The sequence below is a fragment of the Microbacterium sp. CCNWLW41 genome (genome assembly GCF_037083505.1).
The window spans coordinates 288,358-399,403 of the sequence record NZ_JBAOJP010000005.1; the positions used below are offsets into that span (position 1 = coordinate 288,358).

113 protein-coding genes, 1 tRNA gene and 1 pseudogene (2 of these 115 running past the window's edge) are annotated in these 111,046 nt (G+C 71.2%); 54 read left to right on the forward strand and 61 right to left on the reverse strand.

From position 1 onward, the window contains the following. From V6R91_RS19705 to V6R91_RS19720, 4 genes are all read right to left on the reverse strand, one after another. On the reverse strand, positions 1-521 hold the 5' portion of the coding sequence (locus V6R91_RS19705) for an ABC transporter ATP-binding protein (protein ID WP_336396613.1). It extends 610 nt beyond the left edge of the window; the window shows 521 of its 1,131 coding nt (coding positions 1-521); it begins with the start codon at positions 519-521; its stop codon lies beyond the left edge, outside the window. Then, positions 518-2,008 (reverse strand): ABC transporter permease, encoded by a 1,491-nt coding sequence (locus V6R91_RS19710; protein WP_336396614.1) that lies wholly within the window; start codon positions 2,006-2,008, stop codon positions 518-520. Before V6R91_RS19710 ends, V6R91_RS19705 begins: the two co-directional genes overlap by 4 nt. Before the next feature lie 62 nt (positions 2,009-2,070). Next, complete coding sequence (locus V6R91_RS19715; RefSeq protein ID WP_336396615.1) at positions 2,071-3,123, reverse strand: iron ABC transporter substrate-binding protein; 1,053 nt, start codon at positions 3,121-3,123, stop codon at positions 2,071-2,073. A gap of 100 nt (positions 3,124-3,223) precedes the next feature. Next, positions 3,224-3,421, reverse strand: coding sequence for a hypothetical protein (locus tag V6R91_RS19720; RefSeq protein WP_336396616.1), 198 nt, complete (start codon positions 3,419-3,421; stop codon positions 3,224-3,226). Between the two features lie 66 nt (positions 3,422-3,487). Between V6R91_RS19720 and V6R91_RS19725 the strand changes: the two genes are divergently transcribed. From V6R91_RS19725 to V6R91_RS19735, 3 genes are read left to right on the forward strand one after another with little or no spacing between them, the layout of a single operon-like run. Beyond that, positions 3,488-3,823, forward strand: a complete 336-nt coding sequence (locus V6R91_RS19725) for a DUF2188 domain-containing protein (protein ID WP_336396617.1) — start codon at positions 3,488-3,490, stop codon at positions 3,821-3,823. A 12-nt stretch (positions 3,824-3,835) separates the two neighbouring features. After that, positions 3,836-4,537, forward strand: a complete 702-nt coding sequence (locus V6R91_RS19730; protein WP_336396618.1) for an ANTAR domain-containing protein — start codon at positions 3,836-3,838, stop codon at positions 4,535-4,537. Further along, positions 4,534-5,268 (forward strand): GAF and ANTAR domain-containing protein, encoded by a 735-nt coding sequence (locus V6R91_RS19735; RefSeq protein WP_336396619.1) that lies wholly within the window; start codon positions 4,534-4,536, stop codon positions 5,266-5,268. Before V6R91_RS19730 ends, V6R91_RS19735 begins: the two co-directional genes overlap by 4 nt. A gap of 139 nt (positions 5,269-5,407) precedes the next feature. Here V6R91_RS19735 and V6R91_RS19740 read toward each other — a convergent pair. Next, a pseudogene (locus V6R91_RS19740) lies at positions 5,408-5,701 on the reverse strand (DUF7882 family protein); the annotation flags it as partial. Positions 5,702-5,811: 110 nt separating this feature from the next. Between V6R91_RS19740 and V6R91_RS19745 the strand changes: the two are divergent. Then, positions 5,812-6,609 (forward strand): hypothetical protein, encoded by a 798-nt coding sequence (locus V6R91_RS19745; protein ID WP_336396620.1) that lies wholly within the window; start codon positions 5,812-5,814, stop codon positions 6,607-6,609. Positions 6,610-6,705: 96 nt separating this feature from the next. Here the strand turns inward: V6R91_RS19745 and adhP are convergent, their stop codons facing one another. After that, complete coding sequence (adhP, locus tag V6R91_RS19750) at positions 6,706-7,740, reverse strand: alcohol dehydrogenase AdhP (protein ID WP_336396621.1); 1,035 nt, start codon at positions 7,738-7,740, stop codon at positions 6,706-6,708. Between the two features lie 217 nt (positions 7,741-7,957). On the opposite strand from adhP, the gene V6R91_RS19755 reads away from it, so the two are divergent. Further along, on the forward strand, positions 7,958-9,214 hold the full coding sequence (locus V6R91_RS19755) for a WS/DGAT domain-containing protein (protein WP_336396622.1): 1,257 nt from the start codon (positions 7,958-7,960) through the stop codon (positions 9,212-9,214). Between the two features lie 65 nt (positions 9,215-9,279). Beyond that, positions 9,280-10,185 carry a hypothetical protein gene (locus V6R91_RS19760; RefSeq protein ID WP_336396623.1) on the forward strand — a complete coding sequence of 302 codons (906 nt, stop codon included), beginning with the start codon at positions 9,280-9,282 and terminating at the stop codon, positions 10,183-10,185. Between the two features lie 48 nt (positions 10,186-10,233). On the opposite strand, the gene V6R91_RS19765 is transcribed toward V6R91_RS19760, so the two are convergent. Beyond that, positions 10,234-10,740, reverse strand: coding sequence for a flavodoxin family protein (locus tag V6R91_RS19765; RefSeq protein ID WP_336396624.1), 507 nt, complete (start codon positions 10,738-10,740; stop codon positions 10,234-10,236). A gap of 125 nt (positions 10,741-10,865) precedes the next feature. Between V6R91_RS19765 and V6R91_RS19770 the strand changes: the two genes are divergently transcribed. Further along, the gene (locus tag V6R91_RS19770; RefSeq protein WP_336396625.1) at positions 10,866-12,839 is read left to right on the forward strand and encodes an ABC1 kinase family protein; all 1,974 of its coding nucleotides are present in this window, start codon (positions 10,866-10,868) and stop codon (positions 12,837-12,839) included. Positions 12,840-12,852: 13 nt separating this feature from the next. Here V6R91_RS19770 and V6R91_RS19775 read toward each other — a convergent pair whose 3' ends face one another. Then, entirely contained in the window at positions 12,853-15,408 is a 2,556-nt protein-coding gene (locus V6R91_RS19775; RefSeq protein ID WP_336396626.1) for a cation-translocating P-type ATPase, read from the reverse strand. 158 nt (positions 15,409-15,566) lie between these two features. Between V6R91_RS19775 and V6R91_RS19780 the strand changes: the two genes are divergently transcribed. Continuing rightward, entirely contained in the window at positions 15,567-17,291 is a 1,725-nt protein-coding gene (locus V6R91_RS19780) for a sensor histidine kinase (RefSeq protein ID WP_336396627.1), read from the forward strand. Further along, positions 17,288-17,923: a response regulator transcription factor gene (locus V6R91_RS19785; RefSeq protein ID WP_336396628.1), complete on the forward strand. Its 636-nt coding sequence runs from the start codon at positions 17,288-17,290 to the stop codon at positions 17,921-17,923. The genes V6R91_RS19780 and V6R91_RS19785 overlap by 4 nt, the downstream gene beginning before the upstream one ends. Before the next feature lie 12 nt (positions 17,924-17,935). Here the strand turns inward: V6R91_RS19785 and V6R91_RS19790 are convergent, their stop codons facing one another. Next, positions 17,936-18,409: a hypothetical protein gene (locus V6R91_RS19790; RefSeq protein ID WP_336396629.1), complete on the reverse strand. Its 474-nt coding sequence runs from the start codon at positions 18,407-18,409 to the stop codon at positions 17,936-17,938. Between the two features lie 36 nt (positions 18,410-18,445). Then, entirely contained in the window at positions 18,446-19,285 is an 840-nt protein-coding gene (locus V6R91_RS19795; protein WP_336396630.1) for a universal stress protein, read from the reverse strand. 186 nt (positions 19,286-19,471) lie between these two features. Between V6R91_RS19795 and V6R91_RS19800 the strand changes: the two genes are divergently transcribed. The 4 genes from V6R91_RS19800 to V6R91_RS19815 all read left to right on the forward strand — a co-directional run bounded on the left by V6R91_RS19800 (position 19,472) and on the right by V6R91_RS19815 (position 21,613). Next, the gene (locus V6R91_RS19800; protein WP_336396631.1) at positions 19,472-20,224 is read left to right on the forward strand and encodes an SDR family NAD(P)-dependent oxidoreductase; all 753 of its coding nucleotides are present in this window, start codon (positions 19,472-19,474) and stop codon (positions 20,222-20,224) included. 1 nt (position 20,225) lies between these two features. Further along, entirely contained in the window at positions 20,226-20,687 is a 462-nt protein-coding gene (locus tag V6R91_RS19805) for a pyridoxamine 5'-phosphate oxidase family protein (RefSeq protein WP_336396632.1), read from the forward strand. A 155-nt stretch (positions 20,688-20,842) separates the two neighbouring features. Beyond that, positions 20,843-21,325, forward strand: coding sequence for a hypothetical protein (locus V6R91_RS19810; RefSeq protein WP_336396633.1), 483 nt, complete (start codon positions 20,843-20,845; stop codon positions 21,323-21,325). A 66-nt stretch (positions 21,326-21,391) separates the two neighbouring features. Then, entirely contained in the window at positions 21,392-21,613 is a 222-nt protein-coding gene (locus tag V6R91_RS19815; protein ID WP_336396634.1) for an MBL fold metallo-hydrolase RNA specificity domain-containing protein, read from the forward strand. A gap of 73 nt (positions 21,614-21,686) precedes the next feature. Here the strand turns inward: V6R91_RS19815 and V6R91_RS19820 are convergent, their stop codons facing one another. Continuing rightward, positions 21,687-22,178, reverse strand: coding sequence for a universal stress protein (locus tag V6R91_RS19820; RefSeq protein ID WP_336396635.1), 492 nt, complete (start codon positions 22,176-22,178; stop codon positions 21,687-21,689). A 138-nt stretch (positions 22,179-22,316) separates the two neighbouring features. Here V6R91_RS19820 and V6R91_RS19825 point away from each other — a divergent pair, with 138 nt between their 5' ends. Continuing rightward, positions 22,317-22,520 carry a hypothetical protein gene (locus V6R91_RS19825; RefSeq protein ID WP_336396636.1) on the forward strand — a complete coding sequence of 68 codons (204 nt, stop codon included), beginning with the start codon at positions 22,317-22,319 and terminating at the stop codon, positions 22,518-22,520. Between the two features lie 30 nt (positions 22,521-22,550). Here V6R91_RS19825 and ppsA read toward each other — a convergent pair whose 3' ends face one another. Continuing rightward, entirely contained in the window at positions 22,551-24,971 is a 2,421-nt protein-coding gene (gene ppsA / locus V6R91_RS19830; RefSeq protein ID WP_336396637.1) for a phosphoenolpyruvate synthase, read from the reverse strand. Between the two features lie 199 nt (positions 24,972-25,170). Here ppsA and V6R91_RS19835 point away from each other — a divergent pair, with 199 nt between their 5' ends. From V6R91_RS19835 to V6R91_RS19845, 3 genes are all read left to right on the forward strand, one after another. Continuing rightward, positions 25,171-25,659 carry a GyrI-like domain-containing protein gene (locus V6R91_RS19835; RefSeq protein WP_336396638.1) on the forward strand — a complete coding sequence of 163 codons (489 nt, stop codon included), beginning with the start codon at positions 25,171-25,173 and terminating at the stop codon, positions 25,657-25,659. A gap of 75 nt (positions 25,660-25,734) precedes the next feature. After that, positions 25,735-26,133 (forward strand): DUF5655 domain-containing protein, encoded by a 399-nt coding sequence (locus tag V6R91_RS19840; protein ID WP_336396639.1) that lies wholly within the window; start codon positions 25,735-25,737, stop codon positions 26,131-26,133. Positions 26,134-26,284: 151 nt separating this feature from the next. Then, a complete protein-coding gene (locus tag V6R91_RS19845; RefSeq protein ID WP_336396640.1) occupies positions 26,285-26,653 on the forward strand; it encodes a hypothetical protein in 369 nt (122 codons plus the stop codon). Positions 26,654-26,685: 32 nt separating this feature from the next. Here the strand turns inward: V6R91_RS19845 and V6R91_RS19850 are convergent, their stop codons facing one another. After that, a complete protein-coding gene (locus tag V6R91_RS19850; protein ID WP_336396641.1) occupies positions 26,686-26,967 on the reverse strand; it encodes a hypothetical protein in 282 nt (93 codons plus the stop codon). Between the two features lie 201 nt (positions 26,968-27,168). On the opposite strand from V6R91_RS19850, the gene V6R91_RS19855 reads away from it, so the two are divergent. Further along, a complete protein-coding gene (locus V6R91_RS19855; protein ID WP_336396642.1) occupies positions 27,169-27,498 on the forward strand; it encodes a hypothetical protein in 330 nt (109 codons plus the stop codon). A gap of 18 nt (positions 27,499-27,516) precedes the next feature. Here the strand turns inward: V6R91_RS19855 and V6R91_RS19860 are convergent, their stop codons facing one another. Genes V6R91_RS19860 through V6R91_RS19870 form a run of 3 tightly spaced genes read right to left on the reverse strand, consistent with a single transcriptional unit; the run spans position 27,517 to position 33,529 of the window. Beyond that, positions 27,517-30,942 carry an error-prone DNA polymerase gene (locus tag V6R91_RS19860; protein ID WP_336396643.1) on the reverse strand — a complete coding sequence of 1,142 codons (3,426 nt, stop codon included), beginning with the start codon at positions 30,940-30,942 and terminating at the stop codon, positions 27,517-27,519. A 51-nt stretch (positions 30,943-30,993) separates the two neighbouring features. Then, a complete protein-coding gene (locus V6R91_RS19865; RefSeq protein ID WP_336396644.1) occupies positions 30,994-32,724 on the reverse strand; it encodes a DNA polymerase Y family protein in 1,731 nt (576 codons plus the stop codon). A 1-nt stretch (position 32,725) separates the two neighbouring features. Continuing rightward, positions 32,726-33,529 (reverse strand): hypothetical protein, encoded by an 804-nt coding sequence (locus V6R91_RS19870; protein ID WP_336396645.1) that lies wholly within the window; start codon positions 33,527-33,529, stop codon positions 32,726-32,728. 108 nt (positions 33,530-33,637) lie between these two features. On the opposite strand from V6R91_RS19870, the gene ppk2 reads away from it, so the two are divergent. Next, positions 33,638-34,450, forward strand: coding sequence for a polyphosphate kinase 2 (gene ppk2 / locus V6R91_RS19875; protein WP_336396646.1), 813 nt, complete (start codon positions 33,638-33,640; stop codon positions 34,448-34,450). Here ppk2 and V6R91_RS19880 read toward each other — a convergent pair. Next, on the reverse strand, positions 34,402-35,322 hold the full coding sequence (locus V6R91_RS19880; RefSeq protein WP_336396647.1) for an EamA family transporter: 921 nt from the start codon (positions 35,320-35,322) through the stop codon (positions 34,402-34,404). The two genes, ppk2 and V6R91_RS19880, sit on opposite strands and share 49 nt — an antisense overlap. A gap of 39 nt (positions 35,323-35,361) precedes the next feature. Here V6R91_RS19880 and V6R91_RS19885 point away from each other — a divergent pair, with 39 nt between their 5' ends. Continuing rightward, positions 35,362-35,880: a MarR family winged helix-turn-helix transcriptional regulator gene (locus V6R91_RS19885; protein ID WP_336396648.1), complete on the forward strand. Its 519-nt coding sequence runs from the start codon at positions 35,362-35,364 to the stop codon at positions 35,878-35,880. Positions 35,881-35,898: 18 nt separating this feature from the next. Here V6R91_RS19885 and V6R91_RS19890 read toward each other — a convergent pair whose 3' ends face one another. The 4 genes from V6R91_RS19890 to V6R91_RS19905 all read right to left on the reverse strand — a co-directional run bounded on the left by V6R91_RS19890 (position 35,899) and on the right by V6R91_RS19905 (position 39,897). Beyond that, positions 35,899-36,396 (reverse strand): HNH endonuclease, encoded by a 498-nt coding sequence (locus tag V6R91_RS19890; protein ID WP_336396649.1) that lies wholly within the window; start codon positions 36,394-36,396, stop codon positions 35,899-35,901. 384 nt (positions 36,397-36,780) lie between these two features. Then, positions 36,781-37,527: a M23 family metallopeptidase gene (locus V6R91_RS19895; protein WP_336396650.1), complete on the reverse strand. Its 747-nt coding sequence runs from the start codon at positions 37,525-37,527 to the stop codon at positions 36,781-36,783. Positions 37,528-38,015: 488 nt separating this feature from the next. Further along, positions 38,016-38,717: a metal-dependent transcriptional regulator gene (locus V6R91_RS19900; RefSeq protein WP_336396651.1), complete on the reverse strand. Its 702-nt coding sequence runs from the start codon at positions 38,715-38,717 to the stop codon at positions 38,016-38,018. A 346-nt stretch (positions 38,718-39,063) separates the two neighbouring features. Further along, positions 39,064-39,897: an endonuclease domain-containing protein gene (locus V6R91_RS19905; RefSeq protein ID WP_336396652.1), complete on the reverse strand. Its 834-nt coding sequence runs from the start codon at positions 39,895-39,897 to the stop codon at positions 39,064-39,066. 493 nt (positions 39,898-40,390) lie between these two features. Here V6R91_RS19905 and serC point away from each other — a divergent pair, with 493 nt between their 5' ends. After that, positions 40,391-41,506, forward strand: coding sequence for a phosphoserine transaminase (serC, locus tag V6R91_RS19910; RefSeq protein WP_336396653.1), 1,116 nt, complete (start codon positions 40,391-40,393; stop codon positions 41,504-41,506). Here the strand turns inward: serC and V6R91_RS19915 are convergent. Next, a complete protein-coding gene (locus V6R91_RS19915; protein WP_336396654.1) occupies positions 41,482-42,162 on the reverse strand; it encodes a TetR/AcrR family transcriptional regulator in 681 nt (226 codons plus the stop codon). The genes serC and V6R91_RS19915 overlap by 25 nt on opposite strands. A 200-nt stretch (positions 42,163-42,362) precedes the next feature. On the opposite strand from V6R91_RS19915, the gene V6R91_RS19920 reads away from it, so the two are divergent. The 6 genes from V6R91_RS19920 (at position 42,363) to V6R91_RS19945 (ending at position 50,240) form a co-directional block, all read left to right on the forward strand. Further along, on the forward strand, positions 42,363-44,015 hold the full coding sequence (locus V6R91_RS19920) for an ABC transporter substrate-binding protein (RefSeq protein WP_336396655.1): 1,653 nt from the start codon (positions 42,363-42,365) through the stop codon (positions 44,013-44,015). Between the two features lie 109 nt (positions 44,016-44,124). Next, positions 44,125-44,949, forward strand: coding sequence for an ABC transporter ATP-binding protein (locus V6R91_RS19925; protein ID WP_336396656.1), 825 nt, complete (start codon positions 44,125-44,127; stop codon positions 44,947-44,949). After that, a complete protein-coding gene (locus V6R91_RS19930; RefSeq protein WP_336396657.1) occupies positions 44,946-45,755 on the forward strand; it encodes an ABC transporter ATP-binding protein in 810 nt (269 codons plus the stop codon). The genes V6R91_RS19925 and V6R91_RS19930 overlap by 4 nt, the downstream gene beginning before the upstream one ends. Next, the gene (locus V6R91_RS19935; RefSeq protein WP_336396658.1) at positions 45,752-46,831 is read left to right on the forward strand and encodes an ABC transporter permease; all 1,080 of its coding nucleotides are present in this window, start codon (positions 45,752-45,754) and stop codon (positions 46,829-46,831) included. Before V6R91_RS19930 ends, V6R91_RS19935 begins: the two co-directional genes overlap by 4 nt. Positions 46,832-46,833: 2 nt before the next feature. Then, on the forward strand, positions 46,834-47,886 hold the full coding sequence (locus tag V6R91_RS19940) for an ABC transporter permease (protein ID WP_336396659.1): 1,053 nt from the start codon (positions 46,834-46,836) through the stop codon (positions 47,884-47,886). After that, the gene (locus V6R91_RS19945; RefSeq protein WP_336396660.1) at positions 47,883-50,240 is read left to right on the forward strand and encodes a glycoside hydrolase family 3 N-terminal domain-containing protein; all 2,358 of its coding nucleotides are present in this window, start codon (positions 47,883-47,885) and stop codon (positions 50,238-50,240) included. Before V6R91_RS19940 ends, V6R91_RS19945 begins: the two co-directional genes overlap by 4 nt. A 73-nt stretch (positions 50,241-50,313) precedes the next feature. Here V6R91_RS19945 and V6R91_RS19950 read toward each other — a convergent pair whose 3' ends face one another. Both V6R91_RS19950 and V6R91_RS19955 read right to left on the reverse strand, forming a co-directional pair. Continuing rightward, positions 50,314-51,153 (reverse strand): DUF3027 domain-containing protein, encoded by an 840-nt coding sequence (locus V6R91_RS19950; protein WP_336396661.1) that lies wholly within the window; start codon positions 51,151-51,153, stop codon positions 50,314-50,316. Beyond that, the gene (locus tag V6R91_RS19955; protein ID WP_336396662.1) at positions 51,137-51,520 is read right to left on the reverse strand and encodes a cold-shock protein; all 384 of its coding nucleotides are present in this window, start codon (positions 51,518-51,520) and stop codon (positions 51,137-51,139) included. Before V6R91_RS19955 ends, V6R91_RS19950 begins: the two co-directional genes overlap by 17 nt. A gap of 161 nt (positions 51,521-51,681) precedes the next feature. Here V6R91_RS19955 and V6R91_RS19960 point away from each other — a divergent pair, with 161 nt between their 5' ends. From V6R91_RS19960 to V6R91_RS19970, 3 genes are all read left to right on the forward strand, one after another. Then, entirely contained in the window at positions 51,682-51,945 is a 264-nt protein-coding gene (locus V6R91_RS19960) for a multidrug ABC transporter ATPase (RefSeq protein WP_336396663.1), read from the forward strand. A 5-nt stretch (positions 51,946-51,950) separates the two neighbouring features. Beyond that, positions 51,951-53,669, forward strand: coding sequence for a helicase-associated domain-containing protein (locus V6R91_RS19965; RefSeq protein ID WP_336396664.1), 1,719 nt, complete (start codon positions 51,951-51,953; stop codon positions 53,667-53,669). Positions 53,670-53,740: 71 nt separating this feature from the next. Continuing rightward, entirely contained in the window at positions 53,741-55,399 is a 1,659-nt protein-coding gene (locus V6R91_RS19970) for a DNA repair helicase XPB (protein ID WP_336396665.1), read from the forward strand. Between the two features lie 36 nt (positions 55,400-55,435). Here V6R91_RS19970 and V6R91_RS19975 read toward each other — a convergent pair whose 3' ends face one another. Beyond that, positions 55,436-56,308, reverse strand: a complete 873-nt coding sequence (locus tag V6R91_RS19975; RefSeq protein WP_336396666.1) for an alpha/beta fold hydrolase — start codon at positions 56,306-56,308, stop codon at positions 55,436-55,438. 75 nt (positions 56,309-56,383) lie between these two features. Here V6R91_RS19975 and V6R91_RS19980 point away from each other — a divergent pair, with 75 nt between their 5' ends. Beyond that, positions 56,384-56,932, forward strand: coding sequence for a TetR/AcrR family transcriptional regulator (locus tag V6R91_RS19980; RefSeq protein WP_336396667.1), 549 nt, complete (start codon positions 56,384-56,386; stop codon positions 56,930-56,932). 6 nt (positions 56,933-56,938) lie between these two features. Here V6R91_RS19980 and V6R91_RS19985 read toward each other — a convergent pair whose 3' ends face one another. Then, positions 56,939-58,159: an NAD(P)/FAD-dependent oxidoreductase gene (locus V6R91_RS19985; protein ID WP_336396668.1), complete on the reverse strand. Its 1,221-nt coding sequence runs from the start codon at positions 58,157-58,159 to the stop codon at positions 56,939-56,941. Between the two features lie 206 nt (positions 58,160-58,365). Between V6R91_RS19985 and V6R91_RS19990 the strand changes: the two genes are divergently transcribed. From V6R91_RS19990 to V6R91_RS20000, 3 genes are all read left to right on the forward strand, one after another. Next, entirely contained in the window at positions 58,366-59,058 is a 693-nt protein-coding gene (locus tag V6R91_RS19990) for a response regulator transcription factor (protein ID WP_336396669.1), read from the forward strand. 282 nt (positions 59,059-59,340) lie between these two features. After that, positions 59,341-60,837, forward strand: coding sequence for a sensor histidine kinase (locus V6R91_RS19995; RefSeq protein ID WP_336396670.1), 1,497 nt, complete (start codon positions 59,341-59,343; stop codon positions 60,835-60,837). Between the two features lie 141 nt (positions 60,838-60,978). Continuing rightward, positions 60,979-61,266, forward strand: coding sequence for a WXG100 family type VII secretion target (locus V6R91_RS20000; protein WP_336396671.1), 288 nt, complete (start codon positions 60,979-60,981; stop codon positions 61,264-61,266). A gap of 75 nt (positions 61,267-61,341) precedes the next feature. Here the strand turns inward: V6R91_RS20000 and groL are convergent, their stop codons facing one another. From groL to V6R91_RS20025, 5 genes are all read right to left on the reverse strand, one after another. Then, the gene (groL, locus tag V6R91_RS20005; protein WP_336396672.1) at positions 61,342-62,961 is read right to left on the reverse strand and encodes a chaperonin GroEL; all 1,620 of its coding nucleotides are present in this window, start codon (positions 62,959-62,961) and stop codon (positions 61,342-61,344) included. A gap of 188 nt (positions 62,962-63,149) precedes the next feature. Further along, a complete protein-coding gene (locus V6R91_RS20010) occupies positions 63,150-63,350 on the reverse strand; it encodes a cold-shock protein (RefSeq protein WP_336396673.1) in 201 nt (66 codons plus the stop codon). Positions 63,351-63,500: 150 nt separating this feature from the next. After that, positions 63,501-64,070, reverse strand: coding sequence for a LytR C-terminal domain-containing protein (locus V6R91_RS20015; protein ID WP_336396674.1), 570 nt, complete (start codon positions 64,068-64,070; stop codon positions 63,501-63,503). 65 nt (positions 64,071-64,135) lie between these two features. Further along, positions 64,136-64,384 carry a DUF3263 domain-containing protein gene (locus V6R91_RS20020; RefSeq protein ID WP_336396675.1) on the reverse strand — a complete coding sequence of 83 codons (249 nt, stop codon included), beginning with the start codon at positions 64,382-64,384 and terminating at the stop codon, positions 64,136-64,138. A 9-nt stretch (positions 64,385-64,393) separates the two neighbouring features. Then, positions 64,394-65,428, reverse strand: a complete 1,035-nt coding sequence (locus tag V6R91_RS20025) for a DUF2332 domain-containing protein (RefSeq protein ID WP_336396676.1) — start codon at positions 65,426-65,428, stop codon at positions 64,394-64,396. A 126-nt stretch (positions 65,429-65,554) separates the two neighbouring features. Between V6R91_RS20025 and msrB the strand changes: the two genes are divergently transcribed. Together msrB and V6R91_RS20035 are read left to right on the forward strand one after the other, a co-directional pair. Continuing rightward, entirely contained in the window at positions 65,555-65,971 is a 417-nt protein-coding gene (gene msrB / locus V6R91_RS20030) for a peptide-methionine (R)-S-oxide reductase MsrB (protein WP_336396677.1), read from the forward strand. Next, positions 65,971-66,507: a nitroreductase family protein gene (locus V6R91_RS20035; protein WP_336396678.1), complete on the forward strand. Its 537-nt coding sequence runs from the start codon at positions 65,971-65,973 to the stop codon at positions 66,505-66,507. Before msrB ends, V6R91_RS20035 begins: the two co-directional genes overlap by 1 nt. 52 nt (positions 66,508-66,559) lie before the next feature. On the opposite strand, the gene pucL is transcribed toward V6R91_RS20035, so the two are convergent. The 9 genes from pucL to V6R91_RS20080 all read right to left on the reverse strand — a co-directional run bounded on the left by pucL (position 66,560) and on the right by V6R91_RS20080 (position 74,366). Next, a complete protein-coding gene (gene pucL / locus V6R91_RS20040) occupies positions 66,560-67,459 on the reverse strand; it encodes a factor-independent urate hydroxylase (protein ID WP_336396679.1) in 900 nt (299 codons plus the stop codon). Position 67,460: 1 nt separating this feature from the next. Continuing rightward, positions 67,461-67,787 (reverse strand): hydroxyisourate hydrolase, encoded by a 327-nt coding sequence (gene uraH, locus V6R91_RS20045; protein ID WP_336396680.1) that lies wholly within the window; start codon positions 67,785-67,787, stop codon positions 67,461-67,463. Next, positions 67,784-68,281 (reverse strand): 2-oxo-4-hydroxy-4-carboxy-5-ureidoimidazoline decarboxylase, encoded by a 498-nt coding sequence (uraD, locus tag V6R91_RS20050; RefSeq protein WP_336396681.1) that lies wholly within the window; start codon positions 68,279-68,281, stop codon positions 67,784-67,786. Before uraD ends, uraH begins: the two co-directional genes overlap by 4 nt. Before the next feature lie 109 nt (positions 68,282-68,390). Then, positions 68,391-68,864 (reverse strand): thioredoxin-dependent thiol peroxidase, encoded by a 474-nt coding sequence (gene bcp, locus V6R91_RS20055; RefSeq protein WP_336396682.1) that lies wholly within the window; start codon positions 68,862-68,864, stop codon positions 68,391-68,393. 36 nt (positions 68,865-68,900) lie between these two features. Next, on the reverse strand, positions 68,901-69,815 hold the full coding sequence (locus V6R91_RS20060) for an HpcH/HpaI aldolase/citrate lyase family protein (protein WP_336396683.1): 915 nt from the start codon (positions 69,813-69,815) through the stop codon (positions 68,901-68,903). A gap of 55 nt (positions 69,816-69,870) precedes the next feature. After that, positions 69,871-71,223, reverse strand: coding sequence for an allantoinase AllB (allB, locus tag V6R91_RS20065; RefSeq protein ID WP_336396684.1), 1,353 nt, complete (start codon positions 71,221-71,223; stop codon positions 69,871-69,873). A gap of 3 nt (positions 71,224-71,226) precedes the next feature. Further along, positions 71,227-72,039 (reverse strand): bifunctional allantoicase/(S)-ureidoglycine aminohydrolase, encoded by an 813-nt coding sequence (locus V6R91_RS20070; protein WP_336396685.1) that lies wholly within the window; start codon positions 72,037-72,039, stop codon positions 71,227-71,229. After that, complete coding sequence (locus V6R91_RS20075; RefSeq protein WP_336396686.1) at positions 72,036-73,310, reverse strand: DUF6986 family protein; 1,275 nt, start codon at positions 73,308-73,310, stop codon at positions 72,036-72,038. The genes V6R91_RS20070 and V6R91_RS20075 overlap by 4 nt, the downstream gene beginning before the upstream one ends. Positions 73,311-73,409: 99 nt before the next feature. Next, positions 73,410-74,366: a DMT family transporter gene (locus tag V6R91_RS20080; protein WP_336396687.1), complete on the reverse strand. Its 957-nt coding sequence runs from the start codon at positions 74,364-74,366 to the stop codon at positions 73,410-73,412. Positions 74,367-74,404: 38 nt separating this feature from the next. Between V6R91_RS20080 and V6R91_RS20085 the strand changes: the two genes are divergently transcribed. Further along, complete coding sequence (locus tag V6R91_RS20085; protein ID WP_336396688.1) at positions 74,405-75,064, forward strand: hypothetical protein; 660 nt, start codon at positions 74,405-74,407, stop codon at positions 75,062-75,064. 39 nt (positions 75,065-75,103) lie between these two features. Here the strand turns inward: V6R91_RS20085 and V6R91_RS20090 are convergent. Continuing rightward, positions 75,104-75,176, reverse strand: a tRNA-Thr gene (locus tag V6R91_RS20090). A 37-nt stretch (positions 75,177-75,213) separates the two neighbouring features. Then, positions 75,214-76,176, reverse strand: a complete 963-nt coding sequence (locus V6R91_RS20095) for a DsbA family protein (protein ID WP_336396689.1) — start codon at positions 76,174-76,176, stop codon at positions 75,214-75,216. 224 nt (positions 76,177-76,400) lie between these two features. Between V6R91_RS20095 and V6R91_RS20100 the strand changes: the two genes are divergently transcribed. After that, the gene (locus tag V6R91_RS20100) at positions 76,401-77,507 is read left to right on the forward strand and encodes an ABC transporter ATP-binding protein (protein WP_336396690.1); all 1,107 of its coding nucleotides are present in this window, start codon (positions 76,401-76,403) and stop codon (positions 77,505-77,507) included. Between the two features lie 69 nt (positions 77,508-77,576). After that, the gene (locus tag V6R91_RS20105) at positions 77,577-78,884 is read left to right on the forward strand and encodes a DUF4032 domain-containing protein (protein ID WP_336396691.1); all 1,308 of its coding nucleotides are present in this window, start codon (positions 77,577-77,579) and stop codon (positions 78,882-78,884) included. Between the two features lie 59 nt (positions 78,885-78,943). On the opposite strand, the gene V6R91_RS20110 is transcribed toward V6R91_RS20105, so the two are convergent. The 3 genes from V6R91_RS20110 to cysS all read right to left on the reverse strand — a co-directional run bounded on the left by V6R91_RS20110 (position 78,944) and on the right by cysS (position 82,107). Beyond that, positions 78,944-79,585, reverse strand: coding sequence for an NAD(P)-dependent oxidoreductase (locus tag V6R91_RS20110; RefSeq protein WP_336396692.1), 642 nt, complete (start codon positions 79,583-79,585; stop codon positions 78,944-78,946). Between the two features lie 103 nt (positions 79,586-79,688). Further along, positions 79,689-80,693 (reverse strand): 23S rRNA (guanosine(2251)-2'-O)-methyltransferase RlmB, encoded by a 1,005-nt coding sequence (gene rlmB / locus V6R91_RS20115; RefSeq protein ID WP_336396693.1) that lies wholly within the window; start codon positions 80,691-80,693, stop codon positions 79,689-79,691. Next, positions 80,686-82,107, reverse strand: coding sequence for a cysteine--tRNA ligase (gene cysS, locus V6R91_RS20120; RefSeq protein WP_336396694.1), 1,422 nt, complete (start codon positions 82,105-82,107; stop codon positions 80,686-80,688). Before cysS ends, rlmB begins: the two co-directional genes overlap by 8 nt. A 79-nt stretch (positions 82,108-82,186) precedes the next feature. Between cysS and V6R91_RS20125 the strand changes: the two genes are divergently transcribed. Next, positions 82,187-83,119, forward strand: a complete 933-nt coding sequence (locus V6R91_RS20125; RefSeq protein WP_336396695.1) for a DMT family transporter — start codon at positions 82,187-82,189, stop codon at positions 83,117-83,119. A gap of 54 nt (positions 83,120-83,173) precedes the next feature. After that, a complete protein-coding gene (locus tag V6R91_RS20130; protein ID WP_336396696.1) occupies positions 83,174-83,641 on the forward strand; it encodes a GNAT family N-acetyltransferase in 468 nt (155 codons plus the stop codon). 5 nt (positions 83,642-83,646) lie between these two features. Here the strand turns inward: V6R91_RS20130 and ispD are convergent, their stop codons facing one another. Both ispD and V6R91_RS20140 read right to left on the reverse strand, forming a co-directional pair. Then, on the reverse strand, positions 83,647-84,849 hold the full coding sequence (ispD, locus tag V6R91_RS20135; protein ID WP_336396697.1) for a 2-C-methyl-D-erythritol 4-phosphate cytidylyltransferase: 1,203 nt from the start codon (positions 84,847-84,849) through the stop codon (positions 83,647-83,649). Positions 84,850-84,936: 87 nt separating this feature from the next. Further along, positions 84,937-85,419 (reverse strand): CarD family transcriptional regulator, encoded by a 483-nt coding sequence (locus V6R91_RS20140; RefSeq protein WP_106816803.1) that lies wholly within the window; start codon positions 85,417-85,419, stop codon positions 84,937-84,939. Positions 85,420-85,677: 258 nt separating this feature from the next. Here V6R91_RS20140 and V6R91_RS20145 point away from each other — a divergent pair, with 258 nt between their 5' ends. After that, on the forward strand, positions 85,678-86,124 hold the full coding sequence (locus V6R91_RS20145; protein WP_336396698.1) for a DNA modification methylase: 447 nt from the start codon (positions 85,678-85,680) through the stop codon (positions 86,122-86,124). 69 nt (positions 86,125-86,193) lie between these two features. Here V6R91_RS20145 and V6R91_RS20150 read toward each other — a convergent pair whose 3' ends face one another. Both V6R91_RS20150 and V6R91_RS20155 read right to left on the reverse strand, forming a co-directional pair. Further along, the gene (locus tag V6R91_RS20150; RefSeq protein ID WP_336396699.1) at positions 86,194-86,877 is read right to left on the reverse strand and encodes a response regulator transcription factor; all 684 of its coding nucleotides are present in this window, start codon (positions 86,875-86,877) and stop codon (positions 86,194-86,196) included. Next, a complete protein-coding gene (locus V6R91_RS20155) occupies positions 86,874-88,286 on the reverse strand; it encodes a sensor histidine kinase (RefSeq protein ID WP_336396700.1) in 1,413 nt (470 codons plus the stop codon). Before V6R91_RS20155 ends, V6R91_RS20150 begins: the two co-directional genes overlap by 4 nt. A gap of 167 nt (positions 88,287-88,453) precedes the next feature. Here V6R91_RS20155 and phoU point away from each other — a divergent pair, with 167 nt between their 5' ends. Beyond that, positions 88,454-89,128 (forward strand): phosphate signaling complex protein PhoU, encoded by a 675-nt coding sequence (gene phoU / locus V6R91_RS20160; RefSeq protein ID WP_336396701.1) that lies wholly within the window; start codon positions 88,454-88,456, stop codon positions 89,126-89,128. 66 nt (positions 89,129-89,194) lie between these two features. Here the strand turns inward: phoU and V6R91_RS20165 are convergent, their stop codons facing one another. Next, positions 89,195-89,944, reverse strand: coding sequence for a phosphoglyceromutase (locus V6R91_RS20165; protein ID WP_336396702.1), 750 nt, complete (start codon positions 89,942-89,944; stop codon positions 89,195-89,197). An 81-nt stretch (positions 89,945-90,025) separates the two neighbouring features. Between V6R91_RS20165 and V6R91_RS20170 the strand changes: the two genes are divergently transcribed. Then, the gene (locus V6R91_RS20170) at positions 90,026-90,844 is read left to right on the forward strand and encodes a class I SAM-dependent methyltransferase (RefSeq protein WP_336396703.1); all 819 of its coding nucleotides are present in this window, start codon (positions 90,026-90,028) and stop codon (positions 90,842-90,844) included. A 7-nt stretch (positions 90,845-90,851) separates the two neighbouring features. Here V6R91_RS20170 and V6R91_RS20175 read toward each other — a convergent pair whose 3' ends face one another. The 4 genes from V6R91_RS20175 to V6R91_RS20190 all read right to left on the reverse strand — a co-directional run bounded on the left by V6R91_RS20175 (position 90,852) and on the right by V6R91_RS20190 (position 94,123). After that, a complete protein-coding gene (locus V6R91_RS20175) occupies positions 90,852-91,964 on the reverse strand; it encodes an FUSC family protein (protein ID WP_336396704.1) in 1,113 nt (370 codons plus the stop codon). 14 nt (positions 91,965-91,978) lie between these two features. Beyond that, the gene (ygfZ, locus tag V6R91_RS20180) at positions 91,979-93,082 is read right to left on the reverse strand and encodes a CAF17-like 4Fe-4S cluster assembly/insertion protein YgfZ (protein WP_336396705.1); all 1,104 of its coding nucleotides are present in this window, start codon (positions 93,080-93,082) and stop codon (positions 91,979-91,981) included. A 13-nt stretch (positions 93,083-93,095) separates the two neighbouring features. Beyond that, a complete protein-coding gene (locus V6R91_RS20185) occupies positions 93,096-93,698 on the reverse strand; it encodes an FABP family protein (RefSeq protein WP_336396706.1) in 603 nt (200 codons plus the stop codon). 134 nt (positions 93,699-93,832) lie between these two features. After that, positions 93,833-94,123, reverse strand: a complete 291-nt coding sequence (locus V6R91_RS20190) for a hypothetical protein (RefSeq protein ID WP_336396707.1) — start codon at positions 94,121-94,123, stop codon at positions 93,833-93,835. A gap of 135 nt (positions 94,124-94,258) precedes the next feature. Between V6R91_RS20190 and V6R91_RS20195 the strand changes: the two genes are divergently transcribed. From V6R91_RS20195 to pstB, 7 genes are all read left to right on the forward strand, one after another. Next, positions 94,259-94,963 (forward strand): response regulator transcription factor, encoded by a 705-nt coding sequence (locus V6R91_RS20195; RefSeq protein WP_336396708.1) that lies wholly within the window; start codon positions 94,259-94,261, stop codon positions 94,961-94,963. Between the two features lie 108 nt (positions 94,964-95,071). After that, on the forward strand, positions 95,072-97,237 hold the full coding sequence (locus tag V6R91_RS20200) for an RNA degradosome polyphosphate kinase (protein ID WP_336396709.1): 2,166 nt from the start codon (positions 95,072-95,074) through the stop codon (positions 97,235-97,237). After that, a complete protein-coding gene (locus V6R91_RS20205; protein WP_336396710.1) occupies positions 97,234-98,172 on the forward strand; it encodes an NUDIX hydrolase in 939 nt (312 codons plus the stop codon). The genes V6R91_RS20200 and V6R91_RS20205 overlap by 4 nt, the downstream gene beginning before the upstream one ends. Positions 98,173-98,335: 163 nt before the next feature. Further along, positions 98,336-99,445 (forward strand): phosphate ABC transporter substrate-binding protein PstS, encoded by a 1,110-nt coding sequence (locus V6R91_RS20210; protein ID WP_336396711.1) that lies wholly within the window; start codon positions 98,336-98,338, stop codon positions 99,443-99,445. A gap of 77 nt (positions 99,446-99,522) precedes the next feature. Then, on the forward strand, positions 99,523-100,464 hold the full coding sequence (pstC, locus tag V6R91_RS20215) for a phosphate ABC transporter permease subunit PstC (protein WP_336396712.1): 942 nt from the start codon (positions 99,523-99,525) through the stop codon (positions 100,462-100,464). 1 nt (position 100,465) lies between these two features. Further along, positions 100,466-101,572 (forward strand): phosphate ABC transporter permease PstA, encoded by a 1,107-nt coding sequence (gene pstA, locus V6R91_RS20220; RefSeq protein ID WP_336396713.1) that lies wholly within the window; start codon positions 100,466-100,468, stop codon positions 101,570-101,572. Between the two features lie 32 nt (positions 101,573-101,604). Continuing rightward, positions 101,605-102,384, forward strand: a complete 780-nt coding sequence (gene pstB, locus V6R91_RS20225) for a phosphate ABC transporter ATP-binding protein PstB (RefSeq protein WP_194396018.1) — start codon at positions 101,605-101,607, stop codon at positions 102,382-102,384. A gap of 7 nt (positions 102,385-102,391) precedes the next feature. Here the strand turns inward: pstB and V6R91_RS20230 are convergent, their stop codons facing one another. From V6R91_RS20230 to sigK, 6 genes are all read right to left on the reverse strand, one after another. Further along, the gene (locus V6R91_RS20230) at positions 102,392-103,279 is read right to left on the reverse strand and encodes an aminodeoxychorismate lyase (RefSeq protein ID WP_336396714.1); all 888 of its coding nucleotides are present in this window, start codon (positions 103,277-103,279) and stop codon (positions 102,392-102,394) included. A 169-nt stretch (positions 103,280-103,448) separates the two neighbouring features. Further along, the gene (locus V6R91_RS20235) at positions 103,449-104,087 is read right to left on the reverse strand and encodes a DNA-directed RNA polymerase subunit beta (protein ID WP_336396715.1); all 639 of its coding nucleotides are present in this window, start codon (positions 104,085-104,087) and stop codon (positions 103,449-103,451) included. A gap of 98 nt (positions 104,088-104,185) precedes the next feature. Continuing rightward, entirely contained in the window at positions 104,186-104,593 is a 408-nt protein-coding gene (locus V6R91_RS20240) for a VOC family protein (protein ID WP_336396716.1), read from the reverse strand. A gap of 78 nt (positions 104,594-104,671) precedes the next feature. Beyond that, complete coding sequence (locus V6R91_RS20245) at positions 104,672-105,019, reverse strand: helix-turn-helix transcriptional regulator (RefSeq protein ID WP_336396772.1); 348 nt, start codon at positions 105,017-105,019, stop codon at positions 104,672-104,674. A gap of 93 nt (positions 105,020-105,112) precedes the next feature. Continuing rightward, positions 105,113-106,015, reverse strand: a complete 903-nt coding sequence (locus tag V6R91_RS20250; protein ID WP_336396773.1) for an anti-sigma factor — start codon at positions 106,013-106,015, stop codon at positions 105,113-105,115. Continuing rightward, positions 106,015-106,617, reverse strand: coding sequence for an ECF RNA polymerase sigma factor SigK (gene sigK / locus V6R91_RS20255; protein ID WP_336396717.1), 603 nt, complete (start codon positions 106,615-106,617; stop codon positions 106,015-106,017). The genes V6R91_RS20250 and sigK overlap by 1 nt, the downstream gene beginning before the upstream one ends. A 209-nt stretch (positions 106,618-106,826) precedes the next feature. Between sigK and V6R91_RS20260 the strand changes: the two genes are divergently transcribed. Then, positions 106,827-107,492 (forward strand): fasciclin domain-containing protein, encoded by a 666-nt coding sequence (locus tag V6R91_RS20260; protein ID WP_336396718.1) that lies wholly within the window; start codon positions 106,827-106,829, stop codon positions 107,490-107,492. A gap of 190 nt (positions 107,493-107,682) precedes the next feature. Then, positions 107,683-109,197: a serine/threonine-protein kinase gene (locus V6R91_RS20265; RefSeq protein WP_336396719.1), complete on the forward strand. Its 1,515-nt coding sequence runs from the start codon at positions 107,683-107,685 to the stop codon at positions 109,195-109,197. A 6-nt stretch (positions 109,198-109,203) separates the two neighbouring features. Here V6R91_RS20265 and V6R91_RS20270 read toward each other — a convergent pair whose 3' ends face one another. Then, positions 109,204-109,704, reverse strand: coding sequence for a hypothetical protein (locus V6R91_RS20270; RefSeq protein ID WP_336396720.1), 501 nt, complete (start codon positions 109,702-109,704; stop codon positions 109,204-109,206). Positions 109,705-110,198: 494 nt separating this feature from the next. On the opposite strand from V6R91_RS20270, the gene V6R91_RS20275 reads away from it, so the two are divergent. Then, positions 110,199-111,046, forward strand: the beginning of a protein-coding gene (locus V6R91_RS20275; RefSeq protein ID WP_336396721.1) for a nitrate reductase subunit alpha. Its footprint extends 2,851 nt past the window's final position; the window shows 848 of its 3,699 coding nt (coding positions 1-848); the start codon lies at positions 110,199-110,201; its stop codon lies off the right edge, out of view.

The window sequence follows — 111,046 nt, forward strand, 5'->3', positions numbered from 1 at the left end:
TCCCGGGTGGACGAGCGCAGTCCGGTGTCGAGGGCGCTGAACGGCTCGTCGAGGAGGATCATTCGGGGCTCCTGGGCGAGCGCCCGGACCAGGGCGACTCGCTGCTGCTGCCCGCCGGACAGCTCGTGCGGCATGCGATCGGCGTAGGCCGGGGGCAGCGCGGCGAGCTCGAGCAGCTCCCGCACTCTCTGGACGCGACCGGGGCCGCGGGGCAGGCCGAAGGCGATGTTGCGCCCCACCGACAGATGCGGGAACAGCGCGCCGTCCTGCGCCACGTAGCCGATGCCGCGGCGGTGGGTGGGGACGCTTCGGCCGGGTCGCGACAGCTCGTCGCCGCCCAGGCTGATGACGCCGGCGTCGGGATCCACGAAACCGGCGACGAGACGCAGCAGCGTCGTCTTCCCGCTGCCCGAGGCGCCGACCAGTGCAAGGCGCGTGCCGCGCGGCACCTCGAGCGAGACGTCGCGCAGCACCTCGGTGTCGCCGAAGGCCTTCGACACGCCGTCCAGTCGCAGGGTCATCGAACGGTCCTCCCCGTCGCGTGGGTGAACATCAGCGCGACCGCCGGCACCGACAGCAGCACGAGCAGCACCGCGTGCGGCGCCGCGGCGGGATAGTCGAGAGCGGATGCCGCAGACCAGAAGCTCGTCGCCACGGTGCTGGTGCCCGTGGGGGCGAGCAGGAGGGTGGCGGTGAGCTCGTTCGCCGCGCCCAGCGCCACGAGGGCGGCTCCCGCTCCGATCGCCGGGAGCAGGAGAGGCACGGTGACGCGCATGCGGGCGGCCGCCGGGCTCACCGCCAACGCGCGCGCGGCCTCCTCGAGCGACTCCGGGACCTGCGAGAGGCCGGCTCGAAGCGGCACCAGTGCGCGCGGGAGGAAGATGACGACGTACGCCGCCACGACGGTGAACGGCGTCTGGTACAGCGCCGGTGCGAACGCGAGCGTGGCGGCGACGAGCGCCAGCGCGACGATGATGGCCGGCAGGCTGCTGGCGAGATACGCCGCCCCCTCGAGCACGCGCGAGACCCGTCCCGGATAGCGCACGGCGAGCCACGCGAACGGCAGCGCGACGGCGATCGTGCACACCGCCCCGGCCAGTGCGAGAGCCAGCGTCTGCAGCGCGGCGACCCCGACCTCTGCGAACGCAGCCGGATCGGCCCGCATCAGCCACCGCCCGACGCTGCTGAGCGGCACCACGAGCGCACCCGCCAGCACCACCGCGACGGCGATCAGCGATGGTGCGGTGAAGCGGCCCAGCCGCAGCGTGGCGGCGGGGTGGGGCGAGCCGCTCCCCAGGCGGGCATACCGGGCGCGGCCACGCGCAGCCGACTCCGCGACGAGCAGCAGCAGGCACAGCAGCGCCAGCACCAGGCCGAGCGCGGCGGCGTTCGGACCGGCGAACGTGCTCTGGTAGGCGACCACGATCGCCGTGGTGAACGTGTCGAAGCGCAGGAACGCGAACGCTCCGTACTCGGCGAGGAGGTGCAGCGCGACCACCAGTGCCCCGCCGAGCACCGCCAGACGCAGCTGAGGCGCGACGACGCGGAAGAACACCGCCCACGACCCCATGCCGAGCGTGCGGGCCGACTCCTCCAGCGCCGGATCCAGGCCGCGGATGGCGGCGAGCGCCGGCAGGTACACCAGCGGGAAGTACGCGAGCGTCGCCACCAGCACGGCGGCCCACAGCCCGTTGAGGGAGGGGATCGCGCTCGCCCAGCCGTAGCTGGCGACGAACGCCGGGATGGCCAGCGGAGCGGCGAGCGCGACCTTGATGACGGCGCGGCCGGGAAGCGTCGTACGCTCCACCAGCCACGCCCCGCCCACCCCGAGGAAGATCGTGGCCGGCACGCCGATGAGCACCAGCAGCACGGTGTTCACCAGCAGCTCGCCAACCTTGGGCCGCAGCACGAGCGCCGACAGCTGGTCCCAACCCATCGCCACGGCGGCCTGGACGACGTACACGATGGGCACCAGCGCGCCGAGCGCGAGCACCGCGACGACAGCCACGAGCGCGGCGGGCGGGCGCCTCTCGGCCGCTCCGCCCGCCGTCGCGCGCGTGTGCAGCTGGGTCAGAGGAGTCCGGCTTCCGTCATGAGCTCGATGACGGCGGGACCGTTGAGCGTGGAGGGGTCGATCACGGGAGCGTCGAGCTCGGCGAGCGCGGGCAGCTCGGTCTTGGCGGGGATGTCCGACGCTACGGGGTACTCGAAGCTGTAGCCCTCGCCGAGGATGGCCTGGCCCTGCGCCCCGGCGATGAATGCCAGGAACTGCTGGGCCTCGTCGGCGTGCGGCGCGTTCTCGAGCACGCCGCCGCCCGACACGCTGACGAACGCACCAGGGTCCTGGTTGCCGAAATAGTGCAGCGCCGTGTTCGAGCTGTCTTCGGCGGCGGCATCCTGATCCCGGTACCAGTAGTAGTGGTAGATGATCCCGACCGGCACCTCGCCGGCGTTGACGGCCTTCATCGTGACGATGTTGTTGCGGTACTCCACGGCGTTCTCGGCCATGCCCTCGAGCCACTCCCGCGCGCCGTCCTCGCCCTGCGTGGCGAGCACCGCGGACACGATCGCCTGGAAGTCTGCCTTGGCGGGCGCGGCACCCCAGCGTCCCTTCCATTCCGGCTCGGCGAGATCGAGAAGCGACGCCGGAAGCTCATCCTCGGAGATGAGGTCGGGGTTGTAGACCAGCACCGTGGAGCGAGCGGCGATGCCGGTCCACAGGCCGGACGCGGGCCGGTACTGCTCCGGCACCAGGGCGAGCGTGCCGTCGTCGACCGGTGCGAAAAGGCCTGCCTCCTCGACCAGCGACATCGCGGGCGAGTTCTCGGTCAGGAACACATCGGCCTTCGACGCCGTGCCCTCCTGCACGAGCTGGTTCGCCAGCTCGCTGTCATCGCCGTTGCGCAGCACCACGTCGATGCCGGTCTCAGCGGTGAACGCCTCGGCCCATTCCTCGGTCAGCTGCTCGTGCTGGGCGTTGTAGACGACGAGGGCGTCGGCGTCGGCTGCGGCGTCCGCACCGCCCGCGCCGCCGGCGCAGCCGGCGAGTACGAGGACGACGAGAACCGCCGAACCGGCGAGGAGGCGGCCGGGGCGCGCGGACAAGCGCGGGCGTGAAGGCATGGGAGATCTCCTGGGGACGAGACAGGTAAGGCTAGCCTAATGCACGCCGCTTCCCGGTTACGACGACGTCACCGCTCCGGACATCACGATGCCAGGCCTGTCAGAGCCGCCTCACGTAGACGGCGACGCCGTCCTGGTCTTCGACGTCCAGGCGGAACTCCTCGCCGTGGAACCAGGCCTCGGTCGGGATCGAGCCGTCGGACTCTCGATCCCGAAGCTCGACGCCCACGGTGAGCCGGACCTGCCCGCCGACGCTCACTTCATCGAACTGAGCGGTGTACGGCTCGCCGGATTCCATTCTGTGAGGCTACGCCCGCGGGCGCTTGTCTGTGAGCCGCACATGTTCACGGCGTACGGTCAGGTCATGACGACAGCGGGCGGTCACGGCGAACTCGAAGAGCAGGACGATGCCGGCCTGCCGGGCGGGTCAGGTCCCGCGAGCTTTCCGCCCCGGTCACGGAGGACCGAGCCAGGCGGTCGCCGCCGCGGCGAGATCTGGGTGGTGGCGCGGAACGAGTCACGAGGCGGATGGGATGTCTGCAAGGGCAACGCACGGCGGCCGTCGGCGCACTACGACACCGAGGCGGAGGCCGTCGAGGCGGCGGCCGCGATCGTCCTCCGCCGCGAACGCGGTGAGGTCCTGATCCAAGGCCCGGACGGCACGCTCGTGCCGCACCCATCCGGTGCGGGGGGCGACTAACCTCTCAGTTGTATGAGCGACAGCGTGGGCGACGTCATGCAGGCTCTCGATCGTGGATCGTTCCGGCCTGCCGACTACAGCGCGCCCTTCGTCCGCCTCTTCCCCGTGAGCGGCGCGTCGGTGTCCACACTGGGCGACGTGCTGGGCAGCGAGACACTGTCGGCGTCGGACGATCGCGCCGCCCGACTGGACGAATGGCAGATGGACCTCGGCGAGGGGCCGTGCTGGGACGCGCTGCGCTCGATGGCACCCGTCGAGGAGCCGAGCTTCACGACCGCGGGCCGCACCCGCTGGCCCGCCTTCTCGGCTGCCAGCAGCGCGGAGTCCGTGGCGTCGATCTTCGCGTTCCCGCTCGCCGTCGGGCCGCTGCGTCTGGGCGCCGTCGACCTCTATTCGCTGATGCCGGTCGCGCTGACCACGCGGCACACCGGGGAGGCATCCGCCATCGCGGACGCCATCGGACGCGACATCCTCACCCGTGCGATCGGTGAACAGGGCGACCTCAGCTCCACGAGCCCCGCCTCTCGCCGAGTGGTCCACCAGGCGACCGGGATGGTGCTCGCACAGTTGCAGGTCGGTCCGGATGCCGCGCTTCTGGCCATCCAGGGTCACGCCTTCGCCTCCGGCCGCGCGGTCGCCGACATCGCCGAGGACATCGTTCAGAGGCGCCTGCGGTTCGTGAACCACGATGGCCGTATCGAGGTGGAGCAATGAGCGCCATCGTGCGAGAGGCCGAGCTGGTGCGAACGTTCGCGAAGCTCGCCGACACGCTCGTCGCCGAATACGACGTCGTCGACCTCCTCCAGGTGCTGGTCGACGCCTGCCGCGACATCCTCGGCGCGTCCGCGGCGGGAATCCTCCTCGCCGGCGACGACGATCGCCTCGAGCTCGTCGCTTCGACCAGCGAAGCGAGCCGGCTCGTCGAACTCATCCAGCTCGCCGCGCAGGCCGGTCCCTGCATCGAGGCGTTCGGCACGGGCGAAGTGGTGACGGTGCCCCGGATCTCGGAGTCGCCTCCGCAGTGGTCCGCCTTCCGCGAGAGCGCCGTCGAGCTGGGGTTCGGGGGGGTGACGGCGATCCCGATGAAGCTTCGCGAACACATCATCGGCACGCTCAATCTCCTCGTCACCGGAGACGGCACCCTGGAGGAATCCGACCTGACCGCGGCCCGGGCCTTCGCCGACGTGGCGACGATCGGCATCCTCCAGGAGCGTTCCATCCGGCGGGGCGAGCAGCTGACGGCACAGCTGCAGCACGCGCTGCGGAGCAGGGTGATCATCGAACAGGCCAAGGGAGTGGTCGCCCACACTCACGGCGTCGCCATCGACGAGGCGTTCGAGATCATCCGTGCGTATGCACGCAGCCACCAGCAGAGTCTCAGCGGCGTGGCGGCAAGGCTCGTGAGCCGCGAACTGGTGATCGACCCGAGACAGCTGTCGAGCTGAGCTACCCTCGGACGCTGTCCCCCGACACCTCCGCGCCCCCGACGGTCAGTCTGCTCACCTCGAGGCTCTCGACTTCGACGCTGCCGAGCGAGACGTCGCCGGGGACACCCTGCTCCTCAGGCACCGGACCGGCAGCCACGTTCTCATCCACCAGGGTGACGCCACCCGAGCTGTTCGCGGACTGCGCGAGGTCCTCGATCCACCGGCGGCTCAGCTCGGGAGGCTCCGCGTGATCGAACACGAACCGCAGCGGAATGGACGGGTGCAGCCAGATGGTGCTGCGTCCGCCCGGCTGATCGTCCTGGTGACGCCACGTCAGCGTGAAGCTCTCGTTGCGACGCAGCTTCGTGGCGATGACGACTTTCAGGTGAGCCAGCGCGCGATCCTCGATGTGGATCGGCGTGGCGTCACCGCCGTAGAAGATCGTTCCCATGGCTCGAAGCATAAGCCGTCACGGTGGCCCCCGACGACGCGGAGCGGGCGGGTGATTGACGGCGCTCTGAGATGGGTGCATGCTCAGCCCAACTGGGGAATGGGGCGCTCATGTCTCTTCATGCTGCACTCGCCGTGGCGGCGGAACCGTCGCCGGGTCCGACGCCGGCCGGTCCGGCCGCGGTCGACGTCGCACTGTCGAACTACTACCTGGCCGTCGGGCTGCTCGTCAGCGCCATCGTGGTCATCATCCTGGCCCTGGCCTTCGCCTGGCTCTACCATCGCGACGCGCTCCGGGTCATCGAGAAGCTCGCCACCACGGAGGGCGGCCCCCCGGTGGGGATCGACTCCGGCGCAGCGGTGGAGCGGGGCGTTCGCGTCGGGCCGGCGATCGTCGGCGGCAGCACCGGGCAGAAGGACACGGCTCTGATGTTCACCGTCGAGAACCTCCCCGACGACGCCACCGTCGCGTGGGACGTGGAGGGGGCGACGATCGAACGGATCGACGGCGGCCGCACGATCCTGGCGACGTTCGCGGCCGACGGCAGCCACAAGGTCGCCGCCACCGTGACGCAGGCCGATGGGAACCGGATCGAGCTCGAGGCGAAGGAGGTGGAGATCGGGCCGAAGCCGGCGGCCGCGGCATCCGCTCCCCCCATCGTGATCCCGTTCGTGGTCAAGAACTGGGGGCGGCTGGTCATCGTCCTGTTCGGAGTCGGGGTGATCTCGGCGCTCATGGCGTCGCAGATCCTCGACGCCGCAGCGGGGATCGGCATCCTGGGAGCCCTGCTGGGCGCCGGCGCCGTCTCGGCGACGACCGGCGGGTCGTCCGAAGCGCCCGCCGCCCCGCGGTCCGGCTCGGCGCCAGGCGGCTCTGACGGCACCGCCGGCGGCGGAGGCCAGGCCTGATCGCACCACGCTCGGCGCCCGCTCCGCGGCGTCGGCGCGCGGTCCTGCGCGCGGCGGAGGGCGGATGCCGCGTGGCATCCGCCCTCCGCCCGGCCGTCAGCGCTGCATCACGTCCGCGGTGTGGTAGGTGAAGACGAGCCGCGCCGGAACCGTCCCCTCCAGCACCTCGTCGACCGCTCTGTTGACCTGGTCCAGGTCGCGCGTCTCGGTGATGACCCGGGTGCGACCGGCGGCGTGAAGGGTGAAGACCTCGGTGAGGTCCTGGCGGGTCCCCACGATCGAGCCGATCACGCTGATGCCCTTGAGCACCGTCTCGAAGATGGGGAGCGTGATCGTGCCGTCGGCAGGCAGTGACACCAGGAGGAGCCGGCCGCCGCGGTTGAGCGCGTCGAACGACTGACGGAAGACCGCCGGAGCGACGGCGAGCACGACGGCGACGTCCGCTCCGCCGAGGTCGCGGATCGCCTCCACCGGATCGGTGGTCCGGGCGTTGACGGTGTGGTCCGCGCCGAGCTCGGTCGCGAGGGCGAGCTTCTCCTCGGTGACGTCGACCGCGATCACCTTCGCGCCCACCAGTCGCGCGTACTGAACCGCGAGGTGGCCGAGGCCGCCGACGCCGAACACGGCGACCGTCTCGCCGGGGATCACGTGCGCGTTCTTGATCGCGGCATACGTCGTGACGCCGGCGCAGGTGAGCGGCGCAGCATCCAGCGGCGTGACGCCGTCGGGGACCACCACCGCATAGCGCGCGTCAGCGAGCATGTACTCCGCGTACGCCCCGTCGACCGCGTAGCCGTTGTTGTACTGGCTCTCGCAGAGGTTCTCGCGGCCGTCCACGCAGTAACGGCATTCGCCGCACGCGTGCCCGAGCCACGGCATCGCGACGCGCTGTCCGACCTGACGCGTGGTCACGCCCTCGCCGAGCGCCTCGACGATCCCGACGCCCTCGTGCCCGGGCACCAGGGGCAGGTTCGGCTTCACAGGCCAGTCTCCCTGCATCGCGTGGATGTCGGTGTGGCACAGTCCGCAGGCCTCGAGCCGGATCAGGATCTGTCCGGGCCCCGGCTGCGGGACGGGACGCTCCTCGACCTGGGCCGGCGTTCCGAGCTGTCGGACGACTGCACTTCGCATTTGTCTCTCCTCTGTGGGATCTGTACGGAACCAGCCTTGCGGCATGGCTGCCGCGCCGCTGGGACGTAAGTCCTCCGGCGACGCGCTGCGTCCGGTGGGACCATCGGCCCGCGGGACCGGTGGGCACCGCCGCACACTGGAGCACGCGCCCTCGGTGCCGCGATGCCGTCGGTGAGCGGAACGGATGCCGCACCACGGCGCGGGAGGGAGGCCTGACGTGCGACGGGAGCGAGCACTCAGACCGGCCGACGAGGCCAATCTCGTCCTCGACCACCCCGGCCAGGTCAACGTCTTCCTGGTCGCCGGCCTGCTCGCACCGGGAGGGTTCGTCTCAGACGCCGGCGAGCTCGACGCGGACGCCGTCCGGGCGGCGGTGGGGCGCCGGGTCGCCGGCATCCCGGAGCTGCGACAGGTGCCCGTCCGCGCCGGCCGCCACCACGAGTGGGCGGACTGCGAACCGGATCTCGCTGCGCAGGTCCGCGTCGTCCCGGCCATCGATGGACTCGAGGAGCTCGAGCGAAGGTGCGGTGCCCTCATGGTCGAGCCCCTGCCGCTCACGAGACCGCCGTGGGAGCTGCTCCTCGCGCCGGCACGGGGCGGCGCCGCGATGATCCTCCGGATCCACCACGTCCTCGCGGACGGCATGGCCGCGGCCGACCTCATCCGGAGGCTGCTGGCGGATGCGACGGCGACCGCCGACGAGCCGATCGCTCCGCCGCGCCGCTCGTCCCCCGCCCTGCCGGCGGGCAGCCGCGTCGGCCGCGCACTGTTCGGGCTGCGGCGGACCATGACGACGCTGACCGCGCGAGGCCTTCCCGAGACGGTGCTGCTGGGTGCGCGCAGCAGTCGTCACGGCGTGATCTTCGCCGACGCCGATCTCGGGCGGATCGCCGCGGCCGCCCACGGCGTGGACGCGACGGTGAACGACGCCGCGCTCGCCGTCGCCGCGGCCGGGTACCGGGCCGCACTCGCGCAGAGCGGTCATCCGGTGCCGTCGGAGCTGCCGGTGTCGGTCCCCGTCGCCCTGACGCGGCGCGGAGATACCCGCAACCAGGTGGGGGTCATGCTCGTCCGCCTGCCGTTGCGCGGTGAGGAGGTGAGGGACAACGTCGCCCGGATCGCCGTGCAGACGAGGACGGAGAAGGTGCAAGCGCGCCGCCAGGGCACGCTGGAGCTCATGCGCGGCCCGGTGGGCGCTCGGATCATGGACCGCATCGCGCACCGGCAGCACCTGGTCGGCGGGTTCGTGACGAATGTGCCCGGTCCGGCTCACGAGCTGCACCTCGCCGGCGCTGCGCTCACCCAGCTCTGGCCGGTCTCCGTGCTGGCCGCGAACGTGCGACTGGGCGTCGCGGTGGTCTCGTATGCCGGGCGGCTCTGCGTCGGCGTGCACTTCGACGCCGGCTACATCGACGGCGCCGCTGTGGCATCCGCGGTGCGCAGCGAGCTGGCCGCGCTCGAGTCGATCCGGTGAGCACCGGCCTCCCGCGCGGGACCTTCGGCCCGGGAGGGCGTGCGCCTGCGGCCCAGGCTGGGGTCATGCTCTCATCCCGGCCTGTCGCCGGCTTCCTCGTGCGGGTCACGGTCGCGCACGTCGTGACCTACTTCGCGATCGGTCTCGTCGCGGCGGCGCTGCTCGACTACGAGGAGCTGTTCACCCAACCGGTCATCAGCGACTTCATGCGCCCGTTCGGCTCGGTGGCGGTGATCGTGGGTCCCCTGCTGCAGGTGGTCCGCGGACTGCTCATCGCGGCGGTGCTGCTGCCGTTCCGATCCGTCCTTGCCGGACGGCTCGGGTGGCTCTGGCTGTGGCTGCTGTTCATCGGCATCGGCATCCTCTCGACCCCGGCGGCGGCGCCCGGGTCGTTGGAAGGCGCGGTGTACAGCCAGCTGCCGTGGTGGTACCACCTCATCGGGATGCCGGAGATGCTGGTGCAGACGCTGCTGTTCAGCGTGCTCACGGCGTTCATCGCGCGCCACCCCGAGGGAGTGCTCACCGCCCTTCCTCCGGTGTTCGACCGCATCGTCCGCGCGCTCGTGGTGGCGTGCCTGTCGTTCGTCGGCTACGCCGTCGTCTCCGTGGTCTTCGCTCTTGCGGCAGGGGCCGCTGTCGGGGCGTCGGAGAACCTCTCCCCCGCCGTGCAGGGCGTGTTCGTCGCGCCGTTCCTCGCCAACGGGATCATCGCGTTCTTCGCGGCCTCCGAGGGCGCGTCGCGTCGTGCCGCCGCTGCCCTCCTCTCGTGGGCCGTCGGCGCGGCCGCCATCATCGCCTATCAGACCGTCGTCTTCGGAAGCGCCGGCGTCCTCTACGCGCTCGTCGCACCCGTTCTTCCGGCGATCATCCTGTGGCTCGCGACCGCCCGCAGGCACCACGACGACGACGACGCCGCCCGGGGTGCTGGCCAGGCCGAAGACGCGGCGAGCCGCACCGGCGCATCGCACTGAGAAACCCGGCGGGCCGGGGGCGAGGCGGGAGCGGTTCGGGACCCGCGCTCACCCCGCGAGCTGCTCGGTCAGGCCATGCCCCCACTCGCGGGCGCGCTGGAGCTCCCCGTCCACGAGGGGTCCCTCGTAGCCCTTCACCAGGAAGCTCGCCGGATCCAGCACGTCGAACCCGAGCTTCCTCGCGAGGCGCGTGGCCGTGTGCGAGGCCGCCCCGGGCAGGAGCGCCATGTCGTCCACGCGCGTGTCGAACGCGGCGAAGGCGTAAGGCCGTTCCGGCGCCGGCAGTGCCTCCAGCCACTCGCGGATGCCTTCGGGCACATCCGTGAACGCGCCGCCGTGACGAGCCGCCTCCCGGCGTGTGACATCCCGGGACAGCGAGAAGACATGGGTGGGCGCCCCGACGACGACCATGTCGACGTCGGCGGGCACCGCGGTGGGCGCATCGACGACGTCCGCGACGGCGACATCCGCTCCGTCCGCCATGCCGTCGGCGATCGCCTGCGCGATGCGACGCGTGTTGCCGAACATCGATTCGTAGACCACCAGCGCGCGCATGGCGACTCCTTCCGTCGGCGGCTCCTGTCGCCGCTCCCCCTCCAGCGTCGTCGTCGGAGCCGCGAGGGATGGGGTCTTTGGTCCTTCCCCGCCGCCGCGGCAGTCGCGTCTGCAAGAATTCGGACATGCCGCAATGGCTCCTGTTCGGTCTGTTCTCGGTCGGTTTCGCCGCGCTCGCAGCCTGGGCCGCGCGGCGTCTCCTGGACGGGACGGTGGGCTGGGTCCGCTCCGTCGTGACGGCGCTCGTCGTGTTCCTGGCCGCGCTTCCGCTGGCCACCTGGTCGCTGCGGGTCGCCGGTGTGGTGGAGGGCGACCGGATCGTGGCAGACACCCCCGTCGCCCTCTCGTTCCTCGCCCTCACGCTGGGCTGGCTGTTCGCCGCCGTCGTGGCCTGCGTCGTCACCCTCGAGTTCGCCTGGCCGTCGCACGGGCTGCGGAATCCGATCACCTCCATCCGCGAGGCGTTCCGCCGCCGCGACCGCGCGCGGCGGTACACGCAGATCCTCTCGATCGCCTCCCGTCACGGCATCGGGCTGTTCGGCACGCCCCGCACCCCGCCCGCGCCGCCGGAGCTGGCCGTCGCCCTCGTCGCCGCGATGAACGAAGCGGGAGTCACCTTCGTCAAGCTGGGGCAGGTGCTCTCCGCCCGCGACGACGTGCTCCCTCGCGAGCTGGTGACGGCGTTCGCGACACTGCAGATGGAGTCGACTCCGATCCCCTGGTCCGAAGCCGAGGCGGCCATCCGCGCCGAGGTGAACGGGACGATCGGCGACGTCTTCGCGCACATCGATCCGGAGCCGCTCGCCGCCGCCTCGGTCGCCCAGGTGCACGCGGCGCAGCTGCGCAACGGCGACGACGTCGTCATCAAGATCCAGCGCCCGCTCGCCCGGCGGCAGGTCACCACCGACCTCGACATCCTCCACCGACTGGCCACCGACCTCGAGCGGCGCACGGACTGGGCGAAGGAGTACGGCGCGGTCGCGCTCGTCGACGAGTTCGCCCGCGCGCTCCACGACGAGCTCGACTACCGCATCGAGCTCGACAACACCGAGATGCTGCGGGCCGCCACTGCGGCCTCCGCCTCGTCGCTGCGCATCCCCCGGACGTATCGCGAGCTCTCGACGGAGCGGATGCTGCTGCTGGAGCGCGTGGTGGGGACCCCGTTCACGCACGTCTCATCGGCGATCCTGCCTCCGGAGGAGTCGTCGGCGATCGCGGACGAGATCGTGAGGTCGGTGTTCGACCAGGTGCTGGTGCGCGGCGTCTTCCACGCCGACCTCCACGCCGGCAATCTCATCCTGGGCGACGCCCGAGAGGACGGAGCCGCGCGCGAGGTCACCCTCATCGACTTCGGGTCGGTCGGGATCGTCGAGAAGAGCCTGCGCCGCCTCCTCATCCCGCTGCTGATCGCGATCTCCAACGAGGACGACGCCGTGACGACGGACCTCGTGCTGCTGATCTGCGGACACGGCGAATCGCTGAACAAGGCGGCGCTCCAGCGCGACATCGGCGTCGTGATCACCCGCGTGCACAACAGCCCCACACACGAGAACATCTTCCGGCTGCTCCTGGATGCGCTGCGCCGGCACCGCCTGGCCATCCCGCCGTCGCTGCTCCTCGTGCTGCGCACCCTCGGCTCGCTCGAGGGCACGCTGCGGCTGCTCCAGCCGGATTACGACCTCACGCGGCGGGGCCTGGAACTCGCTCCGGCCACGGCGCTGCGGCGGATCTCGATGCACGACATGTTCCTGACGGCGCAGTCGCAGGGCGCCGTGCTCATCGAGGGGGCGCGCCGCCTCAGCCGCCGCATCGAGAGCATCTCGCGCGACCTGGACAGCGGCACGTTCTCGGTGCGCGTTCGGATGTTCGAGGACGGACGGGAGCGCTCATGGGTCGACGGGATCGTCTCCCGCATGACGATCACGATCGTGGGCGTGACCCTCGTGATCGCCGGCGTCATGCTCAGCGTCAGCGACACCGGCCCCATGATCACCGACCAGGTGCCGGCGTTCTCGTTCCTGGGCAGCGTGCTCACCCTGGGCGGGCTCCTCCTGCTGCTGCGGAGCCTCAGCCGATCTTTCACGAGCCGCGGGTCGTAGCATCCGGCGCGGCTCATGCCGCAGGCCTGGCCTCCCGCTCGCGGATCCGGCGACGCCGAAGCTTCGAGAGCCCGTCGACGATCACGATCGCGGGCACCGCGAGCGCTGCCAGCCCCCATCCGAGAAGCGGCGGCCAGGCACCACCGAGGAGGTCCACGAGGAACGGGATGCCGAGGAAGGCGACGAGCAGGACCGCCTGAGCGGCGACCGCGACGAGCAGCAGCCGGTTGGTCCGCGGGTGCATCCGCCACACCGGCCGGACCGTGCTGCGGCACGCGAACGCCGTCGCCATCTGGCCCAGCACGATCGCGGCGAACGCCGTCCCCGAGGCGCCGGCCATCACCGCCGGGTCCACGTCGTCACCCCACTGCCACCCCGCGACGAGCAGGACGCCCAGGAAGGCGCCGAGCGCGACGACGGCCTCGGTGAGCCCGAGCAGGAAGAACGCGCGTGAGAGCAGGGCCCGGTCCACGATCGACCGTCGCGCGGGCCCCTGCATCACGTCATCCCGCGCCGGTTCGGCACCGAGCGCCAGGGCGGGCAGCATGTCGCTCCCGATGTCGAGCGCGATCACCTGCATCACCCCGATCGCGAGCGGGACGGAGCCGCCCGAGAGCGCCCACACCACGAACGGGGCGAGCTCGGCGACGTTGTCGGTGAGGTGGTAGGTGAGGAAGCGCCGGATGTTCTTGAAGGTCGCCCTGCCGAGCTCGACGGCGGCCACGATCGTCGCGAGATGGTCGTCCAGCAGCACCACGTCGGCCGCCTCGCGCGCGACGTCGCTTCCGCTGGCCCCCATGGCGACCCCGACGTCGGCCTCGCGCAGCGCGGGCGCGTCGTTGACACCGTCCCCCGTCATGGCCACCACGTGCCCGTGGCCACGAAGGGCCCGGGCGATCCGCAGCTTGTCGGCGGGCGTCGCCCGCGCCACCACCACCCCGTCGTCGTGGTCGACAGCGTCGGCCAGCTCCTCGTCCGTGGTCGGCAGGCTCGGCCCGTCCAGGACGACCCCCCGGGGGCCGAGCAGACCGACCTCGCGGGCGATCGCGGCACCGGTGCGCGGGTGGTCGCCGGTGATCATCGCGATCCGGATGCCGGCAGCCCGGCATTTCTCCAGCGCCTCGCGCACCCCCGCGCGGGGCGGATCCTCCAGGGCCAGCACCCCGGCGAAGTCGAGGTCGTGCTCCATCTCGGGCGACGGCGCGGCGGTCCAGGTGCGGGTGGCGACGGCGAGCACGCGCCTGCCCGCGCCCGTCAGCTCGTGCACGGCGTCCGCGATATGAGGGGGAACCGCGCGGCAGCGGGCCAGGACCGCCTCCGTCGCACCGAGCACCGACACCTGATCGCCGTCCAGCGACGAGCTCAGCAGGCGGTCAGCCGTATAGGGCACGCGATGACCTGTGGCCTCGGCATCCGTCCCCACCCGCAGCGCGAGGCTGTGGAACGCCGCCTCCATCGGGTCGCCCGCCGCCTCCCACCGGCCCTCGCGCTCGACCACCCTGCCGGCCACGCACCGCAGCGCGGCGCGCGCGGCGCGGGGAACGAGGGCGACCGCCTCCGGTGGCCCGGCCAGGTCGGCGGTGGGAGCGTACCCCTCGCCGCGGATCCGGACGATCCCCGCAGCCGTCACGACCTCGAGCACGTTCATGCGGTTCTCGGTGAGGGTGCCGGTCTTGTCGGTGCAGATGAAGGTCGTGGCGCCGAGCGTCTCGACGGCGTCCAGCCGGCGCACCAGAGCGTGCTTCTCGGCCATGAGCTCGGCACCGCGCGCCAGGGAGAGCGTCACCGTCGGCAGCATGCCCTCTGGCACCAGCGCCACCGACACGCCGATGGCGAAGACGAAGGCCTGGGTGAGCCCCAGCCCCAGCAGGAGGGAGGTCGCCCCGAGGCCCACCCCGACGATCGCGGCGATGACGGCGATGACGCGCACGACGCGCTTGAGCTCGAGGGTCATCGGGCTCGGCGGGCGCTGCGCACCGGCGGTCAGACGGCCGATGTCGGCCAGCACCGTCCGGGAGCCGGTGGCCACGACCACGGCGCGCGCCTCGCCCTGGACGACGAACGTCCCCCCGCGCAGGATGTCTCCGGGGGCGTGTCGCACGACGGCGCTCTCCCCCGTCAGGAGCGACTCGTCCAGCGCGAGATCCGCGGCGCTGACGACATCCAGGTCCGCCGCCACGCGATCGCCCGCCGCCAGCAGCACGACGTCCCCCGGCACGAGGTCGGCCGCCGGGACGGTGACCGCCTCGCCGTCACGCATCACGCGGGCTGCCATCGGAAGCAGCCGGCTCAGCCGCTGGGCCGACCTGTCGGCCCGGTACTCCTGCGCGAACGCGAACGCAGCGTTCAGGACCACGATCACGACGATGGCGATCGCCAGCGCCGGGATGCCGGCCAGCACCGCGAGCGCGGCGGCGATCCACAGCAGCACCGCCAGGAGGTGCGTGAGCTCACGGAGGATCATCCGCCAGGGCGACACGCGTCTGCCGCGGGGCACGACATTCGGCCCGACTTCCGCGAGACGGGCTGCTGCTTCTCTCGACGTGAGGCCGGTGTCGTTCAAGACCACCTCCGTATGGTCTCGCCGAGCCGCCCCGGATGTCGGGACCTTCGTCCCCGCTCCGCCGCGGTTCGGACGCGCGCTCCGCGGCTGCGCGTCGCCCCAGCCCTGGCGGCACCGGTAGCGGTGTCATACTGTGGGCCTCGGCGCCGAGGGGAGCGGACAGGATGGCGGAGGATGAGCTGGCGTTCCCCGATGGTCCGCGCCTGGACCTCGACGAGGCGCTGGCGACGCTCCTCGTGCAGGCCGAGAGGGTGCGAACCAGCCAGGGACGACTGCGCGCACTGCTGGGCGCCACCCAGGCCGTCGTCGAAGAGAGCGATCTGAGCTCGGTGCTGCGGCGGATCGCGGAAGCTGCGACCTCGCTGGTGAACGCGCAGTACGGTGCGCTCGGGGTGATCGCCCCCGAAGGGGACGCCCTGGAGGAGTTCATCTACGTCGGCCTCTCCCCGGAGCGGGCTTCCCAGATCGGCCATCTGCCGACCGGGCACGGCCTGCTGGGGGCTCTCATCGCCGACCCTCGACCCATCCGCCTTCCGCAGATGTCCGACGACCCGCGGGCGGCGGGGTTCCCGGCGCACCACCCGCGGATGGACTCGTTCCTCGGGGTGCCCGTGCGCGTGCGCGGCGAGGCGTTCGGCAACCTCTACCTCACGAACCACCGCGACGGCGCCTTCTCGGACGAGGACGAGAGGCTCGTCGAGGCCCTGGCCACCACCGCGGGGTTCGCGGTGGAGAACGCGCGGCTGCTCGACGAGGCGCGCACCCGCGAGCGGTGGATGACCGCGGCCGCCGAGCTCTCGGCGGCACTGCTGTCGTCGGCCACCGACACCGCGTTCGACCTCATCGCCGGCCGGCTGTTCGACGTGCCCGGCAACGACAAGGTGACCGTCCTGCTCGCCGACGAGTCCACCTCGGCGCTCAAGATCGTCGCCGCGCGGGGTCTCGATGAGGCGGAGCTGCGCGGAAGGGTCGTGGAGACGGATGCCACGTGCGCGGGCGAGGTGGTCACCTCGGGCCACGCCCGCGCGGTCGGGCGGGAGCCGGCGTCCGCGGACGACCCGGTGCGCATGTGGGAGGACGGCCTGGCGGGACCGATCGCCGCGGCGCCCCTGCGCACGCGCAGCCGGCTGTGGGGGGTGGTGTGCGCAGCGCGTCACCCGGACCGGCGACGCTTCACCGCCACGGAGCTGACGAGCATCGCCGACTTCGCCTCGCGCGCGACCATCGCCCTGGAGCTCGCGTACGCGCGGGAGGAGAGCCAGCGGTCGCTGCTGGCCGAGGACCGCCGGCGCATCGCGCGAGACCTCCACGACCACGTCATCCAGCAGCTGTTCGGCACCGGGCTGACCCTCCAGGCGATCGCCGGCAGCACCGCACCGGGACCCGATGCCGACCGCCTGAACGAGTCCATCGACCAGCTGGACGATGCGATCTCGCAGATCCGGACCGTCGTCTTCGCCCTGTCGCATCGGGACGAGAGCTCGCTGCGCCACCGGGTGATCGACGTCGTGGCCGATCTGTCGGCCACGCTGCGGCATCCGCCCGCCATCAGGTTCACCGGACCGGTGGACCATGCGATCACCGGCCCGTTCCTCGAAGACGTCGTGGGGGTCGCCCGCGAGCTGCTGAGCAACGCGGTGCGGCACTCCGGCGCCGATCGGATCTCGGTGGAGGTGGCCGTCGTAGAGGACGACGTCGTGGTGCTGGTCGAGGACGACGGAGTGGGAGTCGGCGAGGGCGGACGGCGCAGCGGCCTGGCCAACCTGACCGAGAAGGCGGCGCAGCGCGGCGGAGTCTTCGCAATCGAGTCCCGCGCCGGCGCGACCGCGGCCCGGTGGAGCGCTCCCCTGCATCCGAGCCGGTCCCAGGGCGAGGGAGGCAACCGGTGATCAGCGTCTTCCTGGTCGACGATCACGAGATCGTCCGTCGCGGGCTCTCCGACCTCGTCCGGTCGCAGGCGGACCTCGAGGTCGTCGGCGAGGCGGGGACCGTACGCCAGGCGATAGGGCGGATCGAGGCCACCGTGCCGGATGTCGCGGTGCTGGACGTGCGCCTGCCCGATGGCAGCGGCATCGACCTGTGCCGCGACATCCGCTCCCGCATCCCCACCGTGGCCTGCCTCATCCTCACCGCCTACGACGACGACGCCGCGGTGAGCGCGTCCGTGCTCGCCGGCGCGGCGGGGTATGTGCTCAAGGACGTCGGCGGGCCCAGGCTCGTCGACGCGATCCGCGCCGTCGCGGCCGGTCGTTCGCTGATGAACGACGCCGTCGTGCAGCGTGCGACGGCAAGAATCCGCGAGCGCGCCGACGACCCCGACCCGCGCCTCGGATCACTGGGGCTGCGGGAACGCCAGATCCTGCGCCTGATCGCCGACGGACTGACCAACCGGCAGATCGGTGAGCAGCTGGGCATCGCCGAGAAGACGGTGAAGAACTACGTCTCCTCGCTGCTGAGCAAGCTCGGGCTGGAACGCCGCACCCAGGCGGCGGTGTTCGAGCTGGAGCACCGCGGCGACTGATCCGCGCGGAGCTCAGCCGTGCGCGTGCGGCGCGCGGCGGGACCGGAGGGGGACGAACGTCGACCGGTGCATCGCCCTCACCTCGTCCAGGAGCCCCAGCAGCACCATGGTCAGCGCGAGCTCGACCAGGCCGATGACGAAGTACAACGCCTGCAGGAAGCTGAACGGGATGTAGGCCATCTGGACGAAGATCCAGATGACGCAGCTGAACCCGCCCACCGCCGCGAGCAACGTCCCCCACCGGGAGTCGGTCAGCACGGCGACGAACGCCATGGCGTGGACGCCGGCCACAAGCACGATGAGCGCCAGGCCCGGAACGAGGTACGACCGGAAGGGCGAGCCCTCGAGATACTCGGCCGGCGGCATCAGCACCGTTGCGAGCGTCGGATCGATGCTTCCCACGACGAGCGCGAGACCTCCCGCGAGCGCCGTGACGGCCACGAAGGCCTGCACGATCAGCAGGGTCATGCGAGAGACGCGGACCATGGTCACTCCTCATCGAGTCCGGGACGCAGCGGCGTCTCATCCAGTCCGGGACGCGGCGGCGTCCTGTGGAACGACGGCGACCGGGCATTCGGCGCGCCAGAGCACCTCCTGCACGACCGAGCCGAGCAGGCTCCCCGCCAGCACACCGCGGTGGTGCGTGCCCATGACGAGCATCGAGCTGCGGGGTCCGTAGCGCAGCAGGGCGGCCGACTGGCTGTCGCGCACGAGCTCGGTCTTGAGCTCGAGGGTCGGATACCGCTCCATCACCCAGCTCACCGCGTCGTCGAGCGTCGCGCGGTGCTCGGCCATCGCGCTCTCGGGGGTGAGCACGAGCGCGGTGGCGCCGGAGAAGGACGGAGCGGGCATGAGCCAGGCGTGCACGAGCCGGATCGCGGTGCGGGTGGCGGCCGCCTCTGCAGCCGCGAAGGCGAGCGCGGCGCCGGACGAGTCGTCGTCCGAGATCCCGATGGTGACGGGTTCTCCGAGATCCACCCAGCCGGCCGGCACCATCACGACCGGCACCTGCGCCATGGTGCTGAGCCGCAGCGGGATCGCACCGGCCATCGCCGTGCGGATCGGGTGCCCGGGATTGATGCCGACGACGAGGAGATCGGTGTCGACCGCGATGTCGGCCAGCGACTCCGGCACCCCGCCCTCGAGCCGGTGCAGCTCGACGCCGATGCCCGGGACGTGCTCGCGGAGGAACTCCTCGGCGTGCGCCAGCTGATCCAGCGCCGACGCGCGGTCCGTCGCCGAACGCCCCACGACGTTCACGAGACCGACGTTCGCGATCTCGCGGCTCGCGCGCCCGGCCACCCAGGACAACGCGGAGACGGATGCCGGACTCCCGTCGTAGCCGAGAACGATGCGTTCCATGAGCCGCTCCCCTGTGTCGCGCGGCAGGTCTGCCGCTGCTGAGAGTCAAACCCCGGCGTCGTCGTCCGCTCGGGCCGAAGGTCCCACGGCCGTCGCCGTGCTGTCTCGGGCCGCGCCGACGGGACCTTCGACCCGAGCCAGGAGACGACGATCGGCTCGGATGAGGGTGACAGGAAAGGGACAGCCATGACTCTCCAATCTCAGCGGTTCACCGGGCGCACCGTCGTCGTCACCGGAGCGGGTGCCGGCATCGGTCGTGCGACCGTGGAGCGCCTCGCCGCGGAGGGGTGCCGCGTCATCGCGGTCGATGTCTCCGCCGAACGACTGACCTCCCTCGCCGACGAGATCGGCGGCGACCTCGTCACCGTCACCGCCGACATCTCGGACGCGGCGGGCGTCGACGACATCGTCGCCGCGGCGGGGCCACGCATCGACGGCCTCGCGAATGTGGCGGGCATCATGGACGGCTTCGAGCCGACGGCGGAGATCGCGGATGCCACATGGGAACGGGTCCTCGCGGTGAACCTGACCGGCATGATGATGCTGACCCGCGCCGTGCTGCCGGGGATGATCGCCCGCGGGGCCGGGAGCATCGTCAATGTCGGCTCCGAGGCGGGTCAGCGCGGCTCGGCCGCCGGCACCCCCTACACGACGTCGAAGCACGCGGTGAACGGCTTCACCGTCAGCACGGCCTTCTTCTACACGCCGAAGGGAGTGCGGTGCAACGCCGTGGCTCCGGGTCCGGTGGCCACGAGCATCGAAGCCCCCTTCCGCTCGGAGTGGGCGCAGACCCGCCTCGGGCCGTTCTTCCAGACCAACCTTCCGCCGGTCGCGCAGCCCCCGCAGCTGGCCGCCGCGATCACCTGGCTGCTCAGCGACGATGCGTCGAACGTGTCGGGGGCGGTCATCCCGGTGGACGGCGGATGGGCGGCGATCTGAGATGCCGCGCCGAGACGCCGACCCGCCCCGCATCCTCCCCGCCCCGGTGCACGCCGCGCTGATCGCCACCGCGGTCGACGAGCTGGACGAGGCAGAGTGCTGGATGCTGCTCGCCGGCGCCCACGTCGGCCGCCTGGCCGTGATCGGCTCCGACGAGCGGCCCGACATCTTCCCGATGGACTATCTGGTCTCGGCTGGACGGGTCTTCGTCCGCTCCGGGCCCGGACAGAAGCTGAAGGACCTCGCCCGCAACCCGCACGTCGCCTTCCAGGCCGACGGGGACGCGGACGGCTTCCGCTGGAGCGTCGTGCTGCGCGGCACCGCTCGCCGCCTCGATCGGGACGACGAGATCGAGGCGTCCGGCGTGCTCGACCTCCAGTCCACCAGCCCGACCGGCAAGTACGACTACGTCGAGATCGCACCGGTCACGGTCACCGGCCGACGATTCCGTCCGCAGCGCTGACGCACCCGCGGCGTCGTCGGAGATGAGAAAGGGGATCTGATGAGCCCGGCGATGAGCGCGCAACTGCGGTTCCTGGGCGCGGCCGACACCGTGACCGGGTCACGCTATCTCGTCACGGTCGGGCGGACGACCCCCTCATGCGGCCTCCTGCTCCGATGGCGGCCGCCGACGTCCTCGTCACGGAGTCCACGTACGGCGATCGGCATCACGTCGCCGAGAACCCGGAGCGTCTCCTCGGCGACGTCGTCCGCCGCGTCACCGGTCGCGGCGGCGTGGTGCTGATCCCCGCGTTCGCAGTCGGCCGCACCGAGACGGTCCTGCTGCACCTGTCGAGACTGCTCGACCGGGGCGAGATCCCCGCCGTGCCGATCTACGTCAACAGCCCGATGGCCGTCGACGTGGTCGACGTCTATCGGCGGCATCCCTCGGAGCACCGGATCGCGGTCGACGAGCTGGAACGGATGTACCGCCTGCCCACGCTCGTCACCAGCGTCGACGACTCGAAGCTGCTGAATCTTCGCGGAGGGCCGATGGTGATCATCTCGGCGAGCGGGATGCTCACCGGTGGCCGCGTGCTGCATCACCTCGCCGCCTACGGCCCTGAGCGATCGAACGCGATCGTGCTGACCGGGTTCTAGGCCGGGGGAACGCGCGGCGCGGCACTGGCCCGCGGCATCCGGTCGCTGCGGGTCTTCGGCAGGGACGTGCCCATCCGCACGGAGGTCCACAACCTCGACACCATGTCGGCGCACGCCGACGCCGATGAGCTGATCGAATGGATGACGTCCGCGCCGCGCGCCCCCGGCGCGGTCTACGTGACGCACGGCGAGCCATCCGCCGCCGACACGCTGCGAGCGCGGATCACCCACGAGCTGGGCTGGCCCGCTCGCGTGCCCGAGCACCTGGAGTCCGTGGCTATCGCGTGACCCGCCGTGCCGGCCGGGACAGGCACGCGAAAACGCGGCCCGGGGCCCCACACCCCGGGCCGCTCCCCCAGCTCTAGTGGTCGCGGACGATGAGGACCGGGCAGTGCGCGTGCGTGGCGCAGGCGGAGCTCACCGAGCCGAGCAAAAGGCCGGTCAGCCCCCCGTGCCCGCGGGTGCCGATGACGAGCATCGCCGCATCCTTCGACGCGGCGACGAGATCGCGGGCCGCACTCCCGTTCCACGCGCTGCTGGTGAACCAGCTCGGCGTGCCGTCCGGGAAGACGCGGGCCGCGGCATCCGCCCCCAGCTCTTCCGCGTTGCGCTGCAGGTCGTCGTAGGTGCCCGGGTAGTACCATCCCAGCCCGTCGCTCCACTGCAGCGTCGGATAGTCCCAGACGACCAGTCCGTGCACGGGAAGGCCGAGCTTGGGCGCGATGTCGGCGGCGTAGGCGAGGGCGTCCAGCGCCTCGGCGGAGCCGTCGACGCCGACGAGGATCCCGGGCTCAGACCAGGGCAGCGGCGGACGTGCCGCGTGACGGTCGGGAGCGGTCTGCGACTCGGACATGCGGCCATCCTCGCGCCCGCCGCGCCGCCCCCCATAGGCCGAAGGTCCCGCGCGCCGACGGCCCCGGTCCGCGGGACGTTCGACCCGACCGCGAGGGCCCCCGCGGTCGAGTCTGGTGGCGAGCGAAAGGGGTCGGCCATGACCGAGAGCCGCCGCAGCGTCCAGGTGGTCGAGAGCAACGGCACGTGGGGGGTGTTCTTCCTGCTGGCGTACATCGGGGCGGCGATCTACTTCGTCTCGGCGTCCGACGGGTCCTTCTGGGGCGTGATCCTGGGACTCCTGCAGGCGATGGTCTGGCCGGTGTACGTGATCTACCACGTGCTCGTCCTGCTCGGCGCCTGATGTGCGACGGATGCCGCGCCCCGCGCGCCCTCAGGCGCCGACGCGGTCCGGCGCGGCGTCACGGCCCGGTTCGCGCGACGACGGGCGGCCGGCGAGCCGCAGCCAGGTGTCGACGACGGAGTCGGGATTGAGCGAGATCGAATGGATGCCCGCGTCGACGAGCCAGTCGGCGAAGTCGGGGTGATCGGACGGGCCCTGGCCGCAGATCCCCACGTACTTCCCACGACGGTTGCACGCGTCGATCGCCAGGCGCAGGATCTCGAGCACGGCGGGGTCGCGCTCGTCGAACCCCGCCGCGACCAGGTCGGAGTCGCGGTCGATCCCGAGCACGAGCTGCGTCATGTCGTTGGAGCCGATGGAGAAGCCGTCGAAGTGGTCGAGGAAGCGATCGGCCGTCAGCGCGTTGGACGGGATCTCGCACATCATCATGACCTCGAGGCCGTTGCGCCCTCGCTGCAGCCCGTTGGCCTCCAGTGCCGCCGTCACCGCCGCGGCCTCCGCGACGGTCCGCACGAACGGCACCATGATCTTGAGGTTGGTCAGGCCCATCTCGTCGCGGACGAAGCGCAGCGCCTCGCACTCCATGGCGAAGCACTCCTCGAAACTCGGCGTGATGTAGCGCGACGCGCCCCGCCACCCGAGCATCGGGTTCTCCTCGCGCGGCTCGTACCGCTCGCCGCCGAGCAGGTGGGCGTATTCGTTGGATTTGAAGTCGCTCGTGCGCACGATTACCGGCTCGGGCGCGAAGGCCGCGGCGATCGTCGCCACGCCCTCCGCGACGCGCCGGACGAAGAAGTCGCGCGGCGACGGATAGGCGGCGACGCGTCGCACCACCTCCGACCGCAGCGGTTCGTCGAGCGCGTCGGCGTCCAGGAGCGCGCGCGGATGGATGCCGATCTGGTGGCCGACGATGAACTCGAGCCGGGCCAGGCCCACACCCTGGTGCGGCAGCGCCGCGAGCGCGAAGGCCTGCTCGGGCGTGCCGACGTTCATCATCACGCGGACCGGGGGCTGCCCCATCCGCTCGACCGGGATGGTCTGCTCCACGAAGTCGAGCCGGCCGGCGTACACGAAGCCGTCGTCGCCCTCCGCGCACGAGACGGTGACCTCGGTGCCGTCGACGAGGTCGCTCGTCGCGGTGCCCGTTCCCACGACGGCGGGGATGCCGAGCTCGCGCGCGATGATCGCGGCGTGGCACGTGCGACCGCCCCGGTCGGTCACGATCGCGGCGGCCCGCTGCATGACCGGCTCCCAGTCGGGGTCGGTCATCTCGGCCACGAGGATGTCGCCGGGTTCGACCTTCGACATCTGCGCCGGGGAGGTCACCACGCGCACCCGACCCGCGCCCACGCGCTGTCCGATCGCGCGCCCCTCGAGGAGCACCGGCCCGCGCTCGCGCAGGACGAACCGCGTCAGGACGGGCCCGTGTGCGCGTGAGACCACCGTCTCGGGTCGGGCCTGCAGAATGTACAGACGTCCGTCGACCCCGTCTCGAGCCCACTCGATGTCCATGGCTCGGCCGTAATGGTCTTCGATGGTCAGCGCGTACCGGGCGAGCTCGTGCACCTCGTCATCCGAGATGCTGAAACGACGCCGGTCCTCCGCGGCGACACTGGTCATGGCGGTGCTCGTCCCCACATCGTGCCCCTCCGCGAACCGCAGCGCGACCGCCTTCTCACCCAGCTGCCGCTGCAGGATCGCCGGCCGCCCGTCTCGGAGCGAAGGCTTGTAGACCATGAACTCATCCGGGTTCACCTCGCCCTGCACCACGGCCTCACCCAGTCCGTAGGCGCTCGTGATGAGCACCGCGCGGTCGAAGCCCGACTCGGTGTCCACGGTGAACATCACTCCGGACGCGCCGATGTCCGACCGCACCATCCGCTGCACCGCGGCGGACAGCGCGACGTCGCCGTGGGCGAATCCCTGATGCACGCGGTAGGCGATGGCGCGATCGTTGTAGAGCGAGGCGAAGACGCTGCGCACCGCGTGCAGCAGATGGTCGATGCCGGCGATGTTCAGGTACGTCTCCTGCTGTCCCGCGAACGATGCGTCGGGCAGATCCTCGGCCGTCGCCGACGAGCGCACAGCCCAGGTCGCACCCTCGGCCGCGGCATCCGTCCCCGTCGACTCGGCGAAGGCGACGCGGATGTCGCGCTCGAGGTCGGCAGGAAGGGGCTGCGCCTCGATCCAGCCGCGGATCACGGCGCCGACACGGCTGAGCTCCACCACGTCCGACACGTCCAGCCGGGCCAGCTCCGCCTCGATGCGGTCGGCCAGGCCGTCGACCGCGAGGAACGAGCGGTACGCATCGGCCGTGGTGGCGAAACCGCCGGGAACCCGGACGCCGGCCGTGCTCAGCGTCGTGATCATCTCGCCCAGTGAGGCGTTCTTCCCGCCGACCTGCGGCAGGTCGGTCATCGTGATCCCGCTCAGCGGAAGGATGTTGGTCATGGGACGACCCTGTCGGCCGGTGGCGGCCGGCGGCGGGTCCAAGGTCCTTTCGATTCCTCCGCAGGCCGGCGGTGTGCGGCGGGACCAACGGCCCGGATGGGTGTGGGTTCGCGCCGCAGCCTGGAGTCACGCAGAGAGCCGCCCGCCCGCGAGCGACGCTGAGGCGTTCGCGCGCCGGGCCGATCCGTGAGGAGCCGAGATGACCACCGAGGTGCAGGTGACCGAGCGTGCCGGGGCGTACACCGCCGGAGTGCGCGGGACGGTACCCATGAACGAACTGACCGACTTCTTCTCGCGCGCCTTCTCCGAGACCATGCGTGTGCTCGGGGCGCAGGGGCTTCAGCCATCCGGACCGCCGTTCGGCAAGTACTACGGCATGCCCGGCGAGACCGTGGATGTGGAGGCGGGATTCCCCGTCGACCGGCCGGTGACCGGCTCCGGAGATGTGGTGCCGGGATCGCTGCCAGGGGGCAGGGTCGTCGAAGCCGTGCACGTCGGCCCGTACGACACCATGCAGCAGACGTACGCCGTCATCGAGCGGTTCTTCGCCGCCGAAGGCTGGACGCCGGGTGACGTCATGTGGGAGAGCTATCTGAGCGATCCCGGGACCGAGCCGGATCCGGCGACCTGGCGCACTCTCATCTCGTGGCCGGTCGCCGGCGGTGACCGCGCCGCCGCGACGGCTTAGCCGCTCAGCGTCGCCCCCTCCACCATCAGTCGACGATCAGCCGGCGATATCGGATGGCGATCCGGAGGAGGAAGGATGGATCCCACCACGCCGGAGGAGTACTTCCAGCACAGCCCGCTCGGACTCGCCGTTCATCGCGAGGTGCACCATCTGCTGGTGACGAACTGGCCGGACGTCGCCGTCCGGACGACGAAGAGTCAGGTGGCCTTCCGCCGGGAGCGCGCGTTCGCATTCCCGTGGCGCCCGCGGCAGTATCTGCGCAGCGCTTCCGCGGACGTCGTGCTGTCCCTCGCCCTGTCGCGACGCCTTGAGTCGGTGAGGTTCAAGCAAGTCGTGCAGCCGTCCCGAGGCACCTGGATGCACCACCTCGAGATCGGCGCGGTGGAGGACGTGGACCAGCAGGTCGAGGAGTGGCTCGACGCGGCGGCCGCCGCTGCTGGGCCACGGCTCGGTCCACCGACACCGGACGCGTGAGGGTCGTGCGACTGAGCGGCAGCGGCGGGTTCGCGCGGTGTTCGAGGGACGTTCGTCCCGGCGCGCGAGCATGCGCCGCGCGACGCTGGATGTGCGATCCCGCCGCCGCGGCACGTCGGTCCGGGCGGGAGGCGGAGAGGCAGACGCCGCGATGATCACCGAGACCCGCACCACCGCCGGCCACCGCGCACAGCGCCAGCTGCCCAAGGCGTGGTGGTCGCTCGCCCTCTTCCCCGTGTCGTTCGCGCTCGCCTTCGTCGTCGGCGAAGGCGTCCCGGTGCTGCTGACCGGGACCGACGCGTCGGTGACCACACCACCATGGTGGGTGATCGCCATCGCACTCGTGAGCGCTGCCGCGATCTTCGCCTCCCCGCTGCTCCTCACACTGCACTACAGCAACAGGGCAGCGGCCCAGCATGAGCCCAATGCCCGCATCCCCCTCATCCTGGGTGCGGTGCTGGCGGGAGGGTTCATCCTCAGCAATCTCGCCGGCGGCCTTCTCGTGCTTCTCGTGGGATGACCGCAGCGGAGATCACCGCCGGCGACGTCCGCTCAATAGATCATGTCGTCGTAGACGCCGTCACCGGGCTCGATGCTCGGCGGATGGAACTCCCATTCCTCCACCTGCTCGGGGCTTCGCTCGATCGTCTCGAAGCGGACGCCGATGTACGGCGTGATCATGACCGAGATGCCGGAGCGACCTACGGTCTGGAAGTCGACGAATCCCGCGCCCTGCTGGACGGCCTCGATGATGAGCCGCTGCAGTTCCGCGACGTCCTGCTCGGGGTCGAGGATGAACATCTGTCCGTCGACGCGAGCCCTGACAACCTCCATGGCGCTCCCCTCGGTTCGCCTCCACAGTACGCCGATTCGCTAGCCAAGCTAGTGAATCTCCGAAGCCTCAGGAATCACTCAGACGGCGGGTGCCCTTCTCCGTGGGAACCCATGGCTGAGCGCCCCTCGCCCTGTACCCCTTCCCTCCCCCGGCTGCAACCCCCCAGAGGTACCGCCGCACCCAAGAGTAGAAAGGGGCACGTGAAGAGGGTGATCTACGCGGGAAGCGAATTCATGACCGGGGATGACATCACCTCAGCGCTGCTGAAGTGCAGCCAGGCTCTCGCCGAGGCAGGTGAAGCCGAAACGGTGTCGGTGCCCATCGTCGAGCCTGACGGGAGCGTCACGACGATGACGGTGCTCATCGGCCCTGCCAGTCAGATCGTCGCCAAGGAGGCGAAGGTGGAGGTGGATGAGCTCGTGGATGTCACCGCTGTGGAGCGACTGAACGCCATCCAGCGCCGGCTCCACCCGGTGGCGGTCGTCGACGCCGAGCCGCCCAGCGAACGGGACTGGGACGCGCTGGATTAGGAAATCCTCCGTGCGGCATCAGCGGAAGTCCCGCGCCTTGTGCTGCACACCCACGCGGAGGTCTTCGAAGCCGTCGGCGACGAGGTTGGTGACCCCCTCCGGGGAGCGCTCGAGAATGCCCCGCGCGATGAGCGCCGGAGAGTCGCGGACGATCCGCCGGTACCTGTTCCACACCCCGACCGAGCACACGATGTTCACGAGGCCGTGCTCGTCCTCGAGATTGATGAACGTGACACCGGATGCCGTCGCCGGCCGCTGCCGATGGGTCACGAGTCCTGCGACCTCCACCCGCCTACCGGTCTCGTGGCCGCGCAGTTCGCGCGAGGTGAGGACGCCGCGGGCATCCAGTCCGGAGCGGTAGTGCGTCATCGGGTGGTCGTCGGTCGAGATCCCGGTGGCCCACAGATCTGCTGCGAGACGCTCGTAGCTGGTGGGGTCCGCGAACAGCGGCGGCTGCACCGCGATCAGCGAGTTCGGCAGGTACTCGGGGCGGTCCTGCGCCGCCGATCCGGCGAGCCAGATCGCCTCGCGCCTGCTGAGTCCCAGGCACTCCAGCGCCCCCGCGGTGGCGAGGGCCTCGACCTGCGCGGCCGTGATGCTGGTGCGACGCACGAGATCACGCAGGTCCCGGAACAGCCCTCCGGAGGCACGGGCGTCGACGATGCGCTGGGCGACCTTGGCGCCGATGCCCTTCACTCCTGCGAGGCCGAGCCGCACCGCGAACCCCGTGTCACGGCGATGCGCCGCCGACTCGTCGTGCGCATCGATGTCGAAGGTCCCGACGGGCGGCTGATGGCGTCGGAGGCACGAATCCAGGCCGGTGGGCCCCGCGACGGGCTCGGCGACCGGCGCGCCGCCCACCGCCTCGAGCACCGCCTCGACGTCTGACAGGTGCAGGTCAGGCCGCCGCACGTCCACACCGTGGCGGCGCGCGTCGGCGACGAGCGTCGCCGGCGAGTAGAAGCCCATCGGCTGTGCGCGCAGCAGCCCCGCGAGGAACGCCCCCGGGTAGTGCAGCTTGATCCACGAGCTGGCGTACACGAGCAGCGCGAACGACAGCGAGTGCGACTCGGCGAACCCGAAGTTCGCGAACGCCTGGATCTTGGCGTAGATGGCGTCGGCGGCATCCCCCACCAGCCCGTTCTCGGCCATGCCGGAGTAGAGCTTGTCGCGCAGCGACTCGATGCGCTCGATGCCGCGCTTGGACCCCATGGCCCGGCGCAGCAGATCGGCGTCCTCGCCGCTGAGTCCGCCGATGACCATGCCCATCTGCATGAGCTGTTCCTGGAAGACGGGGATGCCCTTGGTGCGCTCCAGGACCGGCTTGAGCTTCTCGTGCGGATAGGTGACCGGCTCCTGGCCGAGCTTGCGGCGCACGAACGGGTGCACGGCGCCGCCCTGGATGGGTCCGGGGCGGATGAGGGCGATCTCGATGGCCAGGTCGTAGAACTCGCGAGGCTGCAGCCGCGGAAGCAGCCCCATCTGCGCCCGCGACTCGACCTGGAACACCCCGACCGCGTCCGCGCGGCACAGCATGTCGTAGACCGCCTTCTCCTCTTTGGGGATCGTCGAGAGCTCCCAGTCCTCCCCCGTGGAGGCGCGGATCATGTCGAAGCAGTACTGGATGGCCGCGAGCATCCCCAGGCCGAGCAGGTCGAACTTCACCAGCCCCATCCACGCCGCGTCGTCCTTGTCCCACTGGATCACCGTGCGGTTCTCCATGCGCGCGTGCTCGATCGGCACCACCTCGCCGACGGGCCGGTCGGTGAGCACCATGCCGCCGGAGTGGATGCCGAGGTGCCGCGGCGCCTTGAGCAGCTCGCCGGCGAACTCGATCACCTGATCGGGGATGTCGTGCCCGGCTGCCGTGTCGAGGTGGGCGCCCCACCCCTCGACCTGCTTCGACCACGCGTCCTGCTGTCCCGGCGAGTGGCCGAGCGCCTTGGCCATGTCGCGGACGGCGTTCTTCGGCCGGTACTGGATGACGTTCGCGACCTGCGCCGCACGATCCCGGCCGTACTCCTGGTAGACCCACTGGATGATCTCCTCGCGGCGATCGGAGTCGAAGTCGACGTCGATGTCGGGCTCCTCGTCGCGCAGCGACGACAGGAAGCGCTCGAACGGCAGCCGGTAGTAGATGGCGTCGATCGCGGTGATGTCGAGCAGGTAGCAGACGGCGCTGTTGGCGGCAGATCCTCGCCCCTGGCACAGGATGCCTCGCCGCCGCGCCTCCTGGACGATGCCGTGGACGATGAGGAAGTAACCGGGGAAATCCTTCATCTCGATCACGCCGAGCTCGCGTTCGATGCGCTCCCGGTCCTCCGGACGGAGATTGGGATACTTCCGCGGCACCGCGTCCCATACGAGCGAGCGCAGCCACGACATCGGCGTGTGCCCCTCGGGCACCTCCTGCTTCGGCAGCGCGGGCTTCGCGCGCCGCAGCGGGAAGGCGAGCTCGTCGGCGAGCGTGACGGTGCGGGCGACGGCGTCCGGGAACCGGACGAACCGCTCCGCCATCTCGGCGCCGGACCGCAGGTGCGCGCCGGCATGGGCGGGCAGCCAGCCGTCGAGTTCATCGAGCCCGCGATTGGCGCGCACCGCCGCGACGGCGGCCGCCAGCAGCTGCCGCTGCGGCACCGCGTAGTGCACGTTGTTCGTGGCGAGGAGCGGGAGTCCGCGCTCCCGGGCGAGACCTGCCAGCACGTCGTTGTGGCGGGTGTCGAGCGGATTGCCGTGGTCGATGAGCTCGACGTGGACGGCGTCGCGCCCGAACAGGGCGATCAGCCGGTCGAGCTCGTGGGCGGCCGCGTCGGCCCCCGCCCTTCCGGGAGACGACACCAGGGACTGGCGGACGGCGCCCTTGCGGCATCCGGTGAGGACGGCCCACTCCCCCGCCGCCTGCGCCGCCAGCTCGTCGAGGTCGTACACCGGGCGCCCCTTCTCGGCGCCCTGCAGCTGCGCGTGCGTGATGGCGCCGGCGAGCCGGTGGTAGCCCTCCTCGCCGCGGGCGAGCACCAGCAGGTGGCCGCCCACCGGGTCGGCTTCGCCGTTCTGGGGCTTGGGCAGCTCGAGTGACAGCTCGGCACCGAAGACCGTCTTCAGGTCGAGCGCTTCGGCGGCCTCGGCGAAGTGGACGATGCCGTAGAAGCCGTCGTGGTCGGTGATCGCGAGCGCGTGGAGCCCGAGCCGCTCCGCCTCTTCGGCGAGCTCTTCGGGTGAGGACGCCCCGTCGAGGAACGAGAACGAGGAATGGGCGTGCAGCTCGGCGTAGGGGATGACCTCGGCCGGTCGCTCGATCCTGGGCGGCACATAGGGCCCGCGCTTGTGCGACCAGGCGGGGCTGTCGCCGCCGTCCGCGCCGGCCGGCCGCGCGTCCGGCCGACGCCGGTCGCTGAGCACGCGCTCGATCTCCGACCACGACACACCGGGGTTGTTGAAGCCCATCAGCCGCTCCTCGATCGGCTGCTGAGCCCGTGGGAGCACAGGTACCGGGGGTCAGTCATAGGTCGCCTCCGCGGTCCAGGCGTCGCCATCGCACACCAGCAGCCATGCGCCTCCGTCGGCGTCGACGACCTGGAACCGGTACGCACGGCGCGAGCGCGCGGCATCCCATCCCCGCTCCACCACCGGCCACGGACCCGCCCACGCCTCGATCGGACGCCGGCGCCCGCTCTCGATGAAGAACGCGGGCACGGCGGCGACATTGCCCCGGTCGTCGACGTCGACGAGCTCGCCGCCCAGCGCCCGCACGTCGACCGGCACCGGATCGGCGAACACCGTCGACGGCAGCGGCTCGGGAAGGCTCCCCGGCCACGGCCGCGCGCGCTGCGCCGCGAGTCCGCCTCCGCCCTTCGCCAGCCGATCGCGCTCGTCGCGGTCGCCCCACGGGACGAGCACCTGTCGTTCCGCGAGCCACCTCCCGCCGCCGATCGCTGGGGTCACGACGCCGCGGTGCCCGAGCATCGCCTGCACCCGCGACAGCGCGTGGTGCACCCTCTCTTCGGGGCCGCCGCCGAACAGCGCGGGGGCATGGTGGGATGCCGCGTCGACTGCCTCCGGTGAGATCCGCACGAGCGTGACCCCGCTGCGGAGCCCGCCTGCCGGATCACCGGCGCCGACGTCCTCCGCGAGCTGCCAGCGCACACGGTCGACGACCGCCGCCGCGTCGAACGAGCCGGGATGAAGCCACACCCGTTCGCTGCGCTCCCCGCGATCCCCGACGAGCTCGACGCGCAGCTCGGTGCACACGAGGTCGACCGCGCCGAGCCCCGCGACGAAGTCGTCGGCGGTGACGCGCATCGCGAACGCGACCTGATCGGCGATCTCGAGGGGCGGCTCGAACGCGATCTCGCGTTCCAGCTCGGGCGGCGGCGTGCGGGGCTGCACGGGCCGGGAGTCGCGCCCGGCGGCGAGCGCATGGAACCGGACGCCCCGCTCACCGAACCGCTCGCGCACCCTGTCGGCCTCCATCGCGGCGAACCCGCCGAGGGTCTGCACGCCCAGCCGCGCGAGCAGACCCACCAGATCGGTCGCCGCCGTGACCTCCTCCGCCCGGCCCCCGAGCATCGCCGACGCGTCGAGCACCGAGATCGGCAGCGGTGCGAGGAAACCGGCCGCACCGCCGGCGGGCACGACGAAGACCGGGTCGTCGGCGCTCGTGCCGCCCCTGGCCGCCTGCTCCGCCGTGAACGGCCCGTCGGCGACGCCGGCCCGCACGTCGTCGAGCCCGGCTTCGCGCAGCACGCCGATCAGCACGCGGGCCGCCTCGATCTCACCGCCGTAGTAGCGCGCCGGGCCACGGATGCGCAGCGCGCACAGTCCCGGCCTCACCAGCTGCACACCCGGCGCGCTCTCCTCGATCAGCGACACGATCGACGCGAAGGCGCGGTGATCGCGCGCGGCATCCGCGTTCACCAGGACCAGTCCGGGACAGCGCGCCTGCGCATCGCGCCGCCGCATCCCCCGGCGCACCCCCTCCCCGCGCGCATCGACTGAGCACGCGACGATGAGATTGCGCTCCACCACGGCGATCGGATGCCGCCTCCCCTCGCCCCGGTGCGGACGGTCGTCACCCGGGCGTTCGCCCGCCGCAGCCATCACCGCTTCGGGGGCACCGCCCGAGGAGCCCGGGCGCCCTGCGCCTGCGCCCGCCTCCCGTTCGAGCGCGGTCACAGGCCAATCGGGGAACCACAGCACGAGGCTCCGGACCGGTGTTCCGGGCGTCATGTCACCCCACCGCCCTCGCCTCGAGCGGATAGGACTCCGGTGCTGCGACCGCGTGCAGTCTCTCGACCGGACGCATGCGCTCGGGCGCGACGGAGACGTGCCCGGCGGCATCCGGAAGCAGGACACGCGTCCGGCGCGACCGCGGCCATCGTCGGCTCGACGAGGTCAGCGTGACCTCCCGGCCGGAGAGGTACCCGTGCCCCCGGCCCACGCCCTCCCATGCCGGCTCACCCACCTCGATCACGGCTTCGGCCTGCGGCCACGGCCCCTGCACGAGCAGCACGGCGCCGCGATCGCGCAGTCGGGCCGCGAGGCGCGCCACCTCGCCGTCGGCGGCACGCCCGGACGGCCGCACCGCGACCACCGGCAGCACTTCGGCGACGGTCGCGGTGACGGCGAGCCATCGCGCACCGGGATCGGGGATGAGGACGAGCCGCGACAGATCCACCCCCAGCCCCTCCGCCGCCTCGGCGCCGAGACGCGGCATGCCGATCACGCCGCACCACGACCCGGACTGCGACGGCTGGGCGAGCAGCGCCAGCAGCACCGACGTCGAGCGCGGCAGGCAGTAGGCGGATCCGGGCCGCAGTCCCCCGCCGGGCAGCAGCGAGGCGAGCGCGGGATGCACCGGCAGCACAGGGGCGTCGAGGCGCCGGCCCTGCACTCGCTCGAGCTGGGCGCGCAGGCGTGCCACGGTGCCCGTCGATCCGCCGGGCGATGCGAGACCGGCGGGATCTGGCGCCGTCGGCGCGTGCTCGACGGGCTCGTGCACATGCTGTGCGGTGAGCTGCACGATCGCCCCCATTTCCACAGGCTAGAACAGATGTTCTAACTTCTCAACCGGTAGGGAACGAGAGTACCTCCTGCTTCCGACACTTTTGTTCGACCCCGCGCCGCCGTGTAGCCTCTGGCCATGAGCGAGCGACGGATCCCCAAGCCGGCCTACGAGCGGGAGCTGCGCCGACTTCAGGCCCAGCTCGTCGACATGCAGGCCTGGGTCCAGGCGACCGGCGCCCGCATCGTGGTGATCTTCGAAGGGCGCGATGCGGCGGGCAAGGGGTCGACGATCAAGCGCGTGTCGGAGTACCTGAACCCCCGCGTCACGCGCATCGTGGCCCTGCCCACCCCGACCGAGCGCGAGCGCACCCAGTGGTACTTCCAGCGATACGTCCCGCACCTTCCCGCCGCGGGCGAGATCGTGCTGATGGACCGATCCTGGTACAACCGGGCGGGCGTCGAGTACGTCATGGGCTACTGCACCAACGCCGAATACCACCGGTTCCTCCACCAGGCGCCGATCTTCGAGCGGATGCTCGTCGAAGACGGCATCCTGCTGCTGAAGTACTGGTTCAGCGTCTCACCGGACGAGCAGGAGGCGCGCTTCCGGTCGCGGGCCGACGACCCGATGCGCCGCTGGAAGCTGAGCTCCAACGACGTGCTGTCGATCACGAAGTGGGAGGACTACTCCCGCGCGAAGGACAGCATGTTCGTGCACACCGACATCCCCGAGGCCCCCTGGCACGAGGTGCCCTCGGTCGACAAGCGTCGCAGCCGCATCAACATGATCTCCCACCTGCTCTCGCGGATCCCCTACGACGTCGTCGACCGCGAAGAGGTCGTGATCCCGCCGCGTCCGCCGTCGCGCGGCTACGAACGCCCGCCGAGGAACCTCGAGAACTACGTGCCCGACGTCGCGTCCAGGCTTCTCGGCACGCGCGACAGCTGACGGACGCCGCCCTCGGCGCGACGAGCCGGACGCGCTGCGCCCACCACGATCCCGGCGAGGACGAGCGCGATGCCGACCGCCTGAGGCACACCGAACGCCTCCCCGGCGACGATGACGCCGAGCACCACGCCGGTGACCGGATTGAGCAGCCCGATCACGCCGACGACCCCCGGTGACAGGCGCCGCAGTCCCGCGAACCACGCCGCGTACGCGAGCGCGGTGGCGACGAGCGCCAGGTAGGCGAACCCCGGGGCGGACGACACGGTCAGCACCGGCGGAGCGCCCTCGACCAGCACCGCGACCGGCATCAGCACGATGGCGCCTCCGACCAGCTGCCATGCCGCCATCGGCAGCGCAGGCACATCCGCGCCCCAGCGCGAGGTCAGCACGAACCCGAGCGAGGACGCCACCATCGCCCCCACGGAGGCGACGACGCCCCACGGATCCGCCCCCGCCGCATCGAAGCCCAGCATCACGCCCACGCCGACGAGCCCGACCCCGGCCCCCGCCACGGCCGCGAGCCGCGGCCTGCGTCGCAGCAGCACCCACGCGAACAGCAGCATGCACGCCGCGGATGCCGACATCAGCGTCGCGGCGAGACCCGACGTCAGACGCTGGCCGGCGATGTAGACGAGCACGAAGAAGCCTCCGACATTGAGGGTTCCCAGCAGGAGCGAGCGCCACCACCAGGATCCGCGAGGAAGCCGGCGGGCGATCAGCAGCACGATGATGCCGGCCGGAAGCGCCCGCAGCACCCCTCCCCACAGCGGCGCCTCGGCCGGGAGCAGGGCATGCGTGACCACGTACCCGCTCCCCCATGCGATCGGAGCGATCGCCGTGAGGGCGATCCATACCCACCGTTTATCTTCCATGGAAGATACTTTATCTTACTGGGAAGATAAAGTGGACCCATGGCCGAAGACCGTCCCCCCGACGACGCGCTCGACCGCGTCGCACAGATCCAGCGCGAGTGGCGACGCGAGCGGCCCGACCTCGATCCCTCCCCTCAGGGCGTCATCGGCCGGCTGCACCTGGTGGCCCTCGAGCTGACCGAGCGACTGGTCGACGTCTACGGCCGGTTCGGGCTCAGCGAGGGCGAGTTCGACGTGCTCGCCACGCTCCGCCGTGCCGGCACGCCGTACGAGCGGCCGGCGGGCGAGCTCGCCGACCACACGCTCGTCACCACGGGCGGGCTCACCAAGCGCGTCGACCGGCTGGAGGCGCGGGGTCTGGTCGAGCGCCGGACCGAGGCATCCGACGCACGAAAGCGCCTCGTGCGGCTCACGCCGGAGGGCCGCCGGCTCATCGATCAGGCGATCGCCGCCCACCTCGAGAACGAGCATCGCATCGTCGACGAGCTGGGGAGAGCGGATGCCGCGACGCTCGAGCGCATCCTCACGCGCTGGCTGCGCATCCTCGACGGGCCCTGAACCGCCTTCGCGGGGAAATCAGGCCGCGAGCGCCAGATACGGCTCCCACCGCGGGTCCGTGCGCTCGGTGCCCCGAACGGTCCACTGCGCGCCGCGAGGCGGGCGCGGAGTGAAGCGGAGCTGCCAGTCCATCTCCTGCGGCGTGCGGTCGCCCTTGACGTTGTTGCAGCGCAGGCAGCACGCGACGAGGTTCTCCCACGAGTCCGCGCCGCTGCGCGAACGCGGCAGCACGTGGTCGATGGTCGACGCGGCCTTGCCGCAGTACGCGCAGCGGTGGTTGTCGCGACGGAGCACCCCGCGACGCGTGACCGGCACGTGCCGACCGCCCGGCACGCGCACGTAGCGGGTCAGGATGATGACCGCCGGGCGTTCGTACGCACGTCTGGTCCCCCACACCGGATCGGTCTCGGTGTGTTCCACCACGGTGGCCTTCTCGTTCATCACGAGCACCAGCGCCCGTTTGAACGACACGACAGCGAGCGGCTCATAGCCCGCGTTCAGCACCAGAGTGCGCATTGATCATCCTCTCGAATGGCCGGGACGGCTTCTCGGTATTCGACATGCGACGATCAAGGGCGCAGGGGCATGAAAAAAGGCGCTGTCTTATAGACAGCGCCTTGGAACCACGGCAATGCCGCGGCATCCGCTCGTGCAATGCCGAAGGACGAGGCGTCCGAGCGCATCCATGGTGCGGATGCGTGGTGTGCAGCCCATCGGCTCCCTCCGCTCTCTCAGCGTCGGGACTCAGGCTAACGCACTGGGCAGACACCGGGGCCGCAGCGGTGTGAACGACCCATGGCGTGTCGAAGAACGGATGCCTCCACCCGGCCGGGTGAAGGCATCCGTTCCGCTGTGATGCAGGAGCCGGTTCGACGTCCGCGACGGGCTCGAGGTTCGGGCTCAGCCGGCGTTGGACTGCAGCCACGCCCAGGGATCGACGACGGAGCCGTTGATGTGGACCTCGAAGTGCAGGTGGCAGGCGGTGGAGCTACCCGTGCTGCCGACGAACCCGATGAGCTGTCCGGCCGAGACGGTCTGACCGACCGAGACCTGCCGGCTGCCGTAGGTCATGTGGCCGTACAGCGTGTTGACGCGCTGACCGCCGATGACGTGGTCGATGGTGACGCCGACGCCGTAGCCGCCGTAGCTCTCCTGCGAGACCTTGACGACACCGGCCGCCGCCGCGTAGAGGGGCGTGCCGCACGAGGCGAGGAGGTCGACACCCTGGTGGTACCCGGAGTCCCACAGGCCGCGGCCCTTGGTGAAGTTGAGGATCGGCCAGCGCACCTCGCCGTTGCCCGGCGACGTCATGGCGATGTTGACCGGGGCTGAGCTCCGCGACGCGGCGGCGGCGGCAGCAGCGGCAGCAGCAGCGGCGGCTCGCGCGCGCTCGGCGGCGGCCTCTTCGGCCTTCTTCTTCTCGATCTCCTCCGCGGTCGTGGCCGCGTAGCTCTCGCGGGTCAGCTCCGACGCGTTGGCGTCGGACGCGGCGACGAACGTCTGGGCGTCGTCGACGGCCATCTGCTGGACCGTCACGGGCGCCTCATCGGTCTTCGCGGCACCCGCGGCGAAGGCCGGCAGAGCGACCGTGGCGACCAGTCCGCCGACCATGCTGAGGACCACGAGGCTCCGCAACGGCTTCGCCACGCGGCTCGGCCCCTTCTTCGGCGGCACGGCGCGTGCGACGCCACGGGGCGTCGAGCTCGAGGTCGCGGGCACGGTGGATCGGGGTCGCTGAGCGGGGGTCCGGCGATCGCGCGCGCGGCGGCTCAGGCGCGCCGCGTCGTTCTCGGGTCCGTTCGCGGGCGACTCGATATGTTCAGCCAAGCTTGTCCTCCGGCGCCTCCGCGCCCTGGGGCGCCTGGCTCGTCAGCACTCGATGTCGGGGCACGATGTGCGGGCTTCACCACATGTGGACGACGAGCCGGAGAGGCAATCCACGTGGGGTCCGGTCGGCGGGCTTCTCGCCTGTGGACTGTTCGAGGCTACCCGAAGGTCACGATTCTGTCACGCTGTGCGACTGGCAATTCTCTGGACGGCTCGTCGACGGATGCCTCGATCCCCGGCCGGGCGCGGCTTCACACGGCCATACAGGGCCCCACCGCCGGGGGCTCTGGCGGGCGAACGCTATCCGGTCAACGACTCTCGTCGACGAGGAAGATGTGGGAGGCGACCTCGACGGGAAGCTCGAGGCCCTCGTCGCTGCCCTGCATCTGCACGAGCACGTAGCCCTCGCTGTAGCGGTAGTCGCCGACGGCGCCGGGCACGACGCCCGCGCCCTTGAGCTGCTGCAGCAGCTCGGGGTCGACCTGGGCCGGCTCGGCGAGGCGGCGGACCGTTCCCGTGATCGGCTCGCCGGCGTCGTTCAGCCTGCGGACGAGCCCCACGACGCCCTGTTCGAACCCGCTCGTCGGCATGTCGCCGAGCTGGTCCAGCCCCGGGATCGGGTTGCCGTAGGGCGACTCGGTGGGGTGTCCGAGCAGCTCGACGAGGCGACGCTCGACCTGCTCGCTCATGACATGCTCCCAGCGGCATGCCTCTTCGTGCACGTAGGCCCAGTCGAGGCCGATCACGTCGGAGAGCAGGCGCTCGGCCAGCCGATGCTTGCGCATGACGTCGACGGCCTTCTGCCGGCCGGCGTCGGTGAGCTCGAGGGTGCGGTCGTCCGAGACGACGACGAGCCCGTCGCGCTCCATGCGCCCGATCGTCTGCGACACCGTGGGACCCGAGTGTCCGAGACGCTCCGAGATGCGCGCGCGCAGCGGCACGATGTTCTCCTCTTCGAGCTCGAGGATCGTACGCAGGTACATCTCAGTGGTGTCGATCAGGTCGGTCATGTCGCGGCATCCTCGATGTCTGGAGTGTAAGGACAGCCTATCTTCTGGCGTCGTCACCAAGGCGGGGCCGGAGCGGAGCCGGCGGCCGGCGGGCGCCTTCGGCGGCGGCCGGCGGCCAGCGGGCGCCTTCGGCGGCGGCCGGAGGCCAGCGGGCGCCTTCGGCGGCGGCCGGCGGGCGCCTTCGGCGCTCTGCCTGGCCACGGGGCTTTCAACAGGTCAACCGCGCTTCCACAGGAGGTTGGAAGGATGCAACCTCCTGTCGAAGGCCGGCTGACCTGTTGCGCAGAATCGGCGGAGGGCGACGAGCAGCCGAGGACCGACCAACTGCGACCGGCGACGCAGAGAATCAGCGCGGTCGGTCGAGGCCCTGCGCGATTGCTCGCATGATGAGTTCCTGCACCTCGTGCCAGCGGTCGATGATCTGGGTATAGGTCACCCGAATCACGTGGTACCCCAGCAGGGTGAGTGCCGCGTCGTGCGCGACGTCTTGGGCGCGCTGGAGTCCCACGTGGTGCCCACCGTCGATCTGGACCACGAGCCGCTCTCCGATCAGGAAGTCGACACGATGCTCGAGTATCCAGATCTGCGCCCGGATCGGAAGCCGCAGCCACTTCAGTCGGATCGCGAAGATCGTCTCGAGTCCGGAATCCGAGAACGGGGTCGCGGCGTCGAGCACCCGCCGGGCGGCCGGTCGCAGCGGCAGGCGTGCGAGCTCCATCGTGGTGACCAGTCCACGATTGAGCGCTGAGTCCCACACTGCCAACGCCGCCTCGTACGGCTGGCATCCCGCGACGATCACGAGCGCGTTCAGGATGCCGTCCTCCAAGGCACCGGGCTCACGCGGCTGGACCGGAACCGACCAATGCACCTTCGTCATCGGATTCTGCAGACTCAGTCGGGAGGCGGACGGGGGCGCGCCGACGTGCGGCGCCTCGTCGGTGAGCACCCACAGTCCCAGCCTCTTCGCCCGGGTGACGCAGGTCAGCACGACGCCGGCCCTCGCCGCGGCAACGAGGTAGGGGTCGGCATCGGCCCCCGCGACCCAACCGCGGCGAGGAACGGTGAGGATGCCTTCCGCGACCGCGCCGGCAACCGTCAGGCGACTGAATCCTTCGTCGAGAAGCGCCCGCACGCGTGCGACGCCGCCCAGACGGGTCACCGCGTCGATCAGTCCGGTCATCTTGGAACAATCGCGGGCCGCGCGACCCGTGGGTCACGTCTCCTGGGCCGTGGTGAACAACTCGTGCGCGCGGCATCCGCTCGCTCTCCTGTGGAGGAGGCGCCCGACAGGTCAACCGCGCCTCTACAGGACGCTGGAAGGTTCGAACCTCCTGTGGAAGCCCGGTTGACCTGTTGGCGACGGATGCCGCGCCGCAGCGCGGTGCGCGATGCCGCGCCGCAGCGCGGTGCGCGACCCCGCGGCCAGCCTGGCGACAACGAGCTGGCCCCGGCATCGGTCCGCCCTCCTGTGGAGGAGGCACTCGACAGGTCAACCGCGCCTCTACAGGGCGCTGGAAGGTTCCAACCTCCTGTAGAAGCCCGGTTGACCTGTTGGCGACGGATGCCGCGACCCGCGGCCGCACCCACTGTCGGGCACCCCCGCGCAGGCCCGCGCGCGTCACAGGCTGTCACGGGGGCGAGGCCGGCGGCCGGCGCCTCTCTAGAATCGACGCATGTCCCACGTGCTGCTTCCCCGCGAGATCCTGCCCGCCGACGGACGCTTCGGGTGCGGCCCGTCGAAGATCGCGCCCGCGCACCTCGAGGCGCTGGCAGGACCCGGCTCGGCACTGCTGGGCACGTCGCACCGCCAGGCGCCCGTGAAGAACCTGGTGGGCCAGGTGCGCGCCGAGCTGAACCAGCTGTTCCGCCTGCCGAACGGGTACGAGGTGATCCTCGGCAACGGCGGCTCGACCGCGTTCTGGGATGCCGCGGCCTTCGGCGTCATCGAGAAGCGCAGCCAGAACCTCGTGTTCGGCGAGTTCGGCGGCAAGTTCGCCGCCGCGGCGAAGACGCCGTGGCTCGAGGCTCCCGACGTCCGCAAGGCCGACCCCGGCACCAGCACGGTTGCCGAAGCCGTCGAGGGCGTCGACGTCTACGCCTGGCCGCACAACGAGACCTCCACCGGCGTCTCGACCGCGGTCACGCGCGTGCACGGCGACGAGGGCGCCCTCACCGTCATCGATGCGACCAGCGCGGCGGGCGGCATCGACTTCTCGGTGCACGAGGCCGACGTCTACTACTTCGCACCCCAGAAGAACCTCGGCTCCGACGGCGGCCTGTGGTTCGCGCTGGTCTCGCCGGCGGCGATCGAGCGCATCGAGCGCATCGCAGCGTCGGGTCGCTACATCCCCGAGTTCCTGAGCCTCAAGAACGCCCTCGACAACTCGCGCCTCAACCAGACCCTCAACACCCCGGCGCTCGCGACGCTGTTCCTCCTTGACAAGCAGCTCGACTGGATCCTCTCGTCGGGTGGCCTGCAGTGGGCCGACACCCGCACGCGCGAGTCGTCGCAGGCGCTCTACGACTGGGCCGAGGCATCCGCCTACGCGACGCCCTTCGTCGCCGACCCTGCGGACCGTTCACCGGTCGTCGTGACGATCGACTTCGACGAGTCGGTGGATGCCGCGGCCGTGGCCAAGAGCCTCCGCGCCAACGGCATCGTCGACACCGAGCCGTACCGCAAGCTCGGCCGCAATCAGCTGCGCGTGGCGACGTTCGTGTCGATCGAGCCCGACGACGTGCGTCAGCTCATCCGCTGCATCGACTACACGGTCGAGCGACTGGGCTGATCCGCTTCTTCCTCGTCGGCCATGTCCACCAGAGGTGACGGGGCCGGCGACAGCACCGCGGAGACGATCGCCTCGATCGCGAACTCCGACGCGCGCGCCAGGTCGACGGCGTCGGGGTCGAGCAGCCACTGCACCTGGAGCCCGTCCATCACGGCGAGGATGGCCGCCGAGGCCACGTCGACGGTGTCGGGAGCGGAGACGCCCCGCTCGGCGCAGACGACCGCGAAGGCGTGCGCGACCTCCGCGCGCAGCGTGCGATAGCGCTTCTCGAAGAAGTCGCGACCCGGGTGGTCGTCGGTCACCGACTCGGCCGAGAGCACGACGTAGGCCTGCACGATGCCCGCGCGGTGGGCGTTGACGAACGCCGTGCGCACAAGATGGCGGAACAGGGGCATTCCGTCGGGGATGTGCTGTTCCTCGAGGTCGGCGACGTCGGTCTCGTCGCGGTGCTGCAGCACTTCGAGCAGCAGCTCGTGCTTCGAGCCGAAGTGATGGAGGATCCCCGCGTGGGTCATGCCGACCTGGTCGGCGATCTCCTGGAGCGTGCCTCCGCTGAAACCCTTGCTGCCGAAGATCTCGACCGCGGCGTCGAGGATGTCGCGCCTGCGGGCGAGGGTCTCGGGTCGCGAACGCGGCTGCCGGCGCGGTGCGGCCATGGGTCGGCACCCCCTTCTTCGCCGGTGCGTCGGATCGGTTCTTGCCGGCGACTGCGAGTCTACGCACGCCCTGCCCGCGCGTTCTGGTGCACCGTGGTTGCAAAAGTTACTTACTTGATTGTAAGTTAAACCGGCAATCACCCCGACGGCGCCGTCACTGCAGGAGACACGACGTCGTGCTCACACATCAAGGAGAAGCAATGAGGCTCAGAACAACGCTCGCCGCCGCCGGTGTCGCCGCGGCGCTGGTGCTCACCGGCTGCGCCGGTGGCGGCGGCGACGACGCGGACTCCGGCGGAGCGGCGCTCACCATCGCCAAGCCCGACGGCGCGATCACCACCGAGTCGAACAACCCTTACCTGGGCGACTCATCCGCCTCGAAGTACGGCTACGGCAAGGTCATCTTCGAGTCCCTCGCCCTCGTGAACCCGACCGGCGACCTCGGAACCACGCCCTGGCTCGCCGAATCCGTGGAATGGAACGACGACTACACGCAGCTCACCGTCGTCGCGCGCAGCGGCGTGACCTGGAGCGACGGCGAGGACTTCACGGCCGACGACATCGCGTTCTCGTTCAACCAGGTGCTCGACGGCAAGCTCAACGACACCAACGCGCTCGACCTCGAGAACGTCGCCGTCGACGGCGACACCGTCACCATCGACTTCAACAGCTCGAAGTACACCCAGCAGGCGCGCGTGCTGCACTTCCAGATCGTGCCCGAACACATCTGGCAGGACATCGACGACCCGAACACCGACCCGGTCACCGGCGAGGGGCAGGCCGTCGGCACCGGTCCGTACGTGCTCGACTCGTGGACCACCGAGTCGGTCACCCTCACGGCGAACCCCGACTACTGGGGCGGGGAGCTGGCAGTGCCCGAGCTGCACTACGTCTCCTACGGTGACAACGCGGCCCTGACGACCGCGCTCGCGACCGGCGAGGCGGACTGGGCGCAGGCGTTCATCCCGCAGATCCAGGAGAGCTACCTGTCGGCCGATCCCGACAACAAGTTCCTCGTCTCGCCCACGGCGGGCGCGGGCACGCTGTTCATGAACCTGCAGACCAAGCCCTTCAACGACCCCGCGCTCCGCCAGGCACTCGCGTGGACGATCGATCGTCAGGCTTACGTCGACATCGCCCGCGAAGGCGCGAGCGAGGCGGTCTGGAGCGTCACCGGTCTCGGTGCCCTGCTCCAGGACGAGGTCATCCCCGAATACGCCGGCCAGGAGTACTCGGTCGACGTCGACAAGGCCCGTCAGATCCTGACCGACGCCGGCTACACCTGGCAGGACGAGACGCTCATCGACCCGGACGGCGAGGCGGTGTCGTTCGCGATCTCGGTCCCGGCCGGCTGGAGCGACTGGAACACCGAGCAGGCGCTGATCGCCGAGGAGCTCAAGGAGGGCCTCGGCATCGAGGTCAAGGTCGACCAGCCGGACTGGGGCGGCTGGGACGCCGCGCGCCAGGAGGGCACCTTCCAGGCGATCATCCACTGGCTCGAAGACACCGGCAACGCGTACGGCCTGTACACCTCGACGATGGACCCGAAGTGGATCGTCGACGGCAAGGCGGCGTTCAACTTCGGCCGCTTCGACGACCCGGCGGTCACCGACGCGCTGAACACCTACGCGAACGCCTCGTCGGACGCGGACCGTGACGCCGCGCTCGCGGTGATGCAGACGGCGTTCGTCGAGAACGTGCCGGCCATCCCGCTGGGAGCGCACCCGCTCCTGGGCGAGTTCAACACGCGCAACTACGTCGGCTGGCCCTCGGAGGAGGACCAGTACGCCTCGGCAGACCCGACGCAGCCCGCGATCGTGCAGATCCTCACCGAGCTGCAGCCCGCCGACTGACACTCCGCGGGCGGGACGGATGCTGCGGCATCCGTCCCGCCCGTCGGAACCGCTGCCTCGGCATCCGCCCCGCCCGCACGTCGGCCTCCACGAAAGCGAACCAGCACCGATGAGAGACCCGCTGCTCTCCGTCCACGACTTCTCGATCGTCTACGACGTCGATCCCCCCGTGAAAGCGGTCAAGAACGTCTCCCTCGAGCTCCAGCGCGGCGAGATCCTCGGACTCGCCGGCGAAAGCGGGTGCGGCAAGACCACCCTCGCCTACGGCATCCAGCGCCTCCTCAAGCCCCCGGCGGTCATCACCGGCGGGTCCGTCACCTTCCACGACGCGAACGGCGAGGACGTCGACATCAATGGACTCGAGGCCGAGGAGATGCGCCGCTTCCGCTGGGACAAGATCTCGATGGTCTTCCAGGGCGCGATGAACTCGCTGAACCCGGTGGCCACCATCGGCTCCCAGCTCGAGGACGTCTTCGAGGTCCACCGTCCGAGCTTCACCCGCTCGCAGCGGCGCGACGCGGCCATCGAGCTTCTCGACATCGTCAAGGTCGGCGCGCAGCGCTACCGCTCGTACCCGCACGAACTGTCGGGCGGCATGCGCCAGCGCGTCATGATCGCCATGGCGCTTGCGCTGCGCCCGCAGCTGATGGTGATGGACGAGCCGACGACGGCACTGGACGTGCTCGTGCAGCGCGAGATCCTGCGCCAGATCTCCCACCTGCGCCACGAGTTCGGCTTCTCGGTCATCTTCATCACCCACGACCTGCCGCTGCTGCTCGAGATCAGCGACCGCATCGCGATCATGCGCGAGGGAGAGATCGTCGAGCTCGACGCCGCGGAGCGAGTCTGGACCGATCCGCAGGACGAGTACACCCGGACGCTGCTCGCCTCGTTCCCCCGACTCACCGGAGAGAGAGGGGTGGTCCACCGATGACCGTCCTCGAATTCGACGCCGTCACCAAGGTGTACTCCGTGCGCGGCGCCGGGCAGATCAAGGCGCTCGACGACGTGAGCTTCACGCTCCGCTCCGGCCAGACGATCGGGCTCGTCGGCCAGTCCGGCAGCGGCAAGTCGACGATCGCGAAGATCCTCACCCAGCTCGAGACGCCCACGAGCGGCGAGGTCCGCTTCGACGGTGCGCCCATCCCCCGTCGCGGCAAGGGACTGCGCGCCTACCGGCAGCAGCTGCGCATGGTCTTCCAGGATCCGTTCGCGTCACTGAACCCGTATCACACCATCCGCTACGCCATCCAGCGGCCGCTGCAGCTCGACCGCGTCGTGCCGAAGGACCGACTGGACGACGAGGTGCGCCGCCTCCTCGGACGCGTCCGCCTCGACGCCGACGCCGTCATCGACCGCCGGCCGCACGAGCTCTCGGGAGGGCAGCGCCAGCGCGTCGCGATCGCCCGCGCGCTCGCCTCCCGCCCGAAGCTGCTCGTGGCCGACGAACCGGTCTCGATGCTCGACGTCTCGATCCGCCTGGGGGTGCTGAACCTGCTCGCCGATCTGCAGCGCGAGCATGGGCTGGGGGTGCTCTACATCACGCACGACCTGGCCACCGCCCGGCACTTCAGCGACGAGGTCCTCGTGCTCAACCAAGGGCGCGTCGTCGAGCGCGGCCCCGCGGACGACGTGATCCTGCGTCCTCAGAACCCGTACACCCAGGAGCTGCGCGCGGCATCCCCCGATCCCGACACCTACTTCGCGCACGCAGCCGGCATTCTCGGAGGTGAGAGATGAGCGCCCTCGCCCCTCAGCTGCCGTCCCCGGACTTCGACGCGATCGAGGCGGGCACGACCGCGACAAGCGTCGTCAAGGGCCGCGCCCGCGTCCCCTGGCGCTTCCTCGGCAACCGCGCCCTGTTCTACCTGTTCACGCTCTGGGCGGCCATCACCATCAACTTCTTCCTGCCGCGCCTGATGAAGGGCGACGCGGTGAGCGCGTATCTCGCGCGCAACCGCAACGTCACGCCGGAGGCGGCTGAGGCTCTGCGCACCCTGCTCGGGATGGATGCCGACACCTCGCTCTGGCAGCAGTACGTCGATTACTGGGGCCTCCTCCTGCGCGGCGATCTCGGCATCTCGCTGCTGCACGGCATGCGGCCGGTGACCGAGGTGGTCGGCCAGTCACTGATCTGGACGGTCGGCCTCGTCGGCTTCGCGACGCTCCTCGCATTCGCGATCGGCACCATCGGCGGCGCGATCGTCGGCTGGCGCCGGGGCAGCAGACTCGATGTCCTCATCCCCATCACCACCTTCTTCAGCACCATCCCGTACTTCTGGCTGGGGCTGCTCGCGATCTCGGTCTTCTCGGTCGCGCTCGGGTGGTTCCCGATCGGCAAGGCCTACGGCGTCGGCGTGGCGCCCGAGTGGTCGTGGGAGTTCATCGGCGACGTGATCCATCACGGCTTCCTCCCCGCGGGGACGATCGTCATCGCCTCGCTCGGCGGCTGGATGCTGGGCATGCGGAACATGATGCTCACGGTGCTCGACGAGGACTACGTCACCGTCGCGCAGGCCAAGGGCATGCCCAACGACCGGGTGCTCTGGCGCTACGCCGCCCGCAACGCCGTGCTCCCTCAGATCCAGAGCTTCGCGCTGGCGCTCGGCTTCATCGTCGGCGGCACGATCGTGATGGAAGTGGTGTTCAGCTACCCCGGCATCGGCAAGCTCCTGCTGGACGCCACAAACGCGAAGGACTACGCCCTGATGCAGGGGGTGTTCCTCGTGATCACGATCTCGGTGCTCCTGGCGAACCTCCTCGCCGACGTCGCCTACGCGTTCCTCGACCCGCGCACGCGCCAGACGGAGGCCTGAGCATGAACACCATCGTCAACGACACGACGGCGCAGCGTCCGGCGCGCACGCCGGCGACCGCCACCGTCCGCAGGCCCGCCCCCGCCGGCAAGGCGCCCGGGAAGCCGACCTTCTGGTCCAGGCTGGGTGCCGCATTCGCGATGTTCCGCAACCGGAAGTCGATCACGGGCCTGTCGATCCTCGGGTTCTTCGTGCTCGTCGCGATCTTCGCAGACGTGCTGGCCCCGTACTCCCCCACGAAGGTCGACAACACTGCGCGCTTCCAGCCGCCTTCGGCGGAGCACTGGCTGGGCACGACGCACATCGGCGAGGACGTGCTGAGCCAGGTCATCCACGGCACCCGCGGCGTCATCGTGGTCGGTTTCCTTGCAGCGATCATTGCCACGGTCATCGCGATCGTCGTCGGTGTGCTCTCCGGCTACCTGCGCGGGTGGCGCAGCGAGGGCCTGTCGGCTCTCACGAACGTCTTCCTGGTGATTCCCGGCATCCCGTTGATCATCATCGTGGCGTCGATGTTCGAGGATCCGCCCCTCATCCTTGTCGCGGGAGTGCTCGGCCTCATCGGCTGGGCGTGGGGCGCGCGCGTGCTGCGCGCGCAGACGATGTCGCTGCGCGGCCGGGACTTCGTGCAGGCCGCCCGCGCCAACGGCGAACCCCTCCGGCGGATCATCGCCGTCGAGATGCTCCCGAACCTCATGGCACTGATCGCCGCCAGCTTCGTGGGCACCGTGACGGCCGCGATCATCGGCCTCACGACCCTGTCGTACATCGGGATCATCCCGGTGACGACCTACAACTGGGGCACGATCCTCAACTGGGCGAGCGCGCAGGGGGCCTTCCGCCAGGGCCAGTGGTGGTGGTTCCTGCCTCCGGGTCTGTGCATCGCCGCCATCGGCGTTGCCCTCTCGCTGATCAACTTCGGCATCGACGAGTACGTCAACCCGCGCCTGCGGTCCGCCGGTGAACGCGCCCGTGCCATGAAGAAGAAGGGCATGAACGTCAACGACGCCGTCACGGTCGTGCGAACGAACACGAACACGCAGGAGACCTCGTGACCGCCACCTCACATCACCACGGAGGGCGCCCGGCCTACCTCGACGTCTCCCTTCCGGTCGCCGACCGCATCGCCGACCTCCTCGGTCGCATGACGGTCGAGGAGAAGATCGGGCAGATGCTGCAGCTCGACGCGCGTGACGACCTGGAGGAACAGGTGGTGCGCATGCACGCCGGGTCGATCCTGCACGCCTCCCCCGAGAAGGTGCTGCACGCCCGCGAGCTGACCCTGCAGACGCGCCTGCAGATCCCGCTGCTCGTCGCCGAGGACTGCATCCACGGGCACTCGTTCTGGGAGGGCGCGACGATCTATCCCACCCAGCTCGGCATGGCCGCGTCATGGGATGCCGGCCTCGCCGAGCGCGTCGCGCGCGCGACCGCCGTCGAGGTCTCGGCGACGGGCATCCACTGGACGTTCTCGCCGGTGCTGTGCATCGCCCGCGACCTGCGCTGGGGCCGCGTCGACGAGACGTTCGGCGAGGATCCGTTCCTCATCGGCGAGCTCGCCTCGGCGATGGTGCGCGGCTACCAGGGCGGCGGCCTCGATGATCCGACCGCGATCCTCGCAACGGCGAAGCACTTCGCCGGGTACTCCGAAACGCAGGGCGGCCGTGACGCGAGCGAGGCCGACATCTCGCGCCGCAAGCTCCGGTCATGGTTCCTGCCGCCGTTCGAGCGGGTGGCGAAGGAGGGATGCCGCACCTTCATGCTCGGCTACCAGACCACCGACGGGGTGCCGATCACGGTCAACGACTGGCTGCTGAACGACGTGCTGCGCGGCGAGTGGGGCTACACCGGCACCCTCATCACGGACTGGGACAACGTCGGACGCATGGTGTGGGAGCAGAAGGTGCAGCCCGACTACGCCCACGCCGCCGCGGCCGCCGTGCTCGCGGGCAACGACATGATCATGACGACGCCCGGGTTCTTCCAGGGCGCCCAGGACGCCCTGGCGCAAGGACTCATGACCGAGGAGGCGCTCGACCGGGCTGTCACCCGCATCCTTCTGCTGAAGTTCGAGTTCGGCCTCTTCGAGGATCCGCGCCTTCCTGACCGCGATCGCATCGCGATGGCCGTCGGGTCCGCCGAGCACACGGCGCTCAACCTCGAGGTCGCGCGTCGCTCGCTGGTGCTGCTGCGCAACGACGGCACGCTGCCGCTCGCCGGCGGGCTCACCGCCGATGCATCCGGACGAGCGGTGGCCGCAGCATCCGGTCGCCGTCGTATCGCGGTGGTCGGCCCGCTCGCCGACGACGCGCAGACGCAGCTGGGAGACTGGGCCGGCTCGTCCGGTCAGGTCGACTGGATCCGCGACGGGCACCCGCGCGAGATGATCACGACGGTGCTCGACGGACTGCGCGCGCACGCTCCCGAGGACTGGGAGATCACGCACGCGCAGGGCGCCGGCATCCTCACCCTCGAGGAGGACCCGGCGGGCGCGTTCTTCCCCGACGGACAGCCGCGGCCCCAGGTGGTCGTGCCGAGCGCACCGGACGCGGACCGCATCGCCGAGTCGGTCGCCGCCGCAGGGGCGGCCGACTACGTCGTCGCCGTGGTGGGCGACCGCATCGAGCTCGTCGGCGAAGGCCGGTCGACCGCGACGCTCGAGCTCGTCGGCGGACAGATCGCCCTGCTCGACGCGCTCGCGGCGACCGGGACGCCCCTCATCGTGGTGCTGCTCGCCTCGAAGCCGCATGTGCTCCCACCGGCGGTGACGGATGCCGCAGCCGTGGTGTGGGCGGCGAACCCCGGCATGCGCGGGGGCCAGGCCGTCGCCGAGCTGCTGCTGGGCCTGATCGAGCCGGGCGGCCGCCTGCCGCTCTCGTTCGCCCGCCATGCCGGCCAACTGCCGATCTATTACAACCAGATCCGCGGCCAGCACGGCGAGCGCTACGCCGACCTGACGCAGAGCCCCGCGTTCGCCTTCGGCGAGGGCCTGTCGTACACGACGGTCGAGTACTCGGGCCTGCGCATCGTCGAATCCCACGTCGGTCGGGGCGACACCGTGCGCGCCTTCGTCGAGCTGCGCAACACGGGCCACCGGCCGGCGCACGAGATCGTCCAGGTCTACGTGCGTGACAGTGTGACCTCGGTCAGCTGGGCCGACAAGGAGCTCAAGGCCTACCGTCACGTCGACGTGCAGCCCGGCGAGACCGCGACGGTCGAGCTGTCGCTGCGCGTCGCGGAGTGCACGATCGTGGATGCCGCGGGCCGGCGCCTTGTCGAAGCCGGCGACTTCGAACTGCTCGTCGGGCCGTCGTCGCGCGATGACGTGCTGCTGAGCGCACGCTTCCACGTCGCCGATGCGGTGGCGCGCCCGGCGGCGCCCGCCGAGCACGCGGTCGACCGCCGCTGAGAGAACGCGAAGGGGTGGATCCCACCGCGCTGCGGGCGGCGGGAGTCCACCCCTTCGTCATGTCTGGAGGAGGTCAGGCACGTTCGGAGTCGAAGTCCTCGTCGTCGTCCTCGTCACCGCCGTCTTCGTCGTCGTCCTCGTCAGCGCCGTCCTCGTCGTCGAAGTCGTCCTCGTCCTCGTCGTCGTCGTCGTCGGAGTCGTCCTCGTCGTCGTCGGAGTCGTCGTCCTCGTCGTCCTCCTCGTCGGAGTCGTCGTCGTGGAGGTCGGCCAGCTCGTCGATGTCGACGCCGTCGACATCGCCGGCGTGGAGGATGGGCGAACCGTCGTCGTCGAAGTCGGCTGCATCGAGGTCGTCGACGTCGTCGAGCTCCTCGCCCTCGGCCGTCTCGTCGTCGTCATCGGCGGCCGACTCCGCCTGGGCGGCGGCCTGCGCGGCGTGGTAATCGGCCAGGCGCACGGCCCAAGGCACCCAGTCCGGCGCGATGAGCGCTCCCTCGCCGGGCAGCAGCTCGACCTCGAGAACGGTCGGCTCGGCGTCCTCGACGCGCGCGAGGCTGACGGTCCAGAACCAGCCCGGATACCCGGCGAGCCGGTTGGTGAACCGCAGCGAGACGACGCCGTCGGCCTCCATCCGGTAGTCCGCGGGCTCGCCGATCGTCGATGCCGGCGTGATCTCGCGCAGGGCCGCGAGCGCCAGGTCATGGGCCTCGAGCAGCCGCGGGTCGGGCGACGCGGGCTCCGCCGCCTCGTCAGCGGGCGCCGCCGCCTCGTCAGCGGGCTCCGCCGCCTCGTCAGCGGGCGCCGACGCCTCGGCAGCCGGCTCCGCCGGCTCGGCAGCGGGCTCGACCGGATCGACGACCGGATCCAGGAGGAAGTCGGCGTCGGGATCGATGGGATCAGGCGTCGAGCTCATCGGCCACCTTGCGCAGGACTGCGGCCACCTTCTTGGCGTGCGAGCCGCTGGGATAGCGGCCGCGACGCAGGTCGCCGCCGATGCCGTCGAGCAGCTTCACCAGGTCTTCGACGATGATCGCCATGTCGTCCGCGGGCTTGCGGGAGCGCTTGGCGAGGCTGACGGGAGCCTCGAGCACTCGGACCGAGAGCGCCTGCGGCCCGCGCTTGCCGTCGGCGATGCCGAACTCCAGCCGCGTGCCCGTCTTCAGAGCGGGAGTGCCGGCGGGCAGGGCGGTGGCGTGCAGGAAGACGTCCTGACCGTCGTCGGAGGAGATGAAGCCGAAGCCCTTCTCCTCGTCGTAGAACCTGACCTTGCCGGTGGGCATGGAAACCTCGCTGGATCGGGCGCCGCGCCCACGCGCGGCGGCATGACGAAATCGGGGTTCTGAACCCCACCCACCAGCCTAATGGCACGCCCTGGCGGCAGGCCCCACCGGCTCGGCATCGTCCCTCCGCAAGGTCAGCGCCAGCGGGTAGGCTGGAGCGGATGAGCACGAATCCCTCCGGCGACGTCCCCGTCCGCCGCATCGACCGCGTCCTGGCCTTCATGTCGCTCGGGCTGCTCGTGCTCTCTATCGTCTGCTTCTTCGCGATCATGATCGCGTCGGCCGCGGGCGCGGACTTCAGCGCCGGAATCTGGCCGCTGGTGGGCGTGCTCGTGTACATCGCGCCGATCGTGGCGTTCGGGCTGCTGCTCGCCGTGCTGATCATGAGTCTCGTCCGGAGGTCGCGGGCCAACAGAGGGGGCTGACCGGGTTGGTCTCCGACGCGCGCGCACTCGCGACACGACTCGCCGATCTCGGGGATGCCGCGCTCGCGGCGACGCTCGCGGCACGTGGCGTGTCTGCCCAGGCCGGATGGCACGACTTCTTCGACGCCGCGGAGAGCCTGCTCGAGTCCTCATCGGTCGACCGTGCGCTGACCCGCCTCGACCGCCGCGATCTCATCGCCCTGCGGGACGGGCGAAGCCGGGCCGACGGCACAGCGTCGCTCCTCGCGCTCGTCGACGCCGACGGTGCGCCGTACGCGGTGGTGGCCGAACGGGTGGCCGCCGCGGCGGCCACCTCCCCCGAGGCGTTCACCCCCGCCGCCGACGAGCGCGAGCCGGCGCCCGCCGAGCCGCGATCCTCCGCCGGGGCCGCAGAGCGGGCGTTCACGACGGCCGGCTCCCTCGCCGACGTGCTCCTCGCGTGTCTGCACGCCCCTCTCGCGCGGACGGGCGCCGGTCCGGTGAGCGCGGCGGACCGCCGCCGGCTCATGGATGCCGGGGCCATCGAGTTCTCGGACGACCTCGAGGATCTGCTGACCTCCGCCGCGGGAGCGGGCCTCGCCGTCGCGCACGACCGCGAGTGGGTCGTGACCGACCTGGGCGAGCGGTGGCTGGAGGCGCCCACTCCGCAGCGGTGGGAGGCGATCGCCGAGGGGCTGCGCGCCAGCCTGCCCGCGGGGCTGCGCACCCCGGCGGGCGGATTCGCCTCGCCCGCCTCGTGGCCGACGGCGTACCCGCTCGACCCGGACTGGCCGGCGCGCGCCGGTGAGCTCCACCGCCTCGGCGTGCGCTGGGGCCTGTTCGACCCCGCCGGCGCCGCCGAGTTCCCCTGGACGGCGGCGCTGCGCGCGGGCGACGCGGCCGACGCCGCCACGATGGCGCCGTACCTCCCCGCCGAGATCGACAGGGTGTATCTTCAGGCCGATCTCACCGCGATCGCGCCAGGGCCGCTCGCGCCCGCACTCGACCTCCGGCTGCGCTCCATGGCCGCACGCGAATCGCGCGCGCAGGCGTCGACCTACCGCTTCACCGCCGCGTCGCTCGCCGCCGGCATGACCGAGGGCGAGACGGCGGAGTCGATGCGGGCCTTCCTCGCCTCGCTGTCGCTCACCGGGATCCCCCAGCCGCTGGAGTACCTGATCGAGAGCACGGCAGCACGACACGGCATGGTGCGTGTGCGCGCCCACGAGGGTACCGGCCGCACCCGGGTCGAGAGTCCCGACGCGAGCCTGCTCGACGCCATCGCGATCGATCAGGCGCTTCGTCCGCTCGGACTCGTGCCCGACGGCGAGGCCCTCACCTCGCGCGTGGCCAGGGACGCGGTCTACTGGACGCTCGCAGACGCCCGGTATCCGGTGATCGCGCTCGATGCGGCAGGACGCCCGGAGTCGATCCACCGGCGCACCTCGGGCACGCCCTCGGAACCCGCGGCGACGGCGGAGCAGGCGTACGCACGACTCATCGCCATCCTCCGCGGCGGGCACGGCACGGACGGCGAGGCGGGGTGGCTCGAGCGCGAGCTCGAGCAGGCCGTGCGCAGCCGCGCCGAGATCATCGTGGTGGTGCGCATGCCTGACGGCGCGGAGCGCTCCTTCACCCTCGAGGCGGCCGGGCTCGGCGGCGGCCGCCTGCGCGGACGCGACCGCGCCGCCGACATCGAACGCACCCTGCCCGTGTCGAGCATCGTCAGCGTCGGCGTCGCGTGAGTCGCGGCATCCGCTTCGCCCTCCGAGCCGTCACGCCCGTCCCGCCCGGGGCGCCGGTAAACTAGCTCGTTATGGCTGACGGCCCCCTCATCGTCCAGAGCGACCGCACGGTGCTCCTCGAAGTCGCACATCCCGACGCCGAGAGCGCCCGCCACGAGCTGGCGATCTTCGCCGAGCTCGAGCGCGCCCCCGAGCACATCCACACCTACCGCATCACGCGGCTCGGGCTGTGGAACGCACGGGCCGCCGGGCACGACGCGCAGGACATGCTCGCGACGCTCGACCGGTGGTCGCGGTTCCCGGTGCCCCCGTCGGTCTCGATCGACATCTCCGAGACGGTGGGCCGGTACGGGCGTCTGGTCATCGAGCGCACCCCGGTCGCCGAGGACGGCAGCGGAGGCGAGCTGATCCTGCGATCGACGGATGCGGCGGTCCTGGCGGAGGTGTCGAAGAACAAGCGCATCCAGCCGCTGCTGATCGGCCACCCCTCCCCCGACGTCTACGTCGTCGACGCGTGGGCCCGCGGCCAGATCAAGCAGGAGCTGCTGAAGATCGGCTGGCCGGCCGAGGACCTCGCCGGCTACACGCCGGGGACGCCTCACCCCATCGACCTCGCCGAAGACGGCTGGGAACTGCGGCCGTATCAGCGGCAGGCGGTCGACATCTTCACCGACGGCGGGTCCGGCGTCGTGGTGCTCCCCTGCGGCGCCGGCAAGACCCTCGTGGGCGCGGGCGCCATGGCCGAGACGAAGACGACGACCCTCATCCTCGTGACGAACACGGTCAGCGCGCGCCAATGGCGCGACGAGCTGCTCAAGCGCACGTCGCTGACCCCCGAGGAGATCGGCGAGTACTCGGGGCAGGTCAAGGAGATCAAGCCGGTCACGATCGCGACCTACCAGATCCTCACCGCGAAGCGGAAGGGACAGTACGCCCACCTCGCGCTGCTGGACGCCCTGGACTGGGGTCTGATCGTCTACGACGAGGTGCACCTCCTGCCGGCGCCGGTGTTCAAGCTCACCGCCGACCTGCAGGCGCGGCGACGGCTGGGCCTGACGGCGACCCTCGTGCGCGAGGACGGCCGCGAGGGCGACGTCTTCAGCCTCATCGGCCCCAAGCGGTTCGACGCGCCGTGGAAGGAGATCGAGGCTCAGGGCTTCATCTCCCCCGCCGTCTGCTACGAGGTGCGCGTCGACCTGCCGGCCGGCGACCGCCTCGAGTACGCCGCCGCGGCCGACGACGAGCGGTACCGTCTCGCCGCCACGGCGCCGGCGAAGATCGGCGTCGTGCGTCAACTCGTGGAGCGGCACGAGGGCGAGCGCATCCTCATCATCGGGCAGTACCTCGATCAGATCGACGTGCTCGCCGAGGCGCTGAACGCCCCGAAGATCACCGGGCAGACGCCGGTCGACGAGCGCGAGGAGCTGTACCAGGCCTTCCGTGTGGGCGAGATCTCCGTGCTCGTGGTGTCGAAGGTCGCGAACTTCTCGATCGACCTGCCCGAGGCATCCGTCGCCATCCAGGTCTCGGGCTCGTTCGGGTCGCGCCAGGAGGAGGCCCAGCGCCTCGGCCGGCTCCTGCGCCCGAAGCAGTCGAACCACACCGCCAGCTTCTACACGCTCATCGCGCGCGACACCGTCGACCAGGACTTCGCGCAGAACCGGCAGCGGTTCCTCGCCGAGCAGGGCTACGCCTACACGATCCTGGACGCGCACTCCCTCGCGGCCTGAGCGGCCTCATCCAAGGACAGGCCGGCCCTTTTCCGATCAGACCCCGAGGAACTCGCCGATGCGCCGCGCCACCTCGGCGGGATTCTCGTCGACGACATAGTGCCCGCCGCCGGGCACGTATTCGATGGTCGTGTGCGGGGCGTCGTCGGGACTCACCTCGAGCGCATCCTTGGGGAGCAGCCCGTCATCCGCGCCGAAGAGCACCAGCGTCGGCGTGCTCAGCACCCGCCCGCGGTAGGAGCCGTTCACCGCCCTCATGAAACCGGGGAGTATCAGTCCGCGGTACAGCTTGGACGCTGCGCGGGCGCGCGCCGGATCGGCCAGCGCGCGCAGATAGGCCGCCTCGTCGGCCTCCGCCTTCGGGCGCACCTGGAAGGCGTGGAGGATGTAGTTCGCGAGCCGCTGCCGACCCCGCGACAGCAGGGCGGGCCCGAGGCCGGGGGTGGCCACTGCCCACTGGAACCAGAGGTGCGGCAGTGCTTTCATCAGCCCGAGCGCGAGCCCGCTGTTCATGCGCAGATACGGGGCGGGCACCGCGATGGCGACGTACCTCCGCACCCGCTCGGGATGCGTCAGGCACAGATCGAATCCGACGATCGCGCCCCAGTCGTGGGCGACGAGATCGACCTGCTCCAGACCCAGCTCGTCCAGCAGTGCGATGACATCGCGCTGCACCGTCTCGGAGTCGTAGCCCGAGCTCGGCGCGTCGGTCTCCCCCGCTCCTCGCAGATCCGGCGCGAGGAGCCGCGCCCGATCCGACAGCGCCGCCATGACGGGCGCCCACTCCCTGGAGCTCTGGGGGAACCCGTGCAGCATGAGCACGGGCCTTCCCGTTCCGGCCTCCGTGACGCGCATACGCAGTCCGTTCGCGGTGACCATCGACGAGCGGATGCCGGCGATATCGGTCATGCGACGAAGGTTACTACTTTCATAGTGGATTGTCACTACTTCTATAGTAGGTCGGTGTCGCCTACAGTCGGGATCATGGCATCGACACGCGAGCGAGCACTCGACGCCGCGCTCGCACTCGTCGGCGAACAGGGCATCCGGGCGCTGACCCACGCGCGCGTCGACGAGCGCGCGGGTCTGCCGAAGGGATCCACGTCGAACTGGTTCCGCACTCGCGATGCGCTCGTGGCGGGGGTCGTGGCGTGGCTCGCCGAGACCGAGCGGGCGGAGTTCGCGGCCGGCGGCACATCCCCGGTGGAGACGCCCGGCCAGCTGGTCGAGGCGCTCAGCGCCCTGATCGAGTGGCAGACGGGACCGCTCGCGAAACGCACGCGGGCCCGCTACGCCCTGTTCCTCGAGGGCGCCGGCGATGCCGAGCTCCTCGCCCCGCTCCTGGACCAGCGCCGCGCGTACGTCGAGTGGACCACGGCGATCCTCGCGCGCGTGGGGGCGAACGCGCCCGATCAGGCCGTCCGCACGCTGATGGCCGCGGGCGACGGACTCGTCCTGCACCGCGTGACGGTCGATCCGGATGCCGAGGTCCGGCCGGTCGTCGAGCGCGCGGTACGTGCGTGCCTGGACTGACGACCTTCAGCCGAGGAGCCCCTCCAGCGGCACGTTCTCGTCGCGCAGCCGCTCGCGATCCACCCGATCGCCCGAGCGGATCAGCGCCTGCACGGTCTTGGTGGTCTTCGGCACATTGACGCTCATGGCGCCCACCACCGTGTCCTCACCCACCCAGAAGGCGATGAACTGCCTCGCCTCCGCATCGCCGCGCACGACCAGCTCGGCATCCCGCATCAGCGGCGGATAGCCCGACAGCTCCATCGACACGTCGAACTGGTCGGTGTAGAAGTACGGGATGGAATCGTGGGATGCCTCGATCCCGAGCATCGATCGCGCCGCGACGGCGCCGCCCTTGAGGGCGTTGTCCCAGTGCTCGCTGCGGAGCCGACGCCGGATACCCGGGTGGAACGCGTTGGCGACGTCGCCGGCCGCGTACACGCCGGGGGCGTCGGTGCGCAGACCCGCGTCGGTCAGGATGCCGTTGTCGACGGCGATGCCGGCCTCTTCGGCGAGCGCGAGGTTCGGTGACGCGCCGACGCCCACGACGACGAGGTCTGCTGCGACCTCCTCGCCGCCCACGACCACCCCGGTGACCCGGTCGCCGCCGAGGATCCGGTCGACGCCGACGGAGGCGCGGAGGTCGACGCCGTGGGCCCGGTGGAGGTCGCGGAACACGGCCCCCATCTCCGCACCGATGGCCGAAGCCAGTGGAACCTCGCCACGCTCGAGCACCGTGACGTCGTTGCCCAGCGTCCGCGCGGTCGCCGCCACCTCCATCCCGATCCATCCGGATCCGATCACCACGAGCCGTCTGCCGCCGTCGCGCAGGTCGGCCGCGAGCGCATCGGCGTCGTCGAGCGTGCGGAGCGTCCGCACCCCGGGCAGCTCGGCGCCCTCGAGCGGGAGGCGTCGCGGCGACGACCCCGTCGCCAGGAGCAGAGCATCGAAGGCGAGCGTCGTGCCGTCGTCCAGCACGACCCGCCCGTCGCCGGGCTCCACAGCGACCGCGACGGTGCCGGTGCGAAGATCCGCCATCCCGTCGGCGTACCACTCCGAGGGGTGCAGCACGACCGCATCCGGCCCCTCGACCCCCTGCAGATACCCTTTCGACAGCGGCGGACGCTGATATGGCGGATGCCGCTCCGCGGTCACGACCGTGACGTCGCCGTCGAAACCCTCTGTGCGGAGCCGCTCCACGGCCTTGCCCGCGGCGAGCCCGCCTCCGACGATCACGAAGTGCGCCATGATGCCTCCTCAAGCACGGTCGCATCGCGCGGCGGGCCTTCGTCCCCCGTGGCCTGCGGCAGCGTGCGCGCGCGGGTCTGTGATCGCCATGCTCCCCCTGCCCGCCCGCTTGTTCAAGGGGCGCTCCTCGGTGCCGGGCGCGCGGGGAAGCCGGACTCGGGAGCGATATCCAGACATCCCATGGCATCCGCCGACATAATGAGGGCATGACCGCACCGCGCATCCTCGTCGTGGACGACGAACCGAACATCCGCGACCTGCTGATCACGAGCCTGCGATTCGCCGGGTTCCAGGTCCGCGCCGTGTCGAATGGCGCGCAGACGATCTCGGCCGTCCTCGAAGAGGAGCCCGATCTCATCATCCTCGACGTGATGCTGCCCGACATGAACGGCTTCAGCGTCACCAAGCGTCTGCGCGGAGCCGGATACACCGCCCCGATCCTCTTCCTCACCGCCAAGGACGAGACCGAGGACAAGATCACCGGACTCAACGCGGGCGGCGACGACTACGTCACGAAGCCCTTCAGCCTCGACGAGATCGTCGCACGCATCCAGGCGATCCTGCGGCGCACCATGCAGGCCGACGAGGAGTCGATCATCCGGGCGGGCGAGCTGACCATGGATCAGGACACGCACGACGTGCAGGTCGGGGACGTCTCGATCGACCTCAGCCCGACCGAGTTCAAGCTGCTGCGCTACCTCATGCTCAATCCCAACCGGGTGCTGTCGAAGGCCCAGATCCTCGACCACGTGTGGGAGTACGACTTCAACGGCGATGCCGGCATCGTGGAGAGCTACATCTCGTACCTCCGCCGCAAGATCGACCCACACTCGTCCGAGCCGCTCATCCAGACCAAGCGCGGCTTCGGCTACATGCTGAAGGCCGGCAAGACCGCCTGACGGCGGACCCGGAAACGGAGGGGCGACCTGGCTCACCAGCCCGATGCGGTCACCCGGTGGTGGCGCGGCACGAGTCTGCGCGCGAAGGTCACCGGGGTCACCGTCGCGCTCCTGGCCGTCGGCCTGTTCGCTGCCGGACTCGGCACGGCGGTCTTCCTGCGCAACGCCCTGGTCGCCAGCGTCGACGAGCAGACCCAGCAGCTGGCCGCCACCGATGTCGCCAGCACGCTCTTCGACATCGAGATCACTGCGACCGGCCCGCGGTTCACGAAGAAGACCGATGTGCCCTCCCCGTCGTACTTCGTCGCGATCTACGGTCCCGACGGCGCCTTCGAGACGAGCGCCGGCGGCAACGGCGGGCCTCCCCCCGACTTCCCCGAGGTGATGACCATCGAGGAGGTCACCATCCGCGGTGTGTCGACCTTCCCGCTCACCAACGCCGAGACCGGCAACACGTATCTCGCGAGCACCGACCTGTATCTCATCGAGAGCGTCTCGGACTACTACACGCAGCTCGTCGCGCTGCCGCTGGCGCCCAGCAACCAGATCGTCGCCCAGTACATCGGCATCTACGGCATCCTCGCGCTCGTCATCCTCGTCGTCGGCGCGGTCGCCACCCGCTACCTCGTCACCCTCACGTTCCGCAGCCTCGGTCAGGTCGAGTCGACCGCCGACGCGATCGCGGCGGGCGACCTCAGCCAGCGCATGACGGACATCGAACCGACCACGACCGAGGTCGGCAGGCTCAAGACCGCCATCAACGCGATGCTCGATCGCGTGGACAGCGCGATCTCGCAGCGCGATGCCACGGTGCGTCAGATGCGGCGCTTCATCGGCGACGCCAGCCACGAACTGCGCACGCCGCTGGTCACCGTTCGCGGGTACGCCGAGCTCTATCGCATGGGCGCGGTGCGCGGCGAGGACGACGTCGCCCAGTCGATGGACCGCATCGAGAAGGAGGCCGTGCGCATGGGCCTGCTCGTCGAGGACCTGCTCGCGCTGGCGCGTCTCGACGAACGGCGCGACGTGATCATCGCTCCCGTCGACCTGCGACCCATCGCCCGTGACGCCGCTCTGGATGTGCGGGCCGCCTCCCCCCGACGCCCGGTCACCACGATCGACACCACGATCGTGGAGCCCGCGCTCCCACCCGACGAGGAGGACGACGCCGTCAACCCCGACGCGAAGCGGCGGACCGGCGGCCCGTCGGCGATCTCGCGGGCAGGCGCGACGCTGTCGCTGCTGCGGAGACGCCCGAAGCCCGTCCCGGCCTCCAGCGCGAACGGGTCCAGCGAGATGCCGTCCGTGCTGCCCGAATCGGAGCCTTCGCCGCGCGCCGGCGCCCTCGCGCCGATCGTGCTGGGAGACGAGAACCGCATCCGGCAGGTCGTCACGAACCTGCTCGGCAATGCGCGCCGCTTCACGCCGGAGGACTCCCCCATCGAGCTGCGGGTCGGCATCGACGCACGGGCGCACATGGGCTGGATCGAGGTCGTCGATCACGGCGAGGGGGTGCCCGACCAGATCAAGGAGAAGATCTTCCAGCGCTTCTGGCGCGCCGACACGTCGCGCACGCGCGAGACGGGCGGCTCGGGCCTCGGGCTGTCGATCGTGGCGTCGATCGTCGAGGCGCTGCACGGCTCGGTCGGGGTCGTCGACACCCCCGGAGGCGGAGCGACCTTCCGCGTGTCGTTCCCGCTGGCCGACATCCGCGACGCCGCCGAGCACCTCGATACGCCGACGCAGCCGCTCGCCCGCCTCGCCGACGCCTCGGAGTGACGGGGCTCCTCCCCATCCCGGCCCCGCGACGCCCGATGCACAGATGAGGGCGGATGCCGCACATCCCCCCGTGCCGCGCGCTTAGCGTTGCGGGCACGGCGGGTTCGGCATCCGGCCACCGCACATCGATCAGGAGCACCCATGGCCGTCTTCACCGTCGACAGCGACACCATCCTCGCCTCCACCACCTCCGTGCGGGGCACGATCGACCGGCTCCAGGCCGAATCCGACGCGATGCTGGCCCAGCTGACGCAGCTGCAGTCGTCGTGGACGGGAGCGGCGTCCGCCGCCTTCGCGGGCGTCGTCGAGCAGTGGCGCGCAACCCAGCGCCAGGTGGAGGAGTCGCTGGCGCAGATCAACGCCGCACTGGCGTCCGCCGCGCGCCAGTACGCCGACACCGAGCTCGCGGCGACCAGCATGTTCCGCTGACCCCCGGAGAACACAGAACGGCCCCTCCAAGCGGAGGGGCCGTTCTGTGGAGACGCTACGCGGTCGTGGACGTGGTCAGAAGTCCATGCCACCGGTCGGGTCGCCGGCCGGGGCCGCGACCTTCTCGGGCTTGTCGGCGACGACGGCCTCGGTCGTGAGGAACAGACCGGCGATCGACGCGGCGTTCTGCAGCGCCGAGCGGGTCACCTTGGCGGGGTCGATGATGCCCTGCGCGAACAGGTCGCCGTACTCGCCCGTGGCGGCGTTCAGGCCGTGACCCGCGGGGAGCTCCGACACCTTGTTCGCCACGACGCCCGGCTCGAGACCGGCGTTGAGGGCGATCTGCTTCAGCGGAGCCTCGATCGCGACACGCACGATGTTGGCGCCGGTCGCCTCGTCACCCGTCAGCTCGAGGGCGTCGAGCGCCTTCTTGCCGGACTGGATCAGGGCGACGCCACCACCGGGGACGATGCCCTCCTCGACGGCCGCCTTCGCGTTGCGAACGGCGTCCTCGATGCGGTGCTTGCGCTCCTTCAGCTCGACCTCGGTGGCCGCACCCGCCTTGATGACGGCCACGCCGCCGGCGAGCTTGGCAAGACGCTCCTGGAGCTTCTCGCGGTCGTAGTCGCTGTCGGTGTTGTCGATCTCGCGGCGGATCTGGGTCACGCGACCCTCGATCGCAGCGGCGTCGCCCACACCCTCGATGATCGTGGTCTCGTCCTTGGTGACGATGACCTTGCGCGCACGGCCGAGCAGGTCGAGGGTGGCGTTCTCGAGCTTGAGACCGACCTCCTCGGTGATGACCTGGCCGCCGGTGAGGATCGCGATGTCCTGCAGCTGCGCCTTGCGACGGTCGCCGAAGCCGGGAGCCTTGACGGCGACCGACTTGAAGATGCCGCGGATCTTGTTGAGCACGAGCGTCGCGAGAGCCTCACCCTCGACGTCCTCGGCGATGATGACGAGCTCCTTGCCGTCCTGGATCACCTTGTCGACGACGGGCAGAAGGTCCTTGATGTTCGAGATCTTCTGGTTCGCGATGAGGATGTACGGGTCCTCGAAGACGGCCTCCTGGCGCTCCGGGTCCGTGACGAAGTAGGGGTTGATGTAGCCCTTGTCGAAGCGCATGCCCTCGGTGAGCTCGAGCTCGGTGCCGAAGGTCTGCGACTCCTCGACGGTGACGACGCCCTCCTTGCCGACCTTGTCGATGGCCTCGGCGATGAGCTGGCCGATCTCCGGGTCAGCGGCCGAGATCGACGCCGTGGCGGCGATCTGGTCCTTGGACTCGACCTCCTTGGCGGACTCGAGCAGCTCGGCGGTGATGGCGGCGACGGCCTTCTCGATGCCCTTCTTGAGCGAGATGGGGTCGGCGCCGGCTGCGACGTTGCGCAGACCCTCGCGCACGAGCGCCTGAGCGAGGACGGTCGCGGTGGTCGTGCCGTCACCGGCGACGTCGTCGGTCTTCTTGGCGACCTCCTTGACGAGCTCCGCGCCGATCTTCTCGTACGGGTCGTCCAGCTCGATCTCCTTGGCGATCGAGACACCGTCGTTCGTGATCGTGGGGGCGCCCCACTTCTTCTCGAGCACGACGTTGCGACCGCGCGGGCCGAGCGTCACCTTGACGGCGTCGGCCAGGATGTTGAGGCCGCGCTCGAGGCCGCGACGGGCCTCCTCGTCGAAAGCGATGATCTTTGCCATGTGTGTGTCGTCCCTCCGGAACGTTGGCTTTGGGAATTAGCACTCAATGAAGACGAGTGCTAAATCATTCTGGCACTCGACCCTACCGAGTGCAAGCCGCAGGAAGGGGATGCCGAAACGCAGAGAGACGGAGTGCCGTGAGGCACTCCGTCTCGGGTGTCGTCAGCGTCGGGCGCTGAGCCGAGGGCTCAGACGACGCGCACCGCCTCGGCCTGAGGACCCTTCTGACCCGCCCCGACCGTGAACTCCACGGTCTGCCCCTCCTCGAGCACGCGGAAACCCGTCATGTCGATGTTGGAGTAGTGGACGAAGACGTCCTGGCCGTCGGCGACGGTGATGAAGCCGAATCCCTTCTCGGCGTTGAACCATTTGACGGTGCCCTGGGTCATGCGTTTCTCCTGTTGCCGGCGTTGCTGGGCTTCATCGTATGCAGGCGCGCGGACGCCGATCGGGCGATTCGTCACTTGTTGACACGCCGGCACACAAGTGTTTACCGGCGCGAAACACACTCCCGCGCGAGCGCTGCAGAGCGGTGCGCGTCAGGGTGTGGGGGCGGGCGTCTGTCCTGCGGCCGTGCGGTCCAGGCCGACGACGACGGTCAGCTGCGGCGTGTCGGGCGAGGTCGACGGGTACGCGTCGCTCTGCTCGATGGCGGCGCCCCCGATGACCTCCGCCAGGCCGGCGGCCGCGGCCTCGTCGGCGGCGGCGCTGTAGAAGACGGTGGTCGTCGGAAAGTCCTCGGAGCCCGCCTCTCCCGCCGTCACGGCATCGTCGGCCCACCCGGCGGCGACCACGACGTCCTTCAGCTGGGTGGCGAGCCCCTGCTCGGGAGTCGCGTTGAGGATCATCACCGCGTAGGTCGTGTCGACAACCGGTGTCACCTCGGGAACCGGCTCGACGGTCGGCACCGGGGTGGGTGCCAGCTCGATGCGGCCGGAGGCGATCAGGGTGCCGAAGATGCCGACTGCGATAAGCACGAGGGTGGCCAGCGCGGCCCACAGCAGCACGACCCAGCCCCGCATGCGCGGGTTCTCCGCCCGGTGCGCGCCGACGCGGTCCGTCTCCGGCACGTCGTCGAAACGATCGCGGGGGAAGCTCGTGGTCGGCACCCGACGATGCTACCGGGCGAACGCGGGGTGTTCAGGACCGGCGGACCCGCGACCCCGCCGGGCGATCAGCGGGCGTCGGCGGCGCGCGCCGCGCGGTCGTGCACCCGCGCGTCCCGCAGGCGCCGCAGGCGCTTCACCAGCATCGGGTCGTGCTCCTGCGCGTCGGCCGTGTCGATCAGACGGCCGAGCAGCTGGTAGTAGCGCGCGGGTGAGATGCCGAGGTCGGCCCGGATCGCCTCCTCCTTGGCCCCCGCGTGGCGGCGCCACTCCGCCTCGAAGTCGAGGATGGCGCGGTCGCGGTCGGTCAGAGGCACGCGTCCACGCTAGCCCGCGGCATCCGTCTCTCCGTGGCGCGACGCGCGCCAGCGCACGAACGCGCCGAGCGGATCGACGGCGGCGAGCGCGCGGCCGTCGACGCCGAGGACGAACCCGCCCCAGGTCGCAGGGTCGACGGCAGGCTGCCACGCCCAGGATGCTGCGGAGTGCAGGCCGGGCGGGTCGATCGTGACCCAGACGGCGTCCAGCCCCCGCACGGTCTCGACGAGGCGCTCGCGCTCCGGGCGGGCGATGTGGGGCAGCACGCCCGGCGTGGTCACCACGAGCGTCGCCTCCGGCGGCGCGAGGGCGGCGGCGGCGCGCAGCGTGTCGGGGTCGGCGGCGTCCCCGGCGCGCAGCAGCGGAGGGTCGGCGGCGACGATGTCGAGCGCGGCGAGGATCCTGCCGCCGCGTCCGCGCTCCCCCGGCCAGACGAGACTCGTGAGGAAGCGGCGGTCCGCAGGGTCGCCGGCGTCGAGCGGCTCGAGATCGAGGCCCGCGCGCCACACCACGTCCGGCATCCGCAACGGCACGTCGCCGGTGACCTCGCAGTCCAGCACCACGGTCGACGGTCCGTCGACCGGATCGAGCGCCACGACCGCCCCTTCGGTGCGGTATCGGTAGGAGTAGCGGTCCGGGTACAGGCAGAGCCCCGCGCTCGCGCCGACCTCGAGAAGGGCGATCGGGCCCTCGACGGCCGCGAGCGCGGGAAGGAGCGCCGCGCACCGCTGCGGCTCGTTGGTCTGCAGTCGGCGACGGGATGCCTCCGCCACGACGGTGTCCGCGTGCACCTGCAGCCACTCCGCCCAGGCGGGGAACCCCGCTTCCGGGGCGCCGAGCATGCGGCTGACGGCGAAGACGAGGGGCGGCTGTCGCCGCGTCGCAGGGATCCGGGCGAGGACGGCCGCCGTCGCGGGGTCCGCGGCGACGCCCGCCGCCCACTGGGCGTACAGCGCGGAGCGGCCGGGCGCCTCGTCTCGGGCGAACCGCGCGTATCGCTCCGCGACGTCGGCCGCATCCTGGTCCCGGTTCTGGTCCGCCACCCCGCCATCCTGGCGGATCGGCGGATGCCTCGCAGTTCTGGGGGTTCCCCCAGCGGGCACCGACCGCGCCTCGTCATGCTGCGGAAGAATGGACTGCGTGCCGCATCCGCGGCAGAGGAGGGACCCATGACCTACGCCGTCGACAAGAGCGACGCCGAGTGGCGCGCCGAACTGACCCCCGAGCAGTACGCCGTGCTGCGAGAAGCCGGGACGGAGCGACCCTGGACGGGTGAACTGCTCGATGAGAGCCGTGCCGGCCTGTACACGTGCGCGGCGTGCGGCGCCGAGCTCTTCCAGAGCGGCACGAAGTTCGACTCGCACTGCGGCTGGCCGAGCTTCTACGAGTCGATCCGGCCCGAGGCGGTCGACCTCATCGAGGACCGCAGCCACGGCATGGTGCGCACCGAGGTGCGCTGCGCGAACTGCGGCTCGCATCTCGGACACGTCTTCCCCGACGGCTTCGGCACGCCGACGGGCGACCGCTACTGCATGAACTCGATCTCGCTGAACTTCACGCCGGGCGACGGTCCGGTCCAGGCCTGATGCCCGGCGCCCTCGATGCCGCTCTCGCGCGGCGCTCGTGGTCGAAGGTCACCGACGAGGCGCCGACGCACGAGCAGCTGCTGGAGCTCGTGGCCGCGGCGGGCCGCGTCGCCGACCACTCTTCGCTGCAGCCGTGGCGGATCATCGAGCTGCGCGGCGACGACAGAGAGCGGCTCGGCCGTGCGATCAACAAGGCGCAGGGCGACAAGGGCGTCTCGTCCAAGCCGCTGCGCGCCCCACTGCTCGTGGCGGTCGTCGCGAGCTATCGCAAGAGCCACAAGGTGCCGCGATGGGAGCAGGAGGCGGTGGCCTCCGGCGTCGCCCACATGCTGAGCCTGCTGCTCGACGAGGCCGGCTGGGGCGTGATCTGGCGAACCGGGCACTACACCCGCGCGAAGGCGGTGGCCAAGGCGCACGGCCTGAAGAAGAACGAGGAGCTGCTGGGCTGGCTCTACGTGGGAGGCAAGCCCCGCACGTCGCGTCCCGAGCGGCGCAAGACGGTGGACGCGCGCAGGCTCGTCACCCGCATGCCCTGACACGGATGCCACGCCCCGCCGCGCCGCTCACCAGGCCGGCGGAGGCATCCGCTCAGCAGAAGCCGGCCATGCCGCGCCACGCGGGATGATCGCCGTCGGCGCCCTCGCGCAGCACCGCCGCCTCGATGAGCCCGTACGGACGGTCGGCGGGAAAGAAGACCTCGCCGGGGTTGTCGAGCCCGAAGGGACTGAGGTCCACGGCGAAGTGGTGCAGGTTCGGCATCGACAGCCGCACCTCGTCGATCTCGGAGTGCGCGGCCAGGGTGTGCCGTGCCATCTCGAACAGCGTCTGCTGGAGTGCCAGCGAATGCGTCTGGGCGAAGGTCTCCAGCAGGACCCGGCGCACGTCGGCGTACGTCTGGTCGAAGTCGACGTCGAGTCGGTTGTACCGCCATCGCGCTCTCACGCGGGTCGCCAGCACGCGATCGGTCACGTCGGCCAGCGTCGTGAAGCGGTCCCGCGGGAAGCCGCGGAACTCCGACCCCGTCGTCTTCAGGAGGGCGAGGTCCTGCAGTCCCGCGACGACCGTCTCGTCGCGCCCGTCGATCGTGACCACCGCCACGCGGGTCTCCGTCCCGCCGCGGACGAACGAGTGCTCGTGCCCCTCGCCGCCCACCGGGATCCGGCTCCACGCGGCCTGCTCCGCCTCCCATCGCCCGCCGCTCACCCACGGGAAGCTTCCCGTGAAGTGACGGCCCAGCCGCAGCAGGAAGGCCTCCGGCGATCCGACGTCGTCGCGGGCGAGTGCGTAGACGGTGTTCTTCTGGGTGTCGGTGGCTACGATCCGCGCGTTGTCGCCGCGGACGTGAGCGGCTTCGAAGTCCCCGCGCAGCTGCGAGGTCACGGTGAGATCGGTGATCTCGTGGCGCGGGGTCGCCCGGTCGATGCGGACGAGCCGCACCTCCGCCTTGCCGTACTGGTTGGCACCGAGGACGAACGCGCTGTCCTCCATCTCAGTTCCCGCGATACGTGGAGTACGAGAACGGGCTGATCAGCAGGGGCACGTGGTAGTGCTCGTCGGCGTCGGCGACGCTGAAGTCGATCGACACCGCCGGGTAGAACGTCTCCCGCCCGGAGGCTGCGAAGTAGTCGCCGATGGCGAAGGACAGCCGGTACGCGCCCGGCTCGAGCCGCTCGGGTCCCAGCTCGGCGACGCGCCCGCGCTCGTCGGTCACGTCGGCGGCGATCCCGACGCCGTCGCCCGTGGCGAGGGAGACGCGGACCCCGGAGGCGGGTCTGCCGGTCGAGGCATCCAGGACGTGGGTGGTGATGTGGCTCATGCGGTGAGGATCCCTTCCATCCGGAGGGCGGCGATCTGCCGGAGCTGCTCGGCGATCACCGGGATCTCCTCGGCTTCGGAATGCGTCAGTCGTTCCTGCAGCGCCTCGAGGATCTCCTCGGCGCTCCGACCGGCTGCACGGATGAGGAACACGCGTGAGAACGTCGCCTCATACGCCCGGTTCCCGGCGGCGAGCGCCGCGGCGACATCGGCGGACGCCGTCCCGACGCCGGCCTGCTCGGCACGCGACAGTGCGGCCTCGGCATCCGCGCCGCCCGCCTGCTCGCCGATCCGCGGATGACGTGCCAGCGCGCGGTCGATCTCGGCCGTCGTCCAGGGCCGCGCCGCCGTGCGGGCGGACTCGACCGCCGCCGCGAGGTCACGGTACGGGCGGCCGGCGACGACGGCGTGCACCCACCGATCGATGTCGAGGCACGGTCGCAGCAGCTCGGCCGCCGACCGCGCGTCGAGCCGGTTGAACTCCTCGAGCTCCATCGCCCGCCCTTCGCCGTCTCACGAGCCATCGTGTCGCGGCGGCGGGCCTGCGTCCAGCATCGCGGGAAAGGGATCCGGCGCGACGAGGAGCGGATCGCGGCGCGGCGCCTCAGGCCGCGAGCTGCGCGCGGAGCCGGTCGACGTGCCCGTTCGGGTCGACGCCGTACTCAGCGGACTCGATCGTTCCGTCGGGTGCGAGCACGAAGGTCGAGCGGATGAGCCCGATGCGCTCCTGGCCCTTCACCACCTTCGGTCCCCACGCACCCCACGCCTCGGCGACGGCGTGGTCCTCGTCGGACAGCAGCGGGAACTCGAGCCGCTCGGCCTCGGCCCACTCCGCCAGCCGCTCGACCGAGTCCGGCGAGATGCCGACGACCGCGACCCCTGCTGCCTGCAGCGAGGCGAGGTTGTCGCGGAAGTCGCAGGCCTCGGTGGTGCAGCCCGGGGTGAACGCGGCCGGGTAGAAGTACACGATGAGGCGGCGCCCGGCGAAGTCCTCCGGCCGGACCGCGGCACCGGTGGAGTCGGGCAGCGCGAAGCCCGGATTCGGTGCGCCCTCGCTCAGCCGATTGCCTTCAGTCATGTCGTACGTCCCTTTCGCTCTCTGCTCGGTGGCGGCTCACGACGTCGGGTGGACGCCGAACGCGAGAGCCAGCTTCTCGATCTTCTGCGCACGGCCGAGACGCGGCAAGTCGCTGCCGTCGCGGATGACGCGCCCGCGGCCCTCGAAGTCGGCGAGGAAGTCCAACGCCCACTCCACCTCGCTCGGCGTCGGGCAGATCACCTCGTTGATGACGGGCGCCTGCTCGGCGGCCAGGCACAGCTTCCCCGTCATGCCCATCGACACCGTGATCGCGGAGTGCTCGCGCAGCGTCGGCATGCTGGTGCCCACCGTCGGCCCGTCGATGGGACCGGGGAGGTCGCCGACGCGGCTGGCGACGACCAGACGGGCGCGCGGGTACGCCATCGCCTCGGCATCCGCGCTCATGCCCGTGTCGCGGCGGAAGTCGCCGCTGCCGAACGCGAGCCGGAAGGCGCCGCGTGCGCGGGCGATGTGGGCGGCGTCCTCCATGCCGATCGCCGACTCGATGAGGGCGACCACCGGCGCGTTGCCGCCGAGCCGGTCGAAGGAGCTCGTCACCTGGTCGGGCGACTCGGTCTTGGCCAGCATGACGCCCAGGAGCGACGGGATGCCGGCGAGCGCTGCGAGGTCGTCCGACCAGAAGGGGCTCGCGGCGTCGTTGACCCGCACCCACGCCCGTCCCCCCGCCCGCAGCCAGTCGACCACGTCCGCCCGGGCCTGCGGCTTCTTGCTGGGGTCGACGGCGTCCTCGATGTCGAGTACCACCGCGTCGGCCCGCGACGCCGCCATGTCGTCGAATATGTCGGGACGGGTGCCGGGCACCAGCAGCCAGGACCGGGCGATGGCGGGGTCGACGGCACGGTGGCGTCCTGGACGCGTCGCGACCGGCCTGCGGAGGTCGGTGTCGGCGTCGAGGAGGTCGGGGCCACCGCCGTAGGGATCTGCGGACATGTCACTCTTCTTCCGGGCTTGTCGGTCTGCGGTCAGGCGACCGCGGACTCGGCGCTCACGCGGCGCCGCGGCGCAGCAGGCGTCCGCCGGGCTCGGCGAAGTCCACGCGCCGCCCCCGCACGAACGTCTCCCGCACGACGCCCGACAGCGTGCGGCCGTCGTACGGGGTGAGGGGGTTCCTGTGGTGCAGGCGGTGGACGTCGACGACGAACTCGCTGTCCGGTGCGAACACGACGAGGTCGGCGTCGAAGCCGAGCGCGATGCCGCCCTTTCGGGCAAGACCCGCCAGGGCCGCCGGTCGCGCCGACATCCATTCCACCACCTTCTCGAGTCGGATGCCGCGCCGCCGCGCCTCCGACCACACCAGCGGCAGTCCCAGCTGCAGCGATGCGATGCCTCCCCAGGCCGCCGCGAAGTCGCCGTCGTCGACGTGCTTGAGGTCGACGGTCGAGGGCGAGTGGTCGCTCACGACCGCGTCGATCGTGCCGTCGGCGAGTCCGCGCCACAGCCCCTCGCGGTTGGGCGCCTCGCGGATCGGCGGGCAGCATTTGAACGCGGTCCCGCCCTCGGGGATCTCCTCCGCGACGAGCGTCAAGAAGTGCGGGCACGTCTCGACGCTGAGGCGGACGCCCTCGCGCTTCGCGCGCGCGAGCATCGGGAGGGCGTCCGACGACGACAGGTGCAGGATGTGGGTGCGCGCGCCGGTGCGGCGGGCCAGCCGCACCACATCGGCGATCGCGCGGTCCTCGGCGGCGCGAGGACGTGACGCGAGGAAGGCGCCGTAGCCGGTGCCCACGGCGGCGGGTGCCTGCGCGAGGGCGTCGGCGTCCTCGGCGTGGACGATGAGCAGCGAGCCCAGGCGGGCGGTCTCGGCCATGGCGCGCTCCATCTCGCGGGCGTCCAGCGGGGGGAACTCCGCCACGCCCGACGGTGCCAGGAAGCACTTGAAGCCGAACACGCCCGCGTCGTGCAGCGACGCGAGATCGCCGGTGTTGCCCGGCACCGCTCCGCCCCAGAATCCGACGTCGACGAAGACCTGACCGGCCGCCGCGCTGCGCTTGCGCTCCAGCGCGGGGACCGAGACGGTCGGCGGCACGCTGTTCAGCGGCATGTCGATGATGGTGGTGACCCCTCCGGCGGCCGCCGCCTTCGTCGCCGTCTCGAATCCCTCCCACGCCGTGCGCCCGGGCTCGTTGACGTGGACGTGCGTGTCGACGAGTCCGGGAAGGAGCACCTCGTCCTCGCGCAGCGTGACGAGTCTTCGGCCGGGGAGCGAACGCCCCAGCGGCTCGATGGCGGCGATCGCCCCGTCGTCGACGCCCAGCTCGCAGGCTCGGACGGCGCCGCCGACGAGGACGCGCCCGCCCCGCACGACGAGGTCGTACGTGTGCTCGTCGAGATCCGTCACGGCTCAGGTCAGCCGGATCTGCCGGTTGACGTCCTTGTACAGCAGGTACCGGAACGGCTCCGGCCCGCCGGCGTAACAGGCCTGCGGGCAGAACGCCCGCAGCAGCATGTAGTCCCCCGCCTCGCACTCCACCCAGTCCTCGTTGAGCCGGTAAACCGCCTTGCCCTGCAGCACGAACAGACCGTGCTCCATGACGTGCGTCTCGGCGAACGGGATGGAGCCGCCCGGCTGGAAGGTCACGATGTTGACGTGCATGTCGTGCGCGAGATCGTCCGGGTCCACGAAGCGCGTGGTCGCCCACGCGCCGCCGGTCCCGGGCATCGGCTGCGGCTCGACGTCCTGGTCGCGGGTGACGAACGACCCGGGCGCGGGGACGCCGGGGATCGGCTCGTAGGCCTTGCGGATCCAGTGCAGGCCGACGGGCTCGTCGCCCTCGTTGGCCAGCGACCAGTCCGCCCCGGCGGCCACGTACGCGTAGCCGCCCGGCTCCAGTGCGTGCCTCGTGCCCTCGACCGTGAGGCTGAGGGCGCCGGCGGTGACGAACAGCACGCCCTCCACCCCGCTCTCCGCCTCCGGCGCGTCGGACCCCCCTCCCGGTGCGATCTCGAGGATGAGCTGCGCGAACGTCGTCGCCGATCCGGCGACCGGCCGGGCGAGGACCCATGCCCGCGTGCGCTCGAATCCGGGCAGGCTGCTCGTGACGATGTCGCGCAGCACGCCCCGCGGGATGAACGTGTACGCCTGCGTGACGACGGCGCGGTCGGTCAGCAGGTCCGTCTGGGGCGGCAGACCGCCCCGGGGCGTGTAGTAGCTCATGCGGACTCCCTGCGGGCGGTCTCCGGGTGTGCCAGGACGGCGAGCGTCGCGATCTCGATGCCGGCGGCATCCGTCGCCTCTTCGGCCGTGACCGCCCCGCATGCGACCCCCCGGGCGACGAACGCGGCGAGCGCACGGGCGGTGGCGGGCTCGTCACGGACGGGACCGTCGAGCCGCCGCGCCCAGTCCCGCAGCCGCGCTGCGGCCGGTGCGAGCCCCTCGCGAAAGAACAGCCCGTTCGCGGCGAACCGGGGCACGAGCTGGGCGGGGTGCAGATCCCACCCCTGGAAGAAGCCGCGCTCCAACGACCGCCGGACCAGACGCGCGCTCAGCCGCCACGCCGAGCGCACCGACTCCGGATCCCCGACGGGGAGGATGTTCGTCGAGCCGTCCGACAGCCGCACCCCGGTCTCGGCGGCGGCGACCTGCATGACGCTCTTCGCGTGATCGGCGGCGGGATGCTCCATCGACTGGTGCGCGGGCGCGATCCCCAGCGATGCGCTGTAGTCGTAGGTCCCGTAGTGCAGCCCGCTCAGGCGACCGCCGGCCGCGGCGATCGCACGCGGCAGCGGCGAGGTGCCGTCAGGGCCGAGCACGAGCTGCGGCGTCTCGACCTGGACCTCGAAGCGCAGACGCCCGGGCGCGAGCCCGCAGCGCTCCTCCAGCCGGCCGCATACCGCGGCCATCGCCGCCACCTGCGCCGAGGTCGTCACCTTCGGCAGCGTCAGGATCAGCCCGTCCGGCAGGTCTCCGCCTTCTCGGAGCCCGGCGAGGAAGAGCTCGAGAGATCGGATGCCGCGACCGCGCGTGCGGGCCTCCAGGCCCTTGATGCGCACGCCGACGAGCCTCGGTGCCGTCCCTTCCGCCACCGCCGCGACCACCCGTTCCGCGGCGCGGCGCACATCGGCGTCCTCGACCTCGTCACCGCGATCGCCGTAGCCGTCCTCGAGATCCAGCCGGAGGTCGTCGATCGGCTCGGCGGCCAGCCTGCGCCCGACGAACGCGCCGACGGCACCGGCATGGGCGTCGGGGATCCCGAGCTCCCGCATCGCCGACGCCATCCCGCCCTGCCGCTCGATCGCCTCGAGCGCCGCCTCGCCCCACTCGCGCGGCAGCGCGGGCGTGTAGCGGTCGGCGGGCACGTACACGGTGTGCAGGGGCTGGCGGGAGCCGTCGTCCCCCGGGTAGCGCTCGGCGAGCAGCTCATCGGTGGGCGCGAGCGTCCGGTCGAGCTCGGCGAGATCATCCGCCCGCAGCAGCGGGCGCGTCATCGCGCGACCGCCCGCGGGTCGCGAACGAGGGGTGACACCTTCGGCACGATGACCAGCTTGCCACCAGGAGGTCCCCGGCGGGGCGGCTCGGGTGCCGGGTCAGCGCCCGGAGCGGGGCATCCGTCTCCAGGGCACGACGGCCACCACGACCGAGAGGATCGCGAGCGACGACATGAGCAGCGACGACAGCAGTCCCGGTGCGGCGCTCGTCGGCCATGCCGCATCGATCGCCACGGACGTCACGACCTGTCCGACGACCGTTCCGAGCCCGAGCAGCAGCACACCGGTGTAGGGCACGAGGGCGGCCGCGAGGAAGATGTAGGCGACGCCCATCACGCCGCCGAGGTAGAGCCACGGATCCGGCGGGAAGGACGTCGGCGGACCGGCGATCGCGGTGTGGATCAGCTCGGCCACGGCCAGCACCGCGGTGCCGCCGATGAAATTGACGAGGGTCGCGGTGAGCGGTGATCCCACCCGCTGGCGCAGGCGGCCGTTGACGGCGGACTGCCACGCGATGCCGGCGCCCACGAGGAACGGCAGCACCATGAGCGCGACGGGAGCCTCGACTCCACCCGCCAGCGACACCGCGACCGCGAGCAGCGACAAGGCGCCGCCCGCGAGGCGCGCCGGCGTCACCGCGACGGTGCCGGCGGGGCCGATCCCCGACCGGTCGAGGAGCAGACCGCTCACCGCCTGGCCGGCGACGACCCCCACCGTGAACAGCGCCACGCCGATGATCCCGACGGCCAGCGACTGCGTGGCGACCGAGAGCGCACCCGCGACGCCGCCGCAGAGCATCCACACCGGGATCCGGCGCTCGCGCAGTCCGGTGGCCAGGGCGGCGAAGCCCCGGCGGCCCCGCGGAAGCCCGACGGAGAGCACGACCAGCACGAGCAGGCCCGACCCGAACGAGATGACGGCGGCGGCGAACCCGTCGCCGATGCGCAACCCGAGCTCACCGTTGATGCGCGCCTGGGCGGCGGTCAGGACGCCGATCAGGACAGCTCCGCCGATGCCGATCCATGCGGGCAGTCGGCGAGAGGTCACCTGATCCATCTTGCCGTGCCGCGCGCGGCCCCCGGTTACGCTGAGACGTGGCCACCCGCTCCCGCACCCGCGCGCTCCTCGCCTGGCTGCCCGCCGCGGTGCTCGCCCTGATCATCATCGGCGCGGTCGTGGCGGCGCTGGCCATCCAGGGGTCGTGGTGGACGCAGGAGCGCCCCGCCGCCTCCGACGACCAGAAGGCCGCCGACGGATCGAGCATGCTCACCGACGCGGGCTTCGACTACGTCAACGTCGAGGGCACGCTGCGCATCCGCGTGGGCTCGGGCGGTCTCTCGGCGACCGAGCTCGGACTCCCGGCGGACGGCGAGAAGTCCGCCGAGTTCCGCAGGCCGGTCAGGGCGATCATCGCCGCCGGCGACGAGGTGTACGTGCTCGACGACGTCTCGGGGCTGACGGTGAACGCCGAGGACGATCGACTGGTCGCCGTCACCCTCTCGCCCGACGTCGTGCGCGGCTGGGCGGGGGCGCTGGATCATCTGCGCGCGCTCGCGCCCGAGCTGGGGTGGGACCCCGCGGAGCTGGAGCCGCTCGACGAGCGGCTGGGCGAGTTCAACCGCAGTGCGGACGGCGACACCTTCACCGCCACCATCGGACCGTCGACCGGTCCCGCGCGCGTGACCGGGACGCTGGTGTACGACCGGGCCACCGGCGCGGCGCCCGTGACGATCACCTTCGAGCCCGCTCCCTGAGAGGCGGCGCGAGCCGCCGTCTCGTGCGGATGATTCCGGTGCCGGCTACAGGACTTGAACCTGCAACCCCCTAATTACAAGTTAGGTGCGCTACCAATTGCGCCAAGCCGGCAGAGCGCCCAGTCTACCGGCGCGCCGCTCCGACCCGATCAGGGGGTCGGCGTGGGCGTCGAGGTGGGCGTCGGCGTCGCCTTGAAGTACGCGTCGCTGGCGACCGTCAGGACGAACTGCGCGAACTCCTTGGGGTCGTCGAGCGCGCCGACGTACTGCGTGCCGTTGACCATCACCATCGGCGTCGTCGTCAGGGCGATGCCGTCCGTGCCGGGAAGCTCCTTGAGCGCGCGCTCCGTCTCCGTCTTGGCCCACGAGGTGTAGGCCTGCTCCTCGATGCAGCTGCGCACGACCTTCGGCCCGTCCACACCCGTCGCGATCGCGAGGGCGGCGAGCTCGCTGTCGCTGTAGCCGTCGGAATCCAGGTCGGGCTGCTCCCGCAGCAGGGCGTCGTTGAACGCGAAGAAGTAGTCCGGGGAGTTCTGGGCCACGCACGCGGCGGCGCCGGCGGCGCGCAGCGAGTACTTCGTGCCGTTCGACTTCGCGGTCAGCATGGCCACCGGATGGTACGTGAGCGTCGCGGCGCCCTCGCCGACCCACTCCGACAGCTGCGTCATGTTGGCCAGCTGGAAGTCGCGCGAGCCGGTGGACAGGTAGTCCACGTACACGTGGATGTCGACGGCGGGCGTCTCGGTCGGGGATGCGGTGGGCGTAGGGGTCGGCGCAGGCGTGGTGGGGGTGGGCGTGGGAGTGGCGTCGCCCTGCACCTGGCCGTCGGCCCCGGAGGCGTCCGACGCGATGCCGAGGCCTGTGACGCCCGTCACCATGAACCCGCCGTCCACGTCGTTGCCCGGGCTCATGGTCGGCTTGGACGCGCTCGAGGACACCGTCCACGTCACCACGACCGCGATGACCGCCACGAACGCCACCGCGACGGCAGCGAGCGAGGCGCTGCGGATGAGTCGCGCACGGGACTGGCGCGCCTTCACCTGCTGAGCCTTCTCACGCACGGCGTCGCGGCGCTCGCGCGGCGCTGCGTTCGGTGACTCGTCGCTGGACATGGAACCTCTCGGGACGTGAAGAAGGCCGGGATTCCGGCGGGGCCGGACGGGAAAAGGGCCGCTCACGATGCTAGCCAGCCACCCTGGGAAATGCCCAGACGCAACCTCCGCGCGCGCCGTGTCATACTGTTCGTGCGCCCGATGGCGGGCGTGCGGGTCAAGCCCCCGCTCATTCCTCACTACGGATCGTCCGGCACGTACCTGCCGGTGAAGGAGAAGAGAACATGGCGTCCGTCACGTTTGACAACGCAACTCGTCTGTACCCCGGGGGCACCCGCCCCGCCGTCGACAAGCTCAACCTCGAGGTCGGTGACGGGGAGTTCCTCGTTCTCGTCGGCCCGTCGGGCTGTGGCAAGTCCACCTCGCTGCGCATGCTGGCCGGCCTCGAAGAGGTCAACTCCGGCCGCATCCTCATCGGCGACCGCGACGTCACCGACGTCCCGCCGAAGGACCGCGACATCGCGATGGTCTTCCAGAACTACGCGCTGTACCCCCACATGACGGTGGCCGAGAACATGGGCTTCGCGCTCAAGATCGCCGGCGTCGGCAAGGAGGAGCGCGCCGCGCGCGTCCTCGAGGCCGCCAAGCTGCTCGACCTCGAGCAGTACCTCACCCGCAAGCCGAAGGCCCTCTCGGGTGGTCAGCGTCAGCGTGTCGCCATGGGCCGCGCGATCGTCCGCCAGCCGCAGGTGTTCCTCATGGACGAGCCGCTGTCGAACCTCGACGCCAAGCTCCGCGTCCAGACCCGTACTCAGATCGCGTCGCTGCAGCGCCGCCTCGGCGTCACCACCGTCTACGTCACGCACGACCAGACCGAGGCCCTCACCATGGGCGACCGCATCGCGGTCCTCAAGGACGGCCTCCTCCAGCAGGTGGGCACCCCGCGCGACCTCTACGAGAAGCCGAACAACGTGTTCGTCGCCGGCTTCATCGGCTCGCCCGCGATGAACCTCTTCCCGGCACCGCTCGCCGAGGGCGGCGTGCAGTTCGGCAGCGAGGTCGTCCCGCTCGACCGCGACACCGTCGGCCGCGCCCACGGCAGCGAGGTCACCATCGGCGTCCGCCCCGAGGACATCGTGGTCGGCCCGGCCGACGGCAAGGGCCTGTCGGTGGTCGTCGACCTCGTCGAGGAGCTCGGCGCCGACGGCTACCTGTACGGCCACACCGACATCAACGGCAAGCGCACCGACATCGTGGCGCGCGTCGACGGACGCAGCCACCCGCACGCGGGCGAGACCGTCACGCTCGCGGCGACCGCGGGGCACGTGCACGCCTTCGACATCGAGTCGGGCGAGCGCCTCAACGACGCCCCGGTGGTCTCGGGCGCCTGACGTCATCCATCGCGACGGCGCGGGTGGGAGCCATCCCCCCGCGCCGTCGCGCTGTCCCCAGGAGTTGATGTGTCCGAGGCCCTGAGCATCACCGCCAGCAGCGTCGATCCGGGGCTGCTGACCCTCCCCTGGTCGACGCCGCTGGGCGACTGGCCGTCGAACCACATCGTCTTCCTGCCCAAGGGCATCTCGCGGCACCTGGTGCGCTTCGCCAATCTCTCGGGACGCGTCGTCGCCATCAAGGAGACGACCCAGGCCATGGCGCAGCGCGAGTACGACATGCTCGGCAACCTGGCCCGTCTGGACGTCCCCTGCGTCGAGCGCGTCGCGGTGATCGCGGGGCGGACGGATGCCGCGGGCGAGCCGCTGCCGGCCGCCCTGGTGACGGCGCACCTGAAGTTCTCACTGCCCTACCGCGCGCTGTTCACGCAGGTCCTGCGGCCCGACACGGCCACCCGGCTGGTGGACGCGCTCGCGCTGCTGCTCGTCCGCCTGCACAACGTCGGCTTCTTCTGGGGCGACGTGTCGCTGTCGAACACGCTGTTCCGCCGTGACGCGGGGGCGTTCGCCGCGTACCTCGTCGACGCGGAGACCGGCGAGCTCCATGAGAGCGGGCTCACCCGCGGTCAGCGCGCGCACGACCTCGACGTCGCCCGCACGAACATCGCCGGCGAGATCATGGATCTGGAGGCCGGCGGCCGGCTGGAGGGCGGTGTCGACGCGATCGAGATCGCCGACGGGATCGTGTCGTCCTATCACGCGCTGTGGGCCGCGCTCACCGACGAGGAGACGTTCCGCGCCGACGAGGCGTGGCGGCTCACCGAGCGCGTCCAGCGTCTCAACGACCTCGGCTTCGACATCGGCGAGATGTCCATCCACGCCACCACCGACGGCACCAAGGTGTCCATCCAGCCGAAGGTGGTCGACTCCGGCCACCACCAGCGGCGGCTCCTGCGCCTGACCGGCCTGGACGTCGAGGAGAACCAGGCCAGGCGGCTGCTGAACGATCTGGACGAGTTCCGCGCCCGCATCTCGCGCCTGGGCTCCGACGAGGAGATGGTCGCGCACGAGTGGCTGACACGCGTGTTCGAGCCGGTGGTGAAGGCGATCCCGTGGGACCTGCGCTCCAAGCTCGAACCCGCCGAGGTGTTCCATCAGCTGCTGGAGCACCGCTGGTACCTCTCGCAGGCGAAGGGCAAGTCGGTGCCGCTCGCCGAGACGCTGACGAGCTACATCGACAACGTGCTGCGGCACCGTCGCGACGAGGCGACGCTCATGGGTCCCTCCACCGAGACGGTCTCGCTCCCGGTCATCACGTCGCCGAATCCGGTCCTGGACGACGACGAGGCCGCGATCGACTGGCGCGACCTCGTCTGACCTGCCCGAGGGGAAGGGCTGCCGTCCGCGGACGGCAACCCCTCCTCGTCAGCGGGAAGTCAGTACCCGACGGTGAATCGCCGGCGCGGGTGCTTCGGGTGCTCGATCTCGTCGAGGACGGCGACCGCGAAGTCCTCCCCGGAGATGAAGGACTCACCCTCGGCATCCGTCACGATGACGTCGCCCCCGGTGCGGTACGAGCCGGTGCGCTCGCCCGGGTTGTACGCGCCGAAGCCACCCGCCGGGTGGATGTAGAACCAGTCCAGCGACTCGGGGCCCGCCTGCAGGTCCTCGAGCACACCGATCGCCTCCAGCGCCTCGGCCTTGTAATCCTCGGCGAACGACGGCAGGTCCACGACGCGCTGGCCGTCCTCGGTGACGAGGCTCCCGCCGGCGCCGCCGATGACGCCCAGGCGGACGCCCTCGGGCAGGAGCGACGCGAGCGCGCCCAGGTTGGGCCGCACGAGCCCTTGCATGTCGCCGCGAGGTGCGACGGCCGACACCACCACGTCGACGCCCTCGAGCTGGGCCAGGAGGTCGGGCACGTCGGTCAGCGAGCCCTCGGTGTACAGCGCGCCCTCGTGACGTTCGGCGGGGATGCGGCGCGCGATGGAGAGCACCGTGTGGCCGCGACTCACCGCCTCGGCGACGATGTGGCGGCCGGCGTAGCCGGAGCCTCCGATGACGGCGATGCGTGCCATGGTGTGCCTTTCGACGAGTCGTTGCGCCGGCGTCGGCCGGCCCTTCGTGTGACAAGCCCGCGCGGCGCCGGTGCATTCCCCGGAATGGGAATGCGTCGCCGCGTCAGGTGGTCGGGGCGCTGCGGAGCGTGGAGACCTGGTACAGGGCGACGGATGCCGCGATCCCCGCGTTGAGCGACTCGGCGGCCGCCGAGATCGGGATCGAGACGATCTGGTCGCAGGTCTCGGTCACCAGGCGCGAGAGCCCCTTGCCCTCCGAGCCGACGACGACCACGACGGGGCGGTCGGCGAGCTGCAGCGCGGGCAGCGAGACGTCGCCGTCGCCGTCGAGGCCGAGGACGAACACGCCCTGCTTCTTGAACTCCTTGAGCATCGTGGTGAGGTTGGCGGCGACGGCCACCGGGATCCGGGCCGCGGCGCCCGCGCTCGTCTTCCACGCCGCCGAGTTCACCCCGGCGGACCGGCGCTGCGGCACGATGACGCCCTGTCCGCCGAACGCCGCCGTCGAGCGGATGATCGCACCCAGGTTGCGCGGGTCGGTGACGCCGTCGAGCGCCACCAGCAGCGGCACCTCGCCGCGGTCGAGGATCTGCTCGAGGAGGTCCTGCGGATGCGCGTACTGGTACGGGGGCACCTTCAGCGCGACGCCCTGGTGCACGCCGTCGAAGCCCGCCATCCGATCGAGCTCCGGCCGCGTCACCTCGAGCACCGGGATCTCGCGATGCGTCGCGAGGGCCAGCATCTCCTTGACGCGGTCGTCCATCTCGACGCGCTGCGCGATGTAGAGCGCCGTCGCGGGGATCTTCGCGCGCAGCGCCTCCAGCACCGAGTTGCGGCCGGTGACCGTCTCGGTGTCGTCGCCCGCCTTCGTCTTGGCGCGGTTCGGGCCCGCGCCCTGCGTTGGCCGCTGCCCGGGCTTGCCCTTGCCGCCGGCGGCCGCGTAGCGCTCGGCGGCCGCCTTGCGCTTGCCCGCGACGTGCCAGCCGCGGTCCTCGGCCTTCGGGGTGGGGCCCTTGCCTTCGAGGGACTTGCGGCCGTGGCCGCCGGTGCCCTTCATGGCGCCCTTCTTCTTGCTGTTGCCCGCTCCGGGGCGTGCCGGCTTAGCCATCGATCAAACTCCAGTGGGTTCCGTCTGCGGTGTCTTCCAGGGCGATCCCGGCCGCCGCGATCGCGTCGCGGATGCGGTCGGCCGCCGCCCAGTCCTTCGCGGCGCGCGCGTCGGCGCGCTGCGCGATCATCGCCCCCACCAGCGCGTCGAGGGCGGATGCCTCGGCCGAGGCGTCCGCCGCGTGCCAGTGCGGGTCGAGGGGGTCGATTCCGAGCACGCCGGTCATCACGGCGACGTCGGCGAAGGCTCTGAGCGCGGCGTCCCGGTCGCCGGCATCCAGTGCAGAGTTGCCGTCCCGCACCGTCTCGTGCAGGACGGCGAGCGCCTGCGGGACGCCGAGGTCGTCGTCGAGGGCGGCAGCGAAGGCGAGGGGCACCTCGGCCGTGAGCCGCAGGTCGTCCGTGTCGTCGCGAAGCGTGCGCAGCGCCCTCTCGAGGAACGTGCGGATGCGCCCGATCGCCGCCTCGGCCTCGTCGAACGTCGACGTGGTGATGTCGAGGCTGGAGCGGTAGTGGGCGGCGGCGAGGGCGTAGCGGATGACGAGCGGGTCGCGCTCGCGGAGCACGTCCTCGGCGAGGATGAAGTTGAACAGCGACTTCGACATCTTCTGCGCGCCGACGGTGACCAGGCCGTTGTGCACCCAATAGCGGGCGAACCCGTCGCCCGCGGCGGTGGACTGCGCGAGCTCGTTCTCGTGGTGCGGGAAGCGCAGGTCGAGACCTCCGCCGTGGATGTCGAACTCGGCGCCGAGGTACCGCCGCGACATGGCGGAGCATTCGATGTGCCAGCCCGGCCGTCCCGGCCCCCACGGCGAGTCCCACATCGCGGAGGACGGCTCGTCGGCTTTGGCGCCCTTCCACAGCGCGAAGTCGCGGGGGTCGCGCTTGCCGCGCGCGTCCGCGTCGGCGGCGGGCTCCATGGCGTCGATGCTCTGGCGGGTCAGCGACCCGTAGTCCGCCCACGAGCGCACGTCGAAGTACACGTCGCCGACGGCGATGCCGCCGGCGGCGTACGCGTGACCGGACTCGATGAGCCGGGCGATGAGCTCCTGCATCTGCGGGATGGACGCCGTCGCGCGCGGCTCGTACGTCGGAGGAAGGATGCCGATGGCCGTGTAGGCGCGGGTGAACTCGAGCTCCATGCGATAGGCCAGGGCCCACCACGGCTCCCCGTCGGTCGCGTTGAGCAGCACCTTGTCGTCGATGTCGGTGACGTTGCGGACGAAGGTGACCCGGCCGTAGCGGTGCGTCAGCCACCGGCGGAGGATGTCGAAGCTCAGTGCGCCGCGGAGGTGGCCGATGTGGGGTCCGGACTGCACCGTGGGCCCGCAGACGTAGACCGTGACGTTCTCGGGGTCGAGTGGCACGAAGTCGCGCAGGGCCTGCGCCTTGGTGTCGTACAGCTGAACCGTCACCGCACCAGCCTACCGGCGGGTCGTGCGGGGTCACTGGGCGAAGGCCCCGCGCAACCGCTGGGGGTCGGGATATAAACGGATGGTGCATGTGCTCGCCGTCCTCGCCGCCGCCGTGCTGTTCGGCACCACGGGCACCTCCCAGGCCCTCGGCCCCGAGGGCACCACGCCGCTGTCGATCGGCGTCATGCGCATGGTGATCGGCGGCACCGGTCTCGCCGTCATCGCGTTCTCCCTCGCCGCCCGCCACGCACGCCGGCGGCCCTCGGCGGCGACGCGCCCCCGTCTCACGCTGCAGCCGCTGTCGCTGATGGTGCTCACCGGCGCGTGCCTCGCGCTGTACCAGCCGCTGTTCTTCCTCGGCACCGCCCGCAACGGCGTGGCCGTCGGCACGGTCGTCGCGCTCGGGTCGGCGCCGATCCTGGCCGGTCTCCTGGAGTGGGCGCTCACCCGGCGGACACCGACCCCGACCTGGATGGCGGCGACGGCGCTCGCGACGCTCGGGGTGGTGCTGCTGGGGTTCGGCGGCGAGGCGGGCGACGGCTCGGGGACGGACCCCCTCGGTCTTCTCGGCTCCGTGGGGGCGGGCGCGTCCTTCGCGGTCATCGCGAACGCCCAGCGGCGGCTGCTCGACGCCGGGTGGGATCCCTTCACCGTGGTGGGTGCGATGGGTGCGAGCTCGGCGGCGATCTGCGCCTTCGCGCTGCCGTTCGTCGACCGCGCGTGGCTCGGCACGGGCTCGGGCGTCGCTATGGCGCTGTGGCTGGGCCTGGGCACCATCTCGATCGCGTACGTGCTGTTCACATGGGGGCTCAGCGGGCTCACCGCGGCGACGGCGGCGACCCTGACCCTCGGCGAGCCGCTGACGGCCAGCGTCCTCGGGATCGTCGTGCTGGGCGAACGGCTGTCGGCGCTGGCCGTCGTCGGGCTCGTCGTGCTCGCCGCCGGTCTGGCGCTGCTCGCCTGGGGATCACGCGCACCGCGGGACCCCGCACCCTACGCAGTGGAGGCGTGACGGCGCGCGGGCCGAAACACGGCGGCAATCCGGCGATGGCACACTGGGCGGGACATGCAGCGCACCATCGAGATCCGCACCGACGACCTGAGCGGCGACGCGACCAGACGCCTCATCGCCCACCACCTCGCCGGCATGCACGACACCTCTCCTCCCGACAGCGTGCACGCGCTCGACATCGACGCGCTGCGGCATCCGTCCCTCTCGGTCTGGTCGGCGTGGATCGACGGCGAGCTGGCGGGCGTGGGCGCGCTGAAGGCGCTGGACGCCGACCGAGGCGAGATCAAGTCGATGCGCGTCGACGACCGCTTCCTCGGGTTCGGGGTAGGCCGGGCGCTGCTGCGGCACATCATGGACGACGCGCGCCGGCGCGGGATGGGCACGCTGTGGCTCGAGACCGGGACGACGCCCGAGTTCCTGCCCGCGCAGCGGCTCTACGAGAGCGAGGGATTCACGCACTGCGGACCGTTCGGGGACTACGCGCTCGACCCGTTCTCCGTCTTCATGACCCGCGTGCTCTGATCCGCTCAGGCGGGCACGACGAGCGCCACCGCGAACGCCGACACGCCTTCGCCCGCTCCGGCGAAGCCCAGACCGTCGGTGGTCGTGGCCGAGACCGACACCGGCGCTCCCCCGAGCGCGGCCGACAGCGCGCTCTCGGCCTCGAGGCGACGTGCGGCGAACCGGGGGCGATTGGCCTGCACCTGTACCGACACGTTGCCCACCCGCCACCCCGCCTCGCCGATGATCGCGGCAGTCCTGGTGAGGAAGGCGTCGGCATGCGCACCGGCGTACTCGGGGTGATCCGTTCCGAAGTGGGTGCCGATGTCGCCGAGTCCGGCCGCAGCCAGCAGCGCGTCGACGATCGCGTGCGCGACGGCGTCGCCGTCGGAATGGCCCGAGAGAGGCACCTCGCCCGGCCACTCCAGGCCAGCGAGCCAGAGCGTCCCGTCGCCGCCGAACGCGTGCACGTCGGTGCCGACGCCCACCCGCGGCGCGACCGCAGCAGGCGCGGGATGCGATGCGTCGGGCGATCGCGGCGCCGCGACGAGGTGGCGGGCGCGTTCCAGGTCCGCGGGCGTGGTGATCTTGAAGGCGAGCGGATGCCCCGGCACGGCCACGACGGGATGACCGGCCGCCGCGACGAGGGCGGCGTCGTCGGTGAACTCCACGGCGGCGCCGGCATATGCCGCGTCCAGCACCTCCCGCCGGAAGCCCTGCGGCGTCTGGGCCGCCGCGAGTTCTGCACGGTCCACGGCTGCCACGATCTCGTCGCCGGACACGCGCTTGATGGTGTCGATGACCGGGAGCACCGGGATCGCACCGTCGGCTCCGGCGACGACGGCGCCGAGGACGCGGGCGAACACCTCGGCGGGGGTGAGCGCGCGGGCCGCGTCGTGGACGAGCACGACCTCGACGTCCTCCCGCAATGCCCGCAGGCCGGCAGCGACGGACCCCTGGCGGGTGCCGGCGCCCGTGACGACGGAGACGAGGTCGCGTTGATCGGCCGCGGCGACCAGGGCCTCGTCGAGCGCATCCTCCTCGCGGCCCTCCGGCGCCACGATGACGACCTGTGCGGGCGCCGCGGCGAGCACGCCGAGCAGGGCGTGCCGGAGGATGCTCCGGCCGTCGATCCGGGCGAACGCCTTCGGCGTCGATGCACCCAGGCGGGTTCCGGAGCCGGCGGCCACGACGATGACGCCGACGTGCGGCACGGGGGTGATGCTCACCCGTTCACGCTATCGCGCCCGGGGATCGCATTCTCCCGGGGCAGACAGCGGAACGGCGCCCCGTGGGGCGCCGTTCCGGTGTCTGTCTCAGCTTGCGAGGACCTCGTCGAGGAGGACGCTGGCCTGCTCCTCGTCGGTCTTCTCGGCGAGAGCGAGCTCGGAGATGAGGATCTGCTTCGCCTTGGCGAGCATGCGCTTCTCACCCGCGGACAGGCCGCGGTCCTGATCGCGGCGCCACAGGTCGCGGACGACCTCGCTGACCTTGATCACATCGCCGGAGGCGAGCTTCTCGAGGTTCGCCTTGTAGCGGCGGGACCAGTTCGTGGGCTCTTCCGTGAACGGCGCGCGCAACACCTCGAAGACCTTGTCGAGGCCCTCCTTGCCGATGACATCGCGGACGCCGACCAGGTCGACGTTCTCTGCGGGTACTTCGATGATGAGATCACCCTGCGTGACGTTGAGCTTCAGGTACTTCTTCGTCTCGCCCTTGATGATCCGGTCTTTGACCTCGATGATCGTTGCCGCCCCGTGGTGGGGGTAGACGACCGTCTCGCCAACCTCAAAAAGCATGGAGTTATGTCCTTTCGGCAACCTCCAGGATACCACAGGAGAAATACGCTAAGGTTCTCCGCCCCACCCCTCCCCGGCCGCGCCTCGCACGTGCGGCGTGGACCGTTCCGGCGGTGCCGAACCCCCTAGAATGCTGAAGAACCGTCATCCGTCTTGGGAGGATCCGTGATCTCGATACACCGCCGCAACGGTTTTGCGAACGGCCGATTCGCGGCGGCACCGGGTTCGAGGGGTCGACGGCTCGTCGCGTCGCTCGCCATGGGCGGCGCCCTCACCCTGACCGCGACCGGCTGCGCGATGATCTCGCCGCAGGCGACCACGATCTCGTACTCGGCTGCGGAGGGCACCAACGTCGTCGGCGCCGGCCCCGTGCAGGTGCGCAACGCCCAGATCGTCGCGAACGAGGACGGCTCCGAGGGCAATTTCGTGGCGGCGCTGGTGAACGACACGGACGAGACCCAGACCCTCAACATCGACTTCGGGGGCGAGGATTCCGACATCTCGCTGACGGTCCGGGTTCCCGCTGACACCGTGCTCAGCCTGGGCGCCGAGGACGGCGAGGAGCCGATCCTCATCGAGGACCTCGACACCATGCCGGGCGCGTACATCGACGCGTACTTCCAGTCCGGCGACGCCGAGGGCGAGCTCGTCTCGGTCCCCGTGCTCGACGGCACCCTGGACTATCTCACGGCGCTCGCTCCGTGACCTGACCGACTCCGCGAACGCGAAGAGGGCGCCCCGGTGGGGCGCCCTCTTCGCGTATGCCGTGGGTGCTCAGCCTTCGAAGCGGTAGCCGAGGCCCCGCACCGTGACCAGCATCTCGGGGGCACCGGGGTTCTTCTCGATGCGCGAGCGGATGCGCTTGATGTGCACGTCGAGCGTCTTGGTGTCGCCGAAGTAGTCGCTCCCCCACACGCGGTCGATGAGCTGACCGCGGGTGAGCACCCGGCCGGCGTTGCGCATCAGAACCTCCAGCAGCTCGAATTCCTTCAACGGCATGTTGATCTCGCCGCCGTCGACGGCCACGGTGTGCCGATCGATGTCGAGCACCACCCGGCCGCCCTCCAGGACGCGGTCCTCGAGGTCCGCGTCGATCTGCGAGAAGCGTCGCAGCACCGCCCGCATGCGGGCGAGGAGCTCGCGCGCCGAGTAGGGCTTGGTGACGTAGTCGTCGGCGCCCAGTTCGAGTCCCACCACGATGTCGACCTCGGAGTCCTTCGCGGTGAGCATGATGATCGGCACCGACGATGTCGTGCGGATCTGCCGGCACACCTCGGTTCCGGGCATCCCGGGCAGCATCAGGTCGAGCAGCACGATGTCGGCGCCGCGCTCGCGGAACGCCGTCAGCGCGGCCGGGCCGTCCTCGGCGATCTCGACGTCGTACCCTTCGCGACGGAGGAGGTAGGCGAGCGGGTCGGCGAGGTCGGGCTCGTCCTCGACGATCAGGACGCGGGTCATGCGGGATCTCCATTTCCGGCGGAAGCGTGTTCGGCACGAGAGGCGGACGGGGCATTGCGGGGACGCCTGGGCTTCGCAGGGACGTCGCGCGCCGCTGCGGGCGCAGCCACGGGCGCCGCAGGCGCCGGGGCGGCGGGAGCGGGCGCAGCGGGGGCGGCGGAACCGGCAGGCGCGGGAGCGGCGGAGTCGGCGGGGGCCTTCTGCACAGCGATCGCGTCGGCCGAGGACGCCCGCCGCTTCTTGCGTCCCCGCTTCGGCGCGGGGTCGACCTCAGGGGCGTCCGCCTGCGGCAGGCGGATGGTGAAGGTGGAGCCGCGGCCGGGCCGCGACCACAGCCGCACCTCGCCGCCGTGACGCTGGACGGCGTGCTTCACGATCGAGAGGCCGAGGCCGCTCCCGCCCGTGCGGCGGGCCCGTGCCGGGTCGGCGCGATAGAAGCGCTCGAACACGCGGTCCTGCTCGCCTTCGGCGATGCCGATGCCGCGGTCGGTCACCGCGATCTCGACGACGCGGTCGGCGGCCTTGATGCCGATGCCCACGCTCGATCCCCGCGGCGAATACGCGATCGCGTTCGCGATCAGGTTGCCGACGGCCTCGCTCAGCACCTGCGCGTCCCCGAGCACGTACAGGCCGCGCGCGCCGCCGCGCACCACCTCGACGCCGGCGGAGTCCGCCTGGATCGCGTGGGCGTCCAGGGCGCCGGCGACGACCTCGTCGATCGAGACGATCCGGGCCGGCAGCTCATCGGCCGCCTGCAGCCGCGAGAGGTTCATGATGCGCGAGGTCAGCAGGGCGAGCCGTGCGGCCTCGGCCTGCAGGCGCGTCGCGAAGATGCGCACCTGGGGCGGGTCGTCGGCGGCGGACTCGATGGCCTCGGCGAGCAGGCTCACCGCGCCCACGGGCGTCTTCAGCTCATGGCTCGTGTTGGCGACGAAGTCGCGGCGCATCTCCTCGACGCGCTCGCGCTCGGTGATGTCGCGCAGCACGAGGAGGGTGAGCCGCGGCGAGATGCGCGACGCGCGCACCGAGACCAGCCGGGGTTCGGCCGGCGGCGCCCCGCGACGCAGCCGCATCGTCTGGGTCGCCGTCGTCTCGGTCGCGATCGCGTCGCTGGTGCGCAGGCGACGGGCGAGGGCCCGCAGCTCGTCGGTCGGAAGCGAGCCGCCCTCCGCGAGCTCGAACGCGGCGGCCGCCGACGAGGCGGCCAGGACGGTGAACGAGGCGTCCACGACGATCGCGGCGTCGTCCATGCCGTGGAGCACGCCGCGCACTCCGTCAGGGACCTCCACCGAGCTCTCGATGAGAGCGCGATCGCGCGCCCGCATCGCCGCGACGACGAGGGCGGAGACCGAGCCGCCGACGACGATGCCCGCGAGGAGGGCGAGCAGCGCGAGCTGCGTCGTGTCCATGCCACCAGCGTACGGGCACGCCCACGGCGCCGTCGGACGGCGGCGGTGACGACGGCGCACGCGCCCGCCAGTGTTCACCGATGCGGCACCATCCGTTAACCTTCCCTGACGAGAATCGCCGGGGCGCTGGCTTGTGCCTTCCCCGGAACCACGAAAGGTGCATCGGAATGCGCGAAGTCTTCCACCAGTCTCTCGAGGACGTGCAGGGGCGTCTCGTCGAGATCGCCGAGCTCGTCACGATCGCCATCGACAAGGCGACGCGTGCGTTCGGCACGAGCGACGTGTCGCTCGCGGAGGAGGTCATCGAGGCCGACGCCGTCATCGACGAGAAGGCGATCGCGCTCGACGAGCTCGCGATCGAGATCCTGGCCCGTCAGCAGCCGGTGGCGCGGGATCTGCGCATCGTGGTGAGCGCGCTGCGCATGAGCGCGTCGCTCGAGCGCATGGGCGACATCGCCGAGCACATCGCTCAGCTCACCCGCATGCGCTTCCCCGAGCGGGCCATCCCCAAGGGCCTGAAGTCGACCTTCCTGCGGATGGGCGAGCTCGATGTCGAGGCGGCGCGCCAGCTGACCGAGCTGCTGCGCACCCAGGACGGCGACCTCATCGACGAGATCCGCAACGCTGACGACAAGCTCGACGAGCTGCACGTCTCGGTGTTCGAGAAGGTGCTGAGCGACAGCTGGCAGGGCGATCCGTCGGCGACCGTCGACGCGACCCTCGCCAGCCGTTACCACGAGCGCTTCGGCGACCATGCCGTCTCGGTGGCGAAGAAGGTCGCCTACCTGTCGACGGGCGACTGGACCAGCAGCACCGACACCATCGACGTCATCCACGGCTGAGCCCACGGACGGAAGAAGGGACCGGATGCCTCAGCCGAGGCATCCGGTCCCTTCTGCTCGCCGGTGCTACTTCTTGCCCTGGTTGGCGACCGCGGCGGCGCCCGCGGCGGCGGCCTCGGGGTCGAGGTACTCGCCCGGGCTGAGCGGCTCGAGGTTCTCGTCGAGGCGGTAGACCAGCGGGATGCCGGTCGGGATGTTCAGCTCGGCGATGTCGGCGTCGCTGATGCCGTCGAGGTGCTTCACCAGGCCGCGCAGCGAGTTGCCGTGCGCCGTCACGAGAACGGTCTTGCCCGCCTTCAGGTCGGGCACGATGTCGCTGTGCCAGTACGGCAGCATGCGGTCGATGACGATCTTGAGCGACTCGGTGTCGGGCACCTCGCCGTCGATGTCGGCGTAGCGCGGGTCGCCGACCTGGCTGTACTGGTCGTCGGCCGGCAGCGGCGGCGGCGGCACGTCGAACGAGCGGCGCCACAGCATGAACTGGTCCTGGCCGAACTCCTCGAGCGTCTGGGCCTTGTCCTTGCCCTGCAGCGCGCCGTAGTGACGCTCGTTCAGGCGCCACGAGCGCTTGACCGGGATCCACAGGCGGTCGGCGGCGTCCAGCGCGATGTCGGCGGTCTGGATGGCGCGGCTGAGCACGGAGGTGTGGAGGACGTCGGGAAGGATGCCGGACTCGGCGAGCAGCTCGCCGCCGCGCTGGGCCTCGGCCTTGCCCTGCTCGGTGAGTCGGACGTCGACCCAGCCGGTGAACTGGTTGGTCTTGTTCCACTCGCTCTGGCCGTGTCGAAGGAGGATCAGCGTGTAGGGCGCGGTCATGCGCCCCATGATATCGGCGCGGGGCGTCACTCCCCCGTCCTGTGTCCCCGGCATGGCACTCCCCGCTGGCATCATGGGGGGATGGCGCGGGGACCGGTCGGGCAGATCACGCGCGGCACCACCGGGACGAACCGGCTGCGGCGGGTGGACCGCTGGATCGCCCGGCACCCCGCCCTGCGCCGCTCGACCGATCCGCTCGTGATCGACCTCGGGTACGGCGCAAGCGGTGTCACCGCACTCGAGCTGTACGCCCGCCTCGTCCGCGCGCGCCCCGACGTCGAGGTCCTGGGCCTCGAGATCGATCCCGGCCGCGTCGCCCGCGCCCGAACCCAGCTCGCGGCGGTGCGCGCGGGCGAGACGACGTTCCCGGCCGATGCGCGGGTGTCGTTCGCCCGCGGCGGGTTCGAGGTGCCGGTGCCGGACGGGCGGCGTCCGGCGGTGATCCGGGCCTTCAACGTGCTGCGGCAGTACGACGAGCCGGAGGTGGCGGGCGCGTGGACGGCGATGGCGTCGCGCCTCGCGCCGGGCGGGCTGCTCGTGGAGGGCACCTGCGACGAGATCGGCCGCATCGCGACGTGGGTCGCCCTGGGGGCCGACGCCGCGCCGCGCACCCTCACCGTGTCGCTGCGGCTGGCCGGGCTGCAGCATCCGTCCGTCGCCGCGGAGCGGCTTCCGAAGGCGCTCATCCACCGCAACGTGCCGGGGCAGCGCGTGCACGCGTTCCTGTCGGCGCTCGACGCGGAATGGGACCGCGCCGCCGCGGTCGCCCCGTTCGGGCCCGTGCACCGATGGCGCACGGCGCTGGCGGCGCTCGTGGACGGCGGGTGGCCGGTTCTCGAGCGCTCCCGCTGGCGGCTCGGCGAGGCGACGGTGCCGTGGGAGGCCGTGGCTCCGTGGTGACGAGAGGCTAGACGCGCGGCAGCACGGCGCGCGCGTCGGCCGAGGTCATGCCCGTCGCGGTCAACAGGTCGACGGCGAGCGGGCGGAGCGCCGTGAGGAGGTTCAGCTCGGTCTGCGTGCCGTCCGGGAGGATCAGCGCGGGATCCAGTCGCGCCGCCACGGCGGCGACGGCCTCCCGCGCCGGCGGCTGCAGCGAGATGTCGTCGAGGCTCTCCCCCACCAGCTCCGCCGCGCGCATGAGCTCGGCCAGCACGTCGGCCGGCACGGGGCGGCGCTGCCCGTCCTCGCACAGGTAGACCGCGCGCCGCGCGACGACCCGCAGGTTGCGCGTCGCGAAGTCCATCGCCTGCAGCACGCCGTGGTGCCGCCGCAGCTCGGCCCGCTGGGGGCGGAGCCACGGTGAGAAGCCGGCGACCGCCAGACTCGAGTCCAGCGACGCCCGCCAGTCGTCGACGCGCGGCGCGATCGCGCGCGCCTTCTCCAGGCCCCTGGCCGCCCGGATCGGGTCGCCTCGACGCAGCGCCTGCACGATGGTGCGCGCGGCCGAGTCCGCCGCGGCGAACACCGCATGGCCGTCCCGCGCCTCTTCGCGGCGGGGGTTGCGCGGGATGAGCGCGGTCACCAGCAGCGCCGCGACCCCGCCGACGACGCCGTCGACGACGCGCGCGAACGGCTGGCTCGCCGGCAGCGACATCACGATCGACGCCTGGATGCCCGCCATGATCGCGAAGGGCGGGAAGGGCGAGAGGAAGCGGGCGACCACCAGCGTCACCCCGAGGGCCAGCGCCAGCTGCCACCACCCCGGCCCCACCACCACGACGAAGGCCTCCGCGACGAGGATCCCGACGAGCATGCCCACCACGGTCTCGAGCACCCGCTTCGGGCGGGCATCGCGGACGAGCCCGAGGCTCGAGATGGTGACGGTGGCGGCCAGCAGCGGCGCGGGATGGCCGACCACGTAGTGCGCGAAGGCCCATGCCGCGGTCGCCGCCACCGTGATCTGCACGATGGCCAGCGCCGAGCCGCGGACGCGGGTGAGCGGCGGCCGGAGGTCGAAGCGGGCGCGCCATCCGGTCGGAACGGCTTGCGTGATCGCGGCGGTGTCGCCGTCTCCGCTCACCGTCGGACCCTCGCCTACTGCGCCGCGCTGCGGCGCGAGAGCCGGGTGATCCTGGGCACGTTCGCCGTGGCGCCGGCGTCGGGCGGCACGATGACCTCCTGCGCCGCGGCGACGGGACCGTCTTCGGTGTCGACGGTGAGGGCGGCGTCGACGGGGGTCGTGCGCCGCACCACGGCCAGGGCGATCGGCCCCTCCTCGTGGTGCAGGGCGGCGGAGGTCACGATGCCCACCTCGGCGTCGCCGAGCCGCACCGCGGCGCCGTGCGCGGGCAGCACGCTGCCGGAGCCGTCCAGCTGCAGCGCGACCATCCGCCGCGGCGGGTGGCCGAGGTTGTGCACCTTGGCGACGGTCTCCTGACCGCGGTAGCAGCCCTTCTCGAGATGCACGGCCGTGCGCAGCCAGTCCAGCTCGTGCGGCAGCGCCCGCTCGTCGACGTCGGTCGTCCACCGCGGGCGCCATGCCGCGACGCGCAGCGCGTCGACCGCGGCGAGGCCGGCGAGCTCGAGCTCGCCGCGGGCTGCGGCATCCGCGATCCGTCGCTCCTCGTCGCGCGTGACGATCGCCTCGGCCCAGTCGCGGTCGGCGCCGGGGTGGGGGTCGACCGGCGCGTAGGCATGGCCGCCGGGCATGACATCGGGCCACGGATCGTGCCAGACCAGCGGCACTCCGGACGGCGCGGCCGGCGTGATGCGCGCGAGCGCCGACGCCGTGCCCCCGACCACCGCGAACTCGTCGGCGATCCGCGGGTCCACGCGGAGCCGGAAGCGCATCCTGCGCAGCCAGCCGTGCAGGCCTTCGACATCGGCGCGGTCGGCGATGAGCCAGGTCGTCTCGCCGTCGTCGACGACGGATGCCGCGTGCTCGACGTGCCCCTGGGGGTCGAGGATCAGCAGCTCGGTGCCGACGCCGGGCTGGAGCCGGGCGAGGGCCTGCGACGAGAGCGAGTCGAGCCAGGTGAGCCGGTCCTCGCCGGGGACGGCGATGACGGCACGGTCCCCGAGCGGCGCCACGGCCGCCCCCGCGGCGAGGCGCCGCTGCTCGACGAGCGGATTGCCCACGTGCTGGAGGCCCGCGTCGTCGACGACGGCCCCGGGGAGGGCGGCGAACAGGTCGGTCATCGGTGCTCCTCGCTCAGTCGGCCCGGGCGAGACGCGCGGACGCGTGCGCGGCGAGCTCGTAGCCGAGCGCGGCGATGTCCCACGCCCACAGCAGATGCCCGTCGACGAGTCCGTACATGCGGGTGGCCGCCGCGTAGTTCTTCGCGCCCGCCGGCCGCACGACGGCATCGGTGGCGATGTCGATCCGCGGGCCCTTGATCTGGCCGAGGTACAGCTCGCTCACGCCGTCGGCGTGCACGATCGCCGCCTCGATGTCGAAGCCGCCGTCGGCGTTGCGCAGCCGTTCGATGTCTTCGGCGCCGCGCGCGACCGGTGCGGCCGTCGGCGGGAGGAGACCGGGGCCGGCATCGGCGTCCGTGGCCGGACGGGACAGGCGCCAGTAGCCGAGCTCGGCGACCAGGCGCGTGCGCGACCCCGAGTCGTCGGCGTCGTGCAGCCACGCCTCGGCCGAGTAGTTGAGGTAGTCGCCGCCGTCATGGCTGAAGCTGACCCGGTGGGTGAACTCACCGGTCAGCGAGTGCTCCCCGTAATCGATGACGCCGGTGCCCTCCCAGACCCCGATGAGCCAGGACAGCGGGACGAGTTCGGCGGGGAGGTCGGTCGGGATGTCGATCACGACGGACCCGTCAGCGCTGGCCGCGGTACAGGTTCTTGAGGACGACCGCGGAGACGAAGGCGATCGCGAGCGAAGCCAGACCGAGCAGGCCCACGTAGAAGAGTTCGAGCGCGACGAGATCCATGGCAAGGAGTCTAGCCGGGAACGAGGGCGGCGAGCCCGAAGCCCAGGCTGATGACGCCCATCACGAGGGCGGCGCCGAGCATGCTGGCCGCGACCCGCTCGGTGAAGCCCTGCGAGCGGCCCGGCCAGAGCTGGATCGCGAACGCCGCGATGAGGCATCCGCCCAGTCCCACCGCCAGCCATGCCCCGCGCCAATCGGGGGTGGCCAGGACGCCGATCACGATCGCGATCACGGCCGCGAGCACCCACACGGCGATGATCCCGCCGAGCGTGCGCCGGGGTGCGAGGTCGGGGATGGCCACGGCTCCATCATCCCGCATGACGGCGCGTGGCGCACGCTTCGGCGGTGGCGTCGGGCTCCCGCGATCGGAGCGCACGGCCGCCACGCCCTACACTGGGGTTCGCGGCGCGCCCCCACGCGCCGGGAAGGCGATCCATTGGCACAGCTCCTGGTTCTCAGTTCCACGCACGGAGGCGGTCCCGTCCTGCCCTCGCTCGAACTGCTGAGTCACCGCGTGCGCCAGATCCCGGCCGAGCCGGCGCAGCTCGTCAACGCGCCGAGCGCCGACGTCATCTTCGTCGACGCGCGCGTGGACCTCGTCGGCGCCAAGTCGCTGTGCAAGATCCTCAACACGACGGGCCTGGACGCCCCGCTCCTGCTGATCGTCACCGAGGGCGGGCTCACCGCGGTGTCGCCCGACTGGGGCGTCGACGACGTCATCCTCTTCACCGCCGGACCCGCCGAGGTCGACGCCCGGATCCGCCTGGCCGTCGGCCGCCAGTCGGCCGAGCAGGTCTCGACGCGCATCCAGACCTCGGGCATCACGATCGACGAGTCCTCGTACTCGGCCAAGGTGCACGGCCGCGCGCTGGACCTCACGTACAAGGAGTTCCAGCTCCTCCACTTCTTCGCCACGCACCCCTCCCGGGTGTTCACGCGCGAGCAGCTGCTGAGCGAGGTGTGGGGGTACGACTACTTCGGCGGCACCCGCACCGTCGACGTGCACGTCCGGCGTCTGCGCGCCAAGCTCGGCGACATGGAGCAGCTCATCGGCACCGTGCGCAACGTGGGCTACCGCTTCAACGTCTACGAGGACGAGCCGGAGCCTGCTCCGGTGCCGCGCGAGCGCAGCGACGCCTGAGACGGATGCCGCGGCCCGCCGCGGCATCCGCTCATCCGCTGCTGCGGGCGTCGCCGGCGGCCCCGACTCGTTCACACTCTCGACACGCGACCCTGCAATGATGAGGGGATGATCGAACCCGAGGTGCTCGACGCCGGCCTGGGCGACGCGGACGACGACGACTTCGACCTCGAGGAGGTCTTCGACTCCCAGCTGCCCGATCACCGGTACCTGGATCGCGAGGTCAGCTGGCTCTCGTTCAACCAGCGGGTGCTCGAGCTCGCGGAGGATCACCGTCTGCCGGTGCTCGAGCGGGCGAACTTCCTCGCGATCTTCGCGAGCAACCTGGACGAGTTCTTCATGGTGCGCGTGGCGGGCCTCAAGCGCCGCATCGTCACCGGCCTCGCCGTTCCCACGAACGTCGGCCGCTCCCCCGCGGACGTCCTCGCCGACATCTCGGCCGACGCCCACCGCCTGCAGCTGCGCCACGCCGAGACGTGGAAGAGCCACGTCAAGCCCGCCATGGCCGAGGCGGGCATCGAGGTCGTCTCGTACGAGACGCTCCAGGCGGACGAGCGCGCCCAGCTCTACGAGTACTTCCAGGCGCAGGTCTTCCCGGTCCTCATGCCGCTCGCGGTCGACCCCGCCCACCCGTTCCCCTACATCTCGGGCCTGTCGCTCAACCTCGCGATCCGCATCCGCAGCGCGCGCACCGGGCGCCAGGAGTTCGCCCGCCTCAAGGTGCCGCCCATGCTCCCCCGGTTCGTCGAGCTTCCCCCGGCCGACGGCGCGGTGCGCTACCTGCCGCTGGAGGACCTGATCTCCAACCACCTCGACGACCTCTTCCCGGGGATGGAGGTGCTCGACCACCACGCCTTCCGTCTCACCCGCAACGAAGACGTCGTGATCGAGGAGGACGAGACGGAGAACCTCATCCAGGCGCTCGAGGCGGAGCTGCTGCGGCGGCGCTTCGGCCCGCCGATCCGCCTGGAGATCACCGATGACATGGACGACGTGACGCTCGACCTCCTCATCAAGGAGCTCGACATCACCGAGCAGGAGGTCTACCGCCTCCCCGGCCCGCTCGATCTGCGCGGGCTGTTCGACCTGTCTCGCATCAACCGGCCCGACCTGCACTACAAGCCGCACGTGCCCACGACCGCCCTGGCGTTCCAGCCCGGCGACAACAACGAGCGCCCTGACATCTTCTCGTCGATCCGCAAGGGCGACGTGCTCGTGCAGCACCCGTACGAGTCGTTCGCGACCAGCGTGCAGGCGTTCCTGGAGCAGGCGGCCAAGGACCCGCACGTCCTGGCCATCAAGCAGACGCTGTACCGCACCTCCGGTGACAGCCCGATCGTGGAGGCGCTGATCGACGCCGCCGAGGCCGGGAAGCAGGTGCTCGCCCTCGTCGAGATCAAGGCCCGCTTCGACGAGGCGAACAACATCGTGTGGGCGCGCAAGCTCGAGAAGGCCGGCGTGCACGTCGTCTACGGGCTCGTGGGCCTGAAGACCCACTGCAAGCTCGCCCTGGTGATCCGCGAGGAGAACGGCGTGCTGCGCAGCTACAGCCACGTCGGCACCGGCAACTACAACCCCAAGACGAGCCGCATCTACGAGGACTACGGCCTGTTCACGGCCGACGACCAGGTCGGTCGCGACCTGACGCGCCTGTTCAACGAGCTCAGCGGCTACGCCATCGAGAAGAAGTTCAAGCGCCTCCTGGTGGCGCCGCTGCACCTGCGCAAGGGGCTGCTCCGCCTGATCGACAAGGAGCGGCGCAACGCGCAGGCCGGCAAGCCCGCGAGCGTGCGCATCAAGGTGAACTCGATCGTCGACGAGCAGATCATCGACGCGCTGTACCGCGCCAGCCAGGCGGGAGTGAAGGTGGAGGTGTGGGTGCGCGGCATCTGCGCGCTCAAGCCCGGCGTCGAAGGGGTCAGCGACAACATCACGGTGCGCTCCATCCTCGGCCGGTACCTCGAGCATTCGCGGATCTTCGCGTTCCACAACGACGGCGACCCGATCGTGTACATCGGCAGCGCCGACATGATGCACCGCAACCTCGACCGCCGGGTCGAGGCCCTGGTGCGGGTGTCGTCCCCCGCCCACGTGAAAGAGATGAACGACCTCTTCACGCTCGCGATGAGCGACACGACCAGTTCGTGGCACCTCGGCCCGGACGGCGAGTGGGTCAGGCACCACACCGACGCCGACGGCAAGCCGCTGCTGGACATCCAGGACCGCCGGATGACCAACGTCCAGCGCCGCCGGCGCGCGCGGGCGGTGCGATGACCGAGACCGCGATCTACGCGGCCGGCGGGGTGGTCTGGCGCATCGTCGACGAGAAGGTGCTCATCCTCCTCATCCACCGCACCAAGTACCGCGACGTCACGCTGCCCAAGGGCAAGGTCGACCCGGGCGAGATGCTCGCTGAGACGGCGGTCCGCGAGATCCGCGAGGAGACCGGCATCCGCGTCGCCCTCGGGGTGGCAGTCGGCGTCTCGCGCTACCGGCTCCCCAGCAAGCGCACCAAGATCGTGCACTACTGGGCCGCCGAGGCGACCGACGCCGCGATCCGCGCGTCGGCGTTCGTGCCGAACAAGGAAATCGCCGCGCTCGAGTGGGTCTCGCCCAAGAAGGCCCTCAAGCGGCTCAGCTATCCCGTCGACCGCGAGATCGTCGAGCACTTCCTCCGGCTCATGGATGAAGGCGTCCTGCGCACCTTCCCCATCATCGCGCTGCGCCACGCCAAGGCCCTCGCGCGCGAGGAGTGGAAGGGGAAGGATGCCGCGCGCCCGCTGTCGCCCCGCGGCCGCAAGCAGGCGAGCGCCATCGTCGGTCCGCTCCAGGCGTTCGGCGTGAGACGCATCATCTCGAGCCCGGCGACGCGCTGCGCCGACACCGTGAAGCCGCTGGCCGCCGCGCTCGGTCGGCGGATCGAGCTCACCAAGCTCATCAGCCAGGACGCGTGGGAGGACGGCAAGTCCGACGCCCGCACGATCATCGGCGAGCGCGTGCGTGCGCGCAAGCCCGCCGTCCTGTGCAGCCACGGACCGGTGCTCCCCGACATCCTGAGCGAGCTCGCCCTGGCCACCGGCACGCTGCGCGGCTCGTACCTCGGCAGCGCGTCCGCCCTGGAGACGGGGGCGTTCTCTGTGGCCCACCTCTCGGTGGACAATCCCGGTTCCGGCATCGTCGCGATCGAGACCCACGAGCCGAAGGTCTGACCGGGGGCGCCCCCCGCGCACCCCTGCCCGTTCACCTCCCGTTCACCTGCGCAGCGCACTCTCTTAAGAGTCCGAGCCTACGTTTCAGAGCGAACCCCGCACCGGGTTCCCACCCGAAGGTCCTGCACGGACCTGATTCCCTGACACGTGAAGGATTCACACAGTGAAGATCTCCCGCATCGCCCAGGTGGGCGCTGTCGCCGCTGTCGCGGCCCTCGCCCTTGCCGGCTGCGCCGCCAACGAGACCGCTCCCGGCGACACCACCGGCGGCACCACCTCCGAGCTCTCCGGCGAGATCGCCGGCGGCGGATCGTCGGCGCAGGAGGTGGCGGTCCAGGCCTGGACCGCCGGTTTCCAGACCGCGAACCCCGACGTCACCATCACCTACGACCCGTCCGGCTCCGGCGCGGGCCGCGAGTCGTTCCAGGCGGGCGCCTTCCCGTTCGCGGGCTCGGACCGCGCCTTCACCATCGAGGAGATCGAGGCCGGCCCGTTCGACGCGTGCGTGGACGGCTCGGGCATCATCGAGCTCCCGACCTACATCTCGCCGATCGCGGTCATCTTCAACATCGAGGGCGTGGACGCGCTGAACCTCGACGCCGCCGCGATCGCGGGCCTCATGGCCGGCACGATCACCAACTGGAACGACCCGGCGATCGCCGCGCTCAACGAGGGCGTGACGCTTCCCGATCTGGCCGTGACGCCGGTGCACCGCGCCGACGACTCGGGCACCACCGAGAACTTCACCGACTACCTGTTCCAGGCCGCCGGTGACGTCTGGACGAGCGAGCCCGACGGTGTCTGGCCGCTCTCGTCCGGCGAGGCTGCGCAGGGCACCTCGGGTGTCGTCTCGGCCGTCGCAGGCGGTAACGGCACCATCGGCTACGCCGACGCCTCCCGCGCTGCCGAGGAGGGCCTCTCGACCGCCGCCGTCAAGGTCGGCGACGAGTTCGTCGAGTACTCGCCCGAGGCCGCTGCGGCGATCGTCGACGCGTCGCCGCTCGAGGAGGGCCGCGGTGAGGGCGACCTCGCCATCGAGCTCCAGCGCACCTCGGACGAGGCAGGCGTCTACCCCATCGTCCTCGTCAGCTACATGATCGCGTGCCAGGAGTACGCCGACGCGGCGGTCGCACCGATCGTCAAGGGCTACCTGCAGCACGTCGCCAGCGCCGAGGGCCAGGACGCCGCGGCCGAGGCCGCCGGCAGCGCCCCGATCTCGGACACCCTGCGCGAGCAGGTCAACGCGGCGATCGACCTGATCGTCACGGACTGAGAACATCGATGCCCGGCCCGGTCGTCCACGACCGGGCCGGGCATCACCCCTGAGAAGACCCGAACCCGAAGGACACCATGACGACGACCACCGCCCCCGCGGCCAAGGTCAAGCAGAGACCAGGAGACCGCTGGTTCTCGGGGACCGCACTCTCGGCCGGCCTGATGATCCTCGTCACGCTGGCCGCCGTCGCGCTGTTCCTCATCATCCAGTCCATCCCGGGCCTCACCGCCACGAGCGAGACCGCGAGCATCCTCACCGGGAACTTCTGGGAGTATGTGTGGCCCCTCGTGTTCGGCACGGTGTGGGCGTCGTTCCTGGCGCTGCTCATGGCTGTCCCGCTCGCGGTCGCCGTCGCGCTCTTCATCTCGCACTACGCACCGCGTCGCCTGGCGCAGGGTCTCGGCTACGTCGTCGACCTGCTGGCCGCGGTGCCCTCCGTCGTCTTCGGCCTCTGGGGCATCCTCGTGCTCGCCCCCGCCGTCCAGCCCGTCTATGCCTGGCTCAACGCCAACATGGGGTGGTTCCCCCTCTTCGGCGGCACGGTGTCCAGCACCGGCCGGACGATCTTCACCGCTGCGATCGTGCTGACCGTCATGGTCGTCCCCATCATCACCGCCATCTGCCGCGAGATCTTCCTGCAGACTCCCGTCCTCCACGAGGAGGCCGCGCTCGCGCTGGGCGCCACCCGCTGGGAGATGATCCGCATGGCCGTGTTCCCGTTCGGGCGCAGCGGCATCGTCTCGGCCTCGATGCTCGGCCTGGGCCGCGCCCTGGGCGAGACGATGGCCGTCGCCATGGTGCTCTCGGCGACCGGCGTCGTGACCTTCCAGCTCTTCACGTCGGAGAACCCCAGCACGATCCCCGCGAACATCGCGCTCACCTTCCCCGAGGCGTACGGCACCAACATCAACGTGCTGATCGCCACGGGCCTCATCCTCTTCATCGTCACCTTCGCGGTCAACGCCATCGCCCGATGGATCGTCAGCCGTCGCAAGGAATTCTCGGGGGCGAACTGACATGACCGTGACGACCGCTCCTCCCGAGGCGCCGCAGCAGGCGCCGGTGCGCGAGACACCGCGCCTGACCAGCGGGCACCTGCCCGCATGGGGGCCGTGGGCCATCCTCGCCGGCAGCCTCGCCATCAGCGCGATCCTGTTCGGCGTCCTCTCGATCGGCTCGGGCGAGGGCTTCAACCTCGCCGGGTGGGGCGTCGTGGCCGCCCTGCTCTACCTCGCGCTCATCACGACCACCTCCTCACTCGTCGAAGGACGCCGCAAGGGCGTCGACCGGCTCGTGACGGGCGTCGTCACGATCGCCTTCCTCGTGGCCATGGTGCCGCTCGTCTCGCTCGCGATCACCGTGCTGGTCAACGGCGTCGCGGGCCTGTCCGCCGAATTCTTCACCTCGTCGATGCGCAACGTCGTGGGCGAGGGCGGCGGCGCGCTGCACGCGATCGTCGGCACCCTGCTCATCACGCTGGCGGCGGCGGTCATCTCGATCCCGATCGGCATCTTCGCCGCGATCTACCTCGTGGAGTACGGCGCGGGGAACCGGGTCGCACGCGGCATCACCTTCCTCGTCGACGTGATGACCGGCATCCCGTCGATCGTGGCCGGCCTCTTCGCGTACGCCGTCTTCGCGCTGTTCTTCGGTCCCGGCATCCGCATGGGCATCATGGGCTCGATCGCGCTGGCGGTGCTGATGATCCCCGTCGTCGTGCGATCCACCGAGGAGATGCTCCGCCTCGTGCCCAACGAGCTGCGCGAGGCGTCGTACGCGCTCGGCGTGCCGAAGTGGCGCACCATCGCCAAGGTCGTCCTCCCGACGTCGGTCGCCGGAATCACCACCGGCGTCATGCTGTCGATCTCGCGCGTCATCGGCGAGACGGCGCCGCTGCTGCTCACTGCCGGCGTCGCCACCTCGATGAACTACAACCTCTTCGACGGGCGCATGATGACGCTCCCGGTGTTCGTCTACACGCAGTACATGAACGCGGGCATCCCCGTCGAGGCGTACCACAACCGCGCCTGGGCCGCCGCGCTCGTCCTCATCGTCATCGTCATGCTCCTCAACCTCATCGCGCGCATCGTCGCGAGGGTCTTCTCGCCGAAGCTCGGCCGCTGAGCATCCCCAACCCGAAAGCACCGACGGAAATCATGTCCAAGAGCATCGAAGTCAACGACCTCAACGTCTACTACGGCGACTTCCTGGCCGTCGAGGGTGTCTCCCTCGACATCGAGCCGCGCAGCGTCACCGCCTTCATCGGCCCCTCCGGCTGCGGCAAGTCGACCTTCCTGCGCACCCTCAACCGCATGCACGAGGTGATCCCCGGCGCCCGCGTCGAGGGCGAGGTGCTGCTCGACGGCGACAACCTGTACGCGCCCAACGTCGACCCGGTGCTCGTGCGCCGCCAGGTCGGCATGGTGTTCCAGCGCCCCAACCCGTTCCCGACGATGTCGATCAAGGAGAACGTGCTGGCGGGCGTGAAGCTCAACAACAAGAAGATGTCGAAGTCGGACGCCGACGCCCTCGTCGAGAAGTCGCTGCGCGGCGCGAACCTCTGGAACGAGGTCAAGGACCGCCTCGACAAGCCCGGCTCGGGCCTTTCGGGCGGTCAGCAGCAGCGTCTGTGCATCGCGCGCGCCATCGCCGTCTCGCCCGAGGTGATCCTCATGGACGAGCCCTGCTCGGCGCTCGACCCGATCTCCACGTACGCCATCGAGGAGCTGATCGGCGAGCTCAAGAACGACTACACCGTCGTCATCGTGACCCACAACATGCAGCAGGCGTCGCGCGTGAGCGACAAGACCGCGTTCTTCAACATCGCGGGCACCGGCAAGCCCGGCAAGCTCATCGAGTACGACGAGACCAGGACCATCTTCACCACGCCGTCCGTGCAGGCGACCGAGGACTACGTCTCGGGTCGATTCGGCTGATCGGCGGTCAGTCGCGCGGGGTGAGCAGGTAGCGGTTGAAGGACGCCGTCAGCTCACCGTCGACGGGCACGTCCCTGCCGTCGATCGCGCGGATGGGCGCGGCCAGGCGGACGCTCGACACCAGCCACGCGGCATCCGCCCGGGCCAGCGCCGAGACGGGGATCGTCTCGTACGCGGTCTCGGCGCCCCGCTCCTCCAGGTGCGCGAACAGACTGAGCTGGGTCGTGCCGTGCAGGATCCCGCCGTTGGGCGCGGGCGTGAGGAACCGGCCGTCGACGCGGAGGATGAGCGAGGCCGTGGGCGCCTCCAGGACGAAGCCGTCGGAGGTGACGAAGATCGCGTCGTCGGCGCCCCTGCGCTTCGCCTCGCGGATCGCCGCCATGTTGACGGCGTACGACAGCGTCTTCGCCCCGAGGAGCAGCCACGGCGCCCTCCGCGGCGTGTCGATCCCGTAGCCGCGGTCCAGCGTGACGACGCGGATGCCGCGTTCGCGCACCGCGGCGTTGTCGGGGGCCTCCGCGGCCGTCACCCACGCCGTCGGCGTCGGCCCGTGCTCCACCCCACGGCTCAGGATGAGCTTGATGACCGCCTCGGCGTCGGGCGGGCAGTGCTGGGCGGCCACGGCGATCGCCTGCCGCCACTGTTCCCGGTGCGGAGCGGGAAGGTCGCACAGGGCCGCCGAATGCGCGAGGCGATCGAGGTGGGGACCGACCTCCTGCGCGTGGCCGTCGACCACCCCGATGGATTCGAAGATCCCGTCGCCGCGCTGCGTGCTCATCTCCCCGACGCTCAGCGCCGGTGCGGTCACATCGATCGGTGTGAAGGTGTCGGAGAAGTCCGAGCGCGGGTCGTCGGATGCCGCGGGGTCGATCACGAGGGCGAAGCGCCAAGCCATGTCAAGAGCTTAGGCCGGGGAATACGGTCCCCTGGGCCTCGGTTAGACTGTATCGGCCGGGCCGCAGTAACCCCGGGCTCCATCTTCTGCCGCTGCGAGCGGCCTCGCGCCGAGAGGCGTTCTGCGGCCCGGCACTCGTATTCCCGGCCACGGCCGCCCGCCGGATGGCTCAGCTCAGCGCGTCGCGCCGCCACAGGGCGGCGCAGGCCGACAGATCGGCGGCGAAGTCCGAGAGCCGCAGCGCCCGCGTGGTGAACGCGGAGGCGCGGTCGGGCTCGGTGACCTCGTAGTCGTCGGCGAGATGCGTGGCGCCCGACGCCTGCACGCGGCAGAACGCCGCCGCCCTGTCCAGCGCCACGGCGAAGTCGCCCTCGAACAGACCGCGGAGGATGGTGTCCACCAGCGCGACCAGCTCGTCGGGTCCGGCGGGCGACGGCGCTCCGGCCACCACGTCGTCCGCGGAGGAGAGCTCGGCACGGCCGCGCTCGTAGAGCAGCGCAGAGGTGCGGGGGTCGTCGTGGATCATCAGCTGCACGAGGTACAGCCGCCACAGCGCACCCGGGAGGGTCTTCGCCGGCGACCGCGACCACAGCTCGGCGATGTCGTCGATGCCGTGCTCGTCGGTGAACGCCACGAGGCGGTCGACGATCGCGCCGTCCGGGTCGGCACGGACGCGTGCCAGCAGCGCGTGCGCGGTGGAGTGGGCGACGCGGGACACCTCGGCCGGATCCTCGGCCGAGAACCGCCGGTCGAAGAGTTCGGCCGGCCGCCGGACGGGCTTGTGGAAATCCCGGGACGCGTCGCTCATTCCGTCCAGGCTACTCGCCGCCACGAGCACCGGCTCGCGCAGCTCCTGGTCCCGCTTCAGCGCGGCGGCCCACGGCAGGCACACGGGGCAGCACCGCTTCAGACCTGGTTGATGCGGATGTGGTTGCCCGCGGGATCGCGGAACGCGGCATCCCGCGGTCCCCATCCCTGCTCCTTCGGCTCCTGCAGGACCTCGGCGCCGAACGCCCGCAGCTTCTCGAACGTCCCGTCCAGGTCGGTCGTCGTGAAGACGTACGGGCCGGGGCCGGATCCCTTCGCGATGAGCCGCTCGAGCGCTTCGCCGTCGTCGGGCGAGCGTCCGGCCGTCGGGTCGGACACGACGAGCGAGAGGCCGGGCTGCCCCGGGAATCCGAAGCTCACCCAGCGGTGGCCGTCGTACGACACGTCGTTGACGACCTCGAGGCCGAGTCCGTCGCGGTAGAAGGGGATGGCGGCGTCGACGTCGTCGACCGTGATGGGGCTGTACGCGAGTGCGATGTTCGTCATGACAGCCACGCTAGGGGGCGACGGGAAAGCGCGCTTCTCCGATCCTGCTCGGTCTGAGCCGCGGCGCGGCCCCTCGCGCTACGCGTAGCGCGTCGGCCGCGTGAGGATCTTCGCCACGCACAGCGGCATGGCCTCCGCGGCGTCGTGCGGCCGCGCGCGGTACGAGCTGGGGGTCTCCCCGACGATCTCCGTGAACGTCGAGCTGAACGAGCCCAGCGACGTCGCACCCACGGCGGTGCAGGCATCCGTCACCGACATCCCCTCGCGCAGCAGCGCCATCGCGCGCTCGATGCGGCGGGTCATCAGGTACGCGTACGGCGTCTCGCCGTACGCGGCCTTGAACTCGCGCGAGAAGTGCGCGGGCGACATGAGCGCCTGCGCCGCCATCGTGGGCACGTCGAGGGGCTGGGCGTAGTCGCGGTCCATCAGATCGCGGGCGCGGCGCAGGTGCGCGAGCGTCTGGATCGTCTGCCGGGCGGATGCCACGCCCTCACGCTACCCGCATCCCCCGTCGGCGGCTCACGCCGTGGGGATCTGCACGATCGGCTGGGACGACGGCTCGCCGGTCGGCGAGCCGCCCTGCGGCTCGACGGTGATCGCGATCACATCACCCGACTCGACGGCGCCGTCCAGCAGCGCGGTCGTGGTCAGGCCCTCGGGGTCGAAGGTGCCGGCCGACTCGGCCGCCCCGTCGCGGACGAACCACATCTCGTAGGTCTCGTCGTCGGCGATCTGCGGCAGCCCCTGCGAGACCAGCACCGCCTTGCCGACCGACTCGGACCAGTGGGCCGTCGCGGAGCCGCCCTCGACGACGTCGACGGTGGCCGACTGGGCGTCGGGCGCCCCTTCGATCTCCTGCAGCGCGACCACCGCGGGCGGCCGGTTGAGATAGTCGTTGACCATCGCGGCGCCGAGCCCGAGCGCCACGAGCAGCACCATCGAGGCGGCGAGCGCGACGATGCCCCGCGTCCAGTTGCGGCGGGAGACCGCCTGGATCGTCGCAGTGGTGGGCGGAGGCTCCGTCGCCCGGCCGGAGGCGGGGGCATCCGCGGGCTGCGCAGGCGCGCGGGCGCCGGCGGGTGCGTCGTCGTCGGGGCCGGGCGCCTCGGCCGACGCAGGTTCTTCCGCGCCGGCCCGGGGCCACGCGCCCACCGGCGCGGCGGCCGCGGCGACCGACGCGTCGATCGACGGAAGCTGCGGGGTCGTCGCGATGCGCGCGAGCAGCGTGGAACGCAGCGTGAGCGGAGGAAGGGCGTCCGGTACGTCGTCGGCGAGCGAGGCGACGGTGGCGGCATCCGCCCGGACCCAGTGCTCCCACTCCGGGTGCTCGCGACGCGCCACGTCGAATGCCGCGCGATCGGCCGGCGACAGCGCGTTCAGCGCAGCTCCTGCTGCCAGCTCGGCGAACTCCTGCTCGTCCATCACGCGGTCACCCCCATCTCGACCCTCAGGCGGGACAGTCCGTCCCGCATCCTCGTCTTCACCGTCCCCAGCGGCGCGCCCACCAGGGTCGCGATCTCGCTCTGACTGTAACCCCCGTAATACGCGAGGGTCAGCGCCTCCCGCTGCGCCTCGGGGAGGGCGGAGAGCGCGCTGGCGACCCTCTCCCCCTCGATGCGCAGCTCGACCTGCTCGGAGACCCCGTCATGGGCCACATCCAGGTCCCGGAAGCCCGCACGCACATCACGGTCCGTGCTCGCCTGCGATGAACGCACGCGATCGACGGCCCGGCGATGCGCGATCGTGAGCACCCACGACCTCCCTTGCCCTCTGTTCGGAGCGAACCGGGAGGCGGATTGCCAGACCTCGAGGAAGACCTCCTGCAGGACCTCCTCGCTCTGGGAGCGATCCACGAGGACGCGGAGGATGAGGCCGAAGACCCGCGGCGACAGCAGGTCGTACACGCGCGCGAACGCCGTCTGGTCCCCGGCTGCCACCTGCTGGAGAAGGGCGCCGATGCGGTCGACGGGCTCGGTGCCGTCCTCCGGCACGTCGATTCCGTCGATCACCACGTCCACCAGCATGCCAAACTCCTCCCCCTTTGTCGGTGCGCGCGACGGCCCGATCGTGAATGAGTACACTTCCGCCCCCGCTGACACGGCGGTGGCGGCATCCGATTCCGTCCAATCCGATCCGGGAAGCCTTCCGAACAGTCCGTGCAGCCGCTTCTGCGGCCCGCCCCCCACCGGGGTCCACCAGATCGCGGCCCGACGGCCGCACGCAGGAGGAAGACATGTCTCGCATCACCAGGAAGCGCCTCTCAGCAGGGCTCACCCTCGCGGTCGCCGCGACGTTCGCACTGTCGGCGTGCTCGATGGGCGCCGCGACGGAGGCCGAGCCCTCCGCCGAGCCCTCGGCGCCCGCCATGGAGGAGACCGAGGAGCCGATGACGGCCGACCCGGCCGGGAATCTGGTCGGGCCCGGCTGCGCCGACTACGCCGAGGCTGTTCCCGACGGCGCCGGCTCGATCGAGGGCATGTCGGCCGACCCCGTCGCGGTCGCGGCATCCAACAACCCGCTGCTGACGACGCTCGTCTCGGCGGTCAGCGGTCAGCTCAACCCCGAGGTCGACCTCGTCGACACGCTCAACGGCGACGAGTTCACGGTGTTCGCGCCCGTCGACGACGCGTTCGCCGCGATCGACCCCGCCACGATCGAGTCGCTCAAGACCGACACCGCGACGCTGACGTCGATCCTCACCTACCACGTGGTGCCCGGACAGATCGAGCCGGCCGACATCGCCGGGACCCACACGACCGTGCAGGGCGCGGACCTCGAGGTGACCGGCGACGGCGAGATGTGGATGGTCAACGACGCCAACGTCATCTGCGGCGGCGTCCAGACCGCCAACGCCGTGGTCTACCTCATCGACTCGGTCCTGATGCCGCCGGCTCAGTGACCGACCGCCGGCCTCGGCCGGCATGCAGGGGGGTGCGAGGCCGCCGACGTTCTGTCGGCGGCCTCGTGGCGCGCTGCTTGCATGCCCGCGCCCATCCGTCAAGTCCTTATCGGCTTCTCCGCGGTGCGCCTACCGTGAGAGCAGTCCGAAGTCGCGCCGGAGGGGTCCGGACGCCGGACGGGAGGGGCATGTGACAGACCTGCGCGAGTCGGGCGAAGTCTCGACAGGCGAACTGCTGGACAATCGCTACGTCCTGCAGGAGCGGATCGGCGAGGGCGGAATGGCGCGCGTGTACCGCGCCGACGACACGCACCTCCAGCGTTCCGTCGCGGTCAAGGTCTTCCGCGAGCCCACCGACGGCATCGACTCCGTCCAGCGGGCGCTGTCGGAGACGACGCTCCTCGCCTCCCTCAGCCATCACTCGCTCGTCACGGTCTTCGATGCGCGCATCGGCACGGACGACGCCAGCTATCTGGTCATGGAGCACGTCGACGGCATCACGCTGCGCGACCTGATCGCCCGAGGCCCCGTCGACCCGAGGATCGTCGCGTCGGTCGCGATCGACGTCGCGGAGGGCCTGCACGTCGCGCACGAGCACGGGGTCGTCCACCGCGACATCAAGCCCTCGAACGTCCTGCTGTGGGAGTCGCCGAGGCCCGGGTGGGAGTGGCGAGCCAAGCTGGCCGATTTCGGCATCGCGTACCTCACGGACTCCGCCCGCGTGACGACGCCCGGCGTCATCGTCGGCACCATGGCCTACGTCGCCCCCGAGCAGGCGCAGGGCGCGGTCCCCGCCGCGCCGGCCGACATCTACGCGTTCGGCCTCCTGCTGATCGAGGCGCTGACCGGCGAGCGGCCGTTCGGCGATGCGGAGGGCATCGGCACCGTCGTCGCCCGGCTGTCTGCGGCTCCCAGCATCCCGGAGACCCTGCACCCGGCATGGCAGGGGCTGCTGCGCGGCATGACCGCCATCCGCCCGGACGATCGGCCCACGGCGCTCGAGGTCGTATCGGCCGCATCCCGACTGGCCGCGATGGAGAACACCATCGCCCGCGAGAAGGCGGACCCGTCCACCGCGCCGGTCGCGACGCCTGTCGCCGCGACTCCTGTTGCCGCCTCCGTCGGGACGTCCGCCGCAGCGCCCGTCGCCGCGAATCCCACCACCGGCCCCACCCAGGCCTTCGTCCAACCCACGCCCGCGGCGGCAGCGGCCACGCCCGCCGAACGAGGAGCTCTCCGCCGCGATGCCCGCATCGCCGCCGTCGCCGCAGCGGCGGCGTCACCGCAGACGGATGCCGCGGCATCCGTCCTGCCAACCGTCCCGGACGAGGATCGCCGGCCCTCTCGCCGTGCCGTGGTGATCGGAGCGATCGTCGCGGCCCTGCTCGTGCTCGGGCTCGTCCTCGGGGTGCTCTGGCTGTCCTCCGCATGGTCGGCCCTGCCGGAGCCTGCGCCGACGGCACCCGCCGAGGAGCAGCCCGCACCGGCGCCGACGGAGGATACGCCCGCCGAGGAAGCACCGGCCGAAGAGGAGCCGGCCGCTCCCGTTGAGCAGGCGCCGGTGGAGCAGGCGCCCGCCGAGGACGTGCAGCCGGTCGAGACCGGCGGAGGCGGGACCGACAACAGCGGGCCCGGCAACAACAACGGCAACGGCAACGGCAACGGCCCGGGCAGCAACAGCGGCAACGGCAAGGGCAACCGCTGACGGCGGTTACCCGTTTTTCGCTCGACGCATCGCCTCAGAACGCCAGTTGGCCCCGCCGCGCTCCAGGGTCACGATCGCGTGACAGTTGCGGCACCGCACATCGCACTTGGCGATCTCCTCCTCGATCTTGGCGATGCTGAAGCCCTCGCGCACCATCGCCATCACATCCTTCCGCTTCGCCGTGCCGGGTCGGTGATCGAAGTCGAGGACCCGGAGATCGGTGTTGCCGCAATCGACGCAGGCATGCTCCGCGAGGTAGTCGGCGAGGAAGACCTTGGATTCCATGCGACGCCTCGCCGTGCGCGCGACGATGACCTGTACGTGCCGCTCACGGTTGCGCGCATAGTATGCGCGGGAGGATTCGCGATTGCAGTCTCGGCAAACCTCCTGGAGGCCGTCGGGACGAGCGGACTTACGGTTGAAATCGGCCAGCGGCTTGACCTGATGGCAGGTTCCGCAGCGCTTGAGCACCTCGTCACCCTCCTCGCCTGCCTCCGTCCGGAGCACACCGCCGATGGTAGAGCGGGCCACCGACGTGCCCGGTACCAAGAGGCATTGCTAGGGTGGGAACGCCCCTATAGCTCAGTTGGTTAGAGCAACGGACTTCAACAACAAAATGGAGCGCCGGCGCAGAAATGCGTCGGATGACCGCCGCTATATGCTGGAACACCCTGATAGCCCGAGGTACTCGCCACGTGTCTGAACGACACCTGGCAGTGAAAATCCGAGGGATTGGGCAATCAGCAGGTAACCGCAAGGGAACCTCAGAGACTACACGCGGCGCACCTGACCGGCCCGGCCGAAGGTGAAGATATAGTCCAGACTGCAAGCCGGAGACGGTGGCTGGGGAAACTCAGTGCAGCAGGTTAATCCGTGGGTCCAGGGTTCGAGCCCCTGTGGGGGCACCACGCCGTCTCGGCTCCTTGCGCCACGCGCCTCATGCCACGCGCCTGGCCCGCCCCTCTGGCGCGTTGGGCAGGCCATTCGCTAGGGTCCGTGGCATGACGCCCCAGATCGGTGTGGACGGGCCGGCTTCCGATGCGCTGCTGGCGGCAGGGCGCTTCTTCACCAGATGGGACCAGACCGCCGATCACCGCGCGGCGTTCCTGGAGGGCGGGCGCGAGGGCGACGCCTTCTACCGCGACCGATGGAGTCACGACAAGGTCGTGCGCTCGACGCACGGCGTGAACTGCACGGGCTCATGTTCGTGGAAGGTGTACGTCAAGGACGGCATCATCACGTGGGAGGCCCAGGAGACCGACTACCCGAGCGTCGGGCCCGACCGTCCCGAGTACGAGCCCCGCGGCTGCCCCCGCGGGGCTGCGTTCTCGTGGTACACCTACTCGCCGACCCGCGTCCGCTACCCGTACGTCCGCGGCGTGCTGCTCGAGGAGTACCGGGCCGCCAAGGCGCGCGGCAACGACCCCGTCGAAGCGTTCGGCGAGATCACGAAGGACCCCGAGAGGCGCCGCCGCTATCAGCGGGCCCGCGGCAAGGGCGGGCTCGTGCGCGCGTCGTGGCACGAGGCGGTCGAGCTCGTCGCGGCCGGCTACGTCCACACCATCAAGGAGTACGGACCCGACCGGGTCGCCGGCTTCTCGCCCATCCCGGCGATGTCGATGGTCTCGCACTGCATCGGCACGCGCTTCACGCAGCTGGTCGGCGGGGTCATGACGTCGTTCTACGACTGGTACGCCGACCTGCCCGTCGCGAGCCCGCAGGTCTTCGGCGATCAGACGGACGTTCCCGAGTCCGGCGACTGGTGGGACGCCACGTACCTCATGATGTGGGGCTCGAACGTGCCCGTCACCCGCACGCCCGACGCGCACTGGATGGCGGAGGTGCGCTA

Coding starts and splice junctions, on each gene's coding strand:
- V6R91_RS19715 (WP_336396615.1), bottom strand. CDS start 3,123: ATGCCTTCACGCCCGCGCTTGTCCGCGCGCCCCGGCCGCCTCCTCGCC.
- V6R91_RS19720 (WP_336396616.1), bottom strand. CDS start 3,421: ATGGAATCCGGCGAGCCGTACACCGCTCAGTTCGATGAAGTGAGCGTC.
- V6R91_RS19725 (WP_336396617.1), top strand. CDS start 3,488: ATGACGACAGCGGGCGGTCACGGCGAACTCGAAGAGCAGGACGATGCC.
- V6R91_RS19730 (WP_336396618.1), top strand. CDS start 3,836: ATGAGCGACAGCGTGGGCGACGTCATGCAGGCTCTCGATCGTGGATCG.
- V6R91_RS19735 (WP_336396619.1), top strand. CDS start 4,534: ATGAGCGCCATCGTGCGAGAGGCCGAGCTGGTGCGAACGTTCGCGAAG.
- V6R91_RS19745 (WP_336396620.1), top strand. CDS start 5,812: ATGTCTCTTCATGCTGCACTCGCCGTGGCGGCGGAACCGTCGCCGGGT.
- adhP (WP_336396621.1), bottom strand. CDS start 7,740: ATGCGAAGTGCAGTCGTCCGACAGCTCGGAACGCCGGCCCAGGTCGAG.
- V6R91_RS19760 (WP_336396623.1), top strand. CDS start 9,280: ATGCTCTCATCCCGGCCTGTCGCCGGCTTCCTCGTGCGGGTCACGGTC.
- V6R91_RS19765 (WP_336396624.1), bottom strand. CDS start 10,740: ATGCGCGCGCTGGTGGTCTACGAATCGATGTTCGGCAACACGCGTCGC.
- V6R91_RS19770 (WP_336396625.1), top strand. CDS start 10,866: ATGCCGCAATGGCTCCTGTTCGGTCTGTTCTCGGTCGGTTTCGCCGCG.
- V6R91_RS19780 (WP_336396627.1), top strand. CDS start 15,567: ATGGCGGAGGATGAGCTGGCGTTCCCCGATGGTCCGCGCCTGGACCTC.
- V6R91_RS19790 (WP_336396629.1), bottom strand. CDS start 18,409: ATGGTCCGCGTCTCTCGCATGACCCTGCTGATCGTGCAGGCCTTCGTG.
- V6R91_RS19795 (WP_336396630.1), bottom strand. CDS start 19,285: ATGGAACGCATCGTTCTCGGCTACGACGGGAGTCCGGCATCCGTCTCC.
- V6R91_RS19800 (WP_336396631.1), top strand. CDS start 19,472: ATGACTCTCCAATCTCAGCGGTTCACCGGGCGCACCGTCGTCGTCACC.
- V6R91_RS19805 (WP_336396632.1), top strand. CDS start 20,226: ATGCCGCGCCGAGACGCCGACCCGCCCCGCATCCTCCCCGCCCCGGTG.
- V6R91_RS19810 (WP_336396633.1), top strand. CDS start 20,843: ATGGCGGCCGCCGACGTCCTCGTCACGGAGTCCACGTACGGCGATCGG.
- V6R91_RS19820 (WP_336396635.1), bottom strand. CDS start 22,178: ATGTCCGAGTCGCAGACCGCTCCCGACCGTCACGCGGCACGTCCGCCG.
- V6R91_RS19825 (WP_336396636.1), top strand. CDS start 22,317: ATGACCGAGAGCCGCCGCAGCGTCCAGGTGGTCGAGAGCAACGGCACG.
- ppsA (WP_336396637.1), bottom strand. CDS start 24,971: ATGACCAACATCCTTCCGCTGAGCGGGATCACGATGACCGACCTGCCG.
- V6R91_RS19835 (WP_336396638.1), top strand. CDS start 25,171: ATGACCACCGAGGTGCAGGTGACCGAGCGTGCCGGGGCGTACACCGCC.
- V6R91_RS19840 (WP_336396639.1), top strand. CDS start 25,735: ATGGATCCCACCACGCCGGAGGAGTACTTCCAGCACAGCCCGCTCGGA.
- V6R91_RS19845 (WP_336396640.1), top strand. CDS start 26,285: ATGATCACCGAGACCCGCACCACCGCCGGCCACCGCGCACAGCGCCAG.
- V6R91_RS19850 (WP_336396641.1), bottom strand. CDS start 26,967: ATGGAGGTTGTCAGGGCTCGCGTCGACGGACAGATGTTCATCCTCGAC.
- V6R91_RS19860 (WP_336396643.1), bottom strand. CDS start 30,942: ATGGGCTTCAACAACCCCGGTGTGTCGTGGTCGGAGATCGAGCGCGTG.
- V6R91_RS19865 (WP_336396644.1), bottom strand. CDS start 32,724: ATGACGCCCGGAACACCGGTCCGGAGCCTCGTGCTGTGGTTCCCCGAT.
- V6R91_RS19870 (WP_336396645.1), bottom strand. CDS start 33,529: ATGGGGGCGATCGTGCAGCTCACCGCACAGCATGTGCACGAGCCCGTC.
- ppk2 (WP_336396646.1), top strand. CDS start 33,638: ATGAGCGAGCGACGGATCCCCAAGCCGGCCTACGAGCGGGAGCTGCGC.
- V6R91_RS19880 (WP_336396647.1), bottom strand. CDS start 35,322: ATGGAAGATAAACGGTGGGTATGGATCGCCCTCACGGCGATCGCTCCG.
- V6R91_RS19885 (WP_336396648.1), top strand. CDS start 35,362: ATGGCCGAAGACCGTCCCCCCGACGACGCGCTCGACCGCGTCGCACAG.
- V6R91_RS19890 (WP_336396649.1), bottom strand. CDS start 36,396: ATGCGCACTCTGGTGCTGAACGCGGGCTATGAGCCGCTCGCTGTCGTG.
- V6R91_RS19900 (WP_336396651.1), bottom strand. CDS start 38,717: ATGACCGACCTGATCGACACCACTGAGATGTACCTGCGTACGATCCTC.
- V6R91_RS19905 (WP_336396652.1), bottom strand. CDS start 39,897: ATGACCGGACTGATCGACGCGGTGACCCGTCTGGGCGGCGTCGCACGC.
- serC (WP_336396653.1), top strand. CDS start 40,391: ATGTCCCACGTGCTGCTTCCCCGCGAGATCCTGCCCGCCGACGGACGC.
- V6R91_RS19915 (WP_336396654.1), bottom strand. CDS start 42,162: ATGGCCGCACCGCGCCGGCAGCCGCGTTCGCGACCCGAGACCCTCGCC.
- V6R91_RS19920 (WP_336396655.1), top strand. CDS start 42,363: ATGAGGCTCAGAACAACGCTCGCCGCCGCCGGTGTCGCCGCGGCGCTG.
- V6R91_RS19925 (WP_336396656.1), top strand. CDS start 44,125: ATGAGAGACCCGCTGCTCTCCGTCCACGACTTCTCGATCGTCTACGAC.
- V6R91_RS19930 (WP_336396657.1), top strand. CDS start 44,946: ATGACCGTCCTCGAATTCGACGCCGTCACCAAGGTGTACTCCGTGCGC.
- V6R91_RS19935 (WP_336396658.1), top strand. CDS start 45,752: ATGAGCGCCCTCGCCCCTCAGCTGCCGTCCCCGGACTTCGACGCGATC.
- V6R91_RS19940 (WP_336396659.1), top strand. CDS start 46,834: ATGAACACCATCGTCAACGACACGACGGCGCAGCGTCCGGCGCGCACG.
- V6R91_RS19950 (WP_336396661.1), bottom strand. CDS start 51,153: ATGAGCTCGACGCCTGATCCCATCGATCCCGACGCCGACTTCCTCCTG.
- V6R91_RS19955 (WP_336396662.1), bottom strand. CDS start 51,520: ATGCCCACCGGCAAGGTCAGGTTCTACGACGAGGAGAAGGGCTTCGGC.
- V6R91_RS19960 (WP_336396663.1), top strand. CDS start 51,682: ATGAGCACGAATCCCTCCGGCGACGTCCCCGTCCGCCGCATCGACCGC.
- V6R91_RS19970 (WP_336396665.1), top strand. CDS start 53,741: ATGGCTGACGGCCCCCTCATCGTCCAGAGCGACCGCACGGTGCTCCTC.
- V6R91_RS19975 (WP_336396666.1), bottom strand. CDS start 56,308: ATGACCGATATCGCCGGCATCCGCTCGTCGATGGTCACCGCGAACGGA.
- V6R91_RS19980 (WP_336396667.1), top strand. CDS start 56,384: ATGGCATCGACACGCGAGCGAGCACTCGACGCCGCGCTCGCACTCGTC.
- V6R91_RS19985 (WP_336396668.1), bottom strand. CDS start 58,159: ATGGCGCACTTCGTGATCGTCGGAGGCGGGCTCGCCGCGGGCAAGGCC.
- V6R91_RS19990 (WP_336396669.1), top strand. CDS start 58,366: ATGACCGCACCGCGCATCCTCGTCGTGGACGACGAACCGAACATCCGC.
- V6R91_RS20000 (WP_336396671.1), top strand. CDS start 60,979: ATGGCCGTCTTCACCGTCGACAGCGACACCATCCTCGCCTCCACCACC.
- groL (WP_336396672.1), bottom strand. CDS start 62,961: ATGGCAAAGATCATCGCTTTCGACGAGGAGGCCCGTCGCGGCCTCGAG.
- V6R91_RS20010 (WP_336396673.1), bottom strand. CDS start 63,350: ATGACCCAGGGCACCGTCAAATGGTTCAACGCCGAGAAGGGATTCGGC.
- msrB (WP_336396677.1), top strand. CDS start 65,555: ATGACCTACGCCGTCGACAAGAGCGACGCCGAGTGGCGCGCCGAACTG.
- V6R91_RS20035 (WP_336396678.1), top strand. CDS start 65,971: ATGCCCGGCGCCCTCGATGCCGCTCTCGCGCGGCGCTCGTGGTCGAAG.
- pucL (WP_336396679.1), bottom strand. CDS start 67,459: ATGGAGGACAGCGCGTTCGTCCTCGGTGCCAACCAGTACGGCAAGGCG.
- uraH (WP_336396680.1), bottom strand. CDS start 67,787: ATGAGCCACATCACCACCCACGTCCTGGATGCCTCGACCGGCAGACCC.
- uraD (WP_336396681.1), bottom strand. CDS start 68,281: ATGGAGCTCGAGGAGTTCAACCGGCTCGACGCGCGGTCGGCGGCCGAG.
- bcp (WP_336396682.1), bottom strand. CDS start 68,864: ATGACTGAAGGCAATCGGCTGAGCGAGGGCGCACCGAATCCGGGCTTC.
- V6R91_RS20060 (WP_336396683.1), bottom strand. CDS start 69,815: ATGTCCGCAGATCCCTACGGCGGTGGCCCCGACCTCCTCGACGCCGAC.
- V6R91_RS20070 (WP_336396685.1), bottom strand. CDS start 72,039: ATGAGCTACTACACGCCCCGGGGCGGTCTGCCGCCCCAGACGGACCTG.
- V6R91_RS20075 (WP_336396686.1), bottom strand. CDS start 73,310: ATGACGCGCCCGCTGCTGCGGGCGGATGATCTCGCCGAGCTCGACCGG.
- V6R91_RS20080 (WP_336396687.1), bottom strand. CDS start 74,366: ATGGATCAGGTGACCTCTCGCCGACTGCCCGCATGGATCGGCATCGGC.
- V6R91_RS20095 (WP_336396689.1), bottom strand. CDS start 76,176: ATGTCCAGCGACGAGTCACCGAACGCAGCGCCGCGCGAGCGCCGCGAC.
- V6R91_RS20100 (WP_336396690.1), top strand. CDS start 76,401: ATGGCGTCCGTCACGTTTGACAACGCAACTCGTCTGTACCCCGGGGGC.
- V6R91_RS20110 (WP_336396692.1), bottom strand. CDS start 79,585: ATGGCACGCATCGCCGTCATCGGAGGCTCCGGCTACGCCGGCCGCCAC.
- rlmB (WP_336396693.1), bottom strand. CDS start 80,693: ATGGCTAAGCCGGCACGCCCCGGAGCGGGCAACAGCAAGAAGAAGGGC.
- V6R91_RS20125 (WP_336396695.1), top strand. CDS start 82,187: ATGGTGCATGTGCTCGCCGTCCTCGCCGCCGCCGTGCTGTTCGGCACC.
- V6R91_RS20130 (WP_336396696.1), top strand. CDS start 83,174: ATGCAGCGCACCATCGAGATCCGCACCGACGACCTGAGCGGCGACGCG.
- V6R91_RS20140 (WP_106816803.1), bottom strand. CDS start 85,419: ATGCTTTTTGAGGTTGGCGAGACGGTCGTCTACCCCCACCACGGGGCG.
- V6R91_RS20145 (WP_336396698.1), top strand. CDS start 85,678: ATGGGCGGCGCCCTCACCCTGACCGCGACCGGCTGCGCGATGATCTCG.
- V6R91_RS20150 (WP_336396699.1), bottom strand. CDS start 86,877: ATGACCCGCGTCCTGATCGTCGAGGACGAGCCCGACCTCGCCGACCCG.
- V6R91_RS20155 (WP_336396700.1), bottom strand. CDS start 88,286: ATGGACACGACGCAGCTCGCGCTGCTCGCCCTCCTCGCGGGCATCGTC.
- phoU (WP_336396701.1), top strand. CDS start 88,454: ATGCGCGAAGTCTTCCACCAGTCTCTCGAGGACGTGCAGGGGCGTCTC.
- V6R91_RS20165 (WP_336396702.1), bottom strand. CDS start 89,944: ATGACCGCGCCCTACACGCTGATCCTCCTTCGACACGGCCAGAGCGAG.
- V6R91_RS20170 (WP_336396703.1), top strand. CDS start 90,026: ATGGCGCGGGGACCGGTCGGGCAGATCACGCGCGGCACCACCGGGACG.
- ygfZ (WP_336396705.1), bottom strand. CDS start 93,082: ATGACCGACCTGTTCGCCGCCCTCCCCGGGGCCGTCGTCGACGACGCG.
- V6R91_RS20200 (WP_336396709.1), top strand. CDS start 95,072: ATGATCGAACCCGAGGTGCTCGACGCCGGCCTGGGCGACGCGGACGAC.
- V6R91_RS20205 (WP_336396710.1), top strand. CDS start 97,234: ATGACCGAGACCGCGATCTACGCGGCCGGCGGGGTGGTCTGGCGCATC.
- pstC (WP_336396712.1), top strand. CDS start 99,523: ATGACGACGACCACCGCCCCCGCGGCCAAGGTCAAGCAGAGACCAGGA.
- pstA (WP_336396713.1), top strand. CDS start 100,466: ATGACCGTGACGACCGCTCCTCCCGAGGCGCCGCAGCAGGCGCCGGTG.
- pstB (WP_194396018.1), top strand. CDS start 101,605: ATGTCCAAGAGCATCGAAGTCAACGACCTCAACGTCTACTACGGCGAC.
- V6R91_RS20230 (WP_336396714.1), bottom strand. CDS start 103,279: ATGGCTTGGCGCTTCGCCCTCGTGATCGACCCCGCGGCATCCGACGAC.
- V6R91_RS20235 (WP_336396715.1), bottom strand. CDS start 104,087: ATGAGCGACGCGTCCCGGGATTTCCACAAGCCCGTCCGGCGGCCGGCC.
- V6R91_RS20240 (WP_336396716.1), bottom strand. CDS start 104,593: ATGACGAACATCGCACTCGCGTACAGCCCCATCACGGTCGACGACGTC.
- V6R91_RS20245 (WP_336396772.1), bottom strand. CDS start 105,019: ATGGACCGCGACTACGCCCAGCCCCTCGACGTGCCCACGATGGCGGCG.
- V6R91_RS20250 (WP_336396773.1), bottom strand. CDS start 106,015: ATGGACGAGCAGGAGTTCGCCGAGCTGGCAGCAGGAGCTGCGCTGAAC.
- sigK (WP_336396717.1), bottom strand. CDS start 106,617: ATGCTGGTGGACGTGGTGATCGACGGAATCGACGTGCCGGAGGACGGC.
- V6R91_RS20260 (WP_336396718.1), top strand. CDS start 106,827: ATGTCTCGCATCACCAGGAAGCGCCTCTCAGCAGGGCTCACCCTCGCG.